The organism is Ruegeria sp. CG4, from assembly GCF_056537185.1.
In genome coordinates this window covers 1,178,143-1,286,143 of sequence record NZ_JBQFRB010000001.1, presented here as the reverse complement: position 1 = coordinate 1,286,143, position 108,001 = coordinate 1,178,143, and the positions used below count along the sequence as shown (strand labels likewise).

General features: G+C 58.3%; 101 protein-coding genes, 1 tRNA gene and 1 riboswitch (1 of these 103 cut by a window edge). Of the genes, 37 read left to right on the top strand and 65 right to left on the bottom strand.

The features are described from left to right. Nucleotides 1-191: 191 nt before the first annotated feature. Nucleotides 192-953, top strand: a complete 762-nt coding sequence (locus ACR0J2_RS06405) for an NAD kinase (RefSeq protein WP_170609519.1) — start codon at nucleotides 192-194, stop codon at nucleotides 951-953. Between the two features lie 277 nt (nucleotides 954-1,230). On the opposite strand, the gene ACR0J2_RS06400 is transcribed toward ACR0J2_RS06405, so the two are convergent. From ACR0J2_RS06400 to ACR0J2_RS06385, 4 genes are all read right to left on the bottom strand, one after another. Continuing rightward, nucleotides 1,231-2,673, bottom strand: coding sequence for an amidase family protein (locus tag ACR0J2_RS06400; protein ID WP_480812014.1), 1,443 nt, complete (start codon nucleotides 2,671-2,673; stop codon nucleotides 1,231-1,233). A gap of 94 nt (nucleotides 2,674-2,767) precedes the next feature. Continuing rightward, nucleotides 2,768-4,657, bottom strand: coding sequence for a propionate-CoA ligase PrpE (gene prpE / locus ACR0J2_RS06395; RefSeq protein WP_480812037.1), 1,890 nt, complete (start codon nucleotides 4,655-4,657; stop codon nucleotides 2,768-2,770). Between the two features lie 231 nt (nucleotides 4,658-4,888). Then, on the bottom strand, nucleotides 4,889-5,278 hold the full coding sequence (locus tag ACR0J2_RS06390) for a GFA family protein (protein WP_170609522.1): 390 nt from the start codon (nucleotides 5,276-5,278) through the stop codon (nucleotides 4,889-4,891). A 44-nt stretch (nucleotides 5,279-5,322) separates the two neighbouring features. Next, entirely contained in the window at nucleotides 5,323-7,596 is a 2,274-nt protein-coding gene (locus tag ACR0J2_RS06385; RefSeq protein WP_480812013.1) for an NADP-dependent malic enzyme, read from the bottom strand. A gap of 173 nt (nucleotides 7,597-7,769) precedes the next feature. Here ACR0J2_RS06385 and ACR0J2_RS06380 point away from each other — a divergent pair, with 173 nt between their 5' ends. The 7 genes from ACR0J2_RS06380 (at nucleotide 7,770) to upp (ending at nucleotide 14,162) form a co-directional block, all read left to right on the top strand. Next, nucleotides 7,770-8,468 (top strand): hypothetical protein, encoded by a 699-nt coding sequence (locus ACR0J2_RS06380; RefSeq protein ID WP_480812012.1) that lies wholly within the window; start codon nucleotides 7,770-7,772, stop codon nucleotides 8,466-8,468. Continuing rightward, a complete protein-coding gene (locus ACR0J2_RS06375; protein ID WP_170609528.1) occupies nucleotides 8,437-9,534 on the top strand; it encodes a cupin domain-containing protein in 1,098 nt (365 codons plus the stop codon). Before ACR0J2_RS06380 ends, ACR0J2_RS06375 begins: the two co-directional genes overlap by 32 nt. A gap of 103 nt (nucleotides 9,535-9,637) precedes the next feature. Next, nucleotides 9,638-10,030: a cytidine deaminase gene (locus ACR0J2_RS06370; protein ID WP_170609530.1), complete on the top strand. Its 393-nt coding sequence runs from the start codon at nucleotides 9,638-9,640 to the stop codon at nucleotides 10,028-10,030. A gap of 4 nt (nucleotides 10,031-10,034) precedes the next feature. Next, nucleotides 10,035-11,342 carry a thymidine phosphorylase gene (locus ACR0J2_RS06365; protein WP_480812036.1) on the top strand — a complete coding sequence of 436 codons (1,308 nt, stop codon included), beginning with the start codon at nucleotides 10,035-10,037 and terminating at the stop codon, nucleotides 11,340-11,342. Continuing rightward, nucleotides 11,339-12,550: a phosphopentomutase gene (locus ACR0J2_RS06360; protein ID WP_480812011.1), complete on the top strand. Its 1,212-nt coding sequence runs from the start codon at nucleotides 11,339-11,341 to the stop codon at nucleotides 12,548-12,550. Before ACR0J2_RS06365 ends, ACR0J2_RS06360 begins: the two co-directional genes overlap by 4 nt. Then, nucleotides 12,547-13,533: an adenosine deaminase gene (locus tag ACR0J2_RS06355; RefSeq protein WP_480812010.1), complete on the top strand. Its 987-nt coding sequence runs from the start codon at nucleotides 12,547-12,549 to the stop codon at nucleotides 13,531-13,533. The genes ACR0J2_RS06360 and ACR0J2_RS06355 overlap by 4 nt, the downstream gene beginning before the upstream one ends. Beyond that, nucleotides 13,530-14,162 (top strand): uracil phosphoribosyltransferase, encoded by a 633-nt coding sequence (gene upp, locus ACR0J2_RS06350; RefSeq protein ID WP_170609538.1) that lies wholly within the window; start codon nucleotides 13,530-13,532, stop codon nucleotides 14,160-14,162. Before ACR0J2_RS06355 ends, upp begins: the two co-directional genes overlap by 4 nt. Nucleotides 14,163-14,270: 108 nt before the next feature. On the opposite strand, the gene ACR0J2_RS06345 is transcribed toward upp, so the two are convergent. Next, the gene (locus ACR0J2_RS06345) at nucleotides 14,271-15,284 is read right to left on the bottom strand and encodes a hypothetical protein (protein ID WP_321251776.1); all 1,014 of its coding nucleotides are present in this window, start codon (nucleotides 15,282-15,284) and stop codon (nucleotides 14,271-14,273) included. 196 nt (nucleotides 15,285-15,480) lie between these two features. On the opposite strand from ACR0J2_RS06345, the gene ACR0J2_RS06340 reads away from it, so the two are divergent. The 3 genes from ACR0J2_RS06340 (at nucleotide 15,481) to ACR0J2_RS06330 (ending at nucleotide 17,975) form a co-directional block, all read left to right on the top strand. Then, entirely contained in the window at nucleotides 15,481-16,371 is an 891-nt protein-coding gene (locus ACR0J2_RS06340) for a DMT family transporter (protein WP_480812009.1), read from the top strand. Then, a complete protein-coding gene (locus ACR0J2_RS06335) occupies nucleotides 16,368-17,018 on the top strand; it encodes a sulfotransferase family 2 domain-containing protein (RefSeq protein ID WP_480812008.1) in 651 nt (216 codons plus the stop codon). Before ACR0J2_RS06340 ends, ACR0J2_RS06335 begins: the two co-directional genes overlap by 4 nt. Nucleotides 17,019-17,249: 231 nt before the next feature. Beyond that, on the top strand, nucleotides 17,250-17,975 hold the full coding sequence (locus ACR0J2_RS06330; protein ID WP_480812007.1) for a Hint domain-containing protein: 726 nt from the start codon (nucleotides 17,250-17,252) through the stop codon (nucleotides 17,973-17,975). Nucleotides 17,976-18,027: 52 nt separating this feature from the next. Here ACR0J2_RS06330 and ACR0J2_RS06325 read toward each other — a convergent pair whose 3' ends face one another. The 8 genes from ACR0J2_RS06325 to ACR0J2_RS06290 all read right to left on the bottom strand — a co-directional run bounded on the left by ACR0J2_RS06325 (nucleotide 18,028) and on the right by ACR0J2_RS06290 (nucleotide 25,983). After that, on the bottom strand, nucleotides 18,028-20,226 hold the full coding sequence (locus tag ACR0J2_RS06325; RefSeq protein WP_480812006.1) for a 3-hydroxyacyl-CoA dehydrogenase NAD-binding domain-containing protein: 2,199 nt from the start codon (nucleotides 20,224-20,226) through the stop codon (nucleotides 18,028-18,030). Then, nucleotides 20,223-20,708 (bottom strand): cupin domain-containing protein, encoded by a 486-nt coding sequence (locus ACR0J2_RS06320; RefSeq protein WP_321251785.1) that lies wholly within the window; start codon nucleotides 20,706-20,708, stop codon nucleotides 20,223-20,225. Before ACR0J2_RS06320 ends, ACR0J2_RS06325 begins: the two co-directional genes overlap by 4 nt. Next, nucleotides 20,708-21,919 carry an acetyl-CoA C-acetyltransferase gene (locus tag ACR0J2_RS06315; RefSeq protein ID WP_170808238.1) on the bottom strand — a complete coding sequence of 404 codons (1,212 nt, stop codon included), beginning with the start codon at nucleotides 21,917-21,919 and terminating at the stop codon, nucleotides 20,708-20,710. The genes ACR0J2_RS06320 and ACR0J2_RS06315 overlap by 1 nt, the downstream gene beginning before the upstream one ends. Before the next feature lie 11 nt (nucleotides 21,920-21,930). After that, on the bottom strand, nucleotides 21,931-22,569 hold the full coding sequence (locus ACR0J2_RS06310; RefSeq protein WP_480812005.1) for a glutathione S-transferase family protein: 639 nt from the start codon (nucleotides 22,567-22,569) through the stop codon (nucleotides 21,931-21,933). A 276-nt stretch (nucleotides 22,570-22,845) separates the two neighbouring features. Then, on the bottom strand, nucleotides 22,846-23,058 hold the full coding sequence (locus tag ACR0J2_RS06305; RefSeq protein ID WP_170609554.1) for a hypothetical protein: 213 nt from the start codon (nucleotides 23,056-23,058) through the stop codon (nucleotides 22,846-22,848). Between the two features lie 55 nt (nucleotides 23,059-23,113). Next, nucleotides 23,114-24,895, bottom strand: a complete 1,782-nt coding sequence (locus ACR0J2_RS06300; protein WP_480812004.1) for an acyl-CoA dehydrogenase C-terminal domain-containing protein — start codon at nucleotides 24,893-24,895, stop codon at nucleotides 23,114-23,116. Nucleotides 24,896-24,935: 40 nt separating this feature from the next. Next, nucleotides 24,936-25,337 (bottom strand): MerR family transcriptional regulator, encoded by a 402-nt coding sequence (locus ACR0J2_RS06295; RefSeq protein ID WP_170609557.1) that lies wholly within the window; start codon nucleotides 25,335-25,337, stop codon nucleotides 24,936-24,938. Nucleotides 25,338-25,614: 277 nt separating this feature from the next. After that, nucleotides 25,615-25,983: a MerR family transcriptional regulator gene (locus tag ACR0J2_RS06290; protein ID WP_170619491.1), complete on the bottom strand. Its 369-nt coding sequence runs from the start codon at nucleotides 25,981-25,983 to the stop codon at nucleotides 25,615-25,617. A 112-nt stretch (nucleotides 25,984-26,095) separates the two neighbouring features. Between ACR0J2_RS06290 and ACR0J2_RS06285 the strand changes: the two genes are divergently transcribed. The 3 genes from ACR0J2_RS06285 to ACR0J2_RS06275 are packed head-to-tail and all read left to right on the top strand — an operon-like array spanning nucleotide 26,096 to nucleotide 28,357. Beyond that, nucleotides 26,096-26,515: a PaaI family thioesterase gene (locus ACR0J2_RS06285; RefSeq protein WP_170808242.1), complete on the top strand. Its 420-nt coding sequence runs from the start codon at nucleotides 26,096-26,098 to the stop codon at nucleotides 26,513-26,515. Next, a complete protein-coding gene (locus tag ACR0J2_RS06280) occupies nucleotides 26,516-27,034 on the top strand; it encodes a PaaI family thioesterase (protein ID WP_480812003.1) in 519 nt (172 codons plus the stop codon). It begins immediately after the preceding gene. A 6-nt stretch (nucleotides 27,035-27,040) separates the two neighbouring features. Next, nucleotides 27,041-28,357, top strand: coding sequence for an MATE family efflux transporter (locus ACR0J2_RS06275; protein WP_170808244.1), 1,317 nt, complete (start codon nucleotides 27,041-27,043; stop codon nucleotides 28,355-28,357). Here ACR0J2_RS06275 and arsC read toward each other — a convergent pair. The 4 genes from arsC to ACR0J2_RS06255 are packed head-to-tail and all read right to left on the bottom strand — an operon-like array spanning nucleotide 28,354 to nucleotide 30,513. Next, nucleotides 28,354-28,695, bottom strand: coding sequence for an arsenate reductase (glutaredoxin) (gene arsC, locus ACR0J2_RS06270; protein ID WP_480812002.1), 342 nt, complete (start codon nucleotides 28,693-28,695; stop codon nucleotides 28,354-28,356). The genes ACR0J2_RS06275 and arsC overlap by 4 nt on opposite strands. Further along, complete coding sequence (locus tag ACR0J2_RS06265; protein ID WP_480812001.1) at nucleotides 28,692-29,750, bottom strand: quinone-dependent dihydroorotate dehydrogenase; 1,059 nt, start codon at nucleotides 29,748-29,750, stop codon at nucleotides 28,692-28,694. Before ACR0J2_RS06265 ends, arsC begins: the two co-directional genes overlap by 4 nt. Continuing rightward, entirely contained in the window at nucleotides 29,747-30,178 is a 432-nt protein-coding gene (locus tag ACR0J2_RS06260; protein WP_480812000.1) for a DUF1330 domain-containing protein, read from the bottom strand. The genes ACR0J2_RS06265 and ACR0J2_RS06260 overlap by 4 nt, the downstream gene beginning before the upstream one ends. Then, nucleotides 30,175-30,513 (bottom strand): DUF952 domain-containing protein, encoded by a 339-nt coding sequence (locus tag ACR0J2_RS06255; RefSeq protein WP_480811999.1) that lies wholly within the window; start codon nucleotides 30,511-30,513, stop codon nucleotides 30,175-30,177. Before ACR0J2_RS06255 ends, ACR0J2_RS06260 begins: the two co-directional genes overlap by 4 nt. 109 nt (nucleotides 30,514-30,622) lie before the next feature. Here ACR0J2_RS06255 and ACR0J2_RS06250 point away from each other — a divergent pair, with 109 nt between their 5' ends. Next, nucleotides 30,623-32,200, top strand: coding sequence for a bifunctional metallophosphatase/5'-nucleotidase (locus tag ACR0J2_RS06250; RefSeq protein WP_480811998.1), 1,578 nt, complete (start codon nucleotides 30,623-30,625; stop codon nucleotides 32,198-32,200). A 66-nt stretch (nucleotides 32,201-32,266) separates the two neighbouring features. Here ACR0J2_RS06250 and ACR0J2_RS06245 read toward each other — a convergent pair whose 3' ends face one another. Continuing rightward, on the bottom strand, nucleotides 32,267-33,919 hold the full coding sequence (locus tag ACR0J2_RS06245) for a tetratricopeptide repeat-containing sulfotransferase family protein (RefSeq protein WP_480811997.1): 1,653 nt from the start codon (nucleotides 33,917-33,919) through the stop codon (nucleotides 32,267-32,269). Nucleotides 33,920-33,973: 54 nt separating this feature from the next. Here ACR0J2_RS06245 and ACR0J2_RS06240 point away from each other — a divergent pair, with 54 nt between their 5' ends. Both ACR0J2_RS06240 and mnmH read left to right on the top strand, forming a co-directional pair. Then, on the top strand, nucleotides 33,974-34,639 hold the full coding sequence (locus ACR0J2_RS06240; protein ID WP_480811996.1) for an SOS response-associated peptidase: 666 nt from the start codon (nucleotides 33,974-33,976) through the stop codon (nucleotides 34,637-34,639). A 41-nt stretch (nucleotides 34,640-34,680) separates the two neighbouring features. Next, complete coding sequence (gene mnmH, locus ACR0J2_RS06235) at nucleotides 34,681-35,733, top strand: tRNA 2-selenouridine(34) synthase MnmH (protein WP_480811995.1); 1,053 nt, start codon at nucleotides 34,681-34,683, stop codon at nucleotides 35,731-35,733. On the opposite strand, the gene selD is transcribed toward mnmH, so the two are convergent. The 7 genes from selD to ACR0J2_RS06200 are packed head-to-tail and all read right to left on the bottom strand — an operon-like array spanning nucleotide 35,730 to nucleotide 43,831. After that, nucleotides 35,730-37,883, bottom strand: a complete 2,154-nt coding sequence (selD, locus tag ACR0J2_RS06230) for a selenide, water dikinase SelD (protein WP_480811994.1) — start codon at nucleotides 37,881-37,883, stop codon at nucleotides 35,730-35,732. The genes mnmH and selD overlap by 4 nt on opposite strands. Nucleotides 37,884-37,888: 5 nt before the next feature. Further along, nucleotides 37,889-38,275, bottom strand: a complete 387-nt coding sequence (locus ACR0J2_RS06225) for a Na+/H+ antiporter subunit G (protein WP_170609573.1) — start codon at nucleotides 38,273-38,275, stop codon at nucleotides 37,889-37,891. 7 nt (nucleotides 38,276-38,282) lie between these two features. Continuing rightward, nucleotides 38,283-38,552, bottom strand: coding sequence for a K+/H+ antiporter subunit F (locus ACR0J2_RS06220; RefSeq protein WP_170609575.1), 270 nt, complete (start codon nucleotides 38,550-38,552; stop codon nucleotides 38,283-38,285). Then, a complete protein-coding gene (locus tag ACR0J2_RS06215; RefSeq protein WP_170682411.1) occupies nucleotides 38,549-39,046 on the bottom strand; it encodes a Na+/H+ antiporter subunit E in 498 nt (165 codons plus the stop codon). The genes ACR0J2_RS06220 and ACR0J2_RS06215 overlap by 4 nt, the downstream gene beginning before the upstream one ends. Further along, a complete protein-coding gene (locus ACR0J2_RS06210) occupies nucleotides 39,046-40,605 on the bottom strand; it encodes a monovalent cation/H+ antiporter subunit D (protein ID WP_480811993.1) in 1,560 nt (519 codons plus the stop codon). Before ACR0J2_RS06210 ends, ACR0J2_RS06215 begins: the two co-directional genes overlap by 1 nt. Further along, on the bottom strand, nucleotides 40,602-40,961 hold the full coding sequence (locus ACR0J2_RS06205; RefSeq protein ID WP_480811992.1) for a Na+/H+ antiporter subunit C: 360 nt from the start codon (nucleotides 40,959-40,961) through the stop codon (nucleotides 40,602-40,604). Before ACR0J2_RS06205 ends, ACR0J2_RS06210 begins: the two co-directional genes overlap by 4 nt. Beyond that, nucleotides 40,961-43,831, bottom strand: coding sequence for a monovalent cation/H+ antiporter subunit A (locus tag ACR0J2_RS06200; protein WP_170609580.1), 2,871 nt, complete (start codon nucleotides 43,829-43,831; stop codon nucleotides 40,961-40,963). Before ACR0J2_RS06200 ends, ACR0J2_RS06205 begins: the two co-directional genes overlap by 1 nt. 222 nt (nucleotides 43,832-44,053) lie before the next feature. Here ACR0J2_RS06200 and ACR0J2_RS06195 point away from each other — a divergent pair, with 222 nt between their 5' ends. After that, nucleotides 44,054-44,524 (top strand): rhodanese-like domain-containing protein, encoded by a 471-nt coding sequence (locus tag ACR0J2_RS06195; protein ID WP_480811991.1) that lies wholly within the window; start codon nucleotides 44,054-44,056, stop codon nucleotides 44,522-44,524. Continuing rightward, nucleotides 44,524-45,339, top strand: coding sequence for an alpha/beta fold hydrolase (locus ACR0J2_RS06190; protein WP_170808255.1), 816 nt, complete (start codon nucleotides 44,524-44,526; stop codon nucleotides 45,337-45,339). The genes ACR0J2_RS06195 and ACR0J2_RS06190 overlap by 1 nt, the downstream gene beginning before the upstream one ends. On the opposite strand, the gene mdoH is transcribed toward ACR0J2_RS06190, so the two are convergent. From mdoH to cbiE, 13 genes are all read right to left on the bottom strand, one after another. Then, nucleotides 45,340-47,211 carry a glucans biosynthesis glucosyltransferase MdoH gene (gene mdoH, locus ACR0J2_RS06185; RefSeq protein ID WP_480811990.1) on the bottom strand — a complete coding sequence of 624 codons (1,872 nt, stop codon included), beginning with the start codon at nucleotides 47,209-47,211 and terminating at the stop codon, nucleotides 45,340-45,342. After that, the gene (locus ACR0J2_RS06180) at nucleotides 47,208-48,707 is read right to left on the bottom strand and encodes an OpgD/OpgG family glucan biosynthesis protein (protein WP_480811989.1); all 1,500 of its coding nucleotides are present in this window, start codon (nucleotides 48,705-48,707) and stop codon (nucleotides 47,208-47,210) included. Before ACR0J2_RS06180 ends, mdoH begins: the two co-directional genes overlap by 4 nt. After that, a complete protein-coding gene (locus ACR0J2_RS06175) occupies nucleotides 48,704-49,921 on the bottom strand; it encodes an OpgC domain-containing protein (protein WP_170825348.1) in 1,218 nt (405 codons plus the stop codon). Before ACR0J2_RS06175 ends, ACR0J2_RS06180 begins: the two co-directional genes overlap by 4 nt. Before the next feature lie 31 nt (nucleotides 49,922-49,952). Beyond that, a complete protein-coding gene (locus ACR0J2_RS06170; protein ID WP_480811988.1) occupies nucleotides 49,953-51,323 on the bottom strand; it encodes a tetratricopeptide repeat protein in 1,371 nt (456 codons plus the stop codon). 180 nt (nucleotides 51,324-51,503) lie between these two features. Then, nucleotides 51,504-52,688 (bottom strand): CaiB/BaiF CoA transferase family protein, encoded by a 1,185-nt coding sequence (locus ACR0J2_RS06165; protein WP_480811987.1) that lies wholly within the window; start codon nucleotides 52,686-52,688, stop codon nucleotides 51,504-51,506. Beyond that, complete coding sequence (locus tag ACR0J2_RS06160) at nucleotides 52,675-54,294, bottom strand: thiamine pyrophosphate-binding protein (RefSeq protein WP_480811986.1); 1,620 nt, start codon at nucleotides 54,292-54,294, stop codon at nucleotides 52,675-52,677. The genes ACR0J2_RS06165 and ACR0J2_RS06160 overlap by 14 nt, the downstream gene beginning before the upstream one ends. Nucleotides 54,295-54,373: 79 nt before the next feature. Continuing rightward, nucleotides 54,374-54,838: a DUF302 domain-containing protein gene (locus ACR0J2_RS06155; RefSeq protein ID WP_480811985.1), complete on the bottom strand. Its 465-nt coding sequence runs from the start codon at nucleotides 54,836-54,838 to the stop codon at nucleotides 54,374-54,376. 185 nt (nucleotides 54,839-55,023) lie between these two features. After that, nucleotides 55,024-55,767, bottom strand: a complete 744-nt coding sequence (cobF, locus tag ACR0J2_RS06150) for a precorrin-6A synthase (deacetylating) (RefSeq protein ID WP_480811984.1) — start codon at nucleotides 55,765-55,767, stop codon at nucleotides 55,024-55,026. Then, nucleotides 55,760-56,488 carry a uroporphyrinogen-III C-methyltransferase gene (gene cobA / locus ACR0J2_RS06145; RefSeq protein ID WP_170808263.1) on the bottom strand — a complete coding sequence of 243 codons (729 nt, stop codon included), beginning with the start codon at nucleotides 56,486-56,488 and terminating at the stop codon, nucleotides 55,760-55,762. The genes cobF and cobA overlap by 8 nt, the downstream gene beginning before the upstream one ends. Then, nucleotides 56,485-57,801, bottom strand: a complete 1,317-nt coding sequence (locus ACR0J2_RS06140) for a cobyrinic acid a,c-diamide synthase CobB (protein WP_170808264.1) — start codon at nucleotides 57,799-57,801, stop codon at nucleotides 56,485-56,487. The genes cobA and ACR0J2_RS06140 overlap by 4 nt, the downstream gene beginning before the upstream one ends. After that, nucleotides 57,794-58,588, bottom strand: a complete 795-nt coding sequence (gene cobM, locus ACR0J2_RS06135; RefSeq protein ID WP_480811983.1) for a precorrin-4 C(11)-methyltransferase — start codon at nucleotides 58,586-58,588, stop codon at nucleotides 57,794-57,796. The genes ACR0J2_RS06140 and cobM overlap by 8 nt, the downstream gene beginning before the upstream one ends. Next, a complete protein-coding gene (locus ACR0J2_RS06130; protein WP_480812035.1) occupies nucleotides 58,585-58,953 on the bottom strand; it encodes a cobalamin biosynthesis protein in 369 nt (122 codons plus the stop codon). The genes cobM and ACR0J2_RS06130 overlap by 4 nt, the downstream gene beginning before the upstream one ends. Then, nucleotides 58,950-60,149, bottom strand: a complete 1,200-nt coding sequence (gene cbiE, locus ACR0J2_RS06125) for a precorrin-6y C5,15-methyltransferase (decarboxylating) subunit CbiE (RefSeq protein ID WP_480811982.1) — start codon at nucleotides 60,147-60,149, stop codon at nucleotides 58,950-58,952. Before cbiE ends, ACR0J2_RS06130 begins: the two co-directional genes overlap by 4 nt. Here cbiE and ACR0J2_RS06120 point away from each other — a divergent pair. Continuing rightward, a complete protein-coding gene (locus ACR0J2_RS06120) occupies nucleotides 60,148-60,879 on the top strand; it encodes a cobalt-precorrin-6A reductase (RefSeq protein ID WP_480811981.1) in 732 nt (243 codons plus the stop codon). The two genes, cbiE and ACR0J2_RS06120, sit on opposite strands and share 2 nt — an antisense overlap. Here the strand turns inward: ACR0J2_RS06120 and cobJ are convergent. The 7 genes from cobJ to ACR0J2_RS06085 are packed head-to-tail and all read right to left on the bottom strand — an operon-like array spanning nucleotide 60,870 to nucleotide 68,850. Next, entirely contained in the window at nucleotides 60,870-61,646 is a 777-nt protein-coding gene (gene cobJ, locus ACR0J2_RS06115; protein ID WP_480811980.1) for a precorrin-3B C(17)-methyltransferase, read from the bottom strand. The genes ACR0J2_RS06120 and cobJ overlap by 10 nt on opposite strands. Then, complete coding sequence (locus tag ACR0J2_RS06110) at nucleotides 61,643-62,371, bottom strand: precorrin-2 C(20)-methyltransferase (RefSeq protein WP_480811979.1); 729 nt, start codon at nucleotides 62,369-62,371, stop codon at nucleotides 61,643-61,645. Before ACR0J2_RS06110 ends, cobJ begins: the two co-directional genes overlap by 4 nt. Beyond that, entirely contained in the window at nucleotides 62,368-62,997 is a 630-nt protein-coding gene (locus ACR0J2_RS06105) for a precorrin-8X methylmutase (RefSeq protein WP_170609609.1), read from the bottom strand. The genes ACR0J2_RS06110 and ACR0J2_RS06105 overlap by 4 nt, the downstream gene beginning before the upstream one ends. After that, complete coding sequence (gene cobG / locus ACR0J2_RS06100; protein WP_480811978.1) at nucleotides 62,997-64,124, bottom strand: precorrin-3B synthase; 1,128 nt, start codon at nucleotides 64,122-64,124, stop codon at nucleotides 62,997-62,999. Before cobG ends, ACR0J2_RS06105 begins: the two co-directional genes overlap by 1 nt. Then, a complete protein-coding gene (gene cobN, locus ACR0J2_RS06095) occupies nucleotides 64,121-67,414 on the bottom strand; it encodes a cobaltochelatase subunit CobN (RefSeq protein WP_480811977.1) in 3,294 nt (1,097 codons plus the stop codon). Before cobN ends, cobG begins: the two co-directional genes overlap by 4 nt. Before the next feature lie 3 nt (nucleotides 67,415-67,417). After that, a complete protein-coding gene (cobW, locus tag ACR0J2_RS06090; protein WP_480811976.1) occupies nucleotides 67,418-68,473 on the bottom strand; it encodes a cobalamin biosynthesis protein CobW in 1,056 nt (351 codons plus the stop codon). Continuing rightward, nucleotides 68,470-68,850 carry a DUF1636 family protein gene (locus ACR0J2_RS06085; RefSeq protein WP_480811975.1) on the bottom strand — a complete coding sequence of 127 codons (381 nt, stop codon included), beginning with the start codon at nucleotides 68,848-68,850 and terminating at the stop codon, nucleotides 68,470-68,472. Before ACR0J2_RS06085 ends, cobW begins: the two co-directional genes overlap by 4 nt. A 94-nt stretch (nucleotides 68,851-68,944) precedes the next feature. Beyond that, a riboswitch (cobalamin riboswitch) is annotated at nucleotides 68,945-69,152 on the bottom strand. A 487-nt stretch (nucleotides 69,153-69,639) separates the two neighbouring features. Here ACR0J2_RS06085 and ACR0J2_RS06080 point away from each other — a divergent pair. Continuing rightward, nucleotides 69,640-69,975 (top strand): hypothetical protein, encoded by a 336-nt coding sequence (locus ACR0J2_RS06080; RefSeq protein WP_480811974.1) that lies wholly within the window; start codon nucleotides 69,640-69,642, stop codon nucleotides 69,973-69,975. 171 nt (nucleotides 69,976-70,146) lie between these two features. Here ACR0J2_RS06080 and ACR0J2_RS06075 read toward each other — a convergent pair whose 3' ends face one another. Further along, nucleotides 70,147-70,653, bottom strand: coding sequence for a YybH family protein (locus ACR0J2_RS06075; protein WP_480811973.1), 507 nt, complete (start codon nucleotides 70,651-70,653; stop codon nucleotides 70,147-70,149). Nucleotides 70,654-70,897: 244 nt separating this feature from the next. On the opposite strand from ACR0J2_RS06075, the gene ACR0J2_RS06070 reads away from it, so the two are divergent. The 5 genes from ACR0J2_RS06070 (at nucleotide 70,898) to ACR0J2_RS06050 (ending at nucleotide 75,799) form a co-directional block, all read left to right on the top strand. Beyond that, a complete protein-coding gene (locus tag ACR0J2_RS06070; protein WP_480811972.1) occupies nucleotides 70,898-71,797 on the top strand; it encodes a LysR substrate-binding domain-containing protein in 900 nt (299 codons plus the stop codon). 163 nt (nucleotides 71,798-71,960) lie between these two features. After that, the gene (locus ACR0J2_RS06065; RefSeq protein ID WP_170609625.1) at nucleotides 71,961-72,299 is read left to right on the top strand and encodes a hypothetical protein; all 339 of its coding nucleotides are present in this window, start codon (nucleotides 71,961-71,963) and stop codon (nucleotides 72,297-72,299) included. Continuing rightward, entirely contained in the window at nucleotides 72,292-73,518 is a 1,227-nt protein-coding gene (locus tag ACR0J2_RS06060) for an HlyD family secretion protein (RefSeq protein ID WP_170808276.1), read from the top strand. Before ACR0J2_RS06065 ends, ACR0J2_RS06060 begins: the two co-directional genes overlap by 8 nt. A gap of 485 nt (nucleotides 73,519-74,003) precedes the next feature. Then, nucleotides 74,004-74,624, top strand: a complete 621-nt coding sequence (locus tag ACR0J2_RS06055) for a thermonuclease family protein (RefSeq protein ID WP_480811971.1) — start codon at nucleotides 74,004-74,006, stop codon at nucleotides 74,622-74,624. A 644-nt stretch (nucleotides 74,625-75,268) separates the two neighbouring features. Beyond that, nucleotides 75,269-75,799, top strand: coding sequence for a hypothetical protein (locus ACR0J2_RS06050; protein WP_480811970.1), 531 nt, complete (start codon nucleotides 75,269-75,271; stop codon nucleotides 75,797-75,799). Nucleotides 75,800-76,296: 497 nt separating this feature from the next. Here the strand turns inward: ACR0J2_RS06050 and ACR0J2_RS06045 are convergent, their stop codons facing one another. From ACR0J2_RS06045 to ACR0J2_RS06035, 3 genes are all read right to left on the bottom strand, one after another. Beyond that, nucleotides 76,297-76,656 carry a cytochrome c gene (locus ACR0J2_RS06045; protein ID WP_170816208.1) on the bottom strand — a complete coding sequence of 120 codons (360 nt, stop codon included), beginning with the start codon at nucleotides 76,654-76,656 and terminating at the stop codon, nucleotides 76,297-76,299. Nucleotides 76,657-76,880: 224 nt separating this feature from the next. Further along, on the bottom strand, nucleotides 76,881-77,348 hold the full coding sequence (locus tag ACR0J2_RS06040) for a DUF411 domain-containing protein (protein WP_171676673.1): 468 nt from the start codon (nucleotides 77,346-77,348) through the stop codon (nucleotides 76,881-76,883). Nucleotides 77,349-77,422: 74 nt separating this feature from the next. Further along, a complete protein-coding gene (locus ACR0J2_RS06035; protein ID WP_171676671.1) occupies nucleotides 77,423-78,052 on the bottom strand; it encodes a cation efflux transmembrane domain-containing protein in 630 nt (209 codons plus the stop codon). Between the two features lie 73 nt (nucleotides 78,053-78,125). On the opposite strand from ACR0J2_RS06035, the gene ACR0J2_RS06030 reads away from it, so the two are divergent. From ACR0J2_RS06030 to ACR0J2_RS06020, 3 genes are all read left to right on the top strand, one after another. Then, nucleotides 78,126-78,542 (top strand): MerR family transcriptional regulator, encoded by a 417-nt coding sequence (locus ACR0J2_RS06030; protein WP_171676669.1) that lies wholly within the window; start codon nucleotides 78,126-78,128, stop codon nucleotides 78,540-78,542. 559 nt (nucleotides 78,543-79,101) lie between these two features. After that, nucleotides 79,102-80,895, top strand: a complete 1,794-nt coding sequence (locus ACR0J2_RS06025) for an adenylate/guanylate cyclase domain-containing protein (RefSeq protein ID WP_480811969.1) — start codon at nucleotides 79,102-79,104, stop codon at nucleotides 80,893-80,895. Nucleotides 80,896-80,948: 53 nt separating this feature from the next. Next, the gene (locus ACR0J2_RS06020) at nucleotides 80,949-82,280 is read left to right on the top strand and encodes a phosphatase PAP2 family protein (protein ID WP_480811968.1); all 1,332 of its coding nucleotides are present in this window, start codon (nucleotides 80,949-80,951) and stop codon (nucleotides 82,278-82,280) included. On the opposite strand, the gene ACR0J2_RS06015 is transcribed toward ACR0J2_RS06020, so the two are convergent. The 3 genes from ACR0J2_RS06015 to ACR0J2_RS06005 form a co-directional block, all read right to left on the bottom strand. After that, nucleotides 82,277-85,183 (bottom strand): hypothetical protein, encoded by a 2,907-nt coding sequence (locus ACR0J2_RS06015; protein ID WP_480811967.1) that lies wholly within the window; start codon nucleotides 85,181-85,183, stop codon nucleotides 82,277-82,279. The two genes, ACR0J2_RS06020 and ACR0J2_RS06015, sit on opposite strands and share 4 nt — an antisense overlap. Before the next feature lie 504 nt (nucleotides 85,184-85,687). Further along, nucleotides 85,688-87,532 carry a TPR end-of-group domain-containing protein gene (locus ACR0J2_RS06010; RefSeq protein ID WP_480811966.1) on the bottom strand — a complete coding sequence of 615 codons (1,845 nt, stop codon included), beginning with the start codon at nucleotides 87,530-87,532 and terminating at the stop codon, nucleotides 85,688-85,690. 349 nt (nucleotides 87,533-87,881) lie between these two features. Further along, nucleotides 87,882-88,775, bottom strand: a complete 894-nt coding sequence (locus ACR0J2_RS06005; RefSeq protein WP_480811965.1) for an AraC family transcriptional regulator — start codon at nucleotides 88,773-88,775, stop codon at nucleotides 87,882-87,884. 168 nt (nucleotides 88,776-88,943) lie between these two features. Here ACR0J2_RS06005 and ACR0J2_RS06000 point away from each other — a divergent pair, with 168 nt between their 5' ends. Together ACR0J2_RS06000 and ACR0J2_RS05995 are read left to right on the top strand one after the other, a co-directional pair. Beyond that, nucleotides 88,944-89,897, top strand: coding sequence for an SDR family oxidoreductase (locus tag ACR0J2_RS06000; RefSeq protein ID WP_480811964.1), 954 nt, complete (start codon nucleotides 88,944-88,946; stop codon nucleotides 89,895-89,897). 483 nt (nucleotides 89,898-90,380) lie between these two features. Continuing rightward, nucleotides 90,381-90,794, top strand: coding sequence for a hypothetical protein (locus tag ACR0J2_RS05995; RefSeq protein ID WP_480811963.1), 414 nt, complete (start codon nucleotides 90,381-90,383; stop codon nucleotides 90,792-90,794). A gap of 555 nt (nucleotides 90,795-91,349) precedes the next feature. Here ACR0J2_RS05995 and ACR0J2_RS05990 read toward each other — a convergent pair. The 7 genes from ACR0J2_RS05990 to ACR0J2_RS05960 form a co-directional block, all read right to left on the bottom strand. Beyond that, nucleotides 91,350-93,527 (bottom strand): DUF7146 domain-containing protein, encoded by a 2,178-nt coding sequence (locus ACR0J2_RS05990; RefSeq protein ID WP_480811962.1) that lies wholly within the window; start codon nucleotides 93,525-93,527, stop codon nucleotides 91,350-91,352. 146 nt (nucleotides 93,528-93,673) lie between these two features. Beyond that, entirely contained in the window at nucleotides 93,674-93,943 is a 270-nt protein-coding gene (locus tag ACR0J2_RS05985) for a hypothetical protein (protein WP_170512719.1), read from the bottom strand. Continuing rightward, the gene (locus tag ACR0J2_RS05980) at nucleotides 93,940-94,305 is read right to left on the bottom strand and encodes a hypothetical protein (RefSeq protein WP_480811961.1); all 366 of its coding nucleotides are present in this window, start codon (nucleotides 94,303-94,305) and stop codon (nucleotides 93,940-93,942) included. Before ACR0J2_RS05980 ends, ACR0J2_RS05985 begins: the two co-directional genes overlap by 4 nt. 85 nt (nucleotides 94,306-94,390) lie before the next feature. Beyond that, nucleotides 94,391-94,897 (bottom strand): hypothetical protein, encoded by a 507-nt coding sequence (locus ACR0J2_RS05975; protein ID WP_480811960.1) that lies wholly within the window; start codon nucleotides 94,895-94,897, stop codon nucleotides 94,391-94,393. A 35-nt stretch (nucleotides 94,898-94,932) separates the two neighbouring features. Then, the gene (locus tag ACR0J2_RS05970) at nucleotides 94,933-95,091 is read right to left on the bottom strand and encodes a hypothetical protein (protein WP_480811959.1); all 159 of its coding nucleotides are present in this window, start codon (nucleotides 95,089-95,091) and stop codon (nucleotides 94,933-94,935) included. 18 nt (nucleotides 95,092-95,109) lie between these two features. Next, on the bottom strand, nucleotides 95,110-96,147 hold the full coding sequence (locus ACR0J2_RS05965; RefSeq protein WP_480811958.1) for a tyrosine-type recombinase/integrase: 1,038 nt from the start codon (nucleotides 96,145-96,147) through the stop codon (nucleotides 95,110-95,112). Between the two features lie 1,651 nt (nucleotides 96,148-97,798). Next, entirely contained in the window at nucleotides 97,799-98,359 is a 561-nt protein-coding gene (locus tag ACR0J2_RS05960) for a recombinase family protein (protein ID WP_480811957.1), read from the bottom strand. A gap of 331 nt (nucleotides 98,360-98,690) precedes the next feature. Here ACR0J2_RS05960 and ACR0J2_RS05955 point away from each other — a divergent pair, with 331 nt between their 5' ends. Then, complete coding sequence (locus ACR0J2_RS05955; RefSeq protein WP_480811956.1) at nucleotides 98,691-99,623, top strand: hypothetical protein; 933 nt, start codon at nucleotides 98,691-98,693, stop codon at nucleotides 99,621-99,623. Between the two features lie 31 nt (nucleotides 99,624-99,654). Here ACR0J2_RS05955 and ACR0J2_RS05950 read toward each other — a convergent pair whose 3' ends face one another. The 3 genes from ACR0J2_RS05950 to ACR0J2_RS05940 form a co-directional block, all read right to left on the bottom strand. Further along, nucleotides 99,655-101,184 (bottom strand): site-specific integrase, encoded by a 1,530-nt coding sequence (locus ACR0J2_RS05950; protein WP_480811955.1) that lies wholly within the window; start codon nucleotides 101,182-101,184, stop codon nucleotides 99,655-99,657. Nucleotides 101,185-101,466: 282 nt separating this feature from the next. After that, nucleotides 101,467-101,542: transfer RNA gene (locus ACR0J2_RS05945), tRNA-Ala, on the bottom strand. Between the two features lie 146 nt (nucleotides 101,543-101,688). Beyond that, nucleotides 101,689-102,006 (bottom strand): TIGR02300 family protein, encoded by a 318-nt coding sequence (locus ACR0J2_RS05940; RefSeq protein WP_170609631.1) that lies wholly within the window; start codon nucleotides 102,004-102,006, stop codon nucleotides 101,689-101,691. A gap of 100 nt (nucleotides 102,007-102,106) precedes the next feature. On the opposite strand from ACR0J2_RS05940, the gene ACR0J2_RS05935 reads away from it, so the two are divergent. From ACR0J2_RS05935 to ACR0J2_RS05925, 3 genes are all read left to right on the top strand, one after another. Continuing rightward, nucleotides 102,107-102,802, top strand: a complete 696-nt coding sequence (locus ACR0J2_RS05935; protein ID WP_170609633.1) for a YgjP family zinc-dependent metalloprotease — start codon at nucleotides 102,107-102,109, stop codon at nucleotides 102,800-102,802. Nucleotides 102,803-102,832: 30 nt separating this feature from the next. Next, on the top strand, nucleotides 102,833-103,480 hold the full coding sequence (locus tag ACR0J2_RS05930; RefSeq protein WP_480811954.1) for a GntR family transcriptional regulator: 648 nt from the start codon (nucleotides 102,833-102,835) through the stop codon (nucleotides 103,478-103,480). A 124-nt stretch (nucleotides 103,481-103,604) separates the two neighbouring features. After that, nucleotides 103,605-104,735: a lytic murein transglycosylase gene (locus ACR0J2_RS05925; RefSeq protein ID WP_480811953.1), complete on the top strand. Its 1,131-nt coding sequence runs from the start codon at nucleotides 103,605-103,607 to the stop codon at nucleotides 104,733-104,735. A gap of 4 nt (nucleotides 104,736-104,739) precedes the next feature. Here the strand turns inward: ACR0J2_RS05925 and ACR0J2_RS05920 are convergent, their stop codons facing one another. Continuing rightward, nucleotides 104,740-105,702 carry an acetyl-CoA carboxylase carboxyltransferase subunit alpha gene (locus tag ACR0J2_RS05920; RefSeq protein WP_480811952.1) on the bottom strand — a complete coding sequence of 321 codons (963 nt, stop codon included), beginning with the start codon at nucleotides 105,700-105,702 and terminating at the stop codon, nucleotides 104,740-104,742. 156 nt (nucleotides 105,703-105,858) lie between these two features. After that, the gene (locus ACR0J2_RS05915; protein WP_480811951.1) at nucleotides 105,859-106,128 is read right to left on the bottom strand and encodes a hypothetical protein; all 270 of its coding nucleotides are present in this window, start codon (nucleotides 106,126-106,128) and stop codon (nucleotides 105,859-105,861) included. Between the two features lie 174 nt (nucleotides 106,129-106,302). Between ACR0J2_RS05915 and ACR0J2_RS05910 the strand changes: the two genes are divergently transcribed. Further along, nucleotides 106,303-107,136, top strand: coding sequence for an AraC family transcriptional regulator (locus ACR0J2_RS05910; protein WP_480811950.1), 834 nt, complete (start codon nucleotides 106,303-106,305; stop codon nucleotides 107,134-107,136). 1 nt (nucleotide 107,137) lies between these two features. On the opposite strand, the gene ACR0J2_RS05905 is transcribed toward ACR0J2_RS05910, so the two are convergent. After that, the gene (locus tag ACR0J2_RS05905; protein WP_480811949.1) at nucleotides 107,138-107,734 is read right to left on the bottom strand and encodes a LysE family translocator; all 597 of its coding nucleotides are present in this window, start codon (nucleotides 107,732-107,734) and stop codon (nucleotides 107,138-107,140) included. 73 nt (nucleotides 107,735-107,807) lie between these two features. On the opposite strand from ACR0J2_RS05905, the gene ACR0J2_RS05900 reads away from it, so the two are divergent. Further along, a protein-coding gene (locus ACR0J2_RS05900) for an Lrp/AsnC family transcriptional regulator (protein ID WP_480811948.1) crosses the window boundary here: on the top strand, nucleotides 107,808-108,001 show its start. 259 nt of this gene lie beyond the right edge of the window; only the first 194 of its 453 coding nucleotides appear in the window; the start codon lies at nucleotides 107,808-107,810; its stop codon lies off the right edge, out of view.

The window sequence follows — 108,001 nt, the reverse complement described above, 5'->3', positions numbered from 1 at the left end:
GGTGTCACGAAGATTGGCGTTCATGGGGGCTCCACATGGCTGGGAATAATCTTGCGGATTTCCTATCGGAAACGACATACATGCAAAAGTCGTAAAGCGACGAATTGGCCCGTTATGGCGTCAAGTCTGGCCTATCGGGGAAAGGTATGTTTGTTTCGGAACCAAATGTGCAGCACCGGAAACCCGTTTACATGATTCAGAGAATCGCCTTTCTTGCCAGCGACGCCAAGGTGGCCCAGATTGCGCGGGATGCGCTGGTCGCCCGATACGGCAATGCCGCGCCTCGGGACGCAGATGTTGTGGTCGCGCTTGGGGGCGACGGGTTCATGTTGCACACCCTGCACAACATGCAACATCTGGATACGCCGGTTTATGGCATGAACCGCGGAACCATCGGCTTTCTGATGAACGAGTTCAGTGAAGGTGACCTGATGGAGCGGCTGGCCGCCGCCGAGGAGGAGGTCATCAACCCGCTGGCCATGCGCGCCATGGATCAGTCCGGCAAGATGCACGAAGCGCTTGCAATCAACGAAGTGTCGTTGCTGCGCGCCGGACCGCAGGCCGCGCGTCTGAAGATCAGCGTGGATGGCAGGGTTCGCATGGCTGAACTCATGTGCGACGGTGCATTGTTGTCCACGCCTGCCGGATCCACTGCCTACAACTACTCGGCCCACGGCCCGATTCTGCCGATCGGGTCGGATGTTCTGGCGCTGACCGCGATTGCCGCATTTCGCCCGCGCCGCTGGCGCGGCGCTCTGTTGCCCAAGATCGCGCATGTCAGGTTTGATGTGATCGAAGCGGATAAACGCCCGGTCATGGCGGATGCGGATTCGAACTCATTCCCTGACATAGATTGGGTTGAAATCCGGTCCGAGCCGTCAATCACACACCGAATTCTGTTCGATCCCGGCCATGGTCTTGAGGAGCGTCTGATTTCTGAGCAGTTTACCTAAGCTGTCCAGTTTGAACATTTTTTCGGTTTGTGTGAACCAGTTCACAGGAAAGTGCTTTATCATTCGTTAATCTGAACTTGCCCGGAGAACACGCTAAGGCGGGAGTGAGTGGCCGCCAACAGCGTATTCGAAATGATTGCGCAGTTTTCGCGCTGGCGAGGGTGGGTGGTGCTACGCTCGTCATCAGAAATTCGGGCATATTTTAGTATGCGGACCCCGGGCACAAAAACCCGGGGTCTATTTTTGTCAGCTGCGTTGTCAGGGTTTAGGCCGAGGCTCAGCGTGCCCCTGATTCCATTCTGTCCCACAGCGGAAAACACATCTGCCCGACGCGGGCTTCGATCGCGGCCGCGGCTTCAACCGCCAGGTCTTCACGCCACCGCCGCGCAGCGATCTGCACATTGATCGGCTGAGGGCCTTTAGGCAGGCTGGCAAGCCGGGCGGGAACGCATGCGGCCGGCAGACCCAGAAAGTTCATCGCGTACGAGTAGACGGCGCAGCCGAGAACCTCGTGAACACCTTCGGCCCCCTCTGTGTCACGATCGGGTCCAAAGAAGGGTTGCGGCAGAAATGGGGACAGAACCAGCGCGTAGTCCTCCATGAACAGTGACCATTGCCTTGCATAGTGGCTGCGTTCCGCCAGCATGCGGATCAACTCGGTTCCCACGATCGGCGGAAATTCCTGGAAATACACTTCAAAGACATCCCGGATGGTCTGCGACCCGACCGCTTCGATGTCGCTTTTCATCAGGGTCAGAACCTCGCCCATCAGTGCGCGATACCCATTGCGTCCGCAGTCGAACACATCCGGCGTTTCGACTTCGTCTACCTGATAGCCCGCGTCCGTCAGCGCATCGCGTGCGGTTTCCAGCGCCTTTTCAACTTCGGGGTGCAGGTCGTAGCCGTATGTGTTCTTCGTAAATGCAACCCTGATCGGGGTATCCGGGTTCTCGGTCCGCCAGGGCAGGGGAACGTGGAACGGATCCCGCGGGTCAGGGGTAATCAGACAAGGCATGGACAGGTGCAGGTCGGCAGCAGAACGTGCGATCAGCCCCTGCACCGACATGGACTGTGCCAGTAACCCGCGTTCCGCCTGTTGACTGGGGTTCCAGGCTGGTACCCGGCCCAGACCGGGTTTGACAGTCACCGCGCCGTTGGCAGCGGCCGGAAATCTCAGGCTGCCACCGATGTCGTTGCCATGGCCCAGTGCGCCTATACCGGCCATCACTGCAGCGCCTGCACCGCCAGACGACCCGCCGGGCGAGATGTGCCTGCCCCAGGGGTTGTGCGTGCGACCATAAAGCGGATTGTCGGTGTCCGCGCGGAACGAGAATTCAGGTGTATTCGTCCGGCCGATCACGACCGCGCCTGCCTTCAACAGATTGGCAACCACCGGGGCGTCGTCGGGTGCGATAACATCCTTCAGGGCAGAAACGCCGTTTGTTGTCGCGTGGTACTTCTGGTCCACATTGACCTTGATGGTCACGGGAACACCGTGCAGCGGGCCTGCAGACGCGCCTTTGGCGCGCGCCTTGTCCAGTTCTCGTGCGCGTTCAAGGGCTTGCACACTCAGGTCGTCTACGACCGCATTCAGGTCCGGGTTGATCTCGTGCATCCGGTCCAGCGCGCCTTGCACGGCGGCCTCGGCGCTCAGTGCGCCGCTGCGGGTTTGGCTGGACAATTCGGTGGCGGTTAGTCGCCAGAGTTCTTGATCTGTCATGGTCCCTCTCTGTCTCAGAGTGACAGTAGGGGGCCGGTAACAGGTTGCAAGCGAAAGGCGAAAAGCGGGCGACGGTTTGTCGCCCGTTTCTGGGTTACTGAGCGTAACCGATGGTTTTCAGGGCCTCGGCGATCTCATCCAGAATGGCCGGATCGTCGATGGTTGCGGGCATCTTGTAGTCCTTGCCATCTGCAATCGAGACCATGGTACCCCTAAGGATCTTGCCCGACCGCGTCTTGGGCAAGCGGTCGACCACGACAGCAAGCTTGAACGCCGCAACAGGCCCGATCTTTTCGCGCACCATTTTGACGACATCCTGCACGACCTCGGCGTGATCTTTGTCGCAGCCGGCGTTCAGGCACAAAAAGCCAACTGGCATCTGCCCTTTCAGCTGGTCCGAGACGCCGATGACCGCGCATTCAGCGACGTCGGGATGGGCGGCCAGGACCTCTTCCATCCCGCCTGTGGACAGGCGGTGGCCGGCCACGTTGATCACGTCGTCGGTGCGCGCCATGATATAGAGATAGCCGTCCTCGTCGATCATCCCCGCGTCACCGGTTTCGTAATAACCGGGGAACTGATCCAAATAGGATTTGCGGAACCGGTCCTCGGCGTTCCAAAGGGTCGGCAGAGTGCCGGGCGGCAGGGGGAGTTTGACCGCGATGGCCCCAAGCTCGCCCGCCTGAACCGGGTGGCCTGCCTCATCCAGAATCTGCACGTCATATCCTGGCATCGGCTTGGCGGGTGATCCCAGCTTGACCGGCAGTTCCTCGATCCCCAGCGGGTTGCCGGCAATGGTCCAGCCCGTTTCGGTCTGCCACCAATGGTCGATCACCGGAACTTTCAGTGCGTTCTGCGCCCATGTGATCGTGTCCGGGTCTGCACGTTCACCTGCCAGGAACAGTGCCCTCAGGCAGGACAGGTCGTAATTCTTAAGCATGTCGCCCGAAGGGTCTTCGCGCTTAACAGCGCGGATGGCCGTTGGGGCGGTGAAGAAGCTGCGCACGTTGTGTTCAGAAATCACCCGCCAGAAAGTGCCCGCATCCGGGGTGCCGACCGGTTTACCTTCGAACACGATCGTCGTGTTGCCGTGGATCAGCGGCGCGTAACAGATATAAGAATGACCGACGACCCAGCCCACGTCCGAGGCGGCCCAGAACACATCGCCCGGATCAACGTTGTAGATGTTCTTCATCGACCAGTTCAGCGCTACAAGATGCCCTGCGGTAGGGCGCACAACACCTTTGGGCGCGCCGGTCGTCCCCGAGGTGTAAAGGATATAGGCTGGATCGTTGCCATCAACCGGCACACATTCCGCCGGTTCAACGCCGTATTGGAAGCCATGCCAGTTGAAATCGCGCCCTTCGATCAGCTGCGCCACTTCCTGTTCGCGCTGGAAGATGACGCAGAATTCGGGCTTGTGACTCGCCATCTCGATGGCGCCGTCCAGTAGCGGCTTGTAGTGCACCACCCGACCGGGTTCCAGCCCGCAAGACGCCGCAATGATCGCCTTTGGTTTCGCGTCGTCGATCCGAACGGCCAGTTCATTGCTGGCAAAACCGCCAAACACGACCGAGTGAACAGCCCCCAACCGCGCGCAGGCCAGCATCGCCTCAAGCGCTTCGGGGATCATGGGCATGTAAATGATGACCCGGTCGCCTTTCTCGATCCCCTTGGCCCGCAGCGCCCCGGCCAGCGTTGCAACGCGGTTGCGCAGTTCGACATATGAGATTTCGCGTTTTGTATGGGTGATCGGGCTGTCGTAGATTATGGCCGTCTGCTCACCCCGACCGTTTTCAACATGCCGGTCCACCGCATTCCAGCAGGTGTTGACCTTGGCGTCACAGAACCATTCATAGAGCGGGGCATTGTCGTCAAACAGCGCTTTGCTTGGCGGCTGTACCCAGTCGATCCCCTTGGCGGCGTCCATCCAGAACGCCTCCGGATCGGATTTCCAACTCTCATAGATGTCCTGATAAGCCACGGCATCGTCCTCCTCAAAATCCCTTGCCAGTGTGTTAGGCATCTGCCGCCTGTCGGACAAGCGGCTGAAATGACGACGCGTCAGTTTACCGCGAATTATTTGCAGATACCGGGAAAACGGGCTGCAAAGTTTTGCAAATCGCCTTCCCGATCAAGGTGAATTGGCAACAAAGCCTTTGTTTTGCAAAACTGCAAATTATTAGTTGCAAATGGCCGCGGAATCACGGACCGTTCAGTTTCCGGTCTTGGCGTATCGGGGCAAGCTGTCCTGAATATCCAGCCACGGCAGGTGATCTGTATGGAACACGTGAAACCGGGGCGAAACTGTTTCCGGGTTTTCCAGCGTCGCGATGTAAAGGTGGATGTTCACCGTGTCCCCTGCATTGCGGTACGCCATCTGAGTTCCACAGGCCGCGCAGAACAACCGCTCGACATCCGGAGATGACCGATAGACCGCAGGTGGATCGCCAGACCAGGTCACCGATTCATGCGGCAATCCGAAAAATGCGGTAACAGGGGCGGCGCAGTTGCGGCGGCAATCCGTGCAGTGGCAATAGCAACTCCACGCTATGTTGCCGTCACTTTCCCACCGGACGGCCTTGCAGTGACAATGCCCCTTCATGGTGCCCCCTCCCGAAAACGGCGGCCTATGTCAGAGCCACCCCATTAACCGTAATGCGCAACCGGGGTTCCGGCAATGGCCGCCATGTTCAACAAGCCGCGCGCCGTGATCGAGGGCGTCACGATATGCGCCTTGTTGCCCATGCCCATCAGAATGGGGCCGACCTCGATTCCGTCCGCTTTCATCTTCAGAATGTTTCGCACCCCGCTGGCGGCATCCGCGTGGGCAAAGATCAATACGTTGGCGGCGCCCTGAAGGCGCGAATTTGGGAAGATACGCGAGCGAAGCTCGGGGTCCAGCGCAACATCCAGGTTCATTTCACCTTCATAGGTGAAGTCCCGAGGTTTGGAGTCCAGAATATCCAGCGCGGCGCGCAGACGCTTGCCAGAACCTTCGGCCTGATTGCCGAATTGAGATTGCGAGCAGAACGCGATTTTCGGCTCAAGCCCGAACCGCCGCACGTGGCGGGCTGCCCCGATTGTCGTTTCGGCAAGTTCTTCAGGTGTGGGCAGTTGCCGGACATGTGTGTCGGCAATGAAAAGGGGACCGTCTTCCAGAATCATCAGAGACAGCGCGCCCTGCGCACGAAGATTTCCGTCGTCCAGAACCTGTTCGACATAGTTCAGATGCCACCGGTATTCGCCAAATGTGCCACAGATCATGCTGTCGGCTTCTTCACGCTGGACCATGATGGCGGCAATCGCGGTCGTGTTGGTGCGCATGATCGCCTTGGCCAGATCCGGTGTAACGCCCCGGCGCTGCATGACCTGATGGTAAGAGTTCCAGTAATCGTAGTAACGCGGGTCGTTTTCCGGGTTCACGATCTGAAAATCCTGCCCCGGCCGGACAGTCAGGCCCAGCTTTTCGCAGCGTGCATCGATCACCTCGGGTCGGCCAATCAAGATCGGTGTTTCCGTAGTTTCTTCCAGGATCGCCTGTGCCGCGCGCAGAACCCGTTCGTCTTCGCCTTCGGCAAAGACAATTCTGCGCGACGCTGCGGCTGCGGCCTCGAAAACCGGACGCATCAGCAGGGCCGATTTGAAAACGGTCTGGTTCAGGCTTTCCTTATAAGCCTCGATATCCGAGATCGGCCGTTTGGCCACGCCACTGGCCATTGCCGCCTTGGCAACCGATGACGATACAACGCCCACCAGACGCGGATCGAATGGTTTCGGAATCAGATAATCCGGCCCGAACGTCAGTTGTTCTCCCTGATAGGCGGCAGCGGCTTCCGCGCTGGTTGTGGCGCGGGCCAGTTCGGCGATGCCATCGACGCAGGCAATCTGCATGTCATCGTTGATCTCGGTCGCGCCGACGTCCAGGGCACCGCGGAAAATGAAGGGAAAGCACAGCACGTTGTTGACCTGATTGGGAAAATCGCTGCGGCCCGTTGCGATGATCGCGTCCGGAGCAACCTCTCGGGCGGCATCCGGCAGTATCTCAGGGGTTGGATTGGCCAAGGCAAAGATGATCGGGCGCTTGGCCATCTTTGCGACCATCTCGGGCTTCAGGACATTCGGGCCGCTGAGTCCCAGAAACAGATCTGCATCGCCAATTACATCATCCAGTGTGCGCAGGTCCGATTTCTGCGCGAACTGATCTTTGTGAGGGTTCATATCTTCGGCCCGGCCTTCGTAGACCAGCCCGTGAATATCGCACAGCCAGATGTTCTTGCGCTTGACCCCCAGTTTGACCAGCATCATCAGACAGGCAATGCCCGCTGCACCGCCGCCAGTTGACACCACCTTGATGTCTCCGAACTTCTTGCCGGCAACGTGCAGGGCGTTCTTGGCCGCGGCGCCAACGACGATGGCCGTTCCGTGTTGGTCATCGTGAAATACCGGGATGTTCATCCGCTCGCGGCACAGTTTTTCGACGACAAAGCAATCCGGTGCCTTGATGTCCTCCAGATTGATAGCGCCGAAGGTCGGTTCCAGCGCGCAGACGATATCCGCCAGCTTTTCCGGGTCGGGCTGGTCCACTTCGATATCGAAACAGTCGATACCAGCGAATTTCTTGAACAGAACCGCCTTGCCTTCCATCACCGGTTTCGAGGCCAGCGCGCCAATATTGCCAAGCCCCAGAACCGCGGTGCCGTTTGACACGACACCCACCAGGTTCCCGCGCGACGTATAAAGCTCGGCATTGGCGGCATCCGATTTGATCTCAAGGCTGGCCTCGGCCACACCGGGCGAATAGGCACGCGCCAGATCGCGGCCATTGGCCAGCGGTTTGGTCGCTTTTATCTCAAGTTTTCCGGGCTTCGGGTGGGCGTGATAGTCAAGCGCGGCCTGCCGCAGGCTGGGTGTGTCGGACATCGGTGAACAAGCTCCTTCCCGGAATTTGGTTTAGTGTTAAACTATATTTTCTGGCTTGGCTATGCGGTGTAACGCGTGGGCCGAAATTGGCCGAGAGTGACAGGCTGGTTGAAATTGTTCGTGGTTCTTTTACACGGAGTGGACTTTCACTGCAGCGAAGCGCAAAATCAGGCATGAGCATAAAAGACAACACGCGGCCGGAGAAGGCCGTTTCAGGCAACCAATCTACTTTTGGAATGGAAAAGTCCGGGTTCCGCGTGGCGATTGCGCTGATGGCCCTGATCCTGTGCGCCGTTGTGATTTGGCCCCTGCAGGCCGAGCAACTCAACCAGGAAGGGGGGCCGTTCGAAACGATTTCGGCCGCCGCGCTGCTTGCTGCCGGGCTGGCGGCACTGGTGCGGTTTCCCGGATTGAAACGTCTTTACATCGGTGTGACCTGCCTGCTTCTGGCCGAGCGCGAGCTGGAAGCAGACATTTATTCCGAAGGAACCGTGCCGTTTATGATACTGAGCGGCCTGGATGACATTCTGGACATGACGCTGATCCGGGTCGTGCTTGCGGTCATCATACTGGGCGGTGCCATTTGGCACGGGGTGCCCAACGCACGGCTGGCGCTGAAACAGCGCGCGCCGTTTTTGCTGATCTTCGTTCTTGCCGGGCTGTCGGCTGTGGTGGCCCAGCTTCTGGAAGAGGTCTCGGGACTTTTTGACGAGACGCTGTCCCCGATTATGGCGATCCGTCTGTTTGCGCTGGAAGAAACGCTCGAGATGTTCTTTTCGATTGGCATTTTGGCCTCTGTTCTGATCGGATGGCCCAAATCGAATATTGAAGAGAAGCCTGATGACCAGCAGCAAAAGTCCGACACTCGCTGAATTCCGTCTGCCCACGAACGAACTGCGCGACGACATCCCGTTTTATACCAGAACGCTGGGGATGCGGATGGATATGATCTATCCCGCCGATGACCCCCGTGTTGCGGTGTTTTCAGGCCATGGCTTGCGATTGCGCATCGAAAAGGACGCGCCCGAGGCGCCCGGGACCTTGCGAATCCTGACCGAGGATCCGGATCGGTTTGCCGATGGCGAGCGTGTGCTGGTCGCCCCCAATGGAACTCGCATAGAAATTGACGACCGCAACCCGCCGCTGGTGATGCCGGAAACGGTGCATTCCTTTGTCGTGCGCAGGCTAAAGGACCAGGCGCCGTGGATCATTGGACGGGCGGGTATGCACTATCGCGATCTGGTGCCTGATCGGCTGGGCGGGTCGATCATCGCCAGCCACATCCGTATCCCCGATGGCGGCCCGGTGCCCGACATGGTGCACTTTCACAAGGTCGGGTTTCAGCTGATCTTCTGTATCCACGGCTGGGTCGATGTTGTGTACGAGGATCAGGGCGAAAAGATGCGCCTGACGGCGGGCGATTGCTTTATCCAGCCTCCGGAAATCCGTCACCGCGTGCTCGAGGCCTCGGACAATGTGCAGGTGATTGAGATCGGTGTACCCGCGGAACATGTCACGGAAATCGATCATGACATGGATCTGCCCACCCCTCATTTCCGGCCCACGCGGGAATGGCAGGGGCAGCGGTTTGTGTACAATCAGGCCAAAGATGCCGAGTGGGGGGAGTTCCGCTTGCCGGGATATATCTGCCGGGACACCACGATTGCGGAAAACACTAAGGGCGTTGCCGGGGTTCAGGTGGTAAAACGGGGGCAGGGCGATCCGGTCTGGGCCAGTCATGATACCGATATCCATTTCACCTTCGTGATGAACGGTCAGGTGACGCTGGAAGGGGAAGGACGTGATCCCTATCGGCTGGAACAGGGCGACGCCTTTGTGATCCCGCCGGGGATGCGCACGCGCCTTGCGGACCCGTCCGATGATGTCGAGCTGCTGGAGGTCACATTGCCCGGGACCTTCAATACAACGCTGGGTTAAGCCAAGATCGGATCAGGAAACATGCGCCGGGGGCTTCAAATCCCCCGGCTCTTTCCATTAGGGTATGGCATTCTGACCAGATGATCAAAAATTGGGAATCACCATGCCTTTGAAAGACGCCGCCCTGTCCGTCCGGGAAAACGCTTACGCGCCGTATTCGAAGTTCAAAGTGGGCGCGGCGATCCGGTCGAAGTCCGGAGTGATCTTTTCCGGCTGCAACGTGGAAAATGTCGCCTACCCGGAAGGCACCTGTGCCGAAGCGGGTGCGATTGCCGCGATGGTGGCCGCGGGTGAGCAGGAACTGACCGAGGTTTATGTTGTCGCCTCAAGCCCGCAACCGGTACCGCCTTGTGGCGGATGCCGTCAGAAGCTGGCGGAATTCGGCAAGCCGGACGTCAAAGTGACGCTTGCGACAGCAACCGGAACTGAGCTTGAGACAACCATCGGACAGCTTCTGCCCGGCGCGTTCGACGCCTCTCATATGGAGGATGTCTGAACCTATGGACGCCCGTTCGATCATCGCAAAACTGCGCCGGGGTGACGTTCCGACCAGTGCAGAGCTGAACTGGTTCACCCAGGGTTTGGCCGATGGTGCCGTCAGTGACGCGCAGGCCGGGGCGTTTGCCATGGCAGTTTGCATGGGCAGTCTGGGCGCACAGGGCCGCGCCGATCTGACCGTCGCGATGCGGGACAGTGGAGAGGTGCTGAGCTGGGATCTGGACGGTCCGGTGATCGACAAGCACTCGACCGGTGGGGTCGGGGATTGTGTCAGCCTTGTGCTGGCGCCGGCGCTGGCCGAATGCGGGGCCTATGTTCCGATGATCTCGGGGCGTGGCCTTGGCCATACCGGCGGGACACTGGACAAGCTTGAGGCCATTCCAGGGGTCAGCACCCAAATCAGTCAGGACCGGTTGGAGCAGATATTGCGCGAAACCGGTGCGGCCATCGTCGGCGCAACCGGCCAGATTGCGCCTGCGGACAAACGCCTTTACGCGGTGCGCGACGTGACGGCGACAGTTGAAAGCCTGGATCTGATCACGGCGTCGATCCTGTCGAAAAAGCTGGCAGCGGGCCCGGATGCGTTGGTGCTGGACGTGAAGGTCGGTTCCGGTGCGTTCATGAAAACGCTGGATGATGCCCGAAATCTGGCGCGGGCCTTGACCGAAACAGCAAACGCCGCCGGTTGTCGCACTTCGGCAGTGATCACCGATATGAACCAGCCTCTGGCCTCGGCGCTGGGCAATGCGCTGGAAATAGCCGAGGTGATGAAGGCGATGACCGGCGGCCAACCGACGCCTCTTGCCGAGCTTTCCGCCGAACTGGGCGGTGTGCTGCTTAAAGATGCAGGGATGTTTGCCTCGATTGACGAGGGGCGCAGGCAAATCGCCGATGTGATCAGGGATGGTCGGGCGGCGGATCGATTTGGCCGCATGATGGCGGCGGTGGGCGGTCCGGTCCATCTTGTCGAAAACTGGGAACGCTTTCTGCCCGAAGCGAATGTCATTCAGGAAGTTGCGGCCCAACACAGCGGCTATATCACAAGCATAGACGGCGAGGCGCTGGGTCTGGCCGTCGTCGCGCTGGGTGGCGGGCGGCAGGTCGAAGCCGACGTCATTGACCCGGCAGTGGGCATTTCTGACATCGTGCGATTGGGGCAGCAGGTATCACAGCGCGAGCCACTGGCCGTGGTGCACGCCGCACGCGAAGACGCGGCCCGGCAAGCCGCAGAGGCGATTTTGCAGGCCATCACGATCAGCGAAGCGCCCGTACCGGCCCCCGATCTCGTCCATGAAAGGATTACCGCATGAGACGGGCTTTCCTTGTCGTCATGGACTCTGTCGGTATTGGCGGCGCACCGGATGCGGATCAGTTTTTTAACGGCGAGGTCCCGGATACGGGCGCCAACACCGTGGCCCATATCGCGCAGGCCTGCGCGGAAGGGCGCGCCGAAGATGGTCGATCGGGACCGCTGCACCTGCCCAACCTCGACGCGCTGGGGTTGGGAGCGTCTGTGCGTCTGGCCTCGGGCGATGAAACACCGGGGCTCGAGGTCGAACCAACCGGCCTCTGGGGCTGCGCGCACGAACATTCGCTGGGCAAGGACACGCCTTCGGGCCACTGGGAACTGGCCGGACTGCCGGTGCCGTGGGACTGGCACTATTTCCCGGACACCACGCCCGCATTCCCCGCTGATCTGAGCCGCGCGGCGGCAGAGGCAGCCGGAACAGACGGGATACTGGGCGATTGCCACGCCTCGGGCACGAAAATCATTGCCGAACTAGGAGCCGAACACATGCGGACGGGCTGGCCGATCTGCTACACCTCGGCCGACAGCGTGTTCCAGATTGCCGCGCATGAGGAAAGCTTTGGCCTCGACCGCCTGCTGCAGATGTGCCGGACGCTGGCCCCGATGCTGCATGACATGAAGATCGGCCGCGTCATCGCACGCCCGTTTATAGGCTCGCCCGAGGACGGGTTCACCCGAACCACCAACCGCAAGGATTTTGCCATTCTGCCGCCCGCGCCGGTTTTGACCAACTGGGCGCAGGATGCCGGACGCCGCGTTCACGCGGTGGGCAAGATCGGCGACATTTTCTCGATGCAGGGGATTGATACCTTGTGCAAGGGCTCGGACGCCGAACTGATGGGGCACCTGTCTGATCTGGTGGACGAAGCTGAAGACGGCAGTCTGACCTTTGCCAATTTTGTCGAGTTTGACAGTCTCTATGGACATCGCCGCGACATCAGTGGCTATGCCCGCGCGCTGGAATGGTTCGACCGCGAAATCGGCGCGATCCTGAAAAAACTGCGCCCGGGTGACCTGATGGTGCTGACCGCCGATCATGGAAATGACCCAAGCTGGACAGGCACAGACCACACACGCGAACAGGTGCCGGTGCTGATCGCAGGGCGGGGCGTAGGGCAGATCGGTGCGGTCAATTTCGCCGATGTCGCCGCCAGCATCGCGCATCACCTGAACATTCCGGCACATGGACCGGGACGGAGTTTTCTATGACTGTCGCAGACCTGCCTAAGATCGAGTTGCATCTGCATCACGAAGGCGCGGCTCCGCCCGCCTTCATTCGCCAGCTTGCGCATGAAAAACGCATTGATCTGAGCGGTATTTTCAAGCCCGACGGCTCCTATGACTTCCGCGATTTCGCCCATTTCCTGAGCGTTTATGAGGCCGCCTGCGAAGTACTGAAATCGCCCGAGGATTTCCGCCGACTGACCCTGGCAATTCTGGAAGAAAGTGCGGCCAATGGCGTGGTGTATTCGGAAACCTTCCTGAGCCCCGATTTCTGCGGCGGTGGCGATGTGCACGCCTGGCGCGATTACCTGAATGCCATTCAGGACGCCGCGGATGAGGCCGAGCGCAAGTTCGACATCACCCTGCGCGGCGTCATCACTTGTGTTCGCCATTTTGGCCCGGACAAGGCGAAACTCAGCGCCCGTTGCGCGGCCGAAACCTCGGGCGATTGGATCACGGGCTTCGGCATGGGCGGCAACGAAGGAGTCGGCGCGCAGGGCGATTTTAAGTGGGCATTTGATTGCGCTCGCGAGGCAGGATTGCGGCTGACCACCCATGCGGGTGAGTTTGGCGGACCGGACAGCGTGCGCGATGCGGTGCGCGACCTGGGGGTCGAGCGGATCGGGCACGGTGTGCGCGCCATTGAAGACCCCGACCTGATGCATGAACTGGTCGACCGGGACATCACGCTTGAGGTTTGTCCGGGGTCCAATGTGGTGCTGGGCCTGTATCCGGATTTCAGCGCCCATCCGATCGCAAAGTTGCGCGATGCGGGCGTCAAGGTCACCGTCTCAACCGACGATCCGCCGTTTTTTCATACCACCATGCGGCGTGAATATGAGATGCTGAACGCAGCTTTCGGCTGGCAGGCCGAGGATTTCAGCGCAATGAATGTCACGGCCCTCAATGCGGCCTTCTGTGATGAAGACACCCGTTCGCGGGTCCAAAAAAGACTGGAGAAAACATGAGCGAACATCTGACCGTCGTTGATCATCCGCTGGTGCAGCACAAATTGACGCTCATGCGGGACAAGGGCACATCGACCGCCGTTTTCCGGCAGTTGCTGCGGGAAATCACCCTATTGCTGGCCTATGAGGTCACGCGAGAACTAAAGCTGACGACCCGCAACATCGAAACCCCGATGGAGGAGATGGACGCCCCCATTCTGGCGGGTAAGAAACTGGCATTGGTGTCGATCCTGCGCGCAGGCAACGGGATGCTGGACGGTGTGCTGGAATTGATCCCGTCGGCGCGGGTGGGCTTTGTCGGATTGTATCGCGATGAAAAGACGCTGAAACCTGTCCAGTATTACTTTAAAGCGCCCGAAGGACTGAAAGACCGCCTGGTCATTGCTGTGGATCCGATGCTGGCCACAGGCAACAGTTCGGCCGCCGCAATTGATCTGCTGAAAGAGGCAGGCGCGACCGATATCCGTTTCCTCTGTCTGCTGGCCGCGCCCGAAGGCGTCGCGCGGATGAAAGAGGCCCATCCGGATGTGCATATCGTGACGGCCGCGCTGGATCGCGAACTGAATTCCAAGGGCTATATCATGCCCGGACTGGGCGACGCCGGCGACCGGATGTTCGGTACCAAATAAGCTGTCTGCGGCGTTTCGGGTGTAAGGTGAGGTACGAAATCCCTGCCCCGCCTACGGCGTTCTCGGGGTAATCGTGTGGGAGAGTGTTCAGGTAAATCCCGAAAGGCTTTATTCACCACAGATATTTTGCAGCCGGACCCAGTCGCGGTCCGGCAGGACCTGCTCCTGGGATCGGCCCGCCATCGGGTCGGCCTCGATCAGGCCCAGAACCGTTTCGCCAGTGATATCACGCGCGTAGGCGTAAGGTGTCGAGGGCAGGGCCGCCTGGGCAAACACGGCCAGCAATTCCTGATCGGGCAGGGATGGGCGCGGTTCCGAAAGGACCTGCTCGGTATAACTGTCGATGATTTGCGGTGTCAGTTCGCCGGTCGTCAGCAACCGGAATGCGGTTGTCGGGCCGGTGCGGTCCAGCAGATCGTCAAGCGGGTCATGTGCCTCGGCCCGGGCACGTTCGGCGATGACATATCCTGCCGCCACGGCCGGGTCTTCATGATCCTCGACCAGCGTTCGGCTCAGCAGCACCGTGCCGCCGGGCAGGCTGAGGCTGTTCTGCACCCCGGCAGGCAGGATCACGATCTGCCGCACTCCGGTCCTTTTTGCCAGCATATCCAGCGCGGCCTTGGCATCTTCCGACGCACAGGCGCGCCCGGAAACCCTTTCGATGCGTTGCAGGATGGTATCGCCGATGTCCTGCCGCTTGATCTTGGGAACGACTGAAACAACGTGGCTTTGCAAGGCAACCGGCAACCAGAGCAACAGCAGGGCCGCCACGGCGGCGACTACCCCGCCGACACTCAGCCAGCGCAGTCGGCCAGGGTGCGGACGTGACCGGTCGATTGCACGTTGCAGCCTGTCGATCGCTTCGATCATCGTGGTTTCGGATTCGGCCAGTTCCAGCGTTTCATCCGGGTCGCCGTCAGGGTTGAAAATGGCCGGGTAGCCGCCCGGATTTTGCCGTTCCAGCGCGGCCAGGGACCAGTGGGTCAGTGCACGGTCATTGAAATCAGATATGGTCAGCGTGGCCTCGCCAATCGAGACGACCACCTCGCGCCGCTGCATATCGGGCGAGGGCCGCCACAGACCGGTGGCTTCGATCCGCTGGTACTGTTTTAGGGCCGTCATCGGGGCGAGGTCTGCTCAAAATTATTTTGATCCAGCTTAGCATGATAAATTTACGCGGCGCAAACCTGTTGAACCGTATTTGGCACTTGCGCCCGGTATCCGGATGCGGGGAAATACGCGGGTCCGGCAGCGAAGGCGAAAATTGAACAGAATGCAGGCAGGCAACCCATCTTCACCCGTTTTGGCCGCTGGCCTCATGATTGGCGCAATGGCCATCATCGGGGTGATCGACAATGTCGTGGTTCTGGTGGCCGAAACGATCGGTCTGTGGCAATTCCACCTGAGCCGCGCATTGTTGATGCTGCCGCTGGTGCTTCTGTTGTCACTGCTTGGGTTGGGCGGATTGCGCCCGATCCGCCCGGGCATCGTTCTTTTTCGCAGCGTCCTGATGACGCTGGCCATGCTGTTTTACTTCTCGTCGCTTGCTTTGATGCCGGTTGCACAGGCGTTGGCGGGGTTGTTTACGTCGCCGATTTTCGTGTTGCTGATTTCGGCCTTTGGTCTGCGGCAGAAAATCGGGCCCTGGCGCATTCTGGCTGCACTGCTCGGGTTTCTGGGGTTACTTCTGGTTCTGCAACTCAATCCGGCAGATTTTGACGCCAAAACCCTGTTGCCGGTAGCAGGCGGGTTTTTCTATGCGCTTGGGGCGATCCTGACACGGTCCCACTGCGCGCAGGAAAGTACGGTCGTCATGCTGGGGGGGATGGTAATTACACTTGGTATTGCTGGCGCGCTGGGGCTGACGGGGTTTTCGATTTTTCCGGTCGGTGCGGAACCGGGCCCGGATGGGTTCGTGACCCGCGGCGTGGTCTGGCAGATACAACCCTCGCTTCTTTGGGTGGTGGTCCAGGCCGTAGGGTCAACCATTGCCGTTTTCATGCTGATCAAGGCGTATCAGGTTGGTGAGCCATCCTATGTCGCAATCTTCGAATACTCGGTGATGATCTTCGGTCCTGCGTTTGCGTGGGCGGCCTTCGGCCAATCGATCGATGGCGTTCAGATCGTCGGTATCGGGCTGATCGTGCTGGCCGGCGCCCTGCTGGGCTGGCGTTCGATGCGTGCGTCGGCGGAACAGGCCGTGGCGTGATCGTTTCCCGGCGCAGGTCGTATGTGTTTGTTCATATCCCCAAAACGGGCGGCACGTCGCTTGCATCGGCGCTGGAACAGAGGGCGACGAAGGATGACATCCTGATCGGAGACACGCCCAAGGCGCGAAACCGTCATCGACGGCAAAAGGGCTTACAGGCCAGGGGGCGGTTGTGGAAACACTCTACGTTGGCGGATATCGACGGACTTGTTTCGCCCGAGGCGTTGGAGCGCATGTTCACTTTCACGCTGGTCCGCAACCCATGGGATCGGCTTGTAAGTTACTACTACTGGCTGCGGGACCAGAAATTTGACCACCCCGCAGTGTCGCTGGCAAAGGTGTCATCATTTGAAGAATTCTTGCTGAACCCGGCCACGCTTAGGTCAATTCAGGCGCATCCCGCGCGGCGCTACATGACGCGGGCAGATGGGCACGAGCAGTGCCGGGCCTTTATCCGGCTTGAGAAGTTCGAAGAGGATGCTGAACCGTTGTTCACGCATCTCGGTATCAGGCTGACCCTTCCTCATCTCAACGGGTCCGGAAGAGAGGTGGATTATCGGCAGTACTATTCCACGCGAACCCGAAATGCGGTGGCGGATGCCTGCGCGGAAGATATCGCAAGATTCGACTACCGGTTCCACTCCTGATCCCGTCACCGTTTCCGAATTTCCGGCAAGCCTGTGAACAACAGTCGCATTGTTTGCTGATTGTGGGTCAATTGGGCCGGAACAGGCTCAATTTGGGCTAAAATATGTCAAAACTAAGACAGCGCGCCTGATCACATGATACCCCGGGTTCAATGTTTATCTGTGCCAAGGGGGGCTGGGCACGTGTTTGAAGTAGTGAGTGTTACTGATTTATCAGATCATGCGCGGAAGATGGACGATGTCCTGTCGCGCAATGCAACGTTGTCGCGCCGGGGCGGGTTTGTCCACGGCACCAAGATTGCAACGACCCGAGGCTGGAAGCCGGTGGAACGCATTGCGGCAGGTGATCTTGTCCGGACATTGGACCATGGTTTCAAGGAAGTACGCCGAATTGCGACTGACAGGGTGAGCATCGCAACGGGTGAAACGCGCACAGAATATCTGCCCATCTACGTGCCGTCGCGTGCGGCGTATAATGGGCGTCCTGTCTGGCTGATGCCAGAACAGGGGGTCGCGCTGGACATAAGCCGGATTGAACCGGGCACCGAAGGCGTGTCTGTGATCCCGGCCCGGATGCTCAGCGGGATGTGCCGGATGACCTCGCAGGCGCCGTCCACAACCTTCGATGTCAGCACGTTGTTTTTCGATTGTGACGAGGTGGTCTTCCTTGAAGGCGGATTGCAGGCCTTTTGCCCGGCAAGTCGCTTTGGATCGCGCGGGTCCCCGGATCAGTCTTCATACCAGATCGCCGAGGCGCAGGACGCCGACCACCTTGTCGATCTGATCGCATACAAGGGCGAACTATCAGCCCTTGCAAACCCGTTGGGTGCGCTGCCCGCGCCCATCCCGCAAGAACCGATTTTTCCCGTCAGGCCACAGTTGGGAGTGCGCCGCCCGGGAAGACCCGGCAGGCCGAATGTGCCAGCCCTGTTCTTGCGGCCTGAATGGCAGACCTAACCAAACACTAAGAAAACGATGCAGGCGCGTATTACGCGCCTGCATCACTTGTTCAGGCGGCCTTTGCCTCGGGCGCGAAGCGGCCATAGAACGTCTGGCCTTTCTCGGCCATCTCACGCAGCAGCGGCGGGCAGGCGAACCGTTCGCCGTATTGCGCCGCCAGCTGGTCGCAGCGTTCGGCGGCGTAAGGTGCGCCAATGATGTCCAGCCAGCTTAGCGGGCCACCGGACCACGGGGCAAAACCCCAGGCCAGAATGGCACCCACGTCACCTTCGCGTATATCCTCCAGAACACCTTCTTCCAGCGCGCGGACCGCTTCCAGAACCTGTGCGAACATCAGGCGTTCCTGCACCTCGATCAGGTCGGGCTGATCTTCGGCCAGCGGGTATTTGTCCTGCAGACCTTTCCAATACCCGACGCGCTTGCCCTTTTCGTCATAGTCGAAGAAGCCTGCATTTGCCTTGCGGCCCAGACGTCCCTGTTCTTCCATCCAGAAGATCAGATCGTCCGAGGGGCTTTCGGGATAGGCATCGCCCATCGCCGCCTTGGTCGCGCGGGCAATCTTGGCGCCCAGATCAATCGAGGTTTCATCGGTCAGCTGAACCGGCCCGACCGGGAAACCCAGTTGACGTGCGGCGTTGTCAACCAATGCAGGGCTGACGCCCTCGGTAATCATGCGCGCACCTTCGTTGATGTACGGGATGATGCATCGGTTGCAGTAGAAGAACCGCGCATCGTTGACGACGATCGGTGTCTTCCGGATCTGACGCACGTAATCCAGCGCCTTGGCCACCGCACGATCCCCGGTTTCCTTGCCTTTGATGATCTCGACAAGGAACATCTTCTCGACCGGCGAAAAGAAATGGATGCCGATGAACTGATCCGGCCGCACGCTCGCCTTGGCCAGATCGGTGATCGGCAGAGTCGAGGTGTTGGAGGCAAAGATGCAATCTTCGGGAATGATCGCTTCGACCTTTTTGGTCATGTCGGCCTTGACTGCGGGGTCTTCGAATACCGCTTCAATAATCAGGTCGCAGCCTTTCAGATGCTCCAGATCGGGCGTCGCGGTGATGCGGGCCAGCATGGCTTCTTTCTTGTCAGCCGTGACCTTGCCGCGCTTGATACCTTTGTCCAGGTACGCTTCGGTATAGGCCTTACCCTTGTTGGCGGCCTCCTGATCGCGGTCGATGAGAACGACTTCCATCCCGGCCTGAGCGGACACCAGCGCGATGCCCGCGCCCATCATGCCCGCGCCCAGAACACCGATCTTCTTAACCGACTGGTCCGGCACACCCTGAGGTCGCACTGCGCCTTTCTCCAGCGCTTCCTTGTTCAGGAACAGGCTGCGGATCATCGCTGACGAGGACGGGTTCATCAGGATCGAAGTGAACCAACGCGCCTCGATCCTCAGGGCTGTGTCGAAATCGACCAGGGCACCCTCGTAAACCGCGCTCAGCAGGGCCTGAGCGGCCGGGAACGCGCCTTGTGTCTTGCCGTTGACCATCGCCGAAGCGCCAACGTAGTTCATGAAGCCAGCCGGATGGTACGGCGCACCACCGGGCATCTTGTACCCCTTTGCATCCCAAGGCTTGACCAGATCCGCATCGCTGGCGTTCAGCACCCATTCCTTCGCGGCGGCCAGCGGGTCTTCGACGACCTCATCGACCATTCCCGCACCCTTGGCCTTGTTCGGCTCCAGTGTTTTGCCTTCCAGCAATAGCGGAGCCGCACCAACGGCACCCAGCTTGCGGACCATGCGGGTGGTTCCGCCCATGCCCGGGAAGATGCCGATCATGATTTCGGGCAGGCCGATCTTGGCCTTCGGGTTGTCGGCGCAGAAAATGCGATGACAGGCCAGTGGCACCTCAAGCCCGATCCCCAGCGCGGTGCCGGGCAGGGCGGCGGCAATCGGTTTGCCGCCCTTTTTGGTCTTCGGGTCCATTCCCGCCAGTTCGATCTTACGTAGAATGCGATGCCCGTTCATTGTGAAATCGAACATGGCCTGCGCCGGTTCATCGCCCGACTTCTCGCGGATCGATCCCAGCACGTTCAGGTCCATACCGGCGGCAAAGCTGTCCTTGGCCGAGGTGATGACCGCACCCTTGATGTTGTCATCTGACAGAACCTGATCGATCATCTCTTCGATAAGGGCCAGCGCCTCGACGCGCAGGATATTCATGCTTTTCTCGGGTACGTCCCAGGTGATGATGGCAACGCCGTCGGCGTCCACTTTCATGGTGAAATCAGTCATGTCTCGTCTCCGATCTGGTCAGCCGTCAGCGGGCTGCCGTCTTTGCGGGTGAAGCGAAAGCCGTGGGCATCGAACTTCACCATCATGTCTATGTCGCTATAATATCCGGTCTCGGTCGGGGTCCGCGTGCCCACCACCAGAAAGGTCGCGGGCGCATCGGTTTTGTTTACAAGGTGATGGCCATTGGCCTCACCTGCGGGCCAAGCGGCGCAATCGCCGGGCTGCATCTCATGCTCGCCATCGTCATCGATCAGCACGCAGGTGCCAGTGAGCATGATGGCAAACTCGTCCTGCTCCATATGATAATGGCGCAGCGAGGACATGCCCTGCGGTTCAAGCCGCACGATGTTGACCCCGTATTGGGACAGCCCGCCGGCATCTCCGACCGGTTGAACAAAGCGGCCATCGCCAGCTTTGGCCAGCTTGCCGGGGTAACCCGAACCGCCCCGGAAAGGGATTTGAGAGAGATCCAGCTTGGGCATCAGACGCGCTCGATAATCGTTGCCGCACCCATGCCGGATGCAATGCAGAGCGTGGCCAATCCGGTTTCCTTGTCCTGACGCTCCAGCTCATCAAGAAGCGTGCCGATGATCATTGCGCCGGTTGCACCCAGCGGGTGACCCATCGCGATCGAGCCGCCGTTGACGTTGACCAACGCCGGGTCGACGTCGAACGCCTGCTGGAAGCGCAGCACGACTGAGGCAAAGGCTTCGTTCACTTCGAACAGGTCCAGATCGCTGATCTTCATGCCGTTATCGGCCAGGATCTTTTCGGTCACCGGAACCGGGCCGGTCAGCATGATGGTCGGGTCGGTGCCGATCTTCGCGGTTGCCTTGATGCGCGCGCGGGGTTTCAGGCCGTATTTCTCGCCGAATTCCTTGTTGCCGATCAGAACCGCCGCCGCACCGTCCACGATGCCCGAGCTGTTTCCTGCATGATGAATGTGATTGATTTTTTCCAGATGCGGGTATTTGAGCATGGCCACCTTGTCGAAGCCGGGCATCTGCTCACCCATCATCGCAAATGAGGGGTTCAGTGCGCCAAGGCTCTGCATGTCCGTGCCGGGGCGCATATATTCGTCGCGGTCCAGAATGGTCAGCCCGTTCTGGTCCTTGACTGTGATGACCGACTTTTCGAACCGATTATCTGCCCATGCTTCCGCGGCACGTTTCTGCGATTCAACCGCCAGCGCGTCGGCGTCATCACGGCTGAAGCCATACTCCGTCGCGATGATGTCGGCCGAAATACCCTGCGGGACGAAATACGTGCTCATCGCCAGAGACGGATCAACGGCGATGGCGGCACCATCGCTGCCCATGGGCACGCGGCCCATCATTTCGACACCGCCAGCGATGTACGCGTCGCCAGCACCGCCTTTCACCTGGTTCGCCGCCAGGTTCACCGCTTCCATCCCAGAGGCGCAGAAACGGTTGATCGCCAGGCCGGGGATCGACTGGTCAAGATCGGACGCCAGCACGGCCGAACGTGCCAAACAACCGCCCTGTTCCATCACCTGCGTGACATTGCCCCAGATCACGTCCTCTACGGCGTGGCCTTCGAGGTTGTTACGCTCTTTCATCGCGTTCAGGGTCAGGGCGGACAGGCGCACCGAGGTTACCTCGTGCAGGCTGCCATCCTTACGGCCCTTGCCGCGCGGGGTGCGCAGGGCGTCATAGATATAGGCTTCGGTCATGGGTCTTCTCCTCAAGCTCGATCCGACGGGTTGCCGGGCATCAGGTCATAGGGGTGTTTCCAGCCGGGCTGCTCGCTGAGGCGTGTCAGCCAGGCGTCGATGTTTGGCCAGTCGGCGCGGTCGAAGCCGAATGGTTCCGGATAATACAGGTAGCCGCAGCAACTGAGATCTGCATTTGTCACTCCGTCGCCGACGATCCAGTCACGACCGGCCAGATGCTGGTTCAGAATCTCGTATGCCGCCTTAAGCCGACCTTGATTGAACGCGATCACATCCGGGTTGCGGTGCTTTTCCGGCAGGAAATTGATCAGAAAACGAGTGAGGCCAGCCATTGAACTGAGTTTGTGATTATCCCACAAAACCCAACGGAAAATCTCGTAGTTCTCTTCCCGGTTCCTGCCGCCGAACTTCCCTGATTTCTCAGTCGCATACGCCTGAATGGCGCCGGACTGACTGGTGCGGAAATCGCCATCGATCAGAAAGGGCGCTTCGCCCATTTCGTTGGCCTCCGCGCGAAATTCTGGCGTGCGGGTCTCGCCATTGAAGAAATCGACAAAGACCGGCTCCCACTCCAGCCCCGACATCTCCAAGGCCAGCGCCGCTTTGTAGGAGTTCCCGCTTTCTCCGAAACAATGCAGTTTTATAGTCATGCGATTACCCCTCCCAAGGCGCATGTGGTCAGGTTGGAATTGAGTATTTTGAAAAAGATGAAGAGCCGACGTTTACCTTTGATCAACCTTGGTCTGTTTCAATCAACATGCGGTACAGGCTGGAGAGCCGATGACCGCAAAAGGTGAAGTCGTCCCTGTCCTGATGGCGAGTGCGCCCAGTGGCAGGGGCGCATCAGGCCTTCATCTTTTCAAAAATACTCCCGCCGGAGGCGCTTGGCCTCGATGCGATCGCAGGCGAAGAATTGGCGTATTGCCTCACCGCTTTCGCGCTTCCAGTTCGGAATTGAATATGCGTAGCCGGTGAGTCAGGTTCTCCTCGTCAATGACACTGTTGAAATTCTCGAACAGAAAAGACAGCGCTTCACCCTCGTCCAGCCCCGCTTCGCGGGCGAAACCCTTGAGACGGCGATACCCGTCTTCGGTCATTGCAACCGGAAAGCGGCGGGTTAAGCGAAAGCGTTTCGGCATGTCTTGTCCTCCGGGGACCTGGTTCCGGGCGAAAGTACCCGGAACCAGACTGAGTTCAGAAATTTGCCGCGTCCAGCGCCATTACAGTATCCGCGCCGGTTTGTATCCGGGCCAGATGCATGGATGTGGCAGGCAGACGGCGCGCCATGTAGAAGCGACCGGTGTTGATCTTTGTCTGGTAGAACTCTTTGTCGGTGGCGCCTCCGTCCAGAGCTTCCTGTGCAACCTTTGCCATTTTCGCCCACATCAGGCCCAGGCAGACATGGCCGAACATGTGCATGAAGTCATATGACCCGGACAGCGCGTTGTTCGGATTCTTCATGCCCTCCTGCATGAAGTACATGCCAGCGGCTTGTAGGTCTTTCGACGCGGCTTTCAGCGGATCGATGAAGGCTTTGTCATAAGCTTCGTCCTTGCCACCGTTTTCCTTGCAGAAAGATTTGACCATTTCAAAGAAGGCCATGACATGCTTGCCGCCATCCTGTGCCAGCTTACGGCCCACAAGGTCCAGCGCCTGAACGCCATTCGCACCTTCGTAGATCATCGCGATCCGGGCGTCGCGTGTGTATTGCGACATGCCCCATTCCTCGATGTAGCCGTGGCCACCATAGACCTGTTGGGCCTGAACGGTCATGTCATAGCCTTCATCCGTCAGGAAGCCTTTGATGACCGGTGTCAGCAGCGAGATCAGCCCGTCCGCGTCCTTATCACCCGAGCGGTGCGCCTTGTCGATCATGGTCGCGCCCCAGAGGATGAACGCACGTGCACCCTCGGTGAAGCTTTTCTGATCCATCAGGTTGCGGCGGATGTCCGGGTGCACGATCAGCGGATCGGCGGGGCCGTCCGGGTTCTTCACACCTGTTACGTCGCGGCCCTGCAGGCGGTCTTTGGCATATTCGACAGCATTCTGATACGCAGCTTCGGCCTGAGACAGGCCTTGCATGCCCACACCCAGACGCGCTTCGTTCATCATGGTGAACATGGCGCGCATGCCTTTGTGTTCCTCTCCCAGCAGCCAGCCGGTGGCCTCGTCATAGTTCATGACGCAGGTCGAGTTGCCATGGATGCCCATCTTCTCTTCGATCTTGCCGACCGAAACGCCGTTGCGCTCACCCGGGGTGCCGTCTTCATTCACGATGAACTTGGGCACGATGAAAAGCGACACGCCCTTGATCCCTTCGGGGCCGCCGGGGATTTTGGCCAGCACCAGGTGGATGATGTTGTCGGCCATGTCGTGATCGCCGGCCGAGATAAAGATCTTCTGACCCGAGATTTTATAGCTGCCGTCGCCCTGCGGTTCCGCCTTGGTGCGCATCAGACCCAGATCGGTGCCGCAATGCGGTTCCGTCAGGTTCATGGTGCCAGTCCATTCACAGCTGACCATGTTGGGCAGGTACTTGTTCTTCTGCTCGTCGGTTCCGTGCGCCAAGATCGCAGACGCCGCGCCGTGCGTCAGGCCCTGATACATGGTGAACGCCTGGTTGGAGCCCGAGAACATCTCGCCCACGGCAGTTCCGAGAACATAGGGCATATTCTGACCGCCATATTCTTCCGGCATGTCGAGGCCCGTCCAGCCGCCTTCCTTCATCTTCTCGAAGGCATCCTTGAACCCGCTTGGTGTATAAACGATACCGTTTTCCAGCCGACATCCTTCGGTATCGCCAACCACGTTCAGCGGGTGCAGAACATTTGTGGCGATCTTGCCCGCTTCCTCCAGCACGGCGCCGGTGAACTCGGCCTCCAGATCGGAATATCCCGGAATGTCCGAGGTCGAGACTTTCAGTACATCATGCAAAATGAACTGTGCGTCTTTGATTGGCGCGTTGTAGACGGGCATGTGAAGCTCCCTTAATTCAGATGTCCGGGGGCGGGCGAGATTATTCGGCCGCCTTCTTTTCCTGTTTCATCGAGACGATGACCTTTTCGCCCCAGCGCAACTGCTCTTTCAGATCGTCGATGGCCTGTGTCAGTTCTTCGCGGCGTGCTTCCATGTCTGCCAGACGTTCGCACGCGATCTCGTAGGTGCGGGACATCTGTGTCAGTTGCTGATCACCGACGTGATACAGGTCCAGAAGCTGCCGGATTTCTTCCAGGCTGAAGCCAAAGCGCTTGCCACGCAGGATCAGTTTCAGACGGGCACGATCGCGTTTGGTGAACAGACGTTTCTGGCCTTCACGGATCGGAAACAAAAGTTCCTTGGCCTCGTAGAACCGCAAGGTACGTGGTGTGACATCATAGGTCTCGCACATTTCGCGGATGGTCATCAGGTCTTCGGTCATGGTTCAAACTCTCATCACTGGCGTCGTGAAAAAGATTTGCGCAGTTGATGGGCCTCTTACAACATGCAGATGACGTTTACGTAATGCGAACGCTACGTCACAAAAAAGTTGACGTAACATCCGTTCGCGTAAATCCGTGTTTCGGTAATCTTCTTTCCCTTGGGTAAGGGGAAATCTCGCGATTCCACGCTGCGTATATCGACGTTCTCCACAAGAAAAATCCCGCAGCAGGACCACGGGAGCTAAAGTTTCGACCGAAATGAGGCTTGAAAGGTTGTCAGCCCAGAGAATTGGCCGTCTGGTCGCGCAGTTGCTTGAGGGCGTCCATAGCTTCGTCCAGTTGCTGCCTTTGCTGGCGCAACTCCTCCATTTGCCGGTCAGCCATTTCCACAAATGTTGCCATCTGAGCCTGGTTGCCCTGATGTTCATAGATCAGCAGCCACTGCCGGATCTCTTCAAGCGGGAACCCGAACTTTCGTCCGCGCATGATCAGCGTCATGCGTGCACGCTCACGAGGGCCGTAATACCTGGAGCGGCCCTCGCGGTCAGGTTGCAGCAACTCGATATATTCGTAGTAGCGCAGGGTACGGGGCGTTACGTCGAACTCGGCGCACATTTCTTTGAATGACAAACGGGTGTCGGACATTCCTCATCTCCTTGTCTGCAACCTATGGAGTCGTAGCGGCAAGCGCAACAGTCGGGCTTGCCCTTTCGCTGAACTGACGATCATAAAGGGCGCGGAAGAAGGGAAAGACCGAATGGTAGAAAAATTGGGTTTCGCGCGCCAGTTCATCGAGGCGATTCCACATGCCAGGGCATTGGGCATGGAGCTGACGTATATCGGTGCCGGAGAAGCCGAGATCACCATGCCGTATAACGCGGACCTTGTCGGGGATCCGCGCACCGGTGTCATTCATGGTGGGGCGGTGTTCGCTTTGCTGGACACTTGTAGCGGCGCGGCTGTCATGAGCCATCCGTCCGCGCCGGGTGCCACGGCTACAATTGACCTGCGCATAGACTACATGCGGGCGGCTACGCCGGGGCAGAACATTACAACGCGCGCCAAATGCTATCACATCACGCGCAATGTGGCCTTCGTGCGTGCGACCGCAACGGATGACGATCAGGAACATCCTGTCGCAACCGCATCGGGGTCTTTCACCGTGGAGGGCAGGTAAATGGCGCGCAATCGACCGGAGCCGATGCAGGTGGTCAAGAACCGCCGGGACGCCGCACTGAACGCCATGGTCGATGGGGTGCCGTATATCCGGTTTCTCAACATCACCTTCGACCGGCGTGGGGATGAACTGACGGGTGTTCTGAATTTTGACGAAAAACTGATTGGCAATCCGCTGCTGCCCGCGCTGCACGGTGGGGTCACTGCCGCGTTTTTGGAGGTGACCGGCGTGATCACCCTGTGCTGGGAGACCGTGTTTCACCGCATCGAAAGCGGAGAGATGAGTGCCGAAGACATTCGGGATGCCAGTTTGCTCCGATACCCGAAAACCATCGATTTCACGGTCGACTACCTGCGTTCGGGCTTGCCGCGCGATGCCTACGCCCGCGCTTACATCAGCCGTTCCGGGCGGCGTTATGCTTCGGTCCGGGTTGAGGCGTGGCAGGACAACCATGCGCGCCTGTTCGCGCAGGCTTCGGGGCATTTCCTGATGCCGCAACCGGATTCGGACGAAGGATAGCCTTGGATGCGGGATGCCTCGGCACCCATCACGCACAGACGGGTGCTGAAGATCGCAGCACCTATCGTTCTGTCCAATGCCACTGTCCCGATACTGGGGGCGGTGGATACTGGTGTTGTCGGGCAGATGGGGCTGGCCGCCCCGATCGGCGCTGTCGGTATGGGTGCGGTCATCCTGTCGGCCATCTACTGGATATTCGGCTTTTTGCGGATGGGCACCACGGGATTGGCTGCACAGGCGCGCGGGGCTGGCGACACGGCTGAAACCGGCGCGCTGCTGATGCGCGGTTTGCTGTTGGGCGGCGCGGCGGGGCTGTTTTTCATTCTGACGCAGGTCTGGGTGCTGTGGGGGGCATTTGCCCTGTCCCCCGCAAGCCCCGAAGTCGAAGCGCTGACCCGGCAATACCTGGAAATCCGGATCTGGGGTGCCCCGGCGACAATTGCGCTTTATGCCGTTACAGGCTGGCTGATCGCGATCGAGCGGACGCGGGGAGTATTTGTGCTTCAGGTCTGGATGAATGGCCTGAATATCCTGCTGGATCTGTGGTTCGTGCTTGGGCTGGGCTGGGGCGTCGAGGGCGTCGCGCTGGCGACACTGATCGCCGAATGGACCGGGTTGGCCCTTGGGCTATGGCTCTGCCGTCAGGCATTTGCCGGTAATCAGTGGAGAGACTGGCCGCGCATTTTCGACGGCGCACGGCTGCGCCGGATGATGCAGGTGAATGGCGACATCATGGTGCGGTCCGTCCTTTTGACCGGATCGTTCACCACTTTTCTTTTTGTCGGGTCGGACCTGGGCGACGTCAATCTGGCTGCCAATCAGGTTCTGCTGCAGTTTCTGGAAATCACAGCCTTTGCGCTTGACGGTTTCGCCTTTTCGGCCGAGGCGCTGGTCGGCGGGGCGGTCGGGGCAAAGGACCGCTTTCAGGTGCGGCGCGCGTCCGTGATGGCGTCACAATGGGGCGTAGGCGGCGCTTTCGCGCTGGGCCTGGTTTTCTATCTGGCGGGACCCGCGCTGATCGATGTGATGTCGACCTCGCCCGAGGTACGTGAGGCCGCGCGCGAATTTCTGATCTGGGCTGCGATTGCCCCGGTGATTGGCGTGGCCAGCTGGATGTTCGACGGTATCTACATCGGCGCGACCTGGACCCGGGACATGCGCCAGGCGATGATCCACTCGGTCGGGATCTACGTCCTGTCCCTGTTCATTCTGGTGCCTGCATTTGGCAATCACGGGCTGTGGGCCGCGCTGATGGTTCTGAACATCGCGCGTGGCGTCACGCTGGGATGGCGCTATCCGAAGCTAGAAGCGCAAGTCGCTTAAAGCAGGGTCAACAGGTTTTCGGGCGGACGCCCGATTGCGGCCTTGTCGCCGCGAATGGCAATGGGGCGTTCGATCAGGATCGGGTTTTCGGCCATGGCACGGATCAAGGTGTCGTCCGGCATCGCTTTGTTCAGCCCCAGTTCCCTGAAGCGCTTTTCACCTGGGCGCATCATGTCGATTGCAGCAATGCCCAGTTTCGCCTGCACGGCCCGCAATTCGTCTTCCGTCGGTGCATCTTCCAGATACTTCCGGACACGGGGTTCTGCGCCGTTTTCTTCAAGCAGTGCAAGCCCCGAACGCGATTTCGAACACCGCGGGTTGTGCCAGTATTCCATCACAGCCAATCCTCTCGTTTGCTGCCAATCGCCTGTGCGACATTTTCAAACCCGTCCTGGGCCAGAAGTTCGTCCAGACCCCGGGCGATTTCCGATGCCAGCGACATGCCGCCGTAAACCATGGCCGTATAGAACTGGACGGCCGAGGCACCGGCGCAAATCTTGGCATAGGCCTGTTCCGCGCTGCTGATGCCGCCCACGCCAATCAAGGGAATGCGTCCTTCGGTCAGTTGGCTGAGCTGCGCAAGAACGCGTGTCGATTTTTCGAACAAAGGCGCGCCAGACAGGCCGCCAGCCTCATCCTTGTTTGCGCTTCTCAGCCCGTCGCGAGACAGGGTGGTATTCGTGGCAATGACCGCGTCAATTCCGGTTTCCAACGCAATATCGGCGATATCTTGTATCTCTGGTGCCGTCAGGTCCGGAGCAATTTTCAGGAACACCGGAATCGTCGTCGGCAGCGCGTCGCGCGTTTCGATAACACCCGACAACAAAGCGCCAAGCGCGGCCTTACCCTGCAGGTCCCGCAGTTTCTCGGTGTTGGGGGACGACACGTTGACCGTGGCAAAATCCAGATGGGCGGCGCAATGGGCCAGTACTTTGGCAAAATCACCGGGGCGGTCGTCGCTGTCCTTGTTGGCGCCAAGGTTCAATCCGATGACCGCATCGCGGGGACGGCTCGCGAGACGGCGAGCCATGACGTCCATTCCTTCGTTGTTGAAGCCGAAACGGTTGATGGCCGCCTTGTCTTCGGTCAGGCGAAACAGGCGCGGTTTCGGGTTGCCCGGTTGTGGACGCGGTGTCACCGCACCGACTTCAATAAATCCGAACCCGGCCCGCGACAAAGGGCCCAGAACCTCGCCATTCTTGTCGAATCCAGCGGCCAGGCCGACCGGATTGGCCAGCGTCAGACCGGCGACTTGCGTGCGCAGGCGCGGTGAGGTGACAGGGCCGGCAGCCGGGACCAATCCGGCTTTCAATGCCCGGATCGACATCCCATGGGCAGTTTCGGGGTCCATCCGGTGCAGGGCTGACAGCCCAAGCTTTTCGATCAGTTTCATCCGAAGGTCCCTCCGACCTGTGCTGGCGAACAACGGATCAGCCGCGAGGTCGAAACAGCCGCCTGACGATGCACCACGGCGGTGCGATAAACGGGGTCCGTTACCATCTCAAGGAAGGCGTGCGCGCTGGGATATCGGGCGATGAACACGACATCCCAGATTTCGTCGGCGGGGCCTATCAAAGTGGTTTCAAATCCGCCGCGCCACAAAATGGACGCGCCGATGCGGGCGACAATGGGCGCGGTTTCCGATCCGTAGTTCTGGTAAGCCTCGGCGCCGGTCAGGCCGGCATCTGCCAGCGCGTGCCCGGGAGGATATTCAGCGTGCGCGCGAAACCTGACCAGGTTGAGCATCTCGATCGGCTGATTGCGATCCAGTGCCTTGAACGCCTCGAACTGCTCACGATCAGGATCGATGAAGCCGGTCATACCATCTCCTTGGGGAACTGGTGTAGCTTTCCGTCAAAGGGCAGGGCGCGGGTCCAGATCACATCGGTCATCCGGATCTGCCGGTAAAGGTGGGGAAACAAGGCGCCCCCGCGCGAAACTTCCCATCTCAGATCATCGCCCATGGCGTCGGCGTCGCAGGCCAAGAGGACAAGGCCATCAACTCCGGCAAAATGCTTGGCGGCGGTTTCGGCGGCCTGTTGGGCCGTCGAGAAATGGACAAACCCGTCGGTAAGGTCAATCGGCGCGCCGTCTGACGCGCCCTGATCCTGCAGCGTGGCCCATTCATCGGACCTGAAAATCTTGTAAATCAGCATGAGGTGGTGATGCCTTGCACGGCGTGGGGAATCAAGGCGGATTTCCCCCTTTGACTCTTTGTTTCAGTCGGCGCACGATCCCTGCAATCAACGACAGGGAGTTTCATTAATGTTGATCCGTTTTCTGGCATCTACTGCCATTGTGGGCCTGACCGCAGGTGTTGCGGCCGCCGACTACAAGCTGACCATTCTGCACACCAATGACTTCCATTCCCGGTTTGAGCCGATCAACAAATATGACAGCGGCTGCGACGCCGAAGACAATGCCGAAGGCAAGTGTTTCGGCGGTTCGGCGCGCCTTGTCACTGCGGTGGAAGAAGCCCGTGGCCGCGCTGAGAATTCGATTCTGGTCGATGGCGGCGACCAGTTTCAGGGTTCGTTGTTTTATACCTACTACAAGGGCAAGGTCGCGGCCGAGTTCATGAACCGGCTGGGCTATGACGCGATGACCGTGGGCAACCACGAGTTCGACGACGGCCCCGAAGTGTTGCGCGGTTTCGTCGACTCCGTCGATTTTCCGGTTCTGATGTCCAACGCGAACATTGCTGACGAAGAACTGCTGACCGACAAGATCGCGAAGTCGACGGTTATCGAGGTTGGCGGTGAAAAGATCGGCCTGATCGGCCTGACGCCTCAGGATACGGACGAACTGGCCTCACCCGGGCCAAACGTTACATTTTCCGACCCGGTTCCGGCCGTGCAGGGAGAAGTGGACAAGCTGACCGGCGAAGGCGTCAACAAGATCGTTGTTCTAAGTCACTCGGGCTATGGTGTGGACCAGCGCGTGGCGCAGGAAACCACCGGCGTTGACGTGATCGTAGGGGGGCATTCCAACACGTACCTGTCGAACGTGTCCGACAGGGCCGTCGGGCCTTACCCGACCGTCGTGAATGACGTTCAGATCGTTCAGGCCTACGCCTATGGTAAATTCCTGGGCGAGTTGAATGTGACATTCGACGACGACGGAAATGTGATCGAGGCCGTTGGTGAACCGCTGATCATGGACAACACCGTGACCGAGGATCAGTCCGCGCTGGACCGGATCGCCGAGTTGGCGGTTCCTCTGGATGAAATCCGCAACAAGGTTGTGGCCAATGCTGCCGATGCGATTGAAGGCGACCGCGCGATCTGCCGCGTGCAGGAATGCCAGATGGGCAATCTGGTTGCCGATGCAATGCTGGCCCGTGTGGCGGATCAGGGCGTTCAGATCGCCATCGCCAATTCCGGTGGTTTGCGGGCCTCGATCGATCCGGGCGAAGTGACCATGGGCGAGGTTCTGACGGTCCTGCCGTTCCAGAACACATTGTCGACTTTCCAGATCAGCGGTCAGGGGGTCATCGACGCCCTGGAAAACGGCGTGAGCCAGGTTGAAGAAGTCAAAGGCCGCTTCCCGCAGGTGGCCGGTCTGGCCTTCACATGGGATCCGTCCGTTGCCCCGAACGAGGGGCGCGTAACCGAGGTGATGGTGGCTGAGGGCGATGGATTCGTGCCGATTGACCCGGCGGCGACATATCTGGTCGTGACCAACAACTATGTCCGCAACGGTGGTGATGGCTATTCCATGTTCGAGGGCGATGACAAGAAAGCGTATGACTTCGGACCGGATCTGGCGGATGTCACCGCTGAATATCTGGCCGCAAATGCGCCGTACCAGCCTTATCTGGACGGACGCATCAAGCAGAAGTAAGCATCCCGACACCAACGACAAAGGCCGCATCCCCGATGCGGCCTTTTCTGTTCGGTGTGATTTGTGTCAGCTGAGATCGTATTCCGGCCAAAGCTCGGGATCGAAGCCGTTCAGCATCGGTTGGATGTGGTCTGCGACCTGACGCCAGCCGCCGATTGATTTGGTCGAAATCTTCTTTCGAACCTGATCGATGCTGGCTGTGCGCACCTGCTTTTTGTTCTTTTCCGGGTGCATCATCGTCTCGTGCCATTCGAGGCCAAGGAAGTCCGCAACCTGCCGGCTATAGGTTTCGGGGTCAGCGACGAGCTTTTCATACGGCACGGTCAGAATCCGGTCGCCGAAAATGGTTTCCCAATGGGCGATGTACTTGCGGTACATGTTCGCGGAATGCCCGATTGCTTCCAGATTGGACGCATATCTCATACCCGGTGCGGGGAACCGTCTGATCCATTTTGACAAACCGACATCGCGCGGATCGCGCATCATATTGATAACTTTCGCATTTGGGAATGCAGAAAGTAAGAATCCTACCTGCTGGTAGTTATGAGGCAACTTGTCGACAAACGCGATTGATGTCTCCGGGACCGGTGGCATCAGGCGGCGGAAATCTCGGGCAAACTCCTCCGCGTCTTTCGCGTCATAGGCTTTGCCTTCATGGATAAAGTCGTAGGACAAGTCCGGCCCTACAGTCAGTTCCCCACACCCAGCGACATCCGGAATCGAACTCAGCATCATTTCCATGAGCGTCGTCCCGGAGCGAGGTTGGCCGATGACAAAAATCGGGGTCGGCCCATCGACCACCTCGGAGGAGATCGGAGTGTCAATTTCGGGGAACAACTGCACAATGCGTCGAAGTTTCTGGCTTTCGTCGCCGAATTTGTACGGATTCAACTCGTGTTGCAATTCGTTGGCCCGCGCAAACCCGGGCATTGCGGCAGTCAGCCCATGCAGAACGGATGTGATTTGCGCCTTGGCGAACTCAAGCTGCGAGATAGGATGATCGCTGTTGTCGATGGCAGCAGCTACAAGCGGTTCCAGGTCGCGCGCGCGGTCCTCGTCGGCCATGTTGGACAACTGCAATAGTGACGCCACATGAGCGGGATCATTGGTGATGATCCGGTCGAGAATCTCGGCGGCATCCTTTTTCTTGCCTTCCTGATGAAGAATCGATGCTTTTTGGAATGCGACTGCGTTGTCGTCTGGCGCCAGTTCATAAGCGCGATAGGCGTCCTGCCTGCAGTTGTCGCTGAACCCAATTCTGTCGTAAGCGCGGGCTCGGGTCGTCAACAGCGTGACATCGTCCGGAGATTTTTTGAGTTTTTCGGTCGCATGCTCAACAATCTCGCGCCAGTTGGATCCTTTGAGTTGGATCTCATCCACAACGCGAACAAGCTCTGCGTTATTGGGAAACTGCTCCAGCATTTTCTCGGCATAAGCCAGCGCACGCGGGATCTGGCCCGTCTGCATCAGAGCGTTTGCAAGGTTTTCAGCAAACTGAGGGTCATCGGGTTTGCGACGCGCGGCTTCGACGAAATGCGGAATGGACTTCTTGTACTGCTTCAATTCGGTGAAAACAAAACCCGCAATGGCTTGAAAGTCCGTATCCTTTGGAAACTTCTTGATCCCCAACTGCGCTTTTTTTAGTGCCTGCGGCAACTTACCTGCCTCGAGATCACCAAGCGCTTTGCCCTTAAGGGATTTAGCTGTTTGATTTGCCATGTGACCTCGTGTGAACCTGAGCCTGTAGAAAAAAATGTCAGTGGTTCATTACCTATGTGCGGACGGTTTGCAATAACTCTTCCCAACGACGCAATGGCGCAGCTGTTTTCTGCGCGCCCGGCGAACAGCCTTCCGGGCGTTCCCAATTTCAATGTGTGCCCGACCAATCAGGTGCATGTCGTGCGGACCGGTGAAGGAGGCCGCCAGCTTGATCCGATGCGTTGGGGGTTTCTGCCGCATTGGTACAAGGCGCAAAATGATGGCCCGTTGCTGATCAATGCCCGCGCTGAAACACTGGCCCAGAAACCCGCGTTCCGCGCGGCCTGCCGCGAGCGGCGTTGCCTGATTTTGGCGACAGGTTTTTATGAATGGACCAAATCCGACCATGAACAGCGGTTGCCCTGGTATTTCTCGCGCCGCAACAAAGAACCGATTGCCTTCGGCGGTGTCTGGCAGGACTGGGGTCCTGACGGTGAACGCCAAAGCACCTGCGCCATAGTCACCACTGCGGCCAACGAAAATCTGGGCAAGATCCATCATCGGATGCCATTGATCCTTGAACCCGACGACTGGGCGCTTTGGCTGGGCGAAGCGGGTAAAGGGGCGGCCCGGCTGATGCGTCCCGGTGCGGAAGATGTGTTGACCTATCATCGGGTTGATCCTGCGGTGAACTCGAACCGGGCCAGCGGCGCAGAACTGATCGAACCAATCGAGGAGTGAGCTGGCTTTTCTTTCAGCCAAGCCCAAGATAGACCGCAGATATGGTTCTGAAAATCACCAACCTGCCTGACCTATATACACACGACTTCGATACCGTGATCGATGTGCGTAGCCCTGCGGAATACGCCGAGGATCATTTGCCGGGTGCCATCAATCTGCCGGTTTTGGACAATGAAGAACGGGCGAAAATCGGCACGATCTACGTTCAGGAAAGCCCGTTCCTGGCCCGCAAGCTGGGCGCGGCTCTGGTGTTTCGCAATGCCGCCGCGCATATCGAAAACAGCCTCAGCCATCACGAGGGAGGATGGCGGCCTCTGGTCTACTGTTGGCGCGGAGGGCAGCGGTCAGGGTCGTTCACCTGGATGCTGCAGCAAATCGGCTGGCGTGCCGACGTGGTTGAAGGTGGCTACCGCACCTACCGCCGGCTGGTGAACCGCTATCTGTACGATGACGCCCTGCCGCACCGCCTTGTGGCACTAGACGGATATACCGGCACGGCAAAAACCGAATTGCTGGCACATCTTGCAAAGCGAGGCGTGCAGGTTCTGGACCTTGAGGCGCTGGCCAATCATCGCGGCTCGTTGCTGGGTGAAATGCCCGGAGGACAACCCAGCCAGAAAGGGTTTGAATCCGCATTGTCCGCCGCGCTTTGCCGGATGGACGCCAGTCGGCCAGTGGTCGTCGAGGCCGAGTCGTCCAAAATCGGAAGCCTGATCCTGCCGCCCAGCCTTTGGAACGGGCTGCGAGCGGCTCCTCGTGTCCGCATTGATGCCCCGCTTGCGGCGCGGGCAGATTATCTGGTCGCTGCCTATGATGACATTCTTTCAGATCACGAGCGGATGCGTGACCGGCTGTCACCGCTGCGCTTTCATCGCGGCCATGACGTCGTCGATAACTGGCTGTCCCTGATGGAGGCCGGAGATAAACGTGGTCTGACGCGGGCGCTGATGGATCAGCACTATGATCCGGCCTACGCCAAGTCGCAGAAAGGTAGGGGTGCTCAGGTCATTGCGGAACTTCGGGCTGACCGGCTGGATACCGACAGTCTTGCCGATGTCGCCGCCCGGATCGAACAGGTTCTGGCCCGGCTTTAAAGACGCAAGCCCGGAGCCTTGGTTAACCGACCGACAATAGCTGCCGGATATCCCGCATCACGAAGTACCGCGCACAGGTCCTGAGCCAGGTCCGGGGCGACCGCAGCCAGCAATCCTCCTGCGGTTTGGGGGTCGAATAACAAGCCTGCTTTGCCTTCTGTAGGCAGTTCCGGAGCAATTGCCCTGTTGTCAGCGAAAATGCTCGACCGGATGCCGTTCGAATACAACTCTTCAGCGCCGATCATTACAGGCACGGCCTCAAGATCCAGTGCTGCACCGCAACCCGAAGCCTCGCACATTCCCTTCAGGTGGCCGGCCAGACCAAAACCCGTGACATCCGTCATTGCATGCGCGTGCCTGAGGATTTCGGCTGCTGTTCCCTGTGGGTGGGTCATGTGGCGAAATGCGGCCGCGACCCACGCGCCATCGGCCTGACCAGCCATTTCAGCGGCCATCAATACACCGCTGCCAATGGGTTTGGTCAGGATCAACGCATCCCCCGGCAGACCACCGGCCAGAGTAATAGGTTCCTGGGCGCAAAGACCGGTGATGGTGAAACCGATGGTCATCTCATCGCCCATAGAGCTGTGGCCGCCAACAATTTCGGCACCAGCCTGCCGCAGAACGTCGCTGGCGGTTGTCATGATTTCGGTCATCGTGCGGTGCTGCAACGTTGCGGACATGCGGGGCAGGATTACAGTTGCAGTCGCCGCCTGCGGCGCCGCACCCATCGCCCAGATATCACCAAGCGCGTGCACGGCCGCGATGCGCGTCATCAACACGGGGTCTGCGGTGAAGCTGCGCAAGTGATCCGACGTGATGACCTGACGCGCCCCACCCGTTGTCAGCAGGGCCGCATCATCGCCGGGCAGGGGGGTGACATCCGTGCGTTCGGGCGCTGGCAACGTCTGCAAGGCTTGCTGCAAGGCGCCACGCCCAACTTTGGCACCACAACCGCCGCACATCGGTTTTTCGCCCAATGCTTCGCTCAGACCGTCCGCATGATGCCTTGGCAGTTGCGGTATTGCCATCTGCGGCAGGTCGCGAAATCTGTTCATGAATTTCTGGTCGATGTGGTTTTTCCAGTTCCACATCAACGGACCGCTGAATGACGTTCCCAGCTTTTCCGCAAGGGCGGACTTCCTGCCCAGCGAAATCAGTTTCAGATAATCTTTCTGCGGCACGTACCGCCGCATCCGTCCCGCTCCCAATGCCGCGCGCAGATTGTCAAACAAAACCGGCGCTTCACGGACCGCATAGACGCCGGCCTTGGGGCGCGGGTTGTCGGACAGGTGCGCGCAATCGCCGGCGGCAAAGATCAAGGGGTGGCTGGACTGCAGATGCGCGTCGACACGGATGTAGCCATCCTGCATCTCTAACCCTGTTTCAGCGATCCAGTCATAGGGTCGCGCACCAGCGGCTCCGGTCACGAACGCGGCTGGGATGTGGCGGCCATCCTCCAGTTCAACATAATCCTTGCCGATCTGGCGAATGGAAGCGTTTTCGAAGATCGCGATCCCCAGGCTTTCCATCGCCTGTCGGATGGTTTCCCCGGCCTTGGGGCCTGTGGCCGTCAAAGCCGTGGCGTTGTCGATCAACGCGACCCGGGCGTCGCGGCCCTGCGCCCGCAACGCATGCGCCATCGCCATGACCAGTTCGACCCCGGCAACACCGCCGCCAATGACCGCGACTGACGCGGGCCCGGGCGTCTTCAGGTGGTCGGCCCAACGTGCCGCAAATAGGCCCAGAGGCTTCGCCGGCACCGCATGTTCTGCAAATCCGGGCAAGGCGGGCATGTCAGAAGTTATGCCCACATTGACCGATGCGACATCAAACGAAACAGGCAGCTGCCCTGAAACGTGAACAACCCGTCTTGCTGGATCCAGGCCGTTTACCGCGCCCAGAATGATGCGCGCCCCGGCAAATCGCGCCAGCTTTACCAGATCGATGTCCAGCTCGTCCCGCCTGTAATGCCCGGCCACATAACCCGGCAACATGCCGGAATAAGGCGCGGTTGGGCCGGGATTGATGATGGTCACTCGCGCGCCGGGCAAGGGGTTCATTCCCCACTTGCGCAGCACAAGCGCGTGCGTGTGGCCCCCGCCGATCAGAACCAGATCGCGGGTCAGCGGCAACGAAGGTGTATGCATCAGGGTCAGTTCGCTGTGTGATCCGGGACGTCTTCGACCTGCTCGACCGCGTGGGTGGCCCAAAGCTCATCCTCGCCTGCATCCGGCAGATCGCCGGGCGATTCATGGCGATGAATGTGCCATTTTGCAATGAACAGGGCCGTGATCGGCGCAGTCAGGAACAAAAACAGCGTTATCAGCAGCTCGTGCAGCGACGCGTGATCCTCCAGTAGGACGGAATGAAAGATCGACGCCAGCAGAACGCCCCCAACGCCCAGAGTTGTGGCCTTTGTCGGCGCGTGCAGCCGGGACATCGGATCCTTCAGCTTGATCATGCCAAACGATCCCACGAAACCAAATATGCCCGAGACGATCAGGAAGAAAGCGATGAGAAATTCGAAAATGAAACCCATGTCGCCCTCACTCGATAATGTTGCCACGCAGCATGAAGCGTGCGTAAGCCACCGTTGAAACAAAGCCCAGCATGGCGATGATCATGGCGGATTCAAAGAAGATCTCGGTTCCCAGCCTGAGACCGTAAAGGATCATCAACGCGATGGTGTTGATGACCATGGTATCCAGCGCCAGTACCCGCGTGCCGACACCGTCGGCCGTTACGATCCGCCACAGACACATCATGATCGCCGCGCCAAAACAGGCAAAAGTAAAGTAGATGGCATAGGTGATCATTCGAAAATCTCCTTGAGGCGACGTTCATAGCGTTGCTTGATCTGGTCCCGAACCTCGTCAGGGTTCGGGGCGTCAAGGCAATGGACCAAAAGGTTGTGCCCCTGCGCAGACAGATCGCAGCTGACGGTGCCCGGCGTCATGGTGATCGTTCCGGCCAGCACGGTAATCGCCTCGGGTGTGCGCAGTTCAAGCGGAATACAGACCCAGTTTGGTTGCCGATCACTGTCGCGCTTGAACAGGATGATCCGGGCGACCGCGATATTGGCCATCACAATGTCCCATAGAACGACAAGCATGTATTCCACGATCATCGGCCAGTTGCGCAGTATGGGACGGTCCGGCCAGTAGGGCTGCGTGATGAACGGGATGATGATCCCCAGAATCAGACCAAACACCAGCGAATTCAGCGAGGGTTGGTTGGCAAGCAACATCCACACAAACGTCAGCAGAATGGTCAGATGCGGGTGCGGAAATATCCGGTGTAGCAGTTTGATCATTCTTCACCTCCCATGACGGCCGAGATGTAATTTTCGGGCGAGAACAATTGTCCTGCCGTGCCTTCAGCGTAGGTCAGCGCCGGGCCAGCGAACAAGGTCAACAGCATCAGGCCAAGGACCAATCCGAATACCGCCGTGAATGCCAGCGCCGGTTGAGGTTCGGGCGCAGGCAGAACGACGTCTTCATCTTCATCTTCATCTTCATTTTCATTTTCGGACTCTGGTGTGTTGTGCTGTGCGTCGTGGCATTTCCAGAAGATCAGCGACCCGGCCCGGGCCAGTCCAACGATTGTCACAAAAGACCCGATCAGGATCACCGCCCAGATTGCGTTGGCGTCCGGGGCATCCCGCGCGGCGTCCAGTACCAGCAGTTTACCAACAAAACCGGACAGTGGCGGCATACCGGCCAGCGCAATTGAGCCGACGAAGAACAGCGCCGAAATCAACCCGCTTTGCGGCATCGGAGTGCCGGGCTCAATGGCACCGCCGCGCCGCTGCATCACAAGGTCGGCCACAAGGAACAAAAGCGCCGTCGCCAGTGTCGAGTGGAAAATGTAATATAGCGCGGCAGCGGTTGCGCCGGGCGAGAACAGCGAAATCGCAATCAGCAAAGTGCCCATCGACGCAATCGCGCAGAATGCGACCAGGCGCGCGATGTGCTGTGCTCCCAGAATGCCGATTGCTCCAACCGCCAGAGTGACCAATGCAGCCGGTTGCAGCCAAGCTCCGACCAGGCCTTCTGTCACTGCGACGTCGGGACCAAAATCCAGGGTATAGACCCGCAGGATCGAGTATGCGCCCACCTTGGTCATGATCGCAAACAGCGCGGCCACAGGCAAAGGCGCGTTGGCATAGCTGGCGGGCAACCAGAAATGCAGCGGCAGAACGGCGGCCTTGATACAGAAAACCAGCAGCAGCAGTACCGCGCCGACCCGCAGCAAAGCTGTATCTTCGGGTGGAATTTCGGCCACGCGCAGCGCCAGATCGGCCATGTTCAAAGTGCCGGTCACCGAATAGATGGTGCCAAGTGCAAACAGGAACAGGGTCGAGCCAAGCAGGTTGTAGGTGACGTACTGAACCCCGGCTTTCAGCCGTACAGAACCACCTCCGTGCGTCATCAGGCCGTAAGAGGCGATCAGCAGAACTTCGAAGAAAACGAACAGGTTGAACGCGTCTCCGGTCAGAAAGGCACCACAAACACCCATAAGCTGGAAGTGGAACAGAGCGTGAAAGTGCTTTCCCCTGTCGTCCCAGCCGGAGGCAATGGAATACAGCACGATGGGAAGTGCCAGCAATGCCGTCAGCAGCACCATCATGGCCGACAGTTTGTCCAGCACCAGCACGATCCCGAATGGCGCGGGCCAGTTGCCAAGTTCATAGACCTGAATGTCGCCGCCCGACGCTTTTGCGGTGATGGTCAGGGCAATACCCAGCAGGCCTACGACACCGGCGACCGAGAAGATGCGCTGCAGGTCCAGATGGAACCGCAGCACCATGATGATGAAGGGGGCCAGGATCGCGGGCAGGACGATCGGCGCAACGATCCAGTGATTCATGTGTCTTCTCCTGCGCCGTCCACGCTGTCCTGCGCGCTCATGTCGATGTGGTCATCCATGGACGACAGATAGGCGGACAGGGCGATCATCACGATCACCGCCGTCATCCCGAACGAGATCACGATGGCCGTCAGCACGAGTGCCTGCGGCAGCGGATCGGTGTAGGGCACGTCCTTGTACTTGTTCAGAACCGCCGGCGCATTCAGCGCCAGCCGCCCGGTGGCAAACAGGAACACATTGACTGCATAGGTCAGCAAAGACAGGCCCAGAATGACGGGGAAAGTCCTGCGACGAAGGATCAGGAAGATCCCGGCTGCGGTCATGACGCCTACGGCAGAGGCTACGAGCGCTTCCATCAGGCCTGCTCCTTCTCTTGGTCTTCTTCTGGCGGATCATCCCGAAGCGGGTTGATATCCATCGGGAACTCCTGCGCCATGCCCGGTTGCCATGCAAACCGTGACAGGCTGTCCAGCGCCAGCATGACAGCACCCAGAACGGCGAGGAATACGCCGGTGTCGAACAGGATGGCGGTGGCCCATTCGAACTCTTCCAGCGGCGGCCAGTGAATGTAGCCGAAATCGCTGGTCAGGAACGGCCTTTCATTGAACCACGCGCCCAGTCCGGTCGCAGCGGCTATCAGAACGCCCCAGCCGATTGTTCCGTGGTAAAAGAACCTCTGCCGTTCAATGGCCCAGGTGTATCCGCTGGCCATGTATTGCATCAGGTAGGCGATCGCGACGATCAGACCCGCGATAAAGCCGCCGCCGGGCTGGTTGTGGCCGCGGAAAAAGATGTAGGCGCCCACCATCAGGGCAATCGGCATCATCACGCGGGTTGCAACCACCATCATAAGCGGGTGCGAGTCGCCCGATTGCGGCCAGTGCGGTTTGCGGTTCAGAAGATAGGCCCGGACATTTGTGCTCAGAACCGCCTCGGTCAGGGCAAAGATGATCAGCGCGGCAATGCCCAGAACGATGATCTCGCCAAAAGTATCAAAGCCCCGGAAGTCGACGAGAATGACGTTGACCACGTTGGTGCCGCCGCCGCCCTTGTACGAGTTCGCCAGATGGAAATCCGATATCGTCGGAAAAGCGAAATCGCGCAGCATCAGCGCATAGATCAAGGCGCCGCTGCCGATCCCCGCCACGACAGAGATCGCCGCATCCCGCCAGCGGCGCTGGGCGCTGCTGTCCCGTGGGGTTTCGGTTGGCAGAAAGTTCAGCGACAGCAACAGCAGGATCATCGTGACCACTTCGACCGAAATCTGCGTCAGCGCCAGATCCGGAGCGGACAGGTAGTTGAACGCCATTGACACGATCAGACCCACAACACCGATCAGCACCAGTGACAACAGGCGGTTGCGGTGGAACCACATGATCGCGAGCGTTGCTCCCACCAGACAGATCCAGCCGATAATCGGTATGATTGGTGCGGGCAGCGGCACCCGGGTCTCAAGCCCGATTGTGCCGGTCGAATAGGCGTAAAAACCCATCCCCACGGTAAAGGCGATCATGATGATGGCATAACGCGAGATGACGCCATTGTGCAGCTCGTCCGTGACCCACTGGCTGAGCTTTGTCAGCGCGCCGATCACTGCGTCGAAGATGTCTTTTGCCTCGGGCCGGGGCAGCGCGTTCCAGACCTGTTCTCCGCGCTTGTGCAGCGACACCAGGAAAAAACCTCCCAGCGTTGCCACGATGGACATGTAAAGCGCCGGAGTAAAGCCATGCCACAGTTTGAGCGAATAGTAGGGCAGCTTCTCTCCGCCGATCACCGCGCTGGAGACAACGGCGACCAGCGGGCCAACGATGGCGGCGGAATACAGACCGATCAGCACAACCAGAACCACAAGAAATGCGGGGGCCAACCACAGCCCGACGGGCGGATCATGCGGATGTGCCGGGTAATCGTCCCGCTCGGGGCCAAGAAAAACGTGGCCCACAAAGCGGAAGGAATAGGCCGCTGAGAAAAGCGCCGCCAACAGGGCCAGACCGGGCACCAGATAATGCGAGTTCAGCCATGTTGTATGGACTGTTTCCTCAAGCATCATTTCCTTGGAAAGGAACCCGTTCAGCGGTGGCAGGCCAGCCATCGACAGGGCTGCAATCGTCCCGATGGTGAAGGTGATCGGCATCAGGTGCCGCAACCCGCCCAGCCGTTTGACGTCACGGGTTCCGGTCTCGTGGTCGACGATCCCTGCGGTCATGAACAGGGCGGCCTTGAACGTTGCATGGTTGATGATGTGGAAGATGGCGGCCACGGCGGCAATCTTAGTGCCAAAGCCCAGCAGCATGGTCACAAGACCCAGATGCGACACGGTCGAAAACGCCAGCAAGGCCTTGAGGTCATCCTTGAACAGCGCAATGCAGGCACCGATCAACATCGTTACCAGACCGGTTGTTGCCACTATGTAGAACCAGGCCTCGGTCCCGGCCAGAACCGGCCACATCCGCGCCATCAGGAACAGCCCGGCCTTTACCATCGTGGCTGAGTGCAGGTAGGCCGAAACCGGTGTTGGTGCGGCCATCGCGTGCGGCAGCCAGAAATGGAACGGGAACTGCGCTGACTTGGTGAAACAACCCAGCAGGATCAGGATCAGCGCGGGCATGTAGTAGGGCGACGACTGGATCAGCTCCTTGTTCTGGAGGATAACGCTCAGGTCGTAGGACCCCACGATATTACCAAGGATCAGCATCCCGGCGATCATCGCCAGCCCGCCTGATCCGGTGACAGCCAGCGCCATGCGCGCGCCCTGACGCCCCTCGGGCAGGTGCCGCCAGTATCCGATCAGCAGGAAGGAACTGAGCGACGTGAGTTCCCAGAAAATCAACAAAAGCAGAATGTTGTCGGACAGAACGATGCCCACCATCGCGCCCTGGAACAGAAGAAGATAGGTATAGAACTGCCCCATCGGGTCTTCGCGGGACAGGTAGAACCGCGCATAGAGGATGATCAGCAAACCGATCCCCAGGATCAGCAGGGCAAACAGAAACCCCAGCCCGTCCAGCATGAAATTCGCGTTCAGTCCCAGCCCCGGTATCCAGTCGAACCTGGCCGTCACCACCTCGCCGCGCATGACGGACGGAATGTGGATCAGCAGCCCCATCAGTGCCAGAAATGTGGTCAGTCCGGCAGCCGAGGCCGCCGCGTTTCGTCCCGCCCGGATCAGAAGGGCTGGGAACACAGCTCCGAGGAAGGGAAGGGCCGCGATAAGGAATAGGGACAAGTGCGATACTCCGGTCTGGGCGGTCAAAGTGGTATTGATTTTGTAAGGATAATTCTCTGACTGTCCAGCGATTGCAAGATTATGCGCCCGTTTCGGCGTGAAGGGCGCGCGGATTTTCCTTTGGGGCGAAAATGACGCGAACTTGATCCGGCCGATGCCAATTCGACGCGGCAATGTGCTTCGCCCTGTGATAAAACCGATTTGTCGGCATGGGAGCGCGGCGTGGCAGAAAAAGTGAACCTAACGCGAAGGCGGGTAGTTTTGGGTGTTGGTGCCGCCATCGCCGCCGGCTTTGCGATACGGCAGTACCGTCTGATTCCACAGGATTATTCCGGTGGACGGGTTCAGGTCGCCGGCGCGTATCAACAGGCAGTTTCGGGGGACATCCTGCTGGTGGATATCCGCACCCCCCGGGAATGGCGCGCAACCGGGATTGGCAGGGGCGCGCATCCGCTTGATATGCGCCGCGAGGACTTCGTGCAGGCGCTCACGCAGCTTGCAGATGGCGATCGGTCTGCGCCTGTTGCACTGATCTGCGCCCGTGGCGTCCGGTCGGCGCGGCTGAGCAATCAACTGACGGCTGCCGGTTTTACCAATATTATCGACGTCCCCGAAGGCATGCTGGGCTCGGCCGCCGGACCGGGTTGGCTGCGCGAAGGGCTGCCGGTCGAAGCTTACAAAGAGGACATTTGATGAAAGCGAAATTCTGGCTGGCGCTGAGCCTTTCATTCGCCGGACAAACGGCTTTGGCCACTTGTGCCGAATCTGAAGGTACGTGCGAGACCCCGTCCGGCGAATACCACATCGAATTGCCAAAGGCCGAAAACCCGCCGCTGGTCGTGTTCCTGCATGGCTATGGCGGCAGCGGCAGCGGTACGATGAAGAACCGCAATATGGTCGATCCGCTGCTCGCGCGTGGCTATGCGGTGATGGCACCCGAAGGGGCAATGAGCAACGGGCGCAAAAGCTGGAACTTCTATCCCGGCTGGGAGGGGCGGGACGATACCGCCTTTCTGACCGAAGTGGTGCAGGACGCAGCCGACCGATTTGGCATCGATAGTGACCGGGTCGTGCTGGGCGGGTTTTCCGCAGGCGGGTTCATGGTGAACTATCTGGCCTGCGATGCACCAGAGACGTTTTCGGCCTATGTGCCCGTATCAGGAGGCTTTTGGCGGCCAAATCCCGAAAGCTGCGCAGGGCCGGTCAAGCTGTTTCACACCCATGGCTGGGCAGACAATGTAGTCCCGTTGGAGGGGCGCATACTGGGTGGGGGGCGGTTCCATCAGGGGGATATCTTTGCAGGGTTTGAAATCTGGCGGGAAGCCAATGAATGCCCGGATACCAAACCATCCGGGTTTTCGATCACGGGCAATTTCATGCGCCGAAACTGGACGGGCTGCGCCGAAAACAGCGCGCTGGAGTTTGCGCTGTTTCCCGGTGGTCACGGTGTTCCCAAAGGTTGGGCGGACATGATGGTGGACTGGTACGAAGGCCTGCCCGGAAGCTGATCATTCCGCCGGGGTCATCGTCCCCGTGCCCTCGATCAGGCGTTTCAGTTCGTCACGGTGGCGGCGGGCAGAACGGGTGATTGCGGGTTCGGCGAAGTCCTCGCGCATACCGACCATGCGCCGGGCCGTTCCTGCGGACACACCGCTAAGCGCGGACAACGGTATGGCCAGGGCCAGGCTGATGGCGATCGGGGCCAGCCAGATCGATACCAGCCCGGCCAGAATCCCAACGCTTAGTGCGATACCGCTGATCGTTTCCAGAGCGTGGCACAGAACAAGGGTGCGCAGGCTATAGCTACCGCCGTCGCGGGCTTGCGGGGACCAACCTTTTTGGATGCCCAACGCTGTTCGGAAGACTGCGATCATCTGTTGTACCATCAGGATCGGGGCATAGAGGATCGACAGGATCACCTCGGACAGAAACGAGATGAAAAACCGCCGCCCGCCACCGAAATCGGAATAGCGAACACCGCTAAGGGGCAGGGCCACGACGCCCAGTACCTTGGGCGCCAGCAACATTGCATACATGACCAGAATGATCAGCACGTGGCGGGTTTCAGTCATTTCCGGCCATTGCGGAAATAGCGGGTTGTCTGGGCTGAAATAATGTAGAACCGACGCATCCTCGCCCTGACCGATCAGCGCCCACATGACCAGCAGCGCGAACCACAGCGGTGACATCAGATAGCCGACCGCACCATGAAACATGTGGAAGCGGGACACCGCGCGGAATCCGGCAGAGCCCAGCAGTTTCAGGTGCTGCAGGTTGCCCTGACACCAGCGGCGGTCGCGCATGGCGTGGTCAATCAGGGTGGGCGGTGTCTCTTCATACGATCCGCGAATACGCGGCAGGAAACGCACACCCCAGCCGGCGCGGCGCAGCAACCCGGCCTCGACAAAGTCGTGGCTCATGATCAGTTGGTCCTGCCCACTGAAAGATCGCAGTTTGGGCAGCCCGGCGCAGCAGGCAAAGGCACGGGTTCGAATGATGGCATTGTGGCCCCAGTAGTTGCCTTCCTGCCCGCACCAGCGGGCCAGTCCTTCGGCAAAGGCAATGCCATAAACTCCGTTGGCGAATTGCTGCATCCGGGCAAAGACCGACTGCGCACCGATCAGTTGCGGATAACTCTGGATCAGGCCCGCGCCCGGATCACGCGCCAGAGAATCCGTCAGGCGGGCGATGGCGCGGCCGGTCATAAGGCTGTCGGCATCCAGCACCAGCATCGCATCCCAGTCCGCGCCCCAACGGCTAACCCAGTCGGCGATGTTGCCGACCTTGCGGTCGGTGTTCTGTTCGCGGCGGCGGTAATACAACTCCAGCCCGGGTGCGAGCGAGGTTCGCAGCGCCTCGACGCTGGCCTGTTCCTGCGCGGCAATCTCGGGGTCGCGCGTGTCGGACAGGATGAACATGGCATAGTGATGCTGGCCGCCGCGCGCCCGCAATTCTTCCAGCATGGTCCGGGCATTGCCCAGAACGAACCACGGCACTTCGTTATAGACCGGCATCAACAACGCGACGCGCAGCGGGGTCGGGCGGGTCTGGTGTTTGGGCTGCTCCTGTCGCGCAAGCGACGCCATGCCCAGAAGAACTGTGCAGACCGTGAACGAGATCCAGAAGAAATTGAACGAGATCAGCGTCAGCAGAATGCCCTCGATCAGGTTGATCCCTTCGGCCCCGAACCAGTCGGACATCACCCACAACAGGCCCAGCGTTGCGGCCATCGCGGGTGAAAAAGCCAAGGCGCGCCAGAACCCGGCAGACGGATTGTCCGTCCGGGACGGAACCTGTGCGTCACGGAACCCGGCGCTGAAATCCTGCGCCGGCATGGCCAGAGGCGCCTCGAGGGGCATGATATGCAGATCGCGGTTCATGTGGTCCATCTGTACAGCCAGACCTCGGAGGCCGGTTGTTTTCCGACAAGCAACTGCGCGCGCAGTTCGACATGATCCCGTTCGGCGGGTTCAAATGAAAATGCCAACCGCATCCCGCCGGTATCGGGGTTGCGTTGCAACACACCGTCCGAGGTTTCGGCATGAGGCGAATCCACAAAGATCGAAATCGCCTCGGGGTCGTCGAACAAGTCGCTGGCCTCAAAGTCGATGACGGCCAGACGTCCTTCGCCGAACGTATTTTCGCCCATCGCCGTGTTGATTACCCGGGCCATCGGCGTACGCTGTGGATTGTCGCCCCAGATCAGGCGGTAGGATGTATCGATCTGGCTGCCCGCAGCATACGGGGCAGCCGGTCGCCAATAGGCAACGATGTTGTCGTAGATCTCCTGATCGGCAGGAATTTCGACCAGCGTAACCGAGCCTTTGCCCCAGTCGCCTTTGGGTTCGACCCACAGGCCGGGGCGTTTGTGATAGTTCGCTTCAAGATCAGCGTAATCCGAGAACTCACGCTTCCGTTGCATCAGGCCAAAGCCGACCGGGTTGGTGTCGACGAAGGAGGAAATCTGCAACCGCGTCGGGTTTGCCAACGGCCGCCACAGCACTTCACCCGCGCCGTTGCGCACCATCAACCCGTCGCTGTCATGCACGGCGGGCCGGAAATCGTCGAACCGGCTGTGATTGGTCTGATCGAACAGGAACATCGAGGTTCCGGGCGCGATGCCTACATGGGTCAGATCCTCGCGCGGGAAGAGGGTCGCCTCTACCTCCATCACGCAATCCGCGCCTGCGGTGACATCAAAGCGGTACGCGCCGGTTACGCTGGGGCTGTCCATCAGCGCATGGACGATCATGTTGCGTTGGCCCGGCGCAGGGCGCTCCAGCCAGAAACGGATGAATTCGGGGAATTCCTCGCCATCCGGGTCGCCGGTCTTCAGCGCCAGCCCGCGGGCTGACAGGCCATAAACTTCGTGCAGGCCAATGGCGCGGAAATAGCTGGCACCCTGCCAGACGCAGAATTCATCGGTTTTACCGGGGCGGTGCATCTCGGTGCGCAGGCGCAGACCGGAGAAGCCCAGAGTGTCGTCCACGGGCAGGTGTGGCACGTCTTCGGATTTGTCGAACATCGCCAAATCGAACGCGACCGGCGTCGTCATGCCGTTTTCAACTGTCGAGACCTGAACAGTGCGCGGAAAATAAAGGCCCGGGGTAAAGAAATCGACGTTGAAGGGTGTCTCGGTCTCGTACCACAGCGCCCGGTCCAGCCGGAACCGGATCGAGCGATACTGCTGATATGTCAGGTCCTGCCATTCCTGCGGCACCATCTCGCGGTCCGTATAGGGGCGGCTGGCCAGATCGCGGGCAAGCTTAATCACATCATTGCGGTCAAACGGAACTTCACCGCCAGTCGCAAACGCGGATGGGGCAAATGCCAGTGCCGTCGATGAAGTTAGAAATGCGCGGCGTGTAAGAATCATTTCTTAGATTTCCATGGTTGCGATTTGAACCATGCGGCCAGATAGGCCACACCGATGATCATGGCAAAGCCAATTATGTTGGCGGCAAAGACAGCGGCGGAATCCCGCCCGGTCTGGTCCAGCCCGACGCCGATAAGTCGTGCCGCTGCCATCGAAAATACGAACACTGCCAGCGATTGCTGACCCACCTTGGTGATGACGGTCAGCAGCCATTGCCAGATCCGCGCCGCCACGCCGTGTCCCGAGGCGATCAGGCGATGCCCGTGTTCCCCGGCGGCGACCCAGCCCAGATAGGCCAGTGACAGGAAATGGAGATAACGGAACAGTCCGAATTCGGTTTTGCTCCGCAATTCCTCGGTCAGGGGCCAGGCCTTGCGGATCAGCGCGCCCAGTTCCGGTGCTGCGGAATTCACCCAAAGGAACACCTTCCATGACCCAAAGGGCGCGGACAAGATCAGGAACAGCGCCGCGATCCAGATCAGTGTTTTCGAGACAGGCGGCGCGGGAATCCAGCCGCGCATGAATGCAAAACCGGTAAAGAACAGCAGTTGCCAGCCAAATGGGTTGAAGAACCACTGGCGGTCCGACCACGGCTCGGCGGGCAGGGCCAGCACTCCGAACTGGGCGACAAGCCAGATCGCGATCGAGGTTGCCGCAACCGCCCAGAAACCGATCCGGGACAGGCCCATGAAGAGGGGCATCATCGCAAGAACCACCAGATACATCGGCAGGATGTCGAAATAGTTCGGTACATAGGTGAGTGTGAAAATCCCGACCATCTGCGGCGCAGGATCGTTGAAGAAATGCTGCAGGTTCAGAGAAGAGACATAGGTTTTCTCGAACGTGCCAGTCTGGTCCAGTGCGGCCATGGTCATGGCGACAAAGAAAAACAGGCCGATATGTGCCCAATAGACCTGCCAGATACGGAAGGCGACCCGGGCGGTGCCCAGCCACCAGCCTTTGCGCAGAAAGGCCCCGCCAAAGGCAATCGCCGAGGCCATGCCGGAACAAAACACAAAAATCTCGGTCGCATCCGAGAAACCGAAGCGTGCCGGAATCCATTTGGCCCACGGATCGTTCGGGATATGCGCGATCAGAATGATGAACATCGCGATGCCGCGATAGAAATCCAGCCGCGGATCGCGCGTGCTGGCAGGGGTCGCAGCCTTAGCTGCAACCGATGCAAAATCAGTAGCGGGCGAAACAGTCGCCATACGTTCTCTGTCCTTCCTGGTCTTTTTATTGTTATTCGGCGGGCACGCTTTGCATGTCACCGCTGTCGCGTGCCGCTGCGATCAGTGCCCGGCGCGCGAGGGCATAGTTGTCCTCGCCTCCGGCCCGCTTGACACGACGGTCGTCAAGAATGTGCTCAACCTCATCCAGACGTCCGGCGCGCAGGCCGGAATCGATTGTAATACGTTCAAAAACATCACGTTGCGCATGGCTGCCACCTGCCAGTTGCATTGATCCGCGCGCGGCACACAGATGGTCAAAGGCGGTGCCATGCTGTCCGTCGGCAAATGCCTCAAGACCCAGCGCCGCGGCTACGCCGGGATCGGCCATGCGGCGGGTAGTGTCATCCTTGGCGCGTTTCGCGTCTTGCTGGATGCGGTTCAGCATCTTTGCCGTGGCGTCTGCGCGGTTGTCGCCGGTCAGCGCCAGAAGATAATGCAGGTCCGCGAAAATCAAACAGCCATCTTCGGTTCGCGCGGCGGACAAATCGGCCAGTTCTTCCCAACGATTTCCGACATTTACACCCTCAAGCTCCAACCGCATCAGCAACGAGGTTCCGTTCGAGATGTCGCGGTAATCGTCGGTCTTGTCCTGCCGGATATGGTGATCATACAGCTCCATCACCTGATTGATCTGGCCCAGATCAAGATGCATCAGCGCCTTGTGCCACCACACGTGATAGCGGAAGTTGTTGCAGTGCGACCAGGCGTTTTCGCGACCGGCCAGCCAGTCCAGACCCAGCTGCGCGTTACCGGTCATCTCATGCACATGCGCGACCGCATGCAGCCCCCATGCGTCGTCCGAAACCATCCACAGTGCCTGACGGCCCGCGATTTCGGCCTTTTCATAGGCACCGGTTTCCTCGAGCGCGAACGAGTGGCAGCCCAGCAGGTATCCGCGCCCTGGATGATCCGGCGCATAAGCGGGCAGGATGCGTTCGATCGACCGGCGCATGCCCGGGGCATCGCCCAGCACAAACCGGGTTGCGTGGCTGAGTTTCATGGCCAGCGTATCCTGCGGATGGTCGCGCAGCACCGCTTCGAACTTCTGAACCGCCTGCTCCAACTGACCGGCCAGATAAAGCGCCAGTGCATCGACATAAAGACGTTCGCGGGCCGAGATCGGCTGCCGCGCCATTGCGGCATTTGCAGCCGTCAGCGCTTCGACTGCGACAGGCATCATTTCACGCCGGCCCAGCAACGCCATGAACAAACCTTTGATGGCATGACCCAGCGCAAAGTTCGGCTCAAGCTCCAGCACTTTGCCCAAGTGCTGGGGCGTGACCGCTGAATGCGCCATGAACCCAAGCAGAACACCATTCCACGCTTCGACGCTTGCCGGCTGGGTCAAAGTGTTCATTTGTCCAAAAACGTCTTGTTTCATACTTGGGTCCAATCTGATTGCGATATTTGACACTGTTCGATTTATCAGAGTGTGCCGACGGGACGTAACAGTATCGACCCTGCTCTCGAATTGGTGAAAGGCTGTGTGTGTAAAACGCGAAAAAAACCGCCGATTCAAGGGCATGTTTCAGCAACATGCCGCCGAAACGGGCACTGTGTTTCAATCGTCGAAGGGATTTTCGGCGCTCAGAACGGCCTGGGTATCGGCGCCAAATACTGGCGGAGCCGCACGATAGGTGACCGGCGTGCGCGATAAATTGAGCGGATTTCCGATCAGTTGCACCGGCCCGGGCTGCGCTTGCATGGCGATCTGCATGTTGCGGGCCGCCGCCTGATCGGTGGCAAAAACCTGATCCAATGTTTGTACCGGACCAACGGGAACTTTCAGGTCTTCCAGACCCCCGATCACTGTCGCGGTGTCCATGCCTTGCAGGGCAGGCCGCAGCACTGCGTTCAGAGCATCGCGGTTTTCGAGGCGGGCCGGGTTTGTTGCAAAACGGGGATCGTCGGCAAGGTCTTTGCGGTTGATGAAACGGCAGAATCTTTGAAACTGTGTGTCATTGCCAACCGCCAGAATGACGTGGCCATCTGACGTTTCGTAGACGTCGTAGGGCACGATATTGGGATGCCCGTTACCCCGCCGTTGCGGTACGTTGCCGGATGTCAGGTAGTTCACACCTTCGTTGATCAGCCACGCGATCTGCGCATCGACCAGCGCCAGATCGATCTGCTGTCCTTCGCCGGTCTGGTCGCGGTGCCGTAAAGCCGCCAGTATGCCGACGGTGGCGTACATGCCGCACATCACGTCGGCAATGCCGACACCCACTTTCATCGGCGCGCCTTCGGGGTCGCCGGTCAGCGACATGATCCCGCCATAGCCCTGCGCCATCAGATCATAGCCGGGTTTGCTCGCATTTGGTCCGGTTTGCCCATAGCCCGAGATCGAGCAGTACACGAGCCCCGGAAGCTCCTGTGACAGAGACACATAGTCCAGCCCGTATTTGGCCAGCCCGCCGGGTTTGAAATTTTCGATCAGGATATCGGCATGAGATGCCAGCCATTTGATTTCGGCCTGACCCTCGGCGGTCGTGATATCGATCGCCACGGATTTCTTGTTGCGGTTGGCTGCCATGAAATAAGCACTCAGGTCCGAGCGGTTTCCGTCCGCACCCTCGACATATGGCGGGCCCCACTGCCGTGTGTCGTCGCCACCCGTTGCCGGGTTTTCGATCTTGATGACACTGGCGCCCAAGTCGCCCAGCAATTGCGTGCAGGTCGGCCCGGCCAGAATACGGCTGAGATCCAGAACCTTGACGCCTTTCAGCGGCCCTTCAGATGCGGCCATCGTAACCTCCGCGCTCAATCTCAGCGGCGATAACCGTGAACGTATCGGCCTTTGCGGCGGCATCCAGTGCCGCGCGCAATTCGGCGCGATTGCGAACAGTGTGGCCATTGCCGCCAAAGGCGCGTCCCATGGCGGCAAAATCGTGGCGGTCGAAGTCAACGCCCCGGTTGCCCATCTGACGCTGGCGCTGCTTTAGCTCGATCAGCGCAAGGCTGGCATCGACAAAGACCAGAAAGATCGGATTGCCACCCATTTCAGCAGCCGTCGAAAGCTCACCGGCGACCATCAGGAACCCGGCATCGCCGGAAAAGCTGATCACGGGACGGTCCGGTTCTGCCAGTTTCAGGCCTATGGCCATCGGCACAGCGCAGCCCATGGTACACAGCGCCGAGGATTGTATCAGCCCGCGCGGCTCGGAACATTCCCACATCTGGCTGAGCAGGATGCGATGCGCGCCGCTGTCGGCCGTCGCCAGGGTTTCGGGCGGAAGCGCTGCGCGGGATTCCGCGATCACTGCGGCGGGTCCCCAGTCGTCATCCATCGGGAACGCTTGCGCCAGTGCCGCTTTCACTTGTTCGGGCTCACCACCAGGCCACGTCGCGCGCGCGGGATTGCCCTTGGCGATGGCCTCCAGCGTGGCCGCTGTGTCGGCAACCAGATTCAGCCCGGCCTGATGCATGTAGTGATCGTTGACGACTGCCGAGATGTCGATCACGCGCTTTTCCTCGGGGTCCCAGATCTCGCGCCAGCCGGGGCGCATTTCGATTGGGTCATAACCCAGGCACAGGACCAGATCGGCCTGCTCCACCAATGGCACCAGATGCTTGTCCGCCAGCGGGGACAGCCCTGCAGCGCCCAGACACAGGGGATGATCCTCGGGCACCACGCCCTTGGCCTTGTAGGTGGTCACAAAGGGAATTCGGAAGTGCTCAAGAAAGGCCCGCACTACACAGCGCGAGTCGTCATAGAGGACATCGAGCCCGATGATGGCCAGCGGACGCTCGGCGTCGGCGACCCAGCGCCGGGCCTTTTCAACGCAGTTCCCTTCGGGGGCAACGGCGGCGGGCTTGGTCAGCCGGCGCCGTTTCGTGCTGCTGACAGGCGTATCGGCAACCGAGATCGGCACGTCGATATGCACGGGACCAGGACGTGGCTGATTGGCAAGTGACACGGCCTTGTCCGCGACGATATCCGCGCCCTCGGCGGTCATTACAAACGTGCCCTTCGTGATCGAGCGGTAGACCCGGGAGTGGTCCATAACCTGATGCGTATAGGTCAGCGCTTCGTCCGCGTCGACGCAGCCGGTCAGCACGATCATGGGAACCCGGTCCTGTAGTGCGTTCGCCACCACGTTGATCCCGTTCATCGCACCGGGGCCCAATGTCGCCACCAGAATCGCAGGCGCACCATCACGATGATGTACCGCCTCGGCCATAAAACCGGCCGAGTTTTCGTGTTTGGCCAGATGAAAGGTGATACCCGCCTTCTCAAGCGCGTCGACCAGCGTCAGAACCTCTCCTCCGGGCATACCGAAAGCATGGCGACAACCGGCCTCGTACAGGCGTTGGGCCAGAATATCCGCCGCGCGGGGTGAAAGGTCCTGCATCCGTCATGCTCCGATACACAAGTTGCACAGCAGATTGCGGAGGACGCCGTCGGACGCAAGGCAGATCACGGCAGTGTGACTATTTGACTGCCGCTTCGGCCACGGCCTGAAACTTTTCGTCCAATTCCGTGGCAATTTCGCTCAGCTTTGCGCCACCTTCTGAGGCATAAGGAGCAAACACAAATCCGGGCGTTTTATAGGACAGGGTGGCAGTTCCGTCTTCGTTTTCGGTCACGTAAAACCTGATCGGCGCCTCGATCATCGCGTTGGTCGATGTTTCCAAAACACGCACCGCAAAATCGTTGTTGAATGCGCCGATCACCAGGTTGCCGGGAATGGTGATCCCGCGCGCAGCGGCGGCCTTTGTTGGCCCGGCTTGCGTCACCACGATCAGCCCATTTTCCTTGACTGCTGTTTTGGTGGCGTCCACCAGGTCCTCATATGACTTGTCGGTCACGTAAACCGCCCAGCCTTCGGGGATGTCGGGATCATCAGCCCAAACGGGATAGGCCAGCAGACAGAACAGGACCCGGAGCAATCTCATAACATTGCCTCATTTGGTGTGGACGACCTTGTGATGCCAGAAATTCAACACCGACGCATTCACATTCTTGTGGGGTGGAACGTCGGAGGAGTGCGCCGTCCATCAGACGTTCGATTGAGCCATGAGGCTTTTCGTATCGAAGCTTCCCGCCTGATAGGCAAACTCACCTGCTATGCCACTTTGCGTCAGACCGCGCGCCTTTTCAGCAGATAGATATCCATGATCCAGCCATGCTCGGCTCGTGCGCGGGCGCGGGTCTCCAGAATCTCCTGCGCCACCTCGGAAAGTTGGCCATGGATCAGCAGCTCTTCCTTCATGCCGACGAACGCGCCCCACCAGATGTCATAATCCTTCATCTCCAGAGACTGGAACGAGCATTCACCATCCAGCATGACCGCCATCTTGGTCGCGGTTTCAGGCCAGCCCTGTTCGCGAAGCCTTCGGCCAGTCGTGACAACATAAGGCGCGCCAATATCGTTGACAGGAATTCCGTGCGCTGCGGTCAGCGCCTGCAAAGCGGTGATGCCGGGGATTACCCGTTTTCGTGGCTGCGGGGTCAGTCGCGCGGCAATTCGCAAAGAACTGTCATAAAGCGACGGATCACCCCAGATCAGTAGCGCCACATTCCGGGCCTCTGGATCAGCCTCCATCGCCTCCTGCCAACGCAGGGCGATAGCGTCGTGCCACTCATCAACACCGCGGAGATAGCCGTCCTCGGTCCGGCGTTCGGGAATGTCGAAATAAGCGATCCGGGGCGGGGTATCTGTCACCTGCGCGATGATCTCTTCACGCAGTCCTGCCAGATCGGCCTTGTTCTCGCCCTTGCGCGGGATCAGGATCAGATCGGCCGCACGGATTGCCTTTGCCCCCTGAAAAGTCACGTGATCCGGGTTGCCCGTGCCAATGCCGATCAGGGACAGCTCATACATTGTCAAACTCCGCCAGCGGGCCATACAGGATCAGGGCCGGGGCTGTGCCGATTTCGGATTGCAACTGTTCCGCCAAAGCGCCGATGGTGGCACGGCGAAGCTTCTGGTCGGGGGTCGAGACGGACTCGGCCATCAATGCCGGAGTATCCAGCGGCAAGCCATGGGAGCGAAGTGCCTCGACTAGCAAGGGGAAGGTGCGTTTGCCCATGAAAACCACTGTTGTCGCGGAAGGGTCCGCGAGTGCGGGCAGATTCAGATCTTCCGGTAACTGGCCGCTGACATCGTGTCCGGTCACAAATTGCACGCGGCGGGCGGTCAGACGACGGGTCAACGGGATGCCCGCTGCCGCCGCGGCCGCAACGGCTGACGGAATGCCGGGAATGATTTCATAGTCGATACCAGCATCCCGCAACGCGACAAGCTCTTCTTCCAGACGACCGAACAAGCCGCCATCACCGGATTTCAGGCGCACGACATGCTGGCCAGTACGGGCATAGTCCACCAGCAATCGGCTGACATGATCCTGTTTCGGCGACGGGCGGCCGGCCCGTTTGCCTACCCCAACCAGATCGGCATCATCGCGCGCATGGGACAGGATTGGGCCACTGCTGAGATCGTCAAACAGCACCGCGTCCGCCTTTTGCAACCGATTCACCGCCTTGAGCGTCAGCAACTCGGGATCGCCGGGGCCAGAGCCGATGAAGGAAACAAAACCGCTCATGCCGAGGCCTCGGCTATCAGATGAAAGAAGGTGCCCGTCACGTGTCCGCGTACCGATCCGGTCTGCGGTCCTTCGGTGCCTTCTGCATCAAACACGCGCGCTAAAGGGGGGTCTGGCTGTTCGACAATCGACGAATAATGAAACTCATGCCCACGCAATGCCGTACCGGCGGCAAGTCCCGGCATCGGCGACAGCAATTCCGCCCGACGATAGCCCAGATTGAATTTGCGTTTTTCGTAAGATGTCACCAGACCCAGCAATCCGGCCATCCGGTGCCGGGTGCCGTCCTTGTCGATCAACCCCTCGCCCAAGGCCATGTAGCCCCCACATTCCCCGTGAACGGGCTTTGTATCGGCATGTTTGCGCAGCCCGGACAGGAACGTATCAGCCGCCGCCAGCGTTCCGGCGTGCAGTTCCGGATACCCGCCGGGCAGCCACACAAGATCAGCATCCGCGGCCGGAGCTTCGTTCGCCAATGGCGAAAATGGCAGAACTTCAGCCCCTGCTGCGCGCCACCCTTCCAGCAGATGCGGATAAGTGAACGAAAACGCCGCATCCTGTGCCAATGCGATCCGTTGCGCCGGAGGGCGCGGCAGCGCGGCTGACGATGGCCCTTTCGGGCCTGAGGAAGCTGCAGCCTTGATCGCTTCAAGGTCCACATGTTCGCGCAGGAATGCTGCATACCCGGCAATGGCGCTTTCCAGATCCGGGTGTTCGACCGCCTGAATCAGGCCAAGATGGCGTTCAGGCAAGGTAAGATCACCGCGCCGCGGCAGGACGCCCAGCACCGGCAGACCCGCGCGTTCCATCCCCAGACGGGTCAGGCGTTCATGCCGTGGGCTGGCACAGCGGTTCAGGATTACTCCGGCAAAGGGCAGGTCCGGATTGTACATTCGGAACCCAAGTGCCGTCGCCGCCGCAGATTGCGCCTGACCGCCTACATCCAGCACCAGTACAACGGGCCAGCCCATGCGCTGCGCTGTCTCAGCGCTGGACCCGTGCCCGAGTTCTCCTGGTTTGGCGACGCCATCGAACAGGCCCATCGAGCCTTCGGCCACAACGATATCCGCGCCTTCGGCCTGGGCTGAGATCGCGTTCAGCAAGGGGTCGCCCATCGCCCAACTGTCCAGATTGAACGAGGCCCGCCCGGCTGCCGCCCGATGAAACGCCGGGTCGATATAATCCGGCCCGCTTTTGAACGGCTGAACTGACAAACCATCTTCGGCCAGCGCACGCAAAAGGCCCAGCATGACTGTTGTCTTGCCGGTTCCCGAAGAAGGGGCGGAAATCAGCAATCCCGGGGGGTTAGTCATCGCCGTGGCTCCAGCTCGACCAGGGGCTTTCCGCACTTTGCGGGCGGTAGCGACGATCATAGGTCTTTGAATACAGGCAACTTTCGTCAAACCCTTCACCCGCCAATGCAGGACCGACGAGGATTAGCGCAGTACGCGAAATGCTCTCGTCCAGCGACTCTTTCAATGTGTTCAACGTCGCGCGGATGATCCGCTCATCCGGCCAGCTTGCCCTATACACGACGGCGGCCGGACAATTCGCGCCATAGGCCGGTGTAAGGTCGGCGATCACCTTGTCCAGATTGCCAATCGACAGGTGGATGGCAAGTGTTGCGCCGGTGCGGGCAAAGTTTTCCAGCGTCTCGCCTTCGGGCATGGACGATGCGCGGCCCGGCGTACGGGTCAAAACAACAGATTGTGCCAGTCCGGGCAGGGTCAGTTCCGTGCCAAGCGCCGCGGCGGCCGCGGCAAAGGACGGAACGCCGGGGGTGACGCTGACCGGGATGCCCATCTGTTTCAGGCGCCGGATCTGTTCGCCCATTGCCGACCAGACCGACAGGTCGCCGGAATGCAGCCGTGCCACGTCGTGACCAGCCTGATGCGCGGTCTCGATCTCCGCCATGATCTGATCCAGATCCATCGGTGCGGTGTTCACGATCTTCGCGCCTTCGGGGCAATGATCCAGAATTTCTTCGGGCACCAGTGATCCGGCGTACAGGCATACCGGGCAGGACGCGATGATATCGCGCCCGCGCAGCGTCAGCAGGTCGGCGGCGCCCGGTCCGGCGCCAATGAAATGAACGGTCATGTTTGTCCTCCGATGGCGACGGCGCAGGTCGCAAGCCGGTCGTCCGAAATCAGTCTGGGTGAGAGAAGCCGCGCCCCGGAACCGGCGGCGGCAAGGGCGGATGCTTCGGCCACGCTGCCGGTGCCATACATGGCCCGGCTGCGGTTCGAGCAGGTGAGGGTCCGCTGCCCGGCCAGATCGGCGGGCGCGATGAAATGCACGGGCACGGCCAGCTTTTGGGCAAAATCAGTCAGGGCAGGGTGGCCTTGCTTGTCGGCAACAGTGGCCAGCGCATCCACACGATGCCCGGATGCGGCAGCCTTGAACGCCGCCTGCAAACTGTCCGCCGTGGCGGATGACGAAAAGCCCAGGCCCGCGACGATCATAGTGTCACGCTCCATTGCACCACCGGATAAGCGGCCTTCCAGCCGCGCCGCGGGCCAAGCGGTGCTGCATGAGACAGTTCAATGCGCAACAGGTCGCCGCCGCGTTCCTCGTGCCATTGGGCCAGCAATGCCTCGCTTTCCAGCGTGACGGCGTTGGCCACCAATCGCGTATCTTGGGGCAAATTGCTCTGCAGCCATTCCAGCAGGTCAACGCTCAGCCCGCCGCCAATGAAAACAACGTCAGGCGGGGTCAAGCCATCCAGCGCCCCGGGGGCCGTACCGTGAACCACATTCAGCCGGTCCTGCCCCAGTGTATCGGCATTCCGGCGGATACGCTCGGCCCGGTCGGCGCGAGGCTCGATCGTGGTCGCCGTCAGGCTCGGGTCGCACATCAGCCACTCGATACTGATCGAGCCTGTGCCGCCTCCGATATCCCACAGATGTTCGCCGCGTTGTGGGGCCAGCGCAGACAGGGTCAGCGCGCGGATGGGGCGCTTGGTGATCTGCCCGTCGGTTTCGAATATCTCATCCGGCTTGCCCGAGGCTTTGGGCAGGGCGCGGCCCGCACCCGCGACGTCAAGTCCGACGCAAACCGGGTGCTCGAAGGTTCCCAGAAGCGCCTCGGTCAACGAGACACTGCGGGCCCGTTCACGTGGGCCGCCAAGCGCCTCCATCACGTGCAGTTGCGTGTCGGCAAAGCCGGTCTCGGTCAGGTAATTGGCCAATTCGGCCACCGCCGCGCCATTGCGCAGCAGCAGGATTGCACGCAATCCCGGGGACAGATGTGGGCGCAGCCGGGTCAGAGGGGCGGCATGCAACCCGAAGGTCAAAGTGCTTTCCAAGGGCCAGCCCAGCCGCGCGGCGGCCAGGGAAAAGGTCGACTGACCCGGCAGGGCCAACCACTCACCGGGATCGAAATTGCGCGCGATCACCGACCCGGCACCGAACCAGAACGGATCACCCGAGGCCAGTACCACGGTGGCGCGACCGCGCAGCCCGTTCAGTATGGGCAACCCATCGGCAAATGGCACGGGCCACGCGATCCGCTCGGCCCCGTTTTCGGGAACCAGCGCCAGATGGCGCGGTGGCCCCATGACGACTTCGGCGCGGTCCAGCACTTGACGGCTTGCTGGCGACAGGCCATCCAGTCCATCTTCGCCCAGTCCAAGAACGGTCAGCCACGGAGCTTCATGCATGTCCCACCTCCTGATCCTTGGCGGCACGACCGAGGCCAACGCGTTGGCCAAGGCGGTTGCCGACCGGGGCATGGCTGCAACCTACTCCTACGCAGGCCGGGTGGACAATCCGCGACCGCAGCCATTGCCGGTCCGGGTGGGCGGGTTTGGCGGGGCGGAAGGGCTGGCGCGTTACATTCGTGATCACGGTGTCAGCCATGTGGTTGATGCCACCCATCCCTTTGCCGCGCAGATGAGCCGGAATGCGGTTCAGGCATGTGATGAAACAGGTATTCCGCTGGCCGCGCTGACCAGGCCAGCCTGGACCCCGCAGAATGGGGATTGCTGGACACACGTGGCGGACATCGCCGCGGCGGTGGATGCCCTGTCCGGGGCGTCTCAGCGCGTTTTTCTTGCGGTAGGCCGGATGCATCTCGGAGATTTTGCCGCCCAGCCCCAGCATCATTACCTGTTGCGGCTGGTGGATGAGCCCGAATCCTTGCCGCTGCCGGATTGCGACGTCGTCGTTTCCCGCGGACCGTTTACGGTGGAGGACGACAGGGCGCTGATGGCGCAGCACGGCACAGAACTGGTGGTGTCCAAGAACGCGGGCGGAACCGGCGCACGGGCCAAGCTGGACGCCGCGCGGGCGATGGGCTTGCCGGTGCTGATGATCAACCGTCCGGTCCTGCCGCAGCGAGCCGAATTGTCGAATGTTGCAGACGTTCTGGACTGGCTGGGTCATTTCTGATCCCTGGCCTGATCGCTGGCCTGAGTAAACCTTGGCGTGTAGACAATTGGCCCGCGGTCCCTGTCAATCACACGGGTCAGTGAAGATCCGACAATCACCACGGTCTGCATGTCGGCCATGTTAGGTGTCGCCTCGGCAAGGGTCGAGATGCGAATGGCCTCGTCGGGCCGCGTAACCGCTCGGGCGAACAGGATCAGACGCTCTGGCTCACATTCCTCGCGCAGGATTTCCAGTGTCTTTACAAAGCCTTCTGGACGGGACTTGGAGCGAGGGTTGTAAAACGCCATCGCGAAGTCCCCCTGCGCGGCCAGACGCAGACGTTTTTCGATCAAAGGCCACGGCTTGAGATTATCGCTAAGGTTGATGGCACAAAAATCATGGCCCAGCGGCGCTCCAGCGTGGGCCGAAGCGGCCAGCATCGCCGTAATCCCGGGCAGCACGTCAATCGGAATTTCACGCCATTCCGAGGGGCCGTTTTCCAATGCCTCGAACACGGCGGCGGCCATGGCAAAGACACCCGGATCGCCCGAGGACACAACCACCACGCGCTTGCCCTCTGACGCCATCTGCAACGCGTGCTGCGACCTGTCGATCTCGACCCGGTTGTCGCTTGCGTGCAGCGTCAGGCCGGTGCGCTCTGCCACCCGTGCGACGTAGGGAATGTACCCGACAACGTCGGTCGCTTGGGCCAATGCCGCCGAAACCTCGGGCGTGACCAGATCCTCACTGCCGGGGCCTAGCCCCGCGATTTTGACCCAGCCGCTCATGGACGACGACCCTGGCCATGGACAACGATGATTGAGAAATAGGGCGTGATCTTGCCGCACGCTTCGGACAGCTTCGTCACTGTCTGGTTCGGCATTTGCGCGTATTCAACGATCCAGGCACGGTCATAAAGCCCGGCTGTCTGCAGTGCGCGTTTGACCTTGTCGATATTGCGGCCGATTTTCATCACCACCAGCGCATCCGTCTGGGCCATGCGCCGGGCCAGATCGTCCTCGGGCAGGGTGCCGACCAGTACTGTCAGCACGTCATCGCCCCAGGTGATCGGATCGCCGGTTGCGGTCCACGCGCCCGACATGCCGGTTATGGCAGGCACCACCTCGACCGGAGCGTTGTCGCGCAAGCGGCTGTATAGATGCATGAATGAGCCGTAAAAGAACGGGTCACCTTCGCACAGAACCACCACGTCTTCGCCGTTGTCGGACAGCGCCTTAAGATGCGCGGTGCAGTCTTCGTAAAACTCAGACAGCAATTCGTTGTAGCGCGGGTCCGTGACAGGAATTTCCGTGGTGACGGGGTATTCCATCGGGAATTCAACTGCACCTTCCGGGATCATCCCGTTAACGATCTTGCGGGCTTGACCGCTGCGGCCCGGCTTGCGGAAAAAGGCGACGTGTTTTGCGTTGCGCAGCAGGCGATCCGCCCGAACGCTCATCAGGTCGGGATCGCCGGGGCCAAGGCCCACACCGTATATTGTGCCCATCTTCATTCCGCCCGGCTTGCGATGGCGTTGATCGCTGCCACGGTAATGGCGCTGCCGCCCAGCCTGCCTTTGACGATGCAGGACGGCACGGGCTGCGCTTCCCATAAGGCGTCCTTGGATTCCATCGCGCCGACGAACCCCACGGGGCAGCCGATGATGGCGGCGGGACGGGGGCAGCCGGGGTCTTCCAGCATGTTGAGCAGATGAAAAAGGGCGGTAGGCGCGTTGCCGATGGCGACCAGAGCGCCTTCCAGATGAGGGCGCCACAATTCCAGCGCGGCGGCGGACCGGGTGTTGCTCATCTCGGCGGCCAGCGGGCGCACGCGTTCGTCATGCAGGGTGCAGATCACCTGGTTGTCGGCGGGCAGGCGAAAACGGGTCACGCCTTCGCTGACCATGCGCGCGTCACACAGGATTGGGGCGCCGCTTTCCAGCGCCGTGCGGGCCGCGGTCACGAATCCCGGCGAGAAATGCACGAACTCTTCCAGGCCCACCATTCCGGCGGCATGGATCATGCGAACGGCGACCTGTTCCTCGTCGGCGTCGAACCGGGCCAGATCTGCCTCAGAGCGGATGGTGGCAAAGCTTTCCTTGTAGATCGCCGCACCATCGGTTTCGTATTCATAGGGCATCAGGTCAGGTCCATAGTCATGAGTGTTTCGGGGCTCAGCCCGCGCTGGCTGGGCTCATCCCCCGCGCGGCCCTGATTTACAAGATCAAATCGGCCGTTCCGACCAACCAAGGTGACGTCGGCCGGGCCCATTCGGGCACATCCCTTGGCGCAGCCGGACACGTGCAGTGTACCGGCCACGCGCGGGGCCAGGGCGCGGGCAATGTCGCGGGTTTCTGCCTGCGCCTGAGGGCAGAACGGCGCACCGGGGCAGGCATCTGTGGTCATGAGTGGGTCGGCTTCATCGGTGACAAAGTCTGCAGCAGGTATCGACGCCCCGCCTTCCAGCAGGATCAGCCGCCAAGGTGTGACACGCAGAGCAGTCGCGCCAGTGGCCGCGATCAGTTCGGCAAGAGGCTGGGCGGGCAGTTGCCCGAACGCCGCGCCATAGAATGTACCCAGATCGTGAGTGCCAGGCTGAAGCGGATCGCCAGTTGGGGCAGGGTTGCTGCCCTGCCACTCCTGCGGCAGGCCTAGTGCTGCCACGACCCGCGCCATGCGGCGATTTTCCGGGGTGAAGTTCCCTGAGAACCATTGTGCCAACGCGATCAGTTGGTCGATCGCTTCGGCCTCGGTGACACGTCGCCCGGTGTCAGACCCGTCCGCGCGCAGGATCAGGCCGTCAGGACCGGTCTCCAGCCGAATATCCGCTGAATCCGCTGCAAGCAGACGGTTCGGGCCGGTGTCGATGGCAAAGCCGAACTTGGCGGGCAAGTCGGGCAATTGACCCAGCCGGTCAATCAACTCCGTAGTCAGACGGCTGGTCAGATCGCCGGTTTGATACAGCGGCGAGACGAGTATGTTCCGCCGCACCTCAATGCCGGGCTCTGCATCCAGCAAGTCCAGCGCAGAGAGTTCTTCGAGCAGAGGCTGGTGATCAGCTTCGCTCACGCCGCGCAATTGCAGGTTGGCCCGGTTGGTCAGGTCGATGGTGCCATTGCCGAACTGCGTTGCCAGTTCGCACAGGCCCAATGCCTGTTTGGCATCCAGCCGCGCCAGCCGAGGGCGCACACGAACGACCAGCCCGTCGCCGGACATCATCGGTCGATGCGCCCCGGGGCACCAGCCTTGTACGATCGGTGCGCTCATCTCAGACCCTCCAGATCGGCCCGGATCGAGTTCCGGCGTGTGTTCCAAAGCCCGGCCTCCAGCAGCGCGCGGAACCGGTCCTGCATGGCCTGATGCGCTTGCGGGTTGGCCTGTTGCAGGAACGCGTCCACGTCGGCATCGCCCAGTGTCGCGTCATGGTAAAGGTCAAAAAGATGTGGCGCGACCGTACCGGACAGGTGGGCAAAAGAAGCCATGTGATCCAGCGTCGCCGCGATCTCGGCCGCCCCGCGGAAACCGTGGCGCTGCATCCCCGCGATCCAGCCGGGATTGGCGGCCCGGGCATGGACGACGCGGCTGATCTCTTCCGGCAGGGTGCGGGCGCGGGGTTTATCCGGATTGGTGTTGTCGAGGTGATAGAGTTGCGCCTGGCCGCCGGTAATCTTCTTGGCCGCTGCGAACCCGGCCTCATGCGTGGCATAGTCGTTGGCCAGCAGCAGGTCGGTTTCGGTCAGGTCCTGAAGGTGCACGAAGCTGTCCGCATTGGCGACTTGTCGGGTAATGCCGTCGATATCCTGTGCGACGTGTTCGCCTTCCAGTGCGAATGAACTGGCCTGTAGCCAGGCCTCACCCGCCTGTGTGCGGGCCTCGTCGGTGTAGGTTTCCGACAAGTGTGTCATATTCAGGCCATAACTGCCCGGAGCCGGGCCAAAGACCCGAGGGTTCGGGGTCTGCCCCGCGAAAGGGTTCCAGTCCGGCGCTTCGTCCCGCTGGGACAGAGCTCGAACGGCCTGGCCATATAGGGCGGAAAGCGTTGGGAATACATCCCGGAACAGGCCCGAAACACGCAGGGTCACGTCCAGACGTGGACGGCTGAGGTCGGTGATTGGAAGCACTTCGATGCCTGATACCCGCTCTGATCCCTTGTCCCAGATCGGTTTTACGCCCAGCAGGTGCAGCGCCATCGCGAATTCCTCGCCGGCCGTGCGCATGGTGGCAGACCCCCATAGATCGACGATCAGGCCTTTCGGATAATCGCCTTCCTCCTGCAGGTGCCGCCGAACCAGTTCCTCGGCCAGTTTCACGCCTTGTGAATAAGCCGCGCGGGTCGGGACCGACCGGGGATCAGTAGTGTAGAGGTTCCGCCCAGTGGGCAGCACATCCGATCGTCCGCGATAGGGCGAGCCGGACGGGCCAGCCTCGATCCGCTTTCCGGCCAGCGCGTCCAGCAAGGCGGTGCGTTCGGCGTGTGCAGATGGCGCGGGGTCGAAATTGCCGGTCATTTCAGGCACGCGGCCAAAAATATGCAGCCCGTCGCCAAACTGGCTTTCCTTGATGTCGCAGACAAAGCGGTCGATGCGGGTGATTGCCTCGGCGATACAGGTGGCCTGGTCAAGACCAAGATCGCTTTCCAGACCGATGGCCTGCGCTTCCTGCCGGATATCTTCCTGCAAGCGGTCGCGTCGTTTGGGGTCAAGCCCGTCTGCGTTCGAGAATTCGTCCAGCAGCGATTCAAGCCGAACCATTCTGTCCGGCGTGCCGCTCTCCTTCATCGGGGGCGGGATGTGACCCAGCGTGACGGCCCCGATCCGGCGCTTGGCCTGTGCGGCTTCGCCTGGGTCGTTGACAATGAAGGGGTAGATCACCGGCAAATCACGGATCAGCGCCTCAGGCCAGCACTCGGCGGACAGGGCAACGGATTTTCCCGGCAGCCATTCCAGAGTGCCATGGGCGCCAATATGGATCAGTGCGTCGGCGTGCAGGCTTTTGCGCAGCCAAAGGTAAAACGCGACATAGCTGTGACGCGGTGTGCGAGAAAGGTCGTGATAGTCGTCATCGCGCAGTTCAGGCGTGCCACGTTCGGGTTGCAGCGCGACCAGCGCCTTGCCCCGGTGCAGCGCGGTGAAATGGAACGCGCCATCAACAAAGGTCGGATCATCCTCGGGCTTGCCCCAGACTGTTTGCAGGTCCGTATTCAGTTGATCCGGCAAGTGTGCAAGCGCGGCCTGATAATCTCCGAGCGACCAGGAAATCCGGGCGTCCAGCAATGTGTCGACGATCGGTTCGGCAGGGGCTGTGTCATACCCGGCGCATTGCAAATCTGACAGCATCGCTTCGGCTGATGCCAGCGCATCAAGGCCCACCGCATGGGCCATCTGCCAGTCCTTGCCGGGGTAGGTGGACAGAACCAGAACCGGCACCTGTTCCGCTTTGGGTCGGTCGTTCAGATTCAGCCAGCCGGTTACACGATCAATGATCGCTTCGATCCGTTCAGGTTCAGCGCGGTGGGCAAAGCGGGAATACTCCAGGTGCGGATCGCGTTTGCCCGGTTCCTTGAATGAGGCGATGCCCGCCGAGATCCGCCCATCCACTTCGGGCAGCACGACGTGCATGGCAAGGTCGGCGGGGGAAAGACCGCGTTCGGCCTCGGCCCACGCTATGCGGCGTGAAGTTGCCAGAGCGACCTGGAAAACCGGCACACCCGCCGCGTCAAGCGGAGAGGTTCCCGACGCACCTTTGCCGGAGAAGGAGGTGGCATTGATGATCGCAGAAGGCTCGAGCGCAACCATGTTTCGGCGCAACCAATCGGCGGCGGCAGGTGCCTTGAGGGAAGGGGCGAACATGCCCATTGCCTCGAACCCACGCGCACGCAGGCTGTGGATCAGCGCGGCGACCGGGGCGGTGTCGGCGGAGGTCAGGTAGGCGCGATAGAAAGTGACGATGATGCGTTTCGCATCGTTCGTAAATGCGGTTTCGACCGGGGTTACGCCGCGGTCAGGGCACCATACACCGCATTCCGGAAGGGTTTTGGCCCCCATCACCGGTCCGGCGTAAAGTCCCGCCGCCAAGGCCATCTGCGCCAAAGCGGCCTGCGCCGCGACCTCGCCGCCTGTGTCGCACAGATGCGCCAGCCGCCGCAGGGTCGAGACGGGCAGGGTGGAATAGTCGTCCAGCCGGGTATCTTCGCGCCCGTCGGCGGGCAGAACCGCGAGCGCGATGCCTTTGGCCTGCGCCAGCGCAAGAACCTTCTGCAGCCCGTATGACCAGTAAGGCACCCCACCAATCAGGCGGATCAGGATACCTTTTGCGCCGTCAAGCGTTTGTTCCACATATGTGTCAACGGACAGAGGGTGTTTCAGCGCCGTCAGATTGGCCAACCGCATCGTCGGCATTCGCCCTTCCGGCCCACCGCCGCGATGCCAGCCTGCCGCGAAAGCACCGAGATCGCTGTCCGAAAAGGACAACATCACCAGATCCGCCGGGCTCTGGCCCAGATCGGTCGGAGTCTCGGTTTCTTCAAGCCCGTGGCTTTCGCGGAAGACGACGTGCATGGCTTACTCGGCGGCCTCGGTCACACCCGCGAGGATATCCCGGATTTCGGCCTCTTTGATGTCGTCGTGCTCGGCAATGACCACAAGACGTGAGCGGCGCTCCTCGCCGGGTTCCCAGGGGCGGTCGTACTGATGACGCACCCGGGCACCGACAGCCTGAACCAGCAGACGCATCGGTTTGCCGGCAACTGCCGCATACCCCTTGACGCGCAGGATGTTCAGTTCCCTGGCCAGACGTTCGATCTTGGCAACCAGATCGAGTGGGTCACTTTGCTCCGGCAGTTCGACGATGATGCTTTCGAAATCGTCATGTTCGTGGTCGTGGTGACCGTCGTGATGCGACGGACGCGCGTCCATGTCATCCTCGGCTGCGGCTTCCAGACCGAGCACGACGCGGACGTCTACAACGCCTTCGGCAACCTCTACGACGGGCAGCGGGCGCGGGGCCTCGGCGGAGATGATCTCTTTCGCTTTCGCCACGCCTTCGGGGCCAGCCAGGTCGGGCTTGGTCAGCAGGATTATGTCAGCGCAGGAGATCTGATCCTCGAACACCTCGGACAGGGGCGTTTCGTGGTCAATCGAGTCATCGGCCAGGCGCTGGGCATCCACCGCCTCGACATTCGGAGCGAAGCGACCTGCCGCGACCGCCTCGGCATCGGCCAGAGCGATTACGCCGTCCACAGTGATTTTCGAGCGGATATCGGGCCAGTCAAAGGCTTTCAGCAGCGGCTTGGGCAGGGCGAGGCCGGAGGTTTCGATCAGAATGTGATCGGGGCGCGGGTCCAGCGCCATCAGCGCTTCGATGGTCGGTATGAAATCATCGGCCACGGTGCAGCAGATGCAGCCGTTTGCCAGTTCCATGATGTTCTCTGCCGGACAATCGGGAATGGCGCAGGATTTCAGAATATCGCCATCGACGCCCACGTCGCCGAATTCATTGACCACGACCGCCAGACGTTTGCCCTGCGGGTTCTGCATCAGGTGCTTGACCAGCGTTGTCTTCCCCGAGCCCAGAAAGCCGGTGATCACAGTGACGGGAAGTTTCTCAAGAGTGCTCATTTCGGGGCTCCAATCGGGGGTATGCGCGAGGCGCAGTTTTTGCGGAAATGTTCGGGGCGCTCACGCCATTTGACCAAGCCGTCCTCGGTCGCCAGATATTTGGTCGCACCGTCGACAATGACGTCAACGTGTTCGGCTTCGTTCAGGTTCTCATAGACAAAGGTCCAGCGACCCGGTCCACCGCGCAGCACGATCGAGCAGCCCTGATCGCAGTTCGACAGGCATTCGACGGGTTTCAGCGTGATGCCTTCGGGCAGGTCGGCCTGTTGCAGCGCTTTGTGCAGCAATGTGCCGGGGCGTTTTTCATCATCCTCGACGGGCAGTCCACGGCGGCACGTGGTACAGACCAGCAACTCGACTGGTGCGGTCTCGGTCATGTCTCTCATCCCCCCAAATCCTCTTCGCGGGGGACGGGGTTTCATGCGGGCCACGCGTCTGCACATGGACCCGACACCGGAACACCCCGCCCGGTTTCTTCTTCGGGTGCTGGCAGGTCTCCCGGCTTGCGGATGTCAGAGACTTGCTCTGGCAGATGTCCCGCCTTCCCGGCCTTTCGGCCAGTGGCTATGGGCACCCTCTCCGGTCACGGTCGCGGGGGCGGCTGCGTTTGACGGAAAAACCGCTGACGCATTCCCTTTTCATCCATCCAGGGATGGACACCAACGGGTCGGACATGCGGCACAGGCGGGGGACTTGTCAAGCTTCAGGATGCGCGGTTTTGCCGCCGGAAGGGAAAAGCGACCTGAGGTGGTCACTCAGCGGCATCGCCGGGCGCTTGCTGCGCCGGAAAACCTGCGTGATTGAGGTGTTCCGTATGATCTTCGCTGGTTTTGGAAGGGGTCGGCGCGAACCGGACGGGCGGGGCAGATTCGGGTTAACAACCACTCAGGCAGGCCGTGTGTGGACGTTGCGGCGACCAATCGACCGTCATCTCCGAGCATCGCTAAACCGAGGGATTGGGGTTTCGTTGATTAAGTAGCCGCCGTTCCGACCGGCTCGGGGTACTCCATTTCAGTATTCGCGCAAGACCCGGCAAAAACGACCGCTTCGAGATCAAATCTGATGGCCGTCTTGCCGTGCACAGAGTAGCCAGAATTTTTGCAAAATTATGCCTCAAACTGTCCTTAGCGGGCGTCGGCGAACAGAATATGCCAGGAAACAAAAAAATGAAAAAGTTAGCAGCTTTTCTTGTGTTCTTACCCGTCGCTGCAGTTGCGGAAGACCGGGTGTTCGAGTGTGAAGCGCCGGATGCAAAATATCCGGAAATGGCGGCCACGCTGGTCAAATACGAAGGCCAGAACAAAGGGCATATTACCATTGGTGATATCGACAATAAGGCTGAGGTGTATCCCGGCCTCGACACCCTGACTTACCTGTATATCGGTGACGGCTTTACCCTGAATTACAACGTGAATCTCAAGACTGGCACGTTTGACTATTCGGCTTCGGGCAGCAAATCCGGATGGGGCAAAGGCAGCTGCAAGGAAGTTTTGGCCCAGTAATTCGCTAATGCCCGGTCTGCGGGTTGGGCCTTTCGGTTGCCGAGAAAAGTACTTGCCTGGTTCCGTCCGGAGGCCAATGCAGTTGGCCGTGGACGGAACCCGGTTAAAAGCGGCCGATCCAGTATGTGTCCAGGCCATCTGGGCGGCGTGCCAACCAATCAAATCTTTTGATCAGCAAGGTTCGGCACGCCCCGAACACGCGGGCGCGATTGATCTGCCGGCGCTGAAGGTATTCGCGTTGGACCAGATATCCCGCGCCACGCGCCATGTTCCGTCATCTTCGAGATGGTAGATATTGATGCCATGGCCGGTGGAAACAGTGGCAGGGCCCGGGTCACGCGGAACATCGGTGGCGGTAAACTCATAACGCTCAAACGCCCAGCTCGCCGCCACAACAAACTCCACTGATTGCTTTTTCCAACGGGTGTGAACGGCGTCGAAATACCCGCGCACCCAAGGCCCGACCTTGGCTTTGCCTTCCATAACAGGCGCGCCGGGTGCGATGAACACCACGTCATCAGTGACCGCCTCAAGGAATTGATCCAGTTTGTTCGAGTTGATCGCTGCAAGATACGCTACGTGTGCGGCTTGCGGAGTGTCGGCTCTGGTGTCGGGCAGCGCCGGTGTCGCGATAGCCAACCCTATTCCAGTAAAAAGCATGGTTATCCTGATAGTCATATCGGCCTCCAAGCATTTGCGGCGATTGGACCTTGCCGGTTGTTCAAACCCGCCTGTCAACGCAAAACGCATTGCAGGACGATCGCATTGCAACGCAATTCGACAGGCTTTTAGGGCAATCGCAATTTCAGATATCTACACTACTGATTGCTCGTTTTGCATCGGGTGTATTTCTCGACAATAGTCACATTTGGTGTACCTTGCGAGGCAGGAAAAAATAGCAATCATTAAGTACATCTACTGAATGAACCTTATTGACTGGCATAAGTTGCCGCCGCTTTCGACCCTCAGGGCATTTGAGGCGACCGGCCGTTTAGGCGGCTATTCTGCTGCGGCACGTTCACTGAACGTAACCACTGCCGCGATTGCCCAACAGGTGCGAAAGCTTGAGGCTGATCTGGGGATTCCACTTGTGCGCCGAGAGGGTCGCGGACTTGCTTTGACCGAGGCCGGTTGGACGCTGGCGAGTACGCTCAACGACGCATTCGAGCAGATCGCAAAAGGCATTGATGATGTGACGGCTCAGGAGGCCGCTCGCGGTGTGAGTGTGTCTACGACTGTCCGATTTGTCGACGCGGTCATCATGCCACGTCTTGGCGGCTTCTGGGCGGAACACCCCGGCATCCAGGTGTCCTTCGCTGCGGAAGGAAATTCTTGGGACGTCGATCTCGAGGCCTTTGACATCGCCATACGCGGAGGCCCGCCAAACCATGTTTGGAGCGGCGCGGCCCAGAAACCGCTTCTAAAGTCGCCGTTCGTATTATGCGGCACGCCAGAGCTTGTCAGGTTGGGTGCGGAAAACCTGGCCGGTGTGCCGTGGATTCAGGACAAGAGCATCGGTTCCTATGTCTTTGAAGGTGTTGTCCGGGACTTCGGCCTGTGCGTCGACGACCTTCAGCTTGTTGATCCGGGGGGATCGAAGTTCGAGCTCGACGCCGCCTTGCAAGGCTACGGATTGCATCTAAGCCCTCAAGTGACCGTTAAAAAGCACCTGGATGAAGGCAGGCTGGAAGCTATCGACGTTCCGCCGAAATGGGTGGCCTGCTACTTTGCGGTCTACCGAAAGGGGCGCATCTCTGGCCAGGTAGGTGCTTTCCTGAGTTGGCTTGAAGTGACGTGCGCATCACTTTCTCAGGAAGCCTGAGAACCTAGAACTGAATTTCGTGCAAATTCATACCGGGCGCCGATCCGTCATAATATTTGCGCCATCGGGTGTAGGACGGATCAGCGCCGCCTCGTGCGGGATTGGTTTTTTTGATTTCAATCGCTTATCCTTGCCGGGGATCATTTGGAAACAGGAGGTTCACGTGAACAGCTCGATCTCTGATGAGGCGATGGCGCGGCTCCCGTTTTGGGTGACACCTCCTGGGGAAACAGACGGCTTTCTGATCGTTGTTGGGTTTCTTCTTGTCGTTGTCCTGCTGGGTTTCGGCGCATTGTATTTTACCGTGCAAGCCATCCCCGACCGCATGGCGGCAGGCGCGCACAAGGTTCAAATGCAACTGGTTGGTGTGCTTGGGTTGATCTCGCTGTTCACACTGAACAATGCGTTCTGGATCGCCGCCATTCTGATTGCGGCTGTGCCTCTGCACGAGATATTCCCGCTCAGGACCGAAGTGGACCTTTCGGAGAGCCACGATGCTTGAGTTGGTATTCTCTGCATTGATCACGATTGTCCCGGATTACCTGTACCGTCGCTACAAGCAGGGCAAGAGATGGGGCCATGAAATAACCCTGTTCAACGTCTGGTATGAATTGCGGTGGGGTTTGACCGCCTGCGCAATACTGGCCGTTACGCTGATCACAGTGATCTTCTATTTTCACCCCTCAACGCGGAACGTGTCCGCCGCATTTCGCACGGTTACCATACTGTCAGATCGCGGTGGCCGCGTCTCAGAGGTCTATGTCGCCAACAATGATGCGGTTAGTGCCGGTGACGCCATTTTCCGGTTGGACACGACCCGACAGGAAGCAGCAGCAGATACCGCTCAACGCCGCATAGAAGAGATCGAGGCCGCTTTGGGCCTGACCGCAACAGAAATCGCGGCAGCCGCTGCTGGTGTTGAGGCGGCAGAATCAGATCTTACGCAGGCCACAAGCGATCTGGATCGACGCCTAGAGCTTGCCGAGCGAAACGATACTGTCGTGAGCGAGCAGGAGCTGGAGCGGTTGCAGACGGCAGTGTCCGGGGCGGAGAGCCGTCGCGCAGCTGCACTCGCAGCACTCGATGGTGCCAAACTCCGTCAGACCTCACTTCTTCCTGCGCAGCTTGAAAGCGCGCGCGCCGTGCTTCGGGAGGCCGAAAACGAGATCTCGAAGTCAACCGTATTCGCTGAGGTGGACGGGGTTGTGACCCAATTCCTCCTGAAGCCGGGCGACATCGTTAACCCAATTCTGCGTCCCGCTGGCATTCTGGTGCCAGACGTCTCAGGACAAGGGCGTTTCATAGCGGCTTTCGGTCAGATTTCAGCCAGCGTGCTCAAGCCCGGCATGCTGGTGGAAATCACCTGCGCATCCAAACCCTTGACCATAATCCCGATGGTCGTGGACGAGGTGCAAGACGCGATTGCTGCGGGGCAATTCCGACCGGGTGATGCGCTGCTGGATCAGCAGGATCGGGCGCGCCCCGGCACTGTGACAGCCTTTCTTGCGCCAATCTTCCCGAAACATTTGGAAGATATCCCCCCGGGAAGTTCATGCGTCGGCGTTGCCTATACAAGCCGGGCGAAGGAAATTGATGCCGGTGAAATTACGGGTTTTTCGGCTTTTCTTGCACGGATTGTGGACGGGATGGGTATCGCAAACGCGATCGTTTTGCGCGCACAGACAATTTTGCTGCCCGTCAAGGCGTTGGTCTTCAATTGAGGCCCAACTCGTTGAGAGGGAGGGCTTTGCCGTAAACGGCAAGGTCAGCAACAATATCCTGTTTCTGTCAGGCTTTTTGGGGGCCTGATATATCTGTCATCTTAACTTTGGCTCCACACTCATAACGCGACCCTTTGCTACCAATAAATTCGCTGAATTCTTCACGCCGGAACGCACATCGAACCGCATCGAAGCGACTGCTTACGCGAAGTCGCCATTCTTTTTGGATTTCCTGCCATCTTGTTTTAGCGCCCTAGAAGCCGTGGAAGTCAGGAACTAACTGAAATCCAGCAAGTTATTTGGCCTTATGAAGAAAAGGAAATGAACCGTCACAAAGCGCACCCAGTGACCTTTTGGGAGAGGCAATGAGGTCACATCTTATTGGGTGAATATGACATGCTCTAGAAATTCAACCCCGGCGTGTGCTTGAGTTGATCCAGTTCTAGTGAAGCCATTTTTTTGACAAACTATGGGAGACCTGTTTCGTGGAAATCTTGATAGTATTGGGCCTGGTTCTGGCAGGTGCAGTTTTTTTGGCGCTTCGCAGCAACAAACCTGACAACACGATTGCGCGCCCCTGGCAGCCTCGAGTGGGCGAAAAGCCTAAGATAGCCACCGGCCCGCAGCAAAGCTCATCGCAGCTGCCGCGTTTCGACCCAAGCCATACGGTCCCGCGTCCAGAGGTATCGGTATTGACTGGTTCCGCGTATGTAGTTGATGGCGACACTCTGGTGATCAAAAAAAACCAGATCCGTTTGTTTGGTGTAGATGCACCAGAGATGAGCCACCCATATGGAAAGAAAGCGAAGTGGGCGCTGGTGTCCCTCTGCAAAGGACAAAAAATCAGGGCGGAAGTAACCGAGCAGGACACCCACGGGCGAACTGTCGCCAGATGCTTTTTGGAGGACGGTCGTGATTTATCGGCAGAAATGGTCAAACTTGGGCTGGCGATAGACTGGGGAAAGTACTCGGGCGGGAAATATCGATCTTTGGAAATGCCTGATGCTCAAAAAAAGCTCTGGCTCGCAAACGCGCGGCAAAATGGACATATGGGGCTATGGGAGCGATATGAAGCAAAGCAGGCTGCCCGGAAACTGAACAACTAGCTGTAATAGAATGCATCGCCCATGCGCCCCGAATTTGCACGGCGACCGGTACGCGCCGCAAATTGAGCGCCATCAGCGTCCAACTTCTGTGCGGGTCTGGGGGTGAGACGGGGGATAACCGGCGTGTCTTCAAGAAGGTTTGGTGGCCTAGGGCCACCATACCCTCATTGAAAACGCTGCGTTTTCCGCCAGCTGGGACATCTCGCCCCCACATAAAACCCCACATATTACTGAATTCTCCTGACTTCAACTGCTGTCAATTGGGCTAATGAAACCAATTTGGCAGTCCAAAACCTTGATGTCGCGCAGTGCTATCACCTTCATCCAGACAACTTGGCCAACGTGCGTTCAACATTGAGGAATGGAAATTGAGAATTGAGTGGGAGCATCCAAGGTGGTTTGCATGTCCTGTAACTAAGGAATTGAGCGTTGAGCATGTGATGCCAGATGGCCTTGGAGGCATCCTCACGTCTTGATTTCTTTGTGGGAATGCAACAGCCGATTTGGTTTTTCACTTGAAGGAGCGGAACACCTCGCTCTCGAACTCCGTAACCCACGGGTCAATCCCAAGACAGTGAAAAGAACGCAAAGTTAAGCTATTATGTCAGTATTATTGACGTATAAATGACGAGATTGACGGTTCTATGCCCCATGACGAGCAACAAGCTAAACGCGGCCCGGATGGCAAGTTCCTGCCCGGGCACAAACCGCCAAAGTCAACCGGCCGACCGCGGGGCGCAAATGGCATTAAAGAACGCGCAGCACGGCTTGCGGGCGAACGGCTTGAAGAGATGCTCGGGCGCGCCACTGACGTAATTTCCGGCGAGCTTGATAACGGCAATCCAACCGTAGCCCAATGGCTCGTTGATCGGGTTCGGCCTCCTACACGCTCTGACTTCGTTCAATTGGCTGACAGGAACAAATTGAGCTCAATTGAAGATATCCTCGTCGCTTCAGAGCGGACCACAACTGCAGCATCGCGGGGCGAAATCAGCTTGCAACAGGCAAGGCTTCTTCAGGATGTCCTGGGTCGTCAGGCCCAGCTCAAAGGGCTTGAAGAACTGTCCGCACTCCGTGCGGAGGTCGAGGAAATGCGACGTACGGATAGAACGACCGCCGCAATTGATAAGTCACTGCTACCAAAATGGGGCCGCCTGAGCGAGGAACAAAAATGAAGAGAGGGTCATGGACAGACAACGGAGGAATGGCTGGAACTCGCCTGCCCATTTCTGATAGCACCGCCATCAAGGCTGCACTAAAAGCCGCAATCGAAGCGGCTGATAGGTTAGAGATATCAATCCGGCATTCTGAAAAGATAGGTGCTCTGCCTCCAAACCTAATGTCTGGTCAGCGTGAACTCTACGAGGCAAGACGACTACTGGCTTCGGGTATCGCGCACCCAGGAGAAAAGCGTTATTAGCAACACTTGTACGAACTGAAGCAAGAAGACGCTTTTCCCGCTTCAGTAAAATTTTCCGCGAAGGAGACGTTCAAGCAAGTTGCAGCGAATGTCTGCTTCGAGCCCTAACCTGCTCGTGCTGCGACGTACATAAATGTCTGCTTCCGTGAAACTTACTAGAATGGCGCATTGTCAGCTTTATGCCTGCTGAGAATTGTCGTCATTGTATCGACAGCAAAAACACTCATCAAAAACCAACAGATTGACGACAGATCAAGGGAACCCCGCACGCATATAAACGATGATCTTCCAAATGTCTTCTTCGCTCAGCGCTTCCTTGAAGGCTGGCATGTCTGTTCCGAAGCGTTCGCCGCCCTCGGAAATTGCCCAAAGAAGGTACTCGTCCCCCGACATCGGCATCTGAACGAACCACCGTAGGAGAGCGGGAGAGGGCACGAGCGAACGTCCGGCTTCACCATCGCCCAAGCCCTCAGCTCCATGACAGCTTGCGCAGTTTTCCGTGTATAGCGTCTTGCCCTCCGAAACATTCTCGGGCGTTGCACGAATGGTGCTCCGAGCCCCGCGGTAGGCTGCGGGCACGTCCTCGTTCATATACGTCCAATGTCGTTGCATGCGCTGCTGCTGGCCAGGCCCCATATTGCCGTGCCCCCAACCACGCATGTGCTCAGACCTCATGTGGTTAGATCCCATTGGCCCGTGACCCCACCAATCTCCTCGTTGTTGTTGTGCGCAACCCACTGTAGCAATGGTGATAGACAGAACGCTCAAGGCAAGAGTGCGTAATCCAAGCTTCGTCATCTTCTCCTCCTTACTGTTTCCGCTCGATGAACGTCGCCTCAGGCCGCTTCGTAACTCTTGAACACCTCGGTGCTACCGTCCTTGAGGATCAAAAACACGTCGTAGGCCTCACGACGATCTTCCGGCCCCATCCCAGGGGAACCGTAGGGCATGTCAGGAACAGCAAGTCCAACAGCATTGGGTTGCTCCTCCAGCAGACGACGAATGTCGGCAACAGGCACATGCCCCTCGATCATATAGCCATCGATCTCGCCTGTGTGGCAGGACATCATTTCTTCGGGAATGCCGTTGTCCAATTTGTGGCGGACAAGCTGTGTTCCAAAGCTGCGCTCCTCGGTAACGCGAAAGCCTTCCTGCCGTAGGATGTCGATCCAAACCTGGCAACAGCCGCAGTTCGGATCCTTGAGAACATGGATGGAAGGCGTGTCTTGCGCAAACACGGCAAATGGTACTGTGCTGGCAAAGCCAGCGGCGTAAGTCAGTACTTGGCGGCGTTTCAGGTCCATAGTGAGAGCCCTTTGTATTTCCAACTCAATTGAGTCAATTTCGCATCATTCGAGATCAAAGGTCATGATCCACGTCAAACATGCTGATGTTCGCCAACTTCCCGGCGCTCGGCGAGCGCTTGGCGCACGATCTGGAAAGCAGAGGAAAGAAACAACGTTGCCATGACCGCCGCAACAATCAGGTCAGGCCAACCGCTAGCTGTGCCCCAGACGCCTAAAGCTGCAAACATAACGGCCACATTGCCAATGGCGTCATTACGCGAACATAGCCAGACAGAGCGCACATTTGCATCGCCGTCCTTGTAACGGACGAGCAAGAGAACACTTGCGAGATTGGTCATAAGAGCGAAAAAGCCAACGATGCCCATGATCTCGGCCTCCGGCACTCCGACATAGAACACCCGGTACACGGTCGATCCAAACACCCAAAGACCCATCAGCAGCAAGCTCACCCCTTTGGCCAGAGCGGCATTGGTGCGTGCACGGATTGAAGCCCCGATCACTGCCAGCGAGATACCGTAGGTCAAAGCATCCCCAAGGAAGTCTAGAGCGTCGGCCTGAAGTGCCTGAGACTTTGCATAGTGACCAGCAGTCATCTCGACGACGAACATCGCCGCGTTCAGAGCAATGACAATCCACAGCCGCCTTTTGTAGTCGTCTGATACCCCGTCGAATTTGGCGTTGTGTGCGCAACATCCTGACATTGGGAAGCCTTTTTGTATCTGTCGTAACCATAGTGTAGTGTCTCTAGTTACTAGAGGTTCAAGAGGTATTTTCATGTTTTCTATCGGGGAGCTTTCCAAGCGCACGAAGGTCAAAGTTCCGACTATCCGCTACTATGAGGAGATGGGCCTACTTGCCGCACCAGAACGCACCGAAGGCGCCCAACGGCGCTACGATATGGCAGGGCTGGAGCGTGTAAGTTTCATCAAACATGCGCGCGATCTTGGTTTCTCAATTGAAGCGATCTCCGAATTGATTGTGCTTCAAGGCCACCCGGATTGTTCATGCCAAGCCGCGACGGACATCGCCGTCTCACAACTTTCCGAAGTAAGAGCAAAGATCAAACGACTACGGGCACTTGAAAAAGAGCTAATTCGGATTTCGAAGGGCTGTGATAACGAGGGGGGGTCAGAGAACTGCTATGTACTCGCGTCTCTTGCCGATCATAAACTGTGTCACCACGATCACTAAACTATGAGCGGACATTGCTTTAGTCGCTGCGAAAGACTGTTTTGTCCCGCAAAGCGGACGATCATGCCTGGTGCAGCGAACGACTGCTTCGAGCCCAAAGGCGACATTGGAGATGCGTGCGGCATTGGTGCCGAAGGGGCGGAGAGTAGTTACCATATACATGTGCGCGTAGACTTCCACAGTTTGACGTGGAAGCGGACATTTAGATTGCGATTACCTCGAAACTATTTCTGCATTGCAGCATTTTGGGCTTGACTCAAAGGTATTCTACACTCAGGCAGATGCGAAGGTCGGATTTTTCGCCCTTCTGAAGCCTAACACGCTGAATTCCAGAGTGTCTGCCGTCAACGTTTGCCATCCCAATCTAGGTGTTCGTACTAAAGCAGGCATCAGCGATAGTGCAACCTCCCGTACTTAAAATGCAATGCCAACCAAAGCGAATCCGCCGAAGTAGGCTATTGAAAAGGCCAATAGATAGACCGACACGGAGTATGGCGTTAAGCTTCTGAATGAGCCGATCTACATTGGCCAATTATGTGTTTTTCGAGGGTGTTATTGGATGGTTCAGACTGACGGACCTCGCACGGCCGAAATGCGTCGGCTTGCAGTTATCGCATTCGCGGACGTTGCAGGGTTTTCGCGTCTTGTCGCAGAAAACGACATTCGCGCCGGCAATAAATGGAAAACGCTAAAAGAAAATGTTTTGCTGCCCTTACTAAAACGACATGGCGGAAGGTTAGTTGAAACCGCCGGAGATGCAATCCTTGTCGAGTTTTCAAGTGTTGTCGCGGCCCTAAAGTGGGCGGTGGATGCACAGAATACCCCGCAACCCACGGCTGATATGGATGCGGGCAATGAAAGTCATTTGCAATTGCGGATTGCAGTAAATGTCGAAGATGTCTTAGTGCAAGATGGGAACATACTGGGCGACGGCGTAAACATTGCATCGCGTATTCATGATGCAGCGGCCCCCGGTCAAATCATAACTACTGGCATCGTACGGGAATTGGCCGCCAACAAAGCCAATGTCAGCTTCAAAGATATCGGGACTCCCCGGCTTAAGAATATCAAACGCATTGTGCACTTGTTTCAGGTGGTTCCTTCTGATGCAGCGTCCGAAGAAGAGACGCGGTTGCACCAACCCTTTATCGAGTGGACCTCCCGCCCCACCGTTGCAGTTCTGCCTTTTCGCGCGTCATCGGGCCATGAAATGGAAGAGTATTTTGGGTCTGGCATCACCGAAGACATCATCAATGGCCTGTCGCGCAGCCATGCCTTTCACGTCATCGCGCGCGCCTCGACTTTGCGATTTGCAAAGCGTTCGATGGACTTACAGGAAATTGCCTCGCTGCTAGGTGTTAACTACGTGATGGATGGCAGTGTGCGCCGGCAAGGCGATAAGCTGAGGATAACGGCGGAATTGGTCGACGTCGCCTTAAACCGATCGATTTGGTCCGAGACGTTCGACGGAAGCGCAGATGACCTGTTCGACTTCCAAGATACCATCGTAGCAGCAGTCGTTGGATCTTTTGAACCGCGCCTGAAAGCGCATGGTATCAAGCGCGTTCGAAATCGCTCGACGGAAAGCCTTGACGCATATGACTGCGTTCTCAAAGCGGCCTCGGAACTGTACCGGTTCACTGAGGACGGTTACCGGAACTCCGGAACCGCGCTGCGACGGGCGATGGAACTCGATCCTACATATGCGCAGGCCTACGCCTATTCTGCATGGCGACTGAATTACCTATTTGGCGAAGGGCACTCGGACGATCCTGAGCGGGACAAAAAACTGGCCATTGAACATGCTCAGTATTCAATTGCACTTGATCCCGAAGACTCGTTTTGCCAGGTCGTGGCGGGTCATTTGACAAGTCTGCTCAAAGGAAAACCCCATCAAGCACTGTCCATGTTCGATTTGGCTTTATCGCTGGATCAAAACAACGCTTTGGGCTGGGCCTGGAGTGGGGTTACTCTGTCCTACCTTGGCCGCGGTGAGGACGCGATACACAGGTTTCAAAATGCCTTTAAGCTCAGTCCTTTTGACACTTTGAATTTTACATGGTGGACCGGCGCCGGAATTGCGGAGTTTGTGTCTGAGAATTATGCCGAATCCATTTCTTGGTTGGAAAAGGCTCGGCACGTAAATCCGCGCTTCATTGCAACGTTGAGGATTTTGGCCGCAAGTCTCGCGATGAATGGGGAAGAAGATAAAGCTCGGGAAGTTGGTAAAGAGTTATTGAGTCTCGACGAAAAATTCTCGGTCGATCGTTTTGTTTCATGGTACCCTTTCTCTCATAGCGAACACAAACGGGCTTTGAAAAGTGGGCTCTTGATCGCGGGCTTGCCGCGCTGACTGATTTTTTCACGGGCAATTTTTTTCCGTAACAAATTCCAGGGAGACTTCAGATGACATCGGACATGAATACAGGAAACGGCATGGGCCGAGGTATGGGCATGGGCATGGGCCGAGGCATGGGTATGGGTCGAGGCATGGGTATGGGCATGGGCCGAGGCATGGGTATGGGAACCGGCATGGGCATGGGTATGGGAACCGGCATGGGTATGGGTATGGGAACCGGCATGGGTATGGGAACCGATTCCAATGTGGGTGAAATCCCGGTCGGCGCAGATGGGGGCATCGGTTTCATCCGCAGCTACTACGCAACCCCTATCGAACTTGCGCTATTGCCATGGGCGCTCAACTTTACCCCCGACAATGCTGGCAACCCTTCTTTTCCGCTGGACTACATCATCAGTCCTTATCAGCCGGGTAAGCCCCTGCTGGAATGGACGACCCAAGACTGGGACCCCGCTCTGCGCTTCTGGACCTTGCCATTCGACGAGCACCTGACGGAATGGTTGCGGGCGGCAGACCGGTCCGAACCCGGCACGCTTGCCGCTCTCGAGTTTGCAGGGCAGGCGGCCAAGTGGAACCCGCTGGTTGGGTTCAATCCGGAGCCAACCGGAGCCGGGCACAAAAATTGGTTGGAAGACGATGATTTGACATGGATACCTGCGGGGAGTTCACAGGCACAAAAAAACGCAGCCTTTTCGATCATAAAAGGCGAATTGGAAACGTTGAAGCACTACATGGAGGATGACCGGCAAAGCTACCTTGTGGAGTCAGATATTCAGGCGGATGGCTTGCCCGACTATCTGGTTCATTTTCTTGGCATCAATTCTTTTGATCATCCCCATACGTTGCAACTGATCGATATCGGCCTCGCGATGGGGAATGTGGCCTACATGTCCTACAAAGCGCATTACAAACGGGTGCGTCCGTCGATCCTGCGTCCTGGCCTGACCGTTCCTTTCGGCCCGCCCGCACATCCGGCGTTTCCCAGTGGCCATTCCTTCCTTGCGCATTTCATATCATTGCTTCTGTGCGAAATTCCCGGCATCGCAGCGCGCTACGGCGTGCAGCCTAAAAACACAACCAAAGGAGATGGTCAGGTATTGCGCAAACCTGTGCGGGATGATCTGACAGGACGCAAGCAGATCAATTCGCCAATCTTCACTATCGCGCAACGCATCGCTGTCAACCGCGAGCGGATCGGGGTGCATTATCCCTCTGACAGCTACGCCAGCCGCCACTTGGCAGCGGCGATCTGGGAAGGCCTGATGAAACCGGTCGGTGATGCAGACCGGATTGATTGCCCGACACTGGATACGATTATCTCACATGCAACGAGCGAATGGCCGGACTCATGGTTTACGCCTGCACCCCCGCCCCCTTAATCAATAGGAGGCTGTAACAGCATCAGACCAAGGTTATTGTCACCCGCCACCAGATCGGTCAGCGCGCGTGGTCTCGTTGGTGGGTCTGCTTGGTCCGGGATTTCAGAGGCCAGCAAGGCCTGCGGATCCGAGTTGGCCAAATCGTCGTTGCAACTGCTCTCAAGCAGGATGACGAATGTTGTCTCTTCACTTTCTTGTTCCATCGCTACGGCGAAGTCGTCGGGAATATGAACTGATTGTGACAGTCCAGGTTCCACGCCTGGAACGGCAGGTAGCTTCGCAAAAGCGATCCAATTAATGTTGTTCGCAAGGTCCCAATGTGGTGCTGTCATGTTGCCGGTCACGATGCCGAGCCACATCCTCAAGCGCACTCCACCCGAAGGCTCGTGACCCCGGTTGCCCAGATTAAAGCCGTTTATTGGGTTGACCATCCATGCACGGTCTCCGGTCCAGTCGAGAGACACAGGTGCATAGCTGCCCGGACCGTAATGCAGGGTACCGCCAAGCAGGGTGTCTTGCGTTGGTCTGCCGTCCTGCAGGTAGACATCAACGGGCGCGGGCCGACCTGAGCCGTTTGTGGTTTGCTCGACATCTTCAACGAACATGCCTTGCGCTTCGAATGCCCAGCGTACGACTTTGTGCGAGACCCCGCCCGACCAGGAATCTCCGAGTGCCGGCGCAGGTGTGGTGTGGAGTGTCCCCGGCGCCGGTGCCGGAACATTCAGCGCGGTGCTCATCAACAGGCTCACGTCTTCCATGGCAAGTTCGAGCATTTCAGCTTTGGATGGAGATTGCGTAAAGGAGGCTGTCGCACGCACCAGAAGGAAAAGCGTCATGAAGGAGGCGCGATACCGGACGTAGCGATCCGGTTCCCCTCCGTGCTCCGTGTCGCCGCCCAGCGCGCGATAAAGGCGGAAAATACTGGAGGAAAGGATCTGTTCCGTCAGATACCCTTTTAGGGTTTCACAGCCTGTCGGCGGGGCGGCGATCACGGATCTGTTGAGGGTGCCGTACCACGCCCACCCCAGCAGCGGGGACCGGTCATGTCTGCGGGTCGTGAAAACAAACGGGTATGTGATGCCCCGAAACTGTGGATCAAGACCGTCTTTCGGATCACTCAGCCGCGAAAAGGGGTCACACCAAACCGCCGCCAGCGCATCTCCTGCGCTGTGCGCGAAATCGAACTCCAGTTTGCCGAGACGCGCGGCAATCAGATAGTGCCCCATTTCATGCAGCATCCAACGCCCACTGGATGCAATCCCAAGAGGCTCAGGCGGCAGAAATCGCTCGTCCGGATGTGACGACGCATCGAAATCAGGGTTCTCTGGCCGTGACCAGCGGTTGAGATTGGCCAGGGCCAGCCGGATTTGTATTTTTGGCTGAACACCTTGCGTGGCCTCCGCACAATCGAATGCAACCTGCGCATTGATCGTTCGACCGTCCCTTCCCGGGCCCGGGAAAATTCCGTATCGGTAGAAAATCTCGACCTTCTTTTTTGCCCGCACCGCATAAAGCTCCGGCGGCAACCCGACGGCTTCCATAAAGTGAAAGAAATCGAAGCTGTGGCAGTAGGCCATGATTGCCGAAAAGTCATCGCGGCGGGGCGCGGGTTTCTCGCCGCCCGGGAGATCAACAGTTTTAATGCCCGCGCCGGCGTCCTTATCTGCTTTCACGTAGCCCGGGCAGCGACGGACTTCGAAGCCGTCATCGGTCAGCTCCATGTCCTGTGCAGACCCGATGTCGCGGGCGATGCGGTACGCCTCAAGGACCTTGTCTTCGCGCGCAGGACGTCGCAGCGTATAATTGTAGCGTTGAACAGCTGCCGCAATCCAACCCGGCGGTGTTTTCACGAAAACCTCCGCTTGTCCCGGGGTCGCAGCATGCGTCACGAGCGGGTGCACCTCGGTCGATAGCGGCATGTCTTCAGGCCTCAAAGGAAACGAAATCGCAAAATCGGAAACTATTTGATAGCTTTGAGGCATGGGGTAGCCTGGCCGCACATTGTATCGTGGCGGGTCCAGAGGGGCTGACATGGCTTTCGAGGACAAGCTAAATCGAAATACCTCGGTCGCGCTGGTCCCATCTGGAGATTTGGGCAAGTGAAGTTGTTCCGCGTTCATTGTGTTTTGGTCAACAAACGCATCTTGGGCACTGCGCGCCGTGAGGTCACCCAGAATCGACTGAAACGAGCTGACGTCGTCACGAGATAAAAGTGTTTTGATGAATGCTTTTTCGTCTGCGCTGCCGTTCACCAAAAGTTCGCTGGCGCTGGTATAGCCTTCCTCAGGGCGCTCAACGGTGACAGACCGGACAATGACGCGGATATTGCCATCGGGCTGGCGTTTCACCGACATCGGAACGCGCACTCCGAAAGAGTAAGACGCCACCTTGTCTTCCTCCGAATAGGTTTCGGCGGCCGTCATGATCACGAGGGCTGGCAGTCCGCCATCCGCTTGCCGCGACAGATTCCACGATGCAAGCGTCGGCGGATCGGCATCGGCTGTTGAGCCAATGTCAGGCCAGACGTCGAGCCAGCGAATAAGACCAGGCTCGGGAGCGGGGGGCGCCGGACCAAGCGCTTCATGCCAGCTGTCCGGCATCAAGGGAACAACATCGATCGTTTCCTCCGGACGGTCACGTAGCCTCCACTCCCGGCCTTCATCAGCGTCTTCAGGATCCAGCAGAACGCGAATTGCTTCTACATATCCTTGCACGACCGTTTTTAGTGCAACTTCCAAGTCTTCGTCATCGCTGACAACCGCGATGTAAGGCACGTTGTTGTGCGCAATCAGTCGCGATGGTCGCCCTGACCCTGGATACTCCTCTTCTTCGCGCAGCCAGTTTGGGGGCCATAAATCCGTTTGATACGCCTTGGGCGGCCAGTCGAATGTTGTAACTGTCAATTTGGGTATCCTGTCGACATTAGAAAAAGTAGCGGCGTTTGAAATTTTAAAACAGTAACACAATATGAACGCTCTGAATACTGTAGCAGGAGAACGTGGCTGCAACGGCTTTTGACGTGCACGGCCCTAAGATTGTCGGGATGCTTTCCCGCCGGATCAAACTGATACGCTCGCCATACGATAGTATCATCAACGGTCGAAAGACGTGTAAAGTTGAAACGGAGCTAGCTTGCAGCCGTATGAACAAAAAGAGCAGGTCAGAATTTTGCAAGTCATCGACATGATTTGCCGTTGCAGCGAACGTCGGCAAAGTGAGATGTAGCCGCAACCTTCACAGCGGTCTTGTGCTGGCCTGCTATCTCAACTCGCTTCTTTATCAGTCCGTGGATTGTGTTCTGCATACCCGCATTATGGATTCGCGCGGGCGTTTTGTTGAGTTATGTTATTGGTGCGTTTGATACATAAGCCCGTAAATGCGGACAAAGCGGCTTTATGTTCCACCCACTAAGCGTCCGTTTTTGGTGCGGCGTTTAACAAGAACTGAAACCGGGGATGATTGCGAAGAGACTGGAAGTCTGGATCATTTCGCATCCAATCCCGTTGAACGGGGCCAAGGCTCGGATATACCTTCTCAAGACACTCCAAGGCTTTTTCAGTTTCACCGATTAATGCATAAACGCAGGCCACGTTATAACCGTCGGTCGAATAGCTGTGGGTTTCCATGGCAAGAGCTCGACTCAACCACGCGCGTGCCTCATCATACCTTCCCAAGCTGGCCAAAACGGACGCCGACAATTCGAGCGGATCAGGGTTATCAGGATTGCTTTCTACCGCCTCCGAAGCCCGCTTAAGGCCCATCTCAAGGTAAAGGTCACGTTCATCCAGACGTCCGAGTTCGACGAGGTCGGCAACAAGTAGGAGTGGCGACCGATAATCGTCCGGCTTGATTTCAAGAGCGCGTGTAAAATGATAGGCGCTTTGCTTATGATCCAGTTGCCCTCGGTGATAACGAGCAAAGTTATGATGCGCATCATAACAAAGCGGATCAAGCGACAGCGCCCTGCGATAAGCCACAACCGCGGCTTCATTCTTCCCGACAATCTGCAATGCCAGTCCAAGGGAGGCATGCGCTTCTGCTAAGTTAGGATCGAGATTGATGGCACGTTGAGCCATGCTGACAATGTCTTCTGACGGAAAATCTGTGCCATGCCAATCGTTAAGCCTTGCTTCGCATTCAGCCAACCCCACGTAAGCGCGGGCGTAGTCAGGATCTTGCTGCACTGCTTCAAGGAAAAGCGTACGCGCCTTTTCAAGATAGTTTCTGGCACGCATGTGAAAGTAGCGTCGCCCCTTAAGGTAAAGAGTGTAGGCGTCTACACTTTCCGTGTGCGCCTTTTCGGCGATATCAGAGTCAAAAAGCCTAACCTGCAACTGATCAATGATTTTATTGGTTATTTCGTCCTGAAGTGCGAAGATGTTAGACAGATCCCGGTCATAGCGTTCTGCCCAGAGATGCCCGCCAGTTACACCGTCGATCAATTGCGCTGTGATGCGTAGGCGGTTGCCCGATTTTCGAACACTGCCTTCAAGAATGTTGCGTACGCCTAGGTCTCGGGCGACATCCTGTAGTTTAGTTGGTCGGCCTTTGTAAGCAAAAGCTGAGTTTCGACCAACCACAAAGAGGCCTGAAAGCTTTGAAAGATCAGTGATTAAGTCTTCAGCGATACCATCAGCAAAATACTCCTGCTCAGGGTCACCACTCATGTTCTCAAAAGGAAGAACCGCGATTCTGGGATGACTGGAGGCGTTTGCTAATGCAGGCTGCATATCGCCGGTTTGAGATCGAACGTGAAAAACTGGAACGGCGCCATCGATGTTTTTTAGCAGTTGTTCGCCTGCGTCATCGAAAGTGATGCCAAGCTTGTTGCCCACCTGATCGCGAACCACTCCCGAAACAGCGATGCCACCTGGTTGAGCCAGCGCCTCAATGCGGGCCGCGATATTGACACCTTCGCCGAATATATCGCCGCCCTCAAAGAGCACGTCGCCCATGTTAATGCCGATACGAAAGTGGATCTGTCGATCTTTGGGAACGCCGACGTTTCGTTTGGCAATTGCCTCTTGAATGACAAGCGCGGATTCTAAAGCGCTAACAACGCTTGCAAACTCCGCAAGAACTCCATCCCCCATAAGCTTAACGATGCGTCCGCCAGCTTGGTTGATTGCTTCATCGAAAACGTTGGCGAGAATTTCTTGCATCTCTGCCAAAGTGGCAACCTCGTTTGCGCCCATCAAACGGCTGTAGCCGACTACGTCTGCGGCAAGAATGGCGGCTAGGCGTCTTTCCATTGGCACTTGTCAACTCCGATTGTCTCGAGCATATCACCGATATGATGATGAACGGCACTCAAAATTTGGTTCAGTTTAATCCTACATTGCGTTTCAAACACGGCAGTTCCATCGACCGTGGCTTGTCCAATATAGGCTAACCTTGCTCGTCGTCGCTGGTTTGAAACCTCTCCACAGACATAGAGATGGGGTACACTACAACCGCACGCGAGTAATTCCTGCCGTTTCGATTGTCGGCCTTGGGCTCAGAGGGGTAATTCTCTGTACTTGGTATGAACGACCACTATGCGGACAAAGCTTCCGTTCGCTGCGGTGGCTCCAAGGTCCGCTCCGCTCCCGCAAGTCAGCTTCATGCAACATCGACCGGAAGTTGATTTGCCTCTCCCCATTGCCTCGGCGATTGCCCATACGTGCGCTTGAACTCGCGACTGAACTGGGACGGGCTGACATAGCCAACGTCCATCGCGGCTTCGTTCACAGGCATCCCGCCCGCGATCTTCATGGCGGCGTTGTTGAGCCGCATCGACTTAACGAACTGGATTGGGGCCATCGTCGTAACCTGCTTGAATTTGCGATGGAAGACGGCCCGGCTCATACCCGCTCGGCTTGCCATATCGTCAATCGAGATCGGCGCATCCAGATTTGACGACACGTGCGCAATGGAACGTGCGATGGCGTTGCCAGCACCGAATGCCTGCCGTGCGAAGGTGCCAGCTTCTCCCTTCAGGATCGAATAGAGCACCTCACGCAATCGCGCCTCACCGAGAACCGCTGTATCCGTCTCGCTGTTTCCGAGCTGCAGTAGCCGCAGCAGCGCTTCCGTGAACCCAACGTCCCATCGCGCGAGCTTAATTCCCGGCTCCCACAGTTCTCTTTTGACCGAAGGCAGAACGCCCCCGGCATTTTCCATCTCCATCGCCAGCTCGGCCATAACACGGTGTTCCAGTGAGATCATAACCCCGTAGAGCGGGTTGTCATGCGAAGCCAAAGGCGTCCCCGCCTTGACCGGCATCGACATCGGACAGCAGAGATATTGACTGTTGTCGTATTCGTATCTTCGGCCATCCAGAACGGCTTCCTTCACCCCACTCACGATGGCCACGATGCAGGGCTCGTAAACGGCTGGAACACAGGGGATTGAAAGCGTGGCGCGAAACAGCAGTACACCCTTGATGCCCGTCTCGGTCAGGCCGTCCGTTTCGGTTCGGTCTGCAATGATTTGCTTGATCTGATCCTTGCTCATAAGAGGGATGTAATGGCTCCAGATCGATACTGGCAACTATCTTGATACAATTGGGCAAGTATTTGCGATAATTTCGCCTGTTTCCGCGTTCTGATGAGAGCTATCTGCATTTCCATGCTTCAACAAAGTTCGCTCGGCCCATGCGCCAACGCGGATAGGAGATAAAAAATGCCAGATACCACATTCGGACCCAAAGGCTGGATGCCCGAGCGCCTCGACGACCTCTCCGGCAAGACCTACCTCATCACGGGTGCCAACGCCGGTGCCGGGTTCCAGGCCGCGCGGACTCTCCTAAAAAAGAACGCCAAGGTCGTGATGTTGAACCGCTCGTTTGAGAAGTCTCAGGCAGCTGTTGCGGACCTGAAAAGTGAGTTCGGTAGCGAGGCGGAAGTGAGCTTCGTTCACATGGACCTGGCCTCGCTCGCAAGTATACGTGAAGCTGCGGATGAGGTTCTGAATTCCGTTCCCCGGATTGACGTGCTCATCTGCAATGCTGCGATCGCGCAGGTGCCAACCCGTAAACTGACCGTGGATGGGTTCGAGAGCCAGCTTGGCACCAACCATTACGGTCACTTCCTACTCTGTGGTCTTCTGTTCGAGCGGATCGAAGCCTCGAAGGGTCGGATCGTTGTTGTTGCCAGTCTTGGCTACAACATGGGATTGAAGACGATCAAGTTCGACGACATGAACTGGGATGAGGGTTACGGGCCGAATACCGCCTACTCTCAAAGCAAGCTGGCGCAAATGATGTTCGCCTATGAATTACAGGACAGGCTTGCCGCCGCTGGGCGCACCGAGGTCGAGGTCTATGTCTGCCATCCCGGCTCGTCGGCAACGTCACTGATCAGCACAAGTGGCAGCCGGACGATGCGGTTCATCTGGTGGCTCATGACCAAAACACCGATGGTTCAGACCGCCGAGCAAGGGTCCTATCCCGAAGTCATGTGCGCCGCCGAAAAGAATTTGACCGAACAACGCGCGCTCTACGGACCAACGGGCCGCCTTGAAGCCGTTGGCCCGGTTGGCAAGGGTACATTGAACCCACACGCGTATGATAAAACCGTCATGGCAAGGCTTTGGGAGGTCACTGAACAAGAAGTAGGCTTGAAGTGGGAGATTTGATCCGACGGGTCCCGGGCGGCTTGTGATGTTTCACCCACCATCGGACATTCGTGCTCCGTGCAGCATTTAGTAGAATGGGCTCAGAACAGTCATTCGCTGCACTTGGCATGAGCGGCTGATTTTGAGCGCGAAGCAGACGTTGTTCCTTCTAAAAGACGTAGCCGCTTTTTGTTTTGTCCGCGCTACGCCGCCCGCTCCTTGAAGCTGACAGACTTAGCGATTATATACCAAACGTGGGCGGACAGCCCGCAATTCCCCCAAACATGATGACGCTCGTCTACCGAGCTTTGCCCGTAAGTCGCGGAAGACCGCCGGGGTATGGACCGCCCGAGACATGCTTGCGACCGGTGCGAATGGTCTGGGTCTAGCGCCGATCCACTGATGAGCCTAAGGCAGGGCGAAACCAACAGAATCCAGAGCGTCACGAAAATCGTGATCACCAACCCCGCCTTGGGGTGGTCGCCGGTGGCAACAGCCAACGGGATGCGCATCAACATGATGAATAGGAGAAATCACATCGAGCAAGATATCCAACTTGAAGCTGCCGCAGCAAGGCACATCGTCCTGATCGCTATGGCCTACTGTGAAGCCCAAACAGCAACGAGCGGCGAGGAAAGCCCGATTGTGCATGACCGGCAGTGGCAGGCCTGCTGTGGTGTCGCTGCGCGCTTCCTGAGCGATCCTGAAGCTATGACACCGCAACTCTGCCACCGTGAATGGCGGCTCAGCCAAATGCGGCACAGTCATCCGCAGTTCTGGCCTGCTGCCGCATCTCGCACTTGGGATGAACTCGACCCGATGGACCAGTTTGTCGAGCGGGCTGGTTTGGCAGCAATGCGTCAGACGCTGGACGAAACACGGAGGTCCTCGCGAGGTCGCACCGCGACGCTGCAATGAACGTCGGGCGTTAAAAATCAGCATTATGCTTGATGTGAACAACAGAAAATATACAGACGGACGAGACACAAAACATCCCAACCTCCCAACCAAACGCCCGACAGGGAAGTTGGGAGGTTTTATTGCATGTCCACCCACAACGAAATGGCCGGCCTAGTTCGTTTGGCCTCGTTACAAGCTGTCCCACTTTAAATCAGGCCGTCTTGAGGATAGCATTTTCGAATCGAGCGCCTTTGCTATTGGGTCCTGGAACGAGACGGGGCTCTACATGACGCAAGCGTCGAGCGAAGCTGTTGCGCGCAGGAATTCGGCTGTCCGATACACCTTCTGCGGCACACCACTGACGGAAATTCGAATACAGATCAGCAACAGTGACGACGTTGTTTGCCTTGATGGATAGTCTCTCTGCCGCCCACGCACGAACCCGGTCCGCATCCCTCATTCACGCCTCCTTGGCTATGCGGGATGTCATGGGATCCGCCATGCGCCGCGTGGTCAAAAGTTCCGCAGCCGCAACCACGACAAGATGTAGTAGAAGATCCGCCTCGTGTTCGATTATGCGATCTGCCAATCCCTCGTCGGCCTGCTCTTCAGAATACGCTTTGTCGAAGACCAGAACCTTGAAGCGGCGCTCAACGCCGCTGTCGATCCCCCGCTAAATGCGGGCAGCTCATTGCAGATGAACACATGCTGCGCCGTGGGAGTGAAATAGAACGGTATGCCGTATGGCAGCCGGGCATGACAGATGTCCCCGGTGATGACCTTTTTTAGCGCGTCGCCTGAAAGATCACGATCCGACGTCTCCTCCGCAACGTTCAGCGCACACCCGCGCAAAACTGAGACGAAGTAGTCTTGTCCCATCTTGGCTGGCGGCACCGACTGAAGTGCATCCGCTGAGATCAATGATGAGATGACCTTGCGCGTGGTACTTTTTCCTGCGCCGCCCGGCCCAATCCAAATAAGGGCCTGCGGGTGTTTCATTTGCGTGCCGATACCAAGTGCCGCTGCGGCGGCTGTCTGCAGGATCAGCTCAATCCGCGCGCTTTTGTCTTGTTCAGCCATGTCCAAGTCGAACTCAAGGTTTGGAGCCTCGTGTTGCAGCCGCCTCAAAGTCGTTTTAGCTGAGAACAAACCCGTGAGCAGCTTCATCACGTCGCTTCCCAAAAGCCGCTTCTCAGCATCCTGCACTGGCCATACACCACGTACGGCATGCCGGGCCCGGTGTTTGCGGGCATGTGGTTCGAGCCGTGGGACATATTCATCTGTTGCAACGTCTTGTTCGAACAAAACGAACCCGCTTTCACAGGTGATGCCAACAGGCGCACCTTCAAAAAACCCATCGTCATCGCGTTTGGACATGAGAAGCGACTTGACACTTTGCGCCTTACTTGACGTGATCTTGACCTCGCCAATGCCGTTGGACGGCGTAGGGTAAGTGGCACCGTCAAAGCGCGCGATGGCACGCGGAAGCCGATTGTCGTTGAGAGCAGTCCAAAGCTTGCCATCGTAAATCCAAACTGTGCCCTCAGTGATGACAATGCGACCAAAGAGATCTTCTAGGTTTTCCAGCACACGATCGGCAATCTCTTCGTCGCTACCGCGGACCAGCTGCTCAACGTTGGACCTGCGCTGCCGCGCGTGGATGCGGTCGGCATCATCCACGGCGGCGGCAACAGCCCGACGTCCCATATCCTGGAGCAGATCGTTCAAATCGGCCTTTTCACCAAGGTTTGAGGGTACCGTGACGACATGGACCCGTGCATTTGGGTTTTCTGCCGCCAATTCACGCGCGATCTGGCGGCAGTCCTGCGCTTTGTCGCTGTCGGCAATGATCTCAATCCGACCGGCGTTTGCTCCTATCGTTTCGGGGCGGATAGACCCGAGGCACACCCTGATCTCTGCTGGCCCAGCAAACAATCGGGTCAATCCGGTTTCGATACCTTCGGCGATCGCAATTGTGCCTGTACCCAGTTTGTTTTTGATCCGAACTGAACCATCCCCGATGTAGCCTGCGCTCAGTTTGGTCTTCTTGCCGTTCTCGTCGCGTATCGGTTGCCCATTGCGGTTCAGGATTGTGCCCTGCATGCCAACAATATTTCCATCGTCATCCGTAACCACCGCCACTAGAGCCGGGCTTTTCTTACCACCCGGTTTGCATTGGAAATCTGGAGCAAATCGCAAAGCGTCGTGTTCAAGATCGATCCCAACCAATCCACGGATGTTGCGCAAGTATTCTTCGCCGGGTGAGCCGGCTAAAGGACGTGTCTTCGCAACCTGCTTCTGCACCCATGCGATCTTAGCAGCCTTTTCATCAGATGCCGCGTCGGAGCGTGCTCTTTCCTCCGCTTCTCGCTGCACGGCTTGTTCATCAGTTTCTTCACGGTTCTCCGAGGCCGCCTGTTCTCCCGGTTCCGATTGCTTCTGCTTCCGCCGTCCTTCAAGAACCTTTTCGCCAGTTATGGCTTCAATCTCGCGTACAGCAGCGTTGAAGTCGGCAAGGCCTCGTACCTTCATTAGCGCATCGGTCAGCGAAACCCCTGTTTCGGGCAGGCACGCGCAAAAAATACGATTAGCGTCTGCATCGTAGCGAAATGAAGGGTTCTTATCTTCATGGTCAGGAAACGGGCAGCGCTGATGCTTTTTTCCAGTTTGTGGTTTGGCACCAATGGCGGCGAGAATTTTGTCCGCGTGTGATTCCTCGACGATGCGGAGACGCTCGGTCAAATTTTTCATTGGTCCCCTCATGCCCGCCACCGCTGCGTTTCGGTCCGGTATGCTGCAGATTTTGCCTGCATGCTTTGTTCCTTTCCTTGGTCTTGGGAGAGCAACAATCATCACTGGCCCCGTTGCGCTCTCCGTGCGGCGGGGTTTCTCTATTCCTATTCCGCTGCCAGATCGGGCGTGTCGATCTTCACAAGCCGCCAGTCGATACCCGCCGCAATTGCGCGGACATGTTCAGCGCGCCAAAAATGCTGGCGACCAATCTGGATGGGTTCCGGCGCATCGCCGCTGTCCACCATACGCAACCACGTGCTTGGCGATCCGGGGAACATGCCCAACGCACCGCTGTGGGTGGAAAGCTGTTTCAGTGTGACGTTCCCTGTTTTCGGGAAGCTGTCGGGGTGGATAGGCATACGGGCGACACTCATGCAGACGCCTCCGTCTGAGGTTCTTCGCCGTTGGCTTTTTCAATTGCAGCCCGTGACCGCTTGAAAAAAACTTTCTCCATCATTTCCTGGCCCAGCTTCTCTGCCTTCTTGGCTTCAAGGCCTTCGTAGCTACGAATGATGTCACGGGGATCGTGATCGCCACCAGCTTCTATCCAATTGGTGATGTCGCTGCCGAGATACCGGATTTGTCCCGTGGGAAGGTTCATGAATTTCGGGCCGAGATGGTACTCGCGCCAGTGGTCCAACAGATAGAACTCGTCGTCGCTGAGACAGAGCAGCGCCGCCAGATACCGCTCATCATAGAGACGGTGTGGAACGGGCACTTCGATGTGATCTGACATTGCCAGCCTCCTACAAAAAGATACTGGCAACGTTGTAAGTCATGCATGCCCGACGAACTGATACCCTTGTTCGTTGGGCTTATTTTTATGGCTCAAACAGGTCCATGACCGCTTTATGGGGTGTCATGGAGTTGTGTTTGCGCTCCAATTCCAACCTGTATTTTTCGATCTGGCAATCAATCCGCCCAAGGTAAATAGCCTCTCCTCCCACATCGGAAAATTTTGGTGGTTGCAAGTCGCGGCATTCCTTATGCCAGCGTGCCGCTTTTGCGGCATCGACACCTGCATAACCGGCAACATCCTTGCGCACTTTTTCCTCGTTGGCTTCGCCCTCGGCCTTGATCAGGTGATTGATTGCCGCCACAACCTTTGCTCGAAGTATGGTTTCTTCGAGGGTAATGGAATTGCCGCCCATGCGTACCTTATGCTGCCGCTGCCGTTCTTGCTTAAGCAATCGCTTCATGAAGGGGAACTCAAGACCAACCCCATTGAAGAAGTCCAGAACACCGACAAGTTCATCTGACAACATCGCATCATCGGGTAGATCGGGCTGCGAACTGACCCGCGTACGCAGTTCTTCAAGAAGCGCCAATACGCGCTCTGCCTCTGTCTGACTATCCGTCTCACTCATACCTTTGCCTTCACAAGCATCGGCACGACGTTAGCACGGCCCTTCTGCAACTGAACCAGAAACTGCGAATAGGCTTCCATCATCACCCGGCGCTGGGCGAGGAAGGATGTGCGGTCATAAGCGCGGCCATGCTGCTCTTTAGATGCGTGGCTCAACTGTGCCTCTGCCAGTTTCTAATCGAACCCGAGCCGCTCGGTCACCAATGTGCGCAGCGTAGCCCGCAACCCGTGGGCGTCGGTCTCTCCATCAAATCCAATCTTGCGGATCATGTTCATTGTGGCCGGTTCAGACACGGGGCCGTTCTCGCTCGCAAAGACGAATTCGCGTTGGCCGTTGAGCTTGTACATCTCATTCAGGATATCGATCACCGGGTCCGTCAGGGGAATGGCAATCGTAATGCCCGTCTTGGTGACGGGGTTATTCCATACACGCTCACCGATGTTAATGTCCGCCCAGCGCATTTTGCGCACTTCACCGGCCCTCTGACCTGTATGCGCAATGATCTGAACCAGAGGCTTGCCCAAGGTCTGATGCGGCCACGCGTCCAGCGACTGCAGAAATTGCGCCAGACGCTCTGGCTCAACGATAGCGGGGTGGTGTTTCTTTGGCTGGGGCTTGAAGCGGTCGATTACGTTTGCACCCGGTACGACAGAGATCAGGCCCTCGGCCTCCGCATAGCCCAGAACCTGTCGCAGGATGCGGATGACCCGGCGCGCAGTTTCATGGCTCCCGCGATCTGCGATCTTGAGCGCAACGGCCTTGATATCGACTGCCGTGATATCCGCGACTTCCACAGTTCCCAGCAGAGGGATGGCATCCTTTTCGATCCGGTTGCGGGCGCGGACATAAGTCTTCTCTGCCCAGTGTGAACGCTCCGCTGCCAGCCATGCGCGTGCGACACCGGCGAAGGTGGTGTCCGTCAGGCCCGACCGGGCCTGCACCTCCGCACGCATCTCCGCCACATCGGGGGTGATGTTATCTTCAAGCAGGTTCCTCTGCACCTCAACGCGCTGGCGCGCATCTTTGAGGCCGACAGAGGGATAGGAGCCCAAAGTCATCTCACACTGCTTTCCACCGACCCTGTAGCGCCAGACCCATGTCTTGCTGCCCTTCGGGTGAACGATCAGCGTCAGGCCGAGGCCATCTGCCAGCTTGATCTTCTTGTCGCCCGGTTTCGCAGCCTTGATTTGTCTGTCCGTTAGTTTGGTCATCTCGCATACTTTCCCACTGGAGAACCCCACACAGACCCCCACAATGGGAACTCTGCCAGAGCCCAAGTTTCCTTGGGGGTGAGAAAGACGGACACGTCAAAGGCCTTATTTACAAAGCCGTGTGACTGCCAGTGAATTCGAACTGAGGAGAAAAATGGTGGAGCCTAGGGGAAACGCCGCCGAACACCTAATGCACTGATAGTAAACACTATTGTAGTGTGGTGGTTTACTCTGTGTCTCACCCTAGTGTCGCACTTGGAAGTACGCAACCCTATGTATCGAACTGTTCATTTACAAACTACAGGACGTCTTTACTGACCTGTTTACAATCAGCAGAGTTGTTGTCGATAGATACATTGATTTGGAGCGTAGAGCATGAAACAGACTGTAACTGCCTTGGGGTTGATGCTTGCGATCATATCCCCAGCAAGTGCGGATGAGGGAAGATACCAAACCATTATGCTTTCAGGTATCTTATTGGTTCAAACCAACACAGAAACCGGTCAAATGCGAATGTGTCGGGTGGACCCGAATTTAGTGATCTCTGTAGACCCAGTGGAGTTGTCAGCACCTGAGTGTGGGCAATGGAGTTCACTTGATAGGGAGGAGCAGTAAAGGTGGAGACAGTTTTTGCTGTTGTGGCTAGTGCACTTGCGCTTGCATTCGTGGTTTGGCTCTGGATCATAGTGCCAATGAATATGGCACAGAACCGAAACCGGTCTGGTCTGATCTGGGTGCTCATCTCATTTGTAGGATCGCCGCTGTTGGCGATACTTCTTTTGTACGCTTTGGGTGATGCACCTTCTGCATAGTCGGCACATCAGTCACAACCAACAGTTCACCATTGGGTGTGTAGTTTGAGAGTAGGCAGTGGATGCCGTTGTCTTTCGTTACCCTTTGTAGAGGTTTTAGTGTAGTTAGGAGGCTGCACTCGACTGTGGGTCTTCGACTAAATCTCTATATCAATCACACTATGGAAGTTAATAAAAACAAATAGATAAGCTGATTGTCTGTACGTCTTATGTACCATGGAAAGCACTTTCGAGGTTACTGCTACTAACTAGTTCAGTAAGTCTCCGTAGTGTATCAACTGATTTGGTAATACATAATGTACCGAATATCAGACCGGACAGTTTGTCAGGAAGCATACCATACAGTTAATACAGATATTGTGCTTCGGAAAGCGTGCTAGGTTGAATACCGGTAAGCATATCAAGCAACACAATGCTCGGCTTATGTATATACATTCTGATGGGGTAAAATGTATCAGCTATTCAGAGCCATGGTATAGGATAGGCTAGGTTACATACTAAGCATGATACTAAGTATTGTACTAAGCACATAACTAAGCTGATTGGCTAAGCATGTGATCTAAGTATCATACATAAGCTATGCCTATGCCGGATCGGTTCACATCCGGTTACTAATCCGGTTCATAACCCTGCAGGGGCAGACAGATGACACATTCGGTAAACGTGATCTGTCCGGTTTCTTGCTCAATTGAGGGAGGGATAAGCAAAATCAGCATAAATGCACACCAGTTTGCAAAGAAGATAGATTACCTTACGTGAACGCACAGCTTTTCGGATTCAGATAGGCAATGATTCCGTTCATTAACAACCGGGACAATCTTGCACCAGGACGCAGACGGTTAGCGTGGGCCCGTACTTAGTATCCGGTAAACCGATGCGCGACTGATACCTAGGTTCTTAGCGATCTTGGTCGCGCCAACGCCTTCGCCCGCAAGCGCAAGCACCTCATCTGACTTTGCTAAGGCAGTTGGCTTGCGTCCCTTGTACTTCCCAGCAGCTTTAGCTTTAGCAATCCCTTCACGCTGACGTTCCAGCATGATCTCACGCTCGAACTCGGCAACGCTTCCCAGCAGGTTCAACATCAGCTTGCCTTGAGCCGTTGAGGTGTCGAGGCTTAGACCCAAGATCGTCAGGTGCGCTCCGACGCCCTCAAGTTGACTGCGAATTTCCATCAGGTGGGTCATAGAGCGCGCCAGACGGTCCAGTTTGGTGACTACTAGGTGATCACCCTCTCGGATGAAGTTGAGCGCCTCTGTGAGCTTCTCACGCGCTCTCACATCCACTGAGGATACCTGTTCGGTGAATACCTTCTCGCACCCCGCCTTTTCCAATTCCCGTAGTTGAGCATCAAGCCCAGCCGTTTGATCCAAAGTGGAAGTCCTAGCATAGCCAACAAGCATGATATGATCCGTCTCTCAAGGTCTTACATATTGAGATACATACTGTCTCAAAAGCTGAAGTCAACGCTTGTGAGAAACAATTTGCGCGTGTGCCAGTTGTGTCGCTGGGGCAGGCTTTTGTGAGACTGAAGAATAGGCTGCAGTTTTCTCGGGCATCACGCTTGCACTGCAGGGGCATGGGGGAAAACTTGCTTGCAGCAGTGTTAGATACCGCCTCGAGAAAATTTCCCAATTTTTTGTTGGACTTCTAGGGCGCGCTGGCGTCGACTGGATGCACCGATGTAGCCATAGTAACCGTACAGTAGATTTCTGGTAAGGATTACCGCTTACAATGACTTTCGTACTGACAGTGCAAACCAAAGGGTCGATTTGGATGGTTTCAGATAGGAGGCTGTCAGCTCCGGGCTGTCAGCCTATTGATGATGCCGTCAAGATGACATTTTTAGAGGTGCAGGATGGCCTAGCATTGTTGGGTTACGCAGGGCTGGGTGCTACCGCACTTGGTCAACAACCCTCGCAATGGGTAAGTAATGTCTTGCGTGGTCGTCATCACCCGCTTGAGGAGATGCTGAGCATCATAGCCAATGCCATGATGCGAGAGTTTCTACCGCATTTGTCCCAGATCCAAGACGTTCGCCAAAGGCAACATAGATTTTTGGTGCCCGCCTATGTTGGAACTGAACATCGCGTCTACACTATTGATCTTGCTCATACAAAAGATGGATGGAAGTTTAGATATACACGCCACATTATGGGAGGTGTGTTGCTTCCTTTGCAGATCACGATGCCCTTCGGGGTTGCAGGCTCGGGATCGCGCGCGTTGTTGCAAATCAAGGACTGGCAAAGACCTTTGTTGCATGTCGTTGATGCCTACAACAGAAACAAAGTTAATGCGACAAGTGTAAGCGATTTCCTGGCACGAATTTGCTACAAGGTTCACCAGAACACCGCAGATGGGTCGGTGGGGCCAAGGAGTATTGTCGCGTGGCGGAACTCCAAAATTGGAGCCCATAAATTTGGTTCCGGCCATTTCTCCTACACGGGAAATAAAAGGGAAAGCCAAAGCCCCGCGTTGCCAAACATTTGTAGTGGGATGGATATGGCGGCGATAGTTGGACTTCTGATGGAGGAAATAGCACCGGGTGCGGGCGCACGGCTAGATGCAGCAGAAAAAGGGCAACAATTGGATTGGTCTCTCGACCAAAACAAGTTGAACGAGCGCCTAGCCAAGTTGCCCCATACTCCAGACGAAAAACTTCGGTGAAAGACATGGCGCGGTCACTTCCGGCTACCGTCTACAGCTTGAACCCCGCAATATGGCCTGTCGGCAAATCCGCAAATGATACCTTGCACACCGCCTCATAGAGTACTGGAAGGGGTACATTACCGTTACCGTAGCGTCCCGCCATACCGGGCAAAGCATGACCCAACAGAATGTCATTAATGTCTGGGTTTACCCCTGCATGACGGCAGGCGTCTTTGAAGGTGTGGCGGAATGAATGGAATGAAGTCTTGCGTGTCTTTGCGCCAATACTTTTGAGGTAGTTGCTAAAGTCCTTGCTGGGCTGTTCCGAGTAGTAACCAGTGGCTCCCAACCTGAGCCCCGGAAACACCTGCTCATGCTCTGCCTGCTGTTGCGCCAGAACAAACCGCAAGAAGCCAAGGCGGACTAACTCCGGATGCATAGGAACGATCCTGCTCTTGCCGAACTTTACACGTTGGTCTTCGTCCCCCTCTTGGACCCGGATGAAGGGCACACCTTTTTCTTGGTCGATATCGTCAACGCGCAACTGGCAAAGTTCATTCAGCCTAGCCCCTGTCCACAGGCCAAGAAGAGGAAGCCAATACCAACTGGTGTCGCTCAGGTCCGTATTACCCGGCATTGTACGGAGCCGCCTAGATTTGCACCCGGTGTACAGTGGACTGCTAAAGATGGTGTGCAGTTGCTCTTTACTGAACGGGTCGTGTTGGTTTCTGGCGTTGTTGTTGTCAGCAATCTTCATCGGTGCAAAGAGGTCTGTAACCTCTTCGTCCAACTGTCTGTTTGACCAATTCCAAGTTGTCTGGAGTCTCCCCAAGGCCTTATTGATTGTGCCTACGGATAGGGTAGGCAGGCTGTAATCCTTGGCAGCTTGCATGGCCTCTCTGGCAGGTAAACCAATTGTTTGGGGCAGCTTGTTCCTATTGGTGGGAAGCTCAAGCAGGGCATTCTTAAAATCACGTGCGTCAGATTTGCGATAGTCCAGTATCGGACGGTCGCCTTGCAATTCGATGAAAAGGTCTGTCCAGGTCTGGTAGTCGCTCACCAGCTTAGCTGACCATTGGCCGGTCTGTATCGCCTCAGCTTTTCTCTCCGCAAACAGGACCGACAAAAGCGGGCTAATAAGCACCACTGGACGCTTCTTTTCAACTTTGGCGGCAATGCTGTCAGAAGTAGGTTCCGGCCTCTCTGGGCCGCTCACAGGCGCGTTGGACGGCACGCTGAAATCGTATGTCTCGAAGGTCTTATCGTGCGCCAGCATTGCTTCATGAAAACCGATCCAAGCCTTCCTAATTTCATCAAGAATTGCCCACTGGGTTTTGACAGGTTGCTTCTGGGGAACACCAGATGCATCGCAAAAGGATTGGTATTGCTGGGTTGCATAGCCCTTCTGCATCATGCCCCAAAAGTCTTCGTTGTCCGCCTCATGTAGCCGGATAGTGTCGACGATACGTTCTCTCTCTAGTTCGGTGTAGGGGCCGAGTTCTTCCCTACGCGCCTTTGCTTTCTTCAGTACTTCCGTGAAGTGCTTATGCACCTTTGTACGCAGTTCGCCGTGGTTCATGCCCGATGCTTCTGTGTGCTTTGCTATTGTGTCGCCGCACACTGCAAGACGTCGTGCCAGAGTGCCAGCTTCTTTAGGACATCTCGTACGCAAAGACACCCGAAGGGTCCTACGTGTGGTGCTTGGTCTAGTGTGGGGATTTGGCCTTGTGTCGGGCAGTGGCCAACGGAAGTAGTAGATGCCATGTCGGGACAGTGAGAGATACGCATGCAGCTTCATTTTGTGTCACACCTGTGTGTCACACTGCTCTAATGCTTGCTATCTAGTTGTTCTGTTAGGTTTTGGTGGAGCCTAGGGGAGTCGAACCCCTGACCTCTTGCATGCCATGCAAGCGCTCTCCCAACTGAGCTAAGGCCCCATGCAGGTACCGCCTGTGCGGTGGACGGACGTTTATGAGACGGTGCCGGATAGTGCAAGTCCAAAAAATCGGTTTTGCAAAATTTTTGCCGTCTTGCTGATCCGCAAAAATGAAACGAGGCGGCCGGGGGCCGCCTCGGGACGAATTCAGTTTTCGTCTTCCGATGACATGTCAGTGATGTCGTCCAGCGACACGTTGTCATTGTCATCGTCATCATCCAGCAGATCATCGTCCAGATCGACATCGACGTCATCGTCCAGAGCGATGTCATCGTCAGACTGCGATTCACGCGCCTTGGCGGATGCAGCATCCTCGGCGTCGGCGGCGATCATCCGGCTTTTGCCGGTTTCCATAACCACGATCTCGCCGGTGTAGGGGCTTACGATCGGGTCCTTGTTCAGGTCATAAAACCGCTTGCCAGTGGTCGGGCAAACGCGCTTTACGCCCCATTCTTCCTTGGGCATGTCAAATCCCCTTGATATCAGGTGAGTCGTATCAACGATTCAGGTCACGTGCCACATGCGGCGGGCACTGTCAAAGCCTTTGCGCAGGAGAAGTTGGGATATGGGGAAACATGCATTGCCCGGGACGCCTCCGGTGCCTTTGACATTGCGCAAGTCGGCGCGGGCACGGCGGATCAGTCTGCGGATTTCCCAACTGGACGGGCGGGTCACGCTGACCTTCCCGCAAGGCGTGCCCGAGGCCGAAGCGCTGAGTTTCGCCCGCACAAAGGAAAACTGGATCCGGCAGCATCTGCAGAACCAGCCCGGCCGGACGCCGGTGGAAATCGGCGGTTTCCTTCCAATCGAAGGGTCCGAGCGAAAAATCGTTGCCGCGACGGGGCGAAGGATCCAGATGCATGACGACCAGATCGCGGTTCCTTCGGGGGCCGAGGGGCGACGACTGGCGCGATTCCTCAAGGAACTCGCGCGCGACCGGTTGACAGAAGCCTGCGATGACTATGCCGCCATGTTGGGCCGTCCGTACAAAAGCCTGACACTTCGGGATACGCGGTCGCGCTGGGGATCGTGCAGTTCCGCCGGTGCGCTGATGTTCTCGTGGCGCCTGATTCTGGCACCCTCAGAAATTCTGCATTATGTCGCGGCCCACGAGGTGGCTCATCTGGTTGAGATGAACCACTCTCCGGCCTTCTGGGCGCAGGTCGAGCGGATTTTCGGACCCTGCAAGGATCAGCGGCGGTGGTTGCGCGACAACGGTGCGCGGCTGCATCAATACCGATTTGAAGCCGGGACGAGTTGACCCGGCTGATATTTGTGATCACATGGGCGCATGTTGAGCACACGTTCCACCGAGTCCCAGACCGCAACGCACGACCGCGTCTACCGGACGCTCAGGTCCCGTATTATGCATGGGGATATTGCCCCGGGGCAGGCGTTGACCCTGCGCGGGATCGGCAAAGAGTTTGGCGTATCCATGACACCGGCCCGCGAGGCGGTGCGCCGTTTGGCGGCCGAAGGGGCGCTGACGCTGTCGTCATCCGGTCGCGTATCGACGCCGGAACTCGGCAATGACCGGATCGAGGAACTGGCGGCCTTGCGCGCCTTGCTTGAGGTTGAACTGGCAAGCCGGGCACTGCCGCGGGCGCACATGGCGCTGATTGATCGGCTGCAGAGCATCAACATGACGGTTGCGGAAATGGTAACCAAACGGGATGGGGTCGGATATATCCGAGCCAATCTTGAGTTCCACCGCACTTTGTACCTTCGGGCGCAGGCACCGGCGATGCTGGCAATTGCGGAAACCGTTTGGTTGCAACTGGGTCCGACGATGCGAGCGCTCTATGGGCGGCTCAGGCGCACAGAGCCGCCGCACTACCACAAGCTGATCATAGCTGCGCTCAAGGCTGGTGATGAGCCAGGATTACGGCTGGCGGTACGGTCCGATGTGACGCAGGGCTTGCGGTTGCTGGTCAGCTAGGCGGCTTATTGCCGACGATACCCCGGTTGTCCCATTCGCGACAGGCGCAGGCCAGCGACGTTCTGGCTCAAAAGCGCGGTCTGCGTTACTCTGGCCAAAACCACAACAAGAGCAGATTTCAGACATGATCAATCGACGGACCTTTTCTATGGGGCTTGGGTCGGCGCTGCTGGCCGCCTGTTCCGATATCAGTTCACCTGCGCGCGCGCCGGCTACACGGATGCAGGCTGTGCCCAATGCAGGCTGGGATGCTTGGGTTGCCGGGTTCAAGGGACGCGCGGCGTCTCAGGGTATTTCGCAGACCACAATCAATCGTGCGTTTCAGGGGGCTGGATATTTGCCCGGCGTGATCGAACGCGACCGCAACCAGGTCGAGTTCAAGCGCTCGCTCGAGGATTATCTGGCTATTGCGGCCTCGGACGAGCGGATCAGCACCGGCAAACAGATGCTGCAGCGCCATGGCGCAACCTTGTCGCAAATTGAAGCCCAATACGGCGTCGACCGTGAAATCGTGGTGGCGGTCTGGGGGCTGGAAAGTCGCTATGGCGCGCGTCGGGGCGATGTGCCCGTAGTATCGGCACTGTCGACGCTGGCCTACGACGGACGGCGCGGGGAGTTCTTTGAAAAGCAGTTGATCGCAGCGATGAAGATCCTGCAGAACGGCGATACGACCCCTGACAATATGACCGGCAGCTGGGCCGGGGCGATGGGGCATACGCAATTCATTCCGACGTCGTATCTGGCCTATGCGGTGGATTTCACCGGCGACGGGCGACGGGATATCTGGTCGGACGATCCGACCGACTCACTGGCCTCGACCGCGGCCTATCTGGCGCGCGCCGGTTGGGTGCGGGGCCAGAAGTGGGGTGGCGAGGTCGGAACGGTGTCAGGCACACCTGTCGCAGTGTTGCAGCCGCAGACGCCCGGACCGCGCATCGCGGTGTTCCGCAATTTTCAGGTGATCAAGCGCTACAACAACTCGGACAGCTACGCGATTGGTGTCGGGCATCTGGCCGACCGGATCGCGGGCGGTGCACCATTTCAGGCCTCGTTCGGGCCGGACGAGAACGGCCTGACCCTTGAAGACCGCAAGGAGTTGCAGCGTCGCTTGACGTCGGCCGGGTATGACACGGAAGGTGCGGATGGTGTGATCGGCAAGAAGTCCGAAGCCGCCATCAGCGACTACCAGCGGGCCAGTGGTCTGGCCGTAACTGGGACACCCTCGGCAGACTTGCTGCGCAGGCTTGGGGGCTGACGGCTCAGGCCGCCAACCCTTTCGATCCGATGTCGAGGAATTTCTGGCGGCGGTCCTTAATCAGGGCCGCTGCGTCTTTGCCTGCCAGTTCGGCCAGCATGGCCGTGATTGATGCGCGCACTGCCTCAACTGTCGCCGGACGATCACGATGGGCACCGCCCTTGGGTTCGGCGATGATGTGGTCACAGACGCCCAGCTTGTGCAGATCCTGCGCGGTCAGGCGCAGGGCCTCGGCCGCTTCGCGCATCTTCTCGGAGTCCTTCCACAGGATCGAGGCGCAGCCTTCGGGTGAGATCACCGAATAGACCGAATGTTCCAGCATCGCGACACGGTTGGCCGTAGCGAACGCAACCGCACCGCCCGAACCGCCTTCGCCAATGATGACCGAGACCAGTGGTACTCCGATTTTCAGACACATCTCGGTCGACCGGGCGATGGCCTCGGATTGGCCGCGTTCTTCGGCGCCTTTGCCGGGATACGCGCCTGCGGTGTCGATCAGCGTAATCACCGGCAGGCCAAAACGGCCAGCCATCTCCATCAGACGTACGGCCTTACGGTAGCCTTCAGGGCGGGCCATGCCGAAATTGCGTTCAATCCGCGACTTGGTGTCCGAGCCTTTCTCGTGCCCGATCACCATCACCGGCTGGTCGTCGAACCGCGCCAGACCGCCAATCACGGCCAGGTCGTCGGCAAAGTTCCGGTCACCGGCCAGGGGCGTGAACTCGGTAAACAGCGCGTCGACATAATCGTTGCAATGGGGGCGTTCAGGGTGGCGCGCCACCTGACATTTCCGCCACGGAGTCAGATCGCCGTACAGTTCATCCAGAAGTTTGGCCGCCTTGGCGTCCAGCGCAGCAGCTTCTTCGGCCACGTCCATCTCTTCATTGGCACGGGCCAGCGCGCGCAGTTCCTCGGCCTTGCCTTCGATCTCGGCCAGGGGTTTTTCGAAATCCAGATACTGGGTCATGACGCCTCTCAACGCGGAAGTTCCCCGCTATATGACCTTGCCGCCAGAGGAATGCAACACAAGGCAAGCCGGGTCCTGAACCTGTTCCGTAGCGGGTATGGCTGTTTCACAGCCGCAAGGTCATCGGCACCCACCCTCGGCAATTAGACCCGGTTCTCACTTCCATCCCGTGTTTTTGGCTCGAGAGATATGACTATTGCTCGTGGCATCGACGGATCCCGGATGTTGATGAATCGCATCCGTAATGTCACCGAACGGAGCGCTGATCAGTTTCCGACCAAGGCTTGGCCGATCTTCAATTCGGGTTTCAGACCTGGGATCGTTCTGAGCCAAATGCCCGGCGATCATGCCCTGCGTCGGCAGAAGATTGTTTTTGGCTTCTCTGCGAGAAGTCAAAAAATGCGGAAGCAGCCAAATCGCGGCCAACCTAGTGAGTGAGACATGTCATGCAAGTCCATTGTTTTGGGCCATCGTTCGGGCTCAGGATTGGTCCAAGCGAAGATCGTAGCGTTTCAGTGTGTATTGGTTGGTGAGAATTCAGCAAGATTTGTGGTCGCGGAATATGCGATCCCGGTCAGGCAGGAAGAAGGAAGAGAGCCGATGGCCGCCAGTTACGAAGACCGCGTTCTGCGCGTATTGGCCCATATCCACGACCACCCGGCAGGCGATCTGTCACTGGACGCGTTGGCCGATGTTGCGGCCATGTCGCGGTTTCACTGGCATCGCGTGTTTCGCGCCATTACCGGCGAGACCTGTGCGCAGGCCGTGCGCCGGATCAGGTTGCATCGGGCGGCGTGCTGGCTGGTGCAATCCGACAAGCCGGTTGCGCAGGTGGCCACCGATATCGGCTATCCCAACCTGAAATCCTTTGCGCGGGCCTTTTCCGAGGCCTATGGCAGCAGCCCCGCCGGTTTTCGGAAGGCCGGGCAATGCCTGCCAGCCAACCCACATTTCAGAACCGGAGAATATCCAATGCATCCCGTCACGAAACGAACCGAACCCGCCCGCCGCGTTGTCGCGCTGCCCCACAAAGGCGCTTATGCCGAGATCGGCAAAAGCTTTGAAGCCTTTGGTGCCTTGTGCGAGTCCCGCCAACTGTGGCCGCAGATGGGTCCTGTTATCGGGGTCTACCTCGACAGTCCCGATGACGTGCCCGAAGATCAATTGCGCAGCTATGCCGGTGCCGAACATCGGGGTGGTGCGACCCCCGATGGTATGGAAGCTCTGGAAATCCCCGGCGGCAATACCGCTGTGCTGACCTACAAGGGCCCGTATTCAGGTATTCACGCTGCCTATCACAGCCTGTTCGGCAACTGGCTGCCTGAATCCGGCGAGGAACCGGCGGATCGGCCTTGCTATGAGATTTACCTCAACGATCCGCGCGATACCGCGCCAGAAGACCTGCTGACTGAAATCTGTCTGCCACTGAAATAGCTCAACTCGGCCACAGCACCGGATAAAGCGAGGCCACCAGCAGCACCGCCATGGTCCAGTTGAAGGCCAGCAATCGGCGCGGGTTTGTCAAAACGCGCGCCATCTGTTGTCCAAGAACGGTCCAGACGCTGACCGAGGGAAGGTTGACCGCTCCGAAAACCAGCGCAACCACCATGATCGCACCCAATGTCTGATCCGGCGTATAAGCGGCAGTTGCTGTCAGGGCCATGGCCCACGCCTTGGGGTTGACCCATTGAAACGAGGCGGCCTGAAGAAACGTCATTGGTGTAGCCTTCGCGGCCTGATCTTGCGTCGGCGCGGCATTGGCAATCTTCCAGGCCAGGTACAGCAGATAAATCACGGATGCGATTTTGAGTATCGTATAGCTGACCGGATAACGGTCGAAGGCCTGAACCAGCCCGGTTCCCACCAGCAGAACCATGAAGGTAAAGCCCAGCCCGACCCCCAGCATATGCGGGACGGTGCGCCGGAACCCGAAATTGGCACCCGATGCCATCAACATCAGGTTGTTCGGCCCCGGCGTGATCGAGGAAACGAATGCAAAAGCGATCAGGGCGAGTAGAAGTTCATAGGTCATGAAGCGAATAATTGCGGCAAAACCGGCAAATGAAATTGCGTTTTGATGCGTGTTTCCCTTAGTTTTGCAACCAATGGCCAAGATTGACGAAATAAACCGCCAAATATTGCGAGAACTGTCCCGGGACGGTCGTATCAGCAACCTGGACCTTGCTGACCGTGTTGGTCTGTCGCCATCTGCTTGTCTGCGCCGCGTGCAGGAGCTGGAACGTGCTGGCGTCATCACGGGTTATCGCGCGGTTCTAAACCCCGCAGCCCTGGGAGTGGG

Excerpts from the sequence above, each read along its gene's own strand:
- ACR0J2_RS06405 (WP_170609519.1), top strand. The coding sequence starts at position 192 with ATGATTCAGAGAATCGCCTTTCTTGCCAGCGACGCCAAGGTGGCCCAG.
- ACR0J2_RS06400 (WP_480812014.1), bottom strand. The coding sequence starts at position 2,673 with ATGACAGATCAAGAACTCTGGCGACTAACCGCCACCGAATTGTCCAGC.
- ACR0J2_RS06390 (WP_170609522.1), bottom strand. The coding sequence starts at position 5,278 with ATGAAGGGGCATTGTCACTGCAAGGCCGTCCGGTGGGAAAGTGACGGC.
- ACR0J2_RS06385 (WP_480812013.1), bottom strand. The coding sequence starts at position 7,596 with ATGTCCGACACACCCAGCCTGCGGCAGGCCGCGCTTGACTATCACGCC.
- ACR0J2_RS06380 (WP_480812012.1), top strand. The coding sequence starts at position 7,770 with ATGAGCATAAAAGACAACACGCGGCCGGAGAAGGCCGTTTCAGGCAAC.
- ACR0J2_RS06375 (WP_170609528.1), top strand. The coding sequence starts at position 8,437 with ATGACCAGCAGCAAAAGTCCGACACTCGCTGAATTCCGTCTGCCCACG.
- ACR0J2_RS06370 (WP_170609530.1), top strand. The coding sequence starts at position 9,638 with ATGCCTTTGAAAGACGCCGCCCTGTCCGTCCGGGAAAACGCTTACGCG.
- ACR0J2_RS06365 (WP_480812036.1), top strand. The coding sequence starts at position 10,035 with ATGGACGCCCGTTCGATCATCGCAAAACTGCGCCGGGGTGACGTTCCG.
- ACR0J2_RS06360 (WP_480812011.1), top strand. The coding sequence starts at position 11,339 with ATGAGACGGGCTTTCCTTGTCGTCATGGACTCTGTCGGTATTGGCGGC.
- ACR0J2_RS06355 (WP_480812010.1), top strand. The coding sequence starts at position 12,547 with ATGACTGTCGCAGACCTGCCTAAGATCGAGTTGCATCTGCATCACGAA.
- upp (WP_170609538.1), top strand. The coding sequence starts at position 13,530 with ATGAGCGAACATCTGACCGTCGTTGATCATCCGCTGGTGCAGCACAAA.
- ACR0J2_RS06345 (WP_321251776.1), bottom strand. The coding sequence starts at position 15,284 with ATGACGGCCCTAAAACAGTACCAGCGGATCGAAGCCACCGGTCTGTGG.
- ACR0J2_RS06340 (WP_480812009.1), top strand. The coding sequence starts at position 15,481 with ATGATTGGCGCAATGGCCATCATCGGGGTGATCGACAATGTCGTGGTT.
- ACR0J2_RS06330 (WP_480812007.1), top strand. The coding sequence starts at position 17,250 with ATGGACGATGTCCTGTCGCGCAATGCAACGTTGTCGCGCCGGGGCGGG.
- ACR0J2_RS06325 (WP_480812006.1), bottom strand. The coding sequence starts at position 20,226 with ATGACTGATTTCACCATGAAAGTGGACGCCGACGGCGTTGCCATCATC.
- ACR0J2_RS06320 (WP_321251785.1), bottom strand. The coding sequence starts at position 20,708 with ATGCCCAAGCTGGATCTCTCTCAAATCCCTTTCCGGGGCGGTTCGGGT.
- ACR0J2_RS06315 (WP_170808238.1), bottom strand. The coding sequence starts at position 21,919 with ATGACCGAAGCCTATATCTATGACGCCCTGCGCACCCCGCGCGGCAAG.
- ACR0J2_RS06310 (WP_480812005.1), bottom strand. The coding sequence starts at position 22,569 with ATGACTATAAAACTGCATTGTTTCGGAGAAAGCGGGAACTCCTACAAA.
- ACR0J2_RS06305 (WP_170609554.1), bottom strand. The coding sequence starts at position 23,058 with ATGCCGAAACGCTTTCGCTTAACCCGCCGCTTTCCGGTTGCAATGACC.
- ACR0J2_RS06300 (WP_480812004.1), bottom strand. The coding sequence starts at position 24,895 with ATGCCCGTCTACAACGCGCCAATCAAAGACGCACAGTTCATTTTGCAT.
- ACR0J2_RS06295 (WP_170609557.1), bottom strand. The coding sequence starts at position 25,337 with ATGACCGAAGACCTGATGACCATCCGCGAAATGTGCGAGACCTATGAT.
- ACR0J2_RS06290 (WP_170619491.1), bottom strand. The coding sequence starts at position 25,983 with ATGTCCGACACCCGTTTGTCATTCAAAGAAATGTGCGCCGAGTTCGAC.
- ACR0J2_RS06285 (WP_170808242.1), top strand. The coding sequence starts at position 26,096 with ATGGTAGAAAAATTGGGTTTCGCGCGCCAGTTCATCGAGGCGATTCCA.
- ACR0J2_RS06280 (WP_480812003.1), top strand. The coding sequence starts at position 26,516 with ATGGCGCGCAATCGACCGGAGCCGATGCAGGTGGTCAAGAACCGCCGG.
- ACR0J2_RS06275 (WP_170808244.1), top strand. The coding sequence starts at position 27,041 with ATGCGGGATGCCTCGGCACCCATCACGCACAGACGGGTGCTGAAGATC.
- ACR0J2_RS06265 (WP_480812001.1), bottom strand. The coding sequence starts at position 29,750 with ATGAAACTGATCGAAAAGCTTGGGCTGTCAGCCCTGCACCGGATGGAC.
- ACR0J2_RS06260 (WP_480812000.1), bottom strand. The coding sequence starts at position 30,178 with ATGACCGGCTTCATCGATCCTGATCGTGAGCAGTTCGAGGCGTTCAAG.
- ACR0J2_RS06255 (WP_480811999.1), bottom strand. The coding sequence starts at position 30,513 with ATGCTGATTTACAAGATTTTCAGGTCCGATGAATGGGCCACGCTGCAG.
- ACR0J2_RS06250 (WP_480811998.1), top strand. The coding sequence starts at position 30,623 with ATGTTGATCCGTTTTCTGGCATCTACTGCCATTGTGGGCCTGACCGCA.
- ACR0J2_RS06245 (WP_480811997.1), bottom strand. The coding sequence starts at position 33,919 with ATGGCAAATCAAACAGCTAAATCCCTTAAGGGCAAAGCGCTTGGTGAT.
- ACR0J2_RS06240 (WP_480811996.1), top strand. The coding sequence starts at position 33,974 with ATGTGCGGACGGTTTGCAATAACTCTTCCCAACGACGCAATGGCGCAG.
- mnmH (WP_480811995.1), top strand. The coding sequence starts at position 34,681 with ATGGTTCTGAAAATCACCAACCTGCCTGACCTATATACACACGACTTC.
- selD (WP_480811994.1), bottom strand. The coding sequence starts at position 37,883 with ATGCATACACCTTCGTTGCCGCTGACCCGCGATCTGGTTCTGATCGGC.
- ACR0J2_RS06225 (WP_170609573.1), bottom strand. The coding sequence starts at position 38,275 with ATGGGTTTCATTTTCGAATTTCTCATCGCTTTCTTCCTGATCGTCTCG.
- ACR0J2_RS06220 (WP_170609575.1), bottom strand. The coding sequence starts at position 38,552 with ATGATCACCTATGCCATCTACTTTACTTTTGCCTGTTTTGGCGCGGCG.
- ACR0J2_RS06210 (WP_480811993.1), bottom strand. The coding sequence starts at position 40,605 with ATGAATCACTGGATCGTTGCGCCGATCGTCCTGCCCGCGATCCTGGCC.
- ACR0J2_RS06205 (WP_480811992.1), bottom strand. The coding sequence starts at position 40,961 with ATGGAAGCGCTCGTAGCCTCTGCCGTAGGCGTCATGACCGCAGCCGGG.
- ACR0J2_RS06190 (WP_170808255.1), top strand. The coding sequence starts at position 44,524 with ATGAAAGCGAAATTCTGGCTGGCGCTGAGCCTTTCATTCGCCGGACAA.
- mdoH (WP_480811990.1), bottom strand. The coding sequence starts at position 47,211 with ATGAACCGCGATCTGCATATCATGCCCCTCGAGGCGCCTCTGGCCATG.
- ACR0J2_RS06180 (WP_480811989.1), bottom strand. The coding sequence starts at position 48,707 with ATGATTCTTACACGCCGCGCATTTCTAACTTCATCGACGGCACTGGCA.
- ACR0J2_RS06175 (WP_170825348.1), bottom strand. The coding sequence starts at position 49,921 with ATGGCGACTGTTTCGCCCGCTACTGATTTTGCATCGGTTGCAGCTAAG.
- ACR0J2_RS06170 (WP_480811988.1), bottom strand. The coding sequence starts at position 51,323 with ATGAAACAAGACGTTTTTGGACAAATGAACACTTTGACCCAGCCGGCA.
- ACR0J2_RS06165 (WP_480811987.1), bottom strand. The coding sequence starts at position 52,688 with ATGGCCGCATCTGAAGGGCCGCTGAAAGGCGTCAAGGTTCTGGATCTC.
- ACR0J2_RS06160 (WP_480811986.1), bottom strand. The coding sequence starts at position 54,294 with ATGCAGGACCTTTCACCCCGCGCGGCGGATATTCTGGCCCAACGCCTG.
- ACR0J2_RS06155 (WP_480811985.1), bottom strand. The coding sequence starts at position 54,838 with ATGAGATTGCTCCGGGTCCTGTTCTGTCTGCTGGCCTATCCCGTTTGG.
- cobF (WP_480811984.1), bottom strand. The coding sequence starts at position 55,767 with ATGTATGAGCTGTCCCTGATCGGCATTGGCACGGGCAACCCGGATCAC.
- cobA (WP_170808263.1), bottom strand. The coding sequence starts at position 56,488 with ATGAGCGGTTTTGTTTCCTTCATCGGCTCTGGCCCCGGCGATCCCGAG.
- ACR0J2_RS06140 (WP_170808264.1), bottom strand. The coding sequence starts at position 57,801 with ATGACTAACCCCCCGGGATTGCTGATTTCCGCCCCTTCTTCGGGAACC.
- cobM (WP_480811983.1), bottom strand. The coding sequence starts at position 58,588 with ATGACCGTTCATTTCATTGGCGCCGGACCGGGCGCCGCCGACCTGCTG.
- ACR0J2_RS06130 (WP_480812035.1), bottom strand. The coding sequence starts at position 58,953 with ATGATCGTCGCGGGCCTGGGCTTTTCGTCATCCGCCACGGCGGACAGT.
- ACR0J2_RS06120 (WP_480811981.1), top strand. The coding sequence starts at position 60,148 with ATGTCCCACCTCCTGATCCTTGGCGGCACGACCGAGGCCAACGCGTTG.
- cbiE (WP_480811982.1), bottom strand. The coding sequence starts at position 60,149 with ATGCATGAAGCTCCGTGGCTGACCGTTCTTGGACTGGGCGAAGATGGA.
- cobJ (WP_480811980.1), bottom strand. The coding sequence starts at position 61,646 with ATGAGCGGCTGGGTCAAAATCGCGGGGCTAGGCCCCGGCAGTGAGGAT.
- ACR0J2_RS06110 (WP_480811979.1), bottom strand. The coding sequence starts at position 62,371 with ATGAAGATGGGCACAATATACGGTGTGGGCCTTGGCCCCGGCGATCCC.
- ACR0J2_RS06105 (WP_170609609.1), bottom strand. The coding sequence starts at position 62,997 with ATGCCCTATGAATACGAAACCGATGGTGCGGCGATCTACAAGGAAAGC.
- cobG (WP_480811978.1), bottom strand. The coding sequence starts at position 64,124 with ATGAGCGCACCGATCGTACAAGGCTGGTGCCCCGGGGCGCATCGACCG.
- cobN (WP_480811977.1), bottom strand. The coding sequence starts at position 67,414 with ATGCACGTCGTCTTCCGCGAAAGCCACGGGCTTGAAGAAACCGAGACT.
- cobW (WP_480811976.1), bottom strand. The coding sequence starts at position 68,473 with ATGAGCACTCTTGAGAAACTTCCCGTCACTGTGATCACCGGCTTTCTG.
- ACR0J2_RS06085 (WP_480811975.1), bottom strand. The coding sequence starts at position 68,850 with ATGACCGAGACCGCACCAGTCGAGTTGCTGGTCTGTACCACGTGCCGC.
- ACR0J2_RS06080 (WP_480811974.1), top strand. The coding sequence starts at position 69,640 with ATGAAAAAGTTAGCAGCTTTTCTTGTGTTCTTACCCGTCGCTGCAGTT.
- ACR0J2_RS06075 (WP_480811973.1), bottom strand. The coding sequence starts at position 70,653 with ATGACTATCAGGATAACCATGCTTTTTACTGGAATAGGGTTGGCTATC.
- ACR0J2_RS06070 (WP_480811972.1), top strand. The coding sequence starts at position 70,898 with ATGAACCTTATTGACTGGCATAAGTTGCCGCCGCTTTCGACCCTCAGG.
- ACR0J2_RS06060 (WP_170808276.1), top strand. The coding sequence starts at position 72,292 with ATGCTTGAGTTGGTATTCTCTGCATTGATCACGATTGTCCCGGATTAC.
- ACR0J2_RS06050 (WP_480811970.1), top strand. The coding sequence starts at position 75,269 with ATGCCCCATGACGAGCAACAAGCTAAACGCGGCCCGGATGGCAAGTTC.
- ACR0J2_RS06045 (WP_170816208.1), bottom strand. The coding sequence starts at position 76,656 with ATGCAACGACATTGGACGTATATGAACGAGGACGTGCCCGCAGCCTAC.
- ACR0J2_RS06040 (WP_171676673.1), bottom strand. The coding sequence starts at position 77,348 with ATGGACCTGAAACGCCGCCAAGTACTGACTTACGCCGCTGGCTTTGCC.
- ACR0J2_RS06035 (WP_171676671.1), bottom strand. The coding sequence starts at position 78,052 with ATGTCAGGATGTTGCGCACACAACGCCAAATTCGACGGGGTATCAGAC.
- ACR0J2_RS06030 (WP_171676669.1), top strand. The coding sequence starts at position 78,126 with ATGTTTTCTATCGGGGAGCTTTCCAAGCGCACGAAGGTCAAAGTTCCG.
- ACR0J2_RS06025 (WP_480811969.1), top strand. The coding sequence starts at position 79,102 with ATGGTTCAGACTGACGGACCTCGCACGGCCGAAATGCGTCGGCTTGCA.
- ACR0J2_RS06020 (WP_480811968.1), top strand. The coding sequence starts at position 80,949 with ATGACATCGGACATGAATACAGGAAACGGCATGGGCCGAGGTATGGGC.
- ACR0J2_RS06010 (WP_480811966.1), bottom strand. The coding sequence starts at position 87,532 with ATGGAAAGACGCCTAGCCGCCATTCTTGCCGCAGACGTAGTCGGCTAC.
- ACR0J2_RS06005 (WP_480811965.1), bottom strand. The coding sequence starts at position 88,775 with ATGAGCAAGGATCAGATCAAGCAAATCATTGCAGACCGAACCGAAACG.
- ACR0J2_RS06000 (WP_480811964.1), top strand. The coding sequence starts at position 88,944 with ATGCCAGATACCACATTCGGACCCAAAGGCTGGATGCCCGAGCGCCTC.
- ACR0J2_RS05995 (WP_480811963.1), top strand. The coding sequence starts at position 90,381 with ATGCGCATCAACATGATGAATAGGAGAAATCACATCGAGCAAGATATC.
- ACR0J2_RS05990 (WP_480811962.1), bottom strand. The coding sequence starts at position 93,527 with ATGAAAAATTTGACCGAGCGTCTCCGCATCGTCGAGGAATCACACGCG.
- ACR0J2_RS05985 (WP_170512719.1), bottom strand. The coding sequence starts at position 93,943 with ATGAGTGTCGCCCGTATGCCTATCCACCCCGACAGCTTCCCGAAAACA.
- ACR0J2_RS05980 (WP_480811961.1), bottom strand. The coding sequence starts at position 94,305 with ATGTCAGATCACATCGAAGTGCCCGTTCCACACCGTCTCTATGATGAG.
- ACR0J2_RS05965 (WP_480811958.1), bottom strand. The coding sequence starts at position 96,147 with ATGACCAAACTAACGGACAGACAAATCAAGGCTGCGAAACCGGGCGAC.
- ACR0J2_RS05960 (WP_480811957.1), bottom strand. The coding sequence starts at position 98,359 with ATGCTTGTTGGCTATGCTAGGACTTCCACTTTGGATCAAACGGCTGGG.
- ACR0J2_RS05955 (WP_480811956.1), top strand. The coding sequence starts at position 98,691 with ATGACTTTCGTACTGACAGTGCAAACCAAAGGGTCGATTTGGATGGTT.
- ACR0J2_RS05950 (WP_480811955.1), bottom strand. The coding sequence starts at position 101,184 with ATGAACCACGGCGAACTGCGTACAAAGGTGCATAAGCACTTCACGGAA.
- ACR0J2_RS05940 (WP_170609631.1), bottom strand. The coding sequence starts at position 102,006 with ATGCCCAAGGAAGAATGGGGCGTAAAGCGCGTTTGCCCGACCACTGGC.
- ACR0J2_RS05935 (WP_170609633.1), top strand. The coding sequence starts at position 102,107 with ATGGGGAAACATGCATTGCCCGGGACGCCTCCGGTGCCTTTGACATTG.
- ACR0J2_RS05930 (WP_480811954.1), top strand. The coding sequence starts at position 102,833 with ATGTTGAGCACACGTTCCACCGAGTCCCAGACCGCAACGCACGACCGC.
- ACR0J2_RS05925 (WP_480811953.1), top strand. The coding sequence starts at position 103,605 with ATGATCAATCGACGGACCTTTTCTATGGGGCTTGGGTCGGCGCTGCTG.
- ACR0J2_RS05920 (WP_480811952.1), bottom strand. The coding sequence starts at position 105,702 with ATGACCCAGTATCTGGATTTCGAAAAACCCCTGGCCGAGATCGAAGGC.
- ACR0J2_RS05910 (WP_480811950.1), top strand. The coding sequence starts at position 106,303 with ATGGCCGCCAGTTACGAAGACCGCGTTCTGCGCGTATTGGCCCATATC.
- ACR0J2_RS05905 (WP_480811949.1), bottom strand. The coding sequence starts at position 107,734 with ATGACCTATGAACTTCTACTCGCCCTGATCGCTTTTGCATTCGTTTCC.